Here is a 97,464-nt window from a genome sequence, read left to right on the forward strand (position 1 = left end):
GCACACTATACGTTAACGTATCTCCTAATCGTGTCGCTTCTTTATTTACAGATTTTATAACGCTGAATCGTCCTCTATTCACTCTAGTTATCGTCGTATTACTCGGCTCTGTTACTACAACTGGTGGTTCTCCTGGCACTAAAGTAAAGCTTCCTGTTATATTTGCAACGTTCGTAATTGTTCCTGATGACGGGATGTTTGTAACTGTCGCTTGAAACGTCACTATAACTGTTTCACCAACTGGGATATCTCCAACTCCAAATCCAGTAATCGGATTTAAGTTTGGTTGCGAGGCTCCATTTATCGTTACACTATTTGGTACAAATGACGCCCCTGCTGAAATGGTATCAACAAACTGAACAGCATTAGCTGTTACTGTTCCAGTATTTGTTATTTGAACCGTATACGTTAATATATCTCCAACGAGAGTAGCAACCCTATTTACTTGTTTAATAACATTAAATTGCCCTCTATTTACAGTTGTAAGTGTTGTATCGCTCGGCTCTGTTACTATAACTGGTGGTTCTCCTGGTACTAATACAAAACTTCCAGTTACATTTGCCGTATTGGCAATTGTTCCGTTTGATGGCGCACTAACAACGGTTACTTGGAAGATGACTTCTACACTTTCACCTGGGTTTATATCTGGAAGCGGGAATCCATTATTCGGATTGAATCCAGGTTGTAACACACCGTCTATCGTTACAGTGTTCGGCACGAATGCTATAGAGGAAGGTAATACATCACTATATTGAACATTCGTTGCTGGCACTGTTCCTGTATTTTGAACTACTGTTGTATATGTGATTGTATCGCCTACTGCAACAACCGGCTGACTCACTGATTTTAAAACATTCAAACCAGGCTCATTGATTTCTGTTAATGTCGTATTACTTGTCGTTGTTTCCGTAATAGGCGGTTCTGTTTCACTTACAGCAAATGTAGCTGTAACGTCTACAAAATTAACAATCGTTCCACCTTCTGGTATGCTTGTAACCACTTCCTGATATGTGACAAGTACAAAATCATCGACAGGTATATTTGGAACTGTAAAACCAATGAAAGGATCTAATCCTGGTGCTGGTACCCCGTTTATGCTCACACTTCCTGGTACAAATGCTACACCAGCAGAAGTCGTATCGATAAATTGAACATTGGTCGCTGGCACTGTTCCGAAATTAAATATCAATACATCATACGTTAATATTTCTCCTACAGTGGCTACTTCTTTATCTACTAGTTTTAACGGAAAAATAGACGCTATATTAATTGTCGTAACGACTAAATTCGTTAATATCGTTTCTGTAATCGGTGGTTCCTGCGGATTCGGTTGTGAAGTAAATGTAACATCTGCATCATTTAATATGACTTCATTATCTGGAATTTCTGTAATCAACACTTGGAATGTGACCTCAATACTTCCACCAGCGATTAATAATGGAGTAACTGTAAATCCTATTTCTGGATTTACACCAAGTTGCTGCACTCCACCTATCGTTACACTATTGTCAACAAACGTCGTTCCTTCTGGTATGACATCTTGGAAGAACACATCTGTAACAGGGATAATTCCTACGTTTGAAATGAGCACAGTATACGTTAATACATCCCCAACGGCCCCAGTTGCAACATCAACTGTTTTTGTTGCAGTTACTTCACCAGGAGGAGGTAACGGTATTGTAACTACCGTTGTATTACTTGAATTCGTTGTTGTTACAGGTGGCTGTAAAGGATTTAATAAGAAAGTGGCTGTAGCAGATGCTGTATTTAATACCGCTCCACGTGTAGACGGTGCAACTACCGTAACTTGGAACGTTACTGTCAATGATGTTCCAGCTGCAATATTAGGAAGCGGGAAACCAACATTTGGGTCAAATCCAGGTTGTGGCGTTCCATTTATCGTTACACTATTTGCTACAAAAGTTGTTTCTAAAGCAATTGGATCAAGGAAAGAGACATTCGTCGCTGTTACTGTACCGTTATTTCGAATGACAACAGAATACGTGTAAGTTTCTCCAAGTGCTGCTTGTTGTACAGATGAAGATTTTTGTATATTTAACTGTGCTGTGTTTACTTGCGTCACTACAAAATTACTATTTGTAACAGTTGTTACTGGAGGATTTTCTGGATTTATAAGAAAACTTGCAGTAACGTTAGATTGGTTTCTTATATTTCCACCGCTCGGTACACTCGTCACTGTAACTTGAAACGTAATCGTAGCCGTTTGCCCGACCGGAATATTTGGTACTGGGAAACCTAGCATAGGATCCGCGCCTTGCTGTACGACTCCATTTATCGTCACACTATTTGCCACAAAGACAGTACCAGACGGAATTGGATCTTGAAAAATAATATTTGTTGCAGGAACAGTTCCTGTATTTTGAATAAGAATCGTATACGTTAACGTATCTCCTACACCGGCTTGTAGTGTATTTACACTCTTCATTACATTAAGTGACCCTACATTCACTCGCGTCACAACAATATTACTAATCGTTACAATTGTAATTGGTGGCTGGAGAGGACTTACTTGGAAATCAGCAGTTACATTCGCATTATTCGGAAGAACTCTATTTGGTGGTACACTCGTAATTGTCACTTGAAAAGTAACTGTTACCATCCCTCCTACTGGAATATTAGCAAGTGGAAATCCAGTTGTTGGATTTAAACCAGGTTGAGATATCCCGTTTATTGTTACACTATTCGCTACAAACGTTGTTCCAGATGGAATTGGATCAAGGAACGATACATTGGTTGCTGCTACTGTCCCACTATTTTGTATACGTACTGTATACGTTAGCGTATCTCCTACACCAGCTTCAGTAGCGCTTACACTTTTTATTACATTTAACCCTGAAGAATTTACAACCGTCATAACAGTATTACTTGGTTCTGTTACAGTAATTGGTGGCTCTGTTGGATTTACAAGGAAATCCCCTGTAACATTCGCACTGTTTACAACATTATTTCCAAGTGGAACTTCATCAATTAATACTTCAAATGTAACAATTACACTCGCACCAGCGGGCAAATTATTTAATGGGAATCCGAATTCTGGATCTGCCCCTTCTTGTAAGATCCCATTCACAAAGACACTGTTTTCAATAAATAATGTACCTTGTGGAATTGAATCTTGGAAAAATACATTTGTAGCTGGTACACTACCCGCGTTTATGACTTCGATTGTATATACTAAAATATCTCCTACCGTTGCAACATCCGTATTTACTGATTTCACAACTTCAAAGTTCCCTGATTGTACAGTTGTATTCACAAGGTTACTCGGAACATTGATTGTTACGGGGGGTTCACTCGGGTTCACTTGAAAACTTGCTGTTACATTTGCTTGATTTAAAATATCTTCATTTTCTGGATCCTGTACAATTAATACATCAAATGTGACTACAACCGTTTGAGCCGCAGGAATATTCGGAAGAGAAAATCCTGTATTCGGATTCAATCCACTTTGCGGTACTCCATTAATTGTTACAGAATTTGCAACAAATGAAACAGCGGAAGAAATAGCGTCTTGGAAAAATACATTAGTTAACGGGACGTTTCCTGTATTTTGAACGGCAATTGTGTATGTTAAAGTGTCTCCTACTGCTGCTTGCGTTGTATTCACTTCTTTTATTACATTTAAACCGCCTGTATTAACTTGTGTCACAACTGTATTCGTTTGTCTATTAATCGTTATTGGTGGCTGATTTGGAATAACGACGAAATTAGCAGTTACATTTCCGCGATTCGCAATTGTGCCTCCTGATGGCGTTGATGTCACTCGTACTTGAAAAGTCACTGTCCTACTTCCGCCGGGAGATATATTTGCTACTGTAAACCCAGTCGCTGGATTTACCCCAGGTTGTGAAACCCCATCCACAGTCACACTATTTGCTATAAATGTCGTTCCAATTGGGATTGGATCTTGAAAAATAACGTTCGTTGCAAGTACATTTCCTGTATTTTGAATTGTTACCGTGTACGTAAGAACGTCGTTAACCGTTACAAAAGCTTTATCCACTGTTTTTCTCGTTGTTATATCAGCTATATTAATTGTCGTAACTACAGTATTACTTGTCGCTTGCCCTGAAACTGGTTGTTGACCAGGCACTGGAGTAAAGGTAAATGTTGCACTCGCACGGTTCGGAATTGGGTTGACAAGAGGATTAGATGTTACTCGAACTTGAAATCGCACTACAGTCGTTTGCGAGGCATTAATACTTCCTAGATTAATACTACTTGCTGGATTTGCTCCTGGACGTGCTACTCCATTTACCGTAACGCTGTTTGCGACAAATGTTGTTCCTGCAGGAATACTATCAACAAAAATTACATTGTTCGCAGCGACATTCCCATTATTTGTAACATTAACTGTGTATGTTAATAAATCATTAAGTGTCGCAGTCTGTAGATCTACAGATTTTTGCATACTTATAGTTGCTTGGTTCACTGTCGTTTGTACTGTATTTGAAGAAGATGTACTTGTAATAGGAGAACTACCGACAAAAGGACGGAATTGATATGACACCATTGCCCGATTTGGAATAGGGTTTGGGTTCGGAAACGATGTTATTCGTACTTGAAATGTAACAACTCTTTGCGTGTTATTTGGGATTGTTCCTAAATTAATTCCATTAGCAGGGTTTGCATTCGGCTGCGTTACCCCCCCTATCGTTACACTACCTGCAACAAACGTCGTTCCGCTCGGAATACTATCACGTAATACAACGTTTTCTGCACTTCCTGTTCCTGTATTTGGGACCGTAATCGTATAAGTGAGAGTATCCCCTACCCCTGCGACTGTTCTATTGACCGATTTAACAGGATTAATAATTGGACCTGTTGCATCAATTTGAACACCAAAACCAGCTGCAGCGTATCCATCTCCATTTGTAACAAATCGAACAGTTGCTGACGTTTGATTGTTTACTAAAGATGCGGAGGCATCTACATTCGTAATATCCCACCCCTGTCTTCGGACAGCCAAAGCTACCCCTAACGGCTGATTTAAATCTCCAAATGTACCGCTCGTATCTAAATTTCCGCTGTCATTACAAATTTGAGACTGGAAGAAATTATTTGCAGGATTTCTCGGCCCGAATAATGCAACTGTAGCACTCGCATTCGGTCCAAAGCGAAGTTGATCTCCAGAAATGTTAGAATCACCTTCTTGAGCAGTTACAAGTACCCTTCCTGTTACAGCTCCTGTAGCTGGCGTAGCAAATCCGGAAATAGTAGCATCAACTGGTGGTGATGAAGCATCAATAATTTCTTGACCTGCATATACTGACAAATTTCGAAGTGGTAAACTTGCATTTTGATACACAACCTCAAGCGTCCAGCCCGCTGAACGGCTAATTGTTGGGTCAGCTGAAGTTCTTGCAGCTGGCACGGCACCTGTAGTATATGTGCCTGCTCCACCTGCACTAACAAGATTCGTTACATTGGCAGAGCGAGCATAATAAAACTGGTTTCCTACTGAACCTTGCTGCGCGGTAGCAGGATCTGGCGTAACAGAAAACGTCCCTGCTGGCGTTGTAAATGTAATGTTATCATTTAAAAATGGTAAAACATCTTCCGTATCAGTCCGGAAAGTACCAGCCCAAACTAATTCTGCATATAACACACTGCTTCCCGCTGGAAGATTTAAAATTGCACTTGAAGAATTCAATTGCCACTCATCTGTTGTCCCCGCTGGGAATCCTGGTACTTGCAACGCTGTATTTACTGTCGTAAACACAGCAAGTGTACCAAAAATATTACCTGGTGCAGGTGATGTAGGGCTAAGTCCCAGCGTATTCCCAGTAAACGTGACGGCACCAGGTACTGTTGTCGTAAACCGATTTATAAAAGGCACACAATCATCTCATTTCAATTATAGTAAAAAGTGCTCTATACTATAAAATGTAGACAAACTATACAATGTACGTTGTCCAACAAAATTCCGCACATATGAGAGGGGTTTATAAAACTATGCGCTACGTTATTATAACAGGAACTTCACAAGGTTTAGGTGAGGCTATTGCCACACAATTGTTAGAAAAAAATACAACTGTCATCTCTATTTCTAGAAGAGAAAATAAAGAGCTTACGAAACTCGCAGAACAATATAATAGCAATTGTGTTTTCCACTCCTTAGATCTTCAAGATGTACATAATTTAGAAACGAACTTTAACAAAATCATTTCATCTATTCAAGAAGACAGTGTATCTTCTATTCATTTAATTAATAATGCGGGTACGGTTGCTCCTATGAAGCCAATTGAAAAAGCAGAAAGTGAACAATTCATTACGAACGTTCACATTAATTTACTTGCACCTATGATTCTCACCTCTACTTTCATGAAACATACGAAAGAATGGAAAGTAGATAAACGTGTTATAAACATCTCATCTGGTGCAGGAAAAAATCCTTACTTCGGATGGGGCGCTTATTGTACAACGAAAGCTGGCGTAAATATGTTTACACAGTGCGTGGCAACGGAAGAAGCAGTAAAAGAATTTCCAGTAAAAATCGTCGCTTTTGCACCTGGTGTTGTTGATACAAATATGCAAGCACAAATTCGGAAAACAAATAAAGAAGACTTCACAAATTTAGATCGATTCATCGCATTAAAAGAAGAAGGAAAGCTATTATCACCTGAATACGTTGCGAAAGCTATTCGTAACTTACTAGAAACCGAAGACTTCCCTCAAGGCAAGGTTATTAGAATTGATGAATAACAAAAAGGCGTGCTATTTTAGCACGCCTTTTTGTTCTACTTCTCTAAAAATATAAGCACAGACTCCGCAATTTGCTCATAACCAATTTCTTGATAAATTTTATTCGATGTCGGATTTGCCAGGTCCGTATATAATGTCGTTGTTTTGTAACCTTCATCTAACATACGTTGACTAAGTGCCGCTACGCAATTAGATGCGTATCCCTTTTTCCTTTCTTCTTTCGGCGTATATACAAAATTAACTGTTATATTATTTTTAGTTGGTCTCGTTTTTGCAGCTACAGAAACGAGTTTCCCATCCACTTCCAAACCAAACAGTCGATTTGTAGTTATTAATGTATATGCAGTTTGTTTTACTTCTTCTTTCGTAGTAGGAAGCTTTACATCTTCACAAAATTGATATATCCACTGTTCTATTAATGGTAATTCATCATTATTTACCGCTCGAAAAAGTCCATTCGCATTACACTTCTTCTTTACTCTGTTCAACTCATACACACCTTGCTCCATTGCAACATGGGTTTTTTTATTTTCTAATACTGCAATCTCTTTCGCTAATTTCTGTACAATTTTCTTATTACCGATCAATCCAGGAATATCCGGATATATTTTCGTTAATTCTTTTGCAAGTTCCTCAATAGTTACTCCCGCAATTTCAGAAGTTGCAACAATGATTTGTTTCTTCTCTTCTGTTTGCAGAAATACAACCGCAATTTCTTCTCCTTGTTTCGCTATCCCCATAAATATCGGTTCTTGGACCATTTGTAATACACCTAATATGAGATTGTTTTCCTGCTCATTCTTTTCTAGAAATGGTGTAACATCTTCTTTAAAATGAAAAATCTCTTCATATACATGTAATTGAATCATCGACAATCTCTTCTCTCTATTTATATTTTAATTAAGTATTGGCGATTAATTCATTAAATCCCTCTTTTACGATTCAATAATATTCAAAGCTAATGTATTTAAAGTATTTTCAGCTTGTAAAATTCTCTGTCTTTCCTTTTCAAATACATCTTCTTCTTTTCGAAATGACTCTTTTCGATTTTTGATCATGCGTTCCATTTCTTTTTTACTCGGTCCACCGTATACATTTCTTTTTTGAATAAAAGCTTCTGGCGATATAATTTCTTTCCACTCTTTTTCTAATAGATTTATATTAAACTTTTCTTGTAAGTATATATTTACGTCTTTCAAATGCAATTCATAAAGCTCCTTTTTCTGCTCCAATGACATACTTGCAATAGTACTTGCTGCATGATGAGCATGCCGAAATGGAATTTCATAGTTTTTCGTTAACACATCTGCGAAATCTGTAATCGTAATTGCATGTTTATAGGAACGATTTTTCAACGTTTCTTCCTCTACTTTCATCGTTCGAATGACTGCATTCATAATAGAAAAAACACGAATAGTCTTTTCAATCCCTTTATATAAATATGGCTGCAAGTCATCTTCCGTATCGACAATATCACCAAATGGTGTATTATGAATCATTTGAAACACTGTAAATGCTTCTCCTAAAGCACTACTCGTAATTGCACGAGCATGCTCAATGGAAACCGGATTTCGTTTTTGCGGCATAATACTACTGATTTGTACATATGGCTTTGCAACAGTAATACCGTCATATTCTTTCGTTGCTAACAACAAAAAGTCATGAATCCATCTACTCGTATTCGTCATCATTACCATAAGTAGCGAGCTAACTTCTAATAAATAATCCGCTCCGGCAACAGCATCATATGAGTTCTCAATTACATTTGCAAATCCAAGTAGATGAGCAACTCGTTCTCGTTTAATCGGGAAACTTGTTGTAGAGAGTGCAGCCGCCCCCATTGGAGACTGATTTAAAAGCTGGTACGTTTTTTTCATTCGTTCTAAATCTCTTTGCATCGTATCATAAATTGCTAACGTATAATGACCAAATGTTGTTGGCTGCGCTGGTTGTGTATGTGTATAAGCTGTCATAATCGTTTCCTTATGATCATCGGCAAGTTGCAGCATACTTTCTTGCAATAACAAATGATGTTCCATTAATCGTAGTACGTATCGCCTTAAACTCATGCGATACATCGTTACACCCATATCATTTCTACTTCTACCAATATGCATATTACTTACAAAATCGCATTTCGCTTCTTGAAAAATTAAATGCTCCACTAAAAAAAAGAGATCTTCATGCTGCTCTGTATAGAGCAATTGATCTTTTGGAATTCCCTCTATCTTTTTTAGTGCGTTTAATATAACTTTAGCTTCTTCTTTTTCCAATAAATTTTCTTCCGTCAGCATCATAATATGCGCTTTATGCACTTGAAACATGTCTTTCAATAAATAATTTCGTTGAAACTCAAATACATGTTGTAATACGCAATTCACGTATGTTTTCCCAGGGAAATCAGCGCCTTCGCTCTTTATAAACTCTTCTTTACTTTGTTTCATCACCTTTTCCCCTCTCACCTAAGTATTACTAACCATCATACCCAGAGATAGAAAAAAAGTGCTTGTACATAAAAATAAACTCGGTGCTCTCTGCACCGAGTTTATTTAATAAAAGTCGCATCATACTTATCACTTTGCAACACTTGGAAATGTAAGTTTGCTAAATGTTTCCGTATTTCTGCACTATCGTCTTCATTTAAATTATTCGCCAAAAACACAATCTCCGTACAGTTTCCACGTTTATCCATAGCGTAAACTGCTTTTGTAACCGTCCATGGTGTATAACCATTCTTTTGCCCAGCATGTCTAAATGTTTTACGGTATTTCTTGGCACTCATGTCTGTTTCAACGATATTTGCCCACACTTTTTCTTCAGCTTCTGTCAAGCCACCTTTATGGTTTGCCTTTTGAAGTAATACCATATAATCATTTGCAGAAGCTGCTGGTAATCTATCTGACCAAATTTTGTCGTAACGTTCCTCTAAATAAAGCGGAATTTCCTTCTGTAATAATGGTCCCTTCTTCTTTAAGCGTTCATGAATAATCATTGCATATTCACGATATTGCTCTTGAGACATTTCTTTTAACTTTTTCTCTATTTTATATTTTGGAACATGTAATTCTTTATGCAAATATCCCGGGATATATAAAGATGAAACGATTGGAAATAGTGGTTGATGTGCAGGAAGTGATAAACTTTGTAAATTCCGATTAATATTATCTAATCCTAACACTTCCATTAAGTACTCAGCATTTGCATTTGAACTAAATTTAACCATTCCTTTTGCTACTTCTTCTAAAGAAACCGCTCCTTCAGTTATCTTTCCTTTCTTTTCCAAGTACCTTTGCCATCTATCTTGCGCACCACCATCTGTATTCGGTACATAATACCGATTCACATCATTAATGGAAACGAAACTAGAAGAATCAATTTTCCCTTCCGTAACTTGTTTCGTATATTCAAGCGCTACAATTAATTTCATCGTACTAGCAACTGGCAATACAACATTCGGATTTACAGAATAAACAACTTTATCATTTCTCTTTACTAAAAGCGCACTATTTTTTTCATCTTTATGTTCTTCAATAAAGGATGCGATATACTGTGCATCATCATTATTTGAACTCCAAACTTTTTTCACTAAAAAATTACCCGATATTAGCAAAACGAAAATACCCACAATCACTGCGCATACTATAGTTTTTTTCAAGTAAAATTCCTCTCCTATTGTGTAACTCTTTCTCTTTATCTTTAAAAGAACAAAATAATGGAGATGGTTATTTGAATAACCATCTCCATTATTTTAACTTGTATACTCCCATTATGTCTATGTCATGATTTTCACAAAATCCTCAAGGAATTTTTTATAATGTAATGACCAACCAATTCGCACCCAATTTTTTAAGGCTTTTGCATCAGGTTGAGGACGGAAATCTGCAATACTTTCTCCTTTTGCAATCCCCACTGTATCTACATCTACACGACGATACACATAATCCAATATTGAAGGATTCGCCGCGACCATCATTGTAACAACATCATGTACCGGACTTCCTGTTATTTTCGGATTTAACTTTCTATAAGCTTTATAATAATACGTAAAAATCGGTTCAATTAATTTATTAAAACTCGTTTTAGAATGTTTCGTAATGTACTTTACCATCTCTGGCGTAATTATAGCTTCAGATGTAACATTAAGCGGCACCAACGTCACATTCTTGGCATTTTGCATTACTAATTGTGATGCAATAGGATCACCATGAAAATTCGCTTCTGCGACTGGTGTAACATTTCCAGGCATTAAAAAAGCACCGCCCATTATATAATATTCTTTCACATACTTCATCAATGGTTTTTCTAAAATAAATGCTGTCGCAAGTGTCGTTGACCTCCCGGCATCAACTATAATTAATTCTCCTTTATATTTTTCAAGAATGTCAAAAAACTCACAAAAAGGCCTTATATTTGGAGAAAGATTTTTTGGCGGTCGAATTGGTCCTAAACCTTCCGCCCCATGAATTTCTGGATAATACGTTGTAATATCTCCAGATAAAGGGATTTTCGCACCATTAATAATAGGTATATCTTCCCGCCCTGCCAGTTGCAATAAATATGCCGCATTACTTGTCGCCTTTTCTTGCGTTACATTTCCATACCCCGTTACTACACCAACAATATCAATATCAGGATGTAACAATCCATACATAATTGCCAAAGAGTCATCAATTCCCGGGTCTCCTAAAAATAATACTTTTTTCATCGCCCTCAACTCCATCCCCTCAATTGTTATTAATTTATGAATATTCACAGGCTTACAGAATAAAAAAGAACAAATTTATCCGAAAAAACGCAGTCCTGTAAGGACTACGTTTTCATCTAAACTATACTGTTTTTCTTCACAGCAATCATGCTTCCTAAGATGTAAGCGATAAATGCAAAACAAATCGGGAAGACAACTGTATGTACACCGAACGGATTTGGATAGAAAAGATGAATACATATATATGAGCCTACTCCAACTAAAATAGACGCAAGCGCTCCTGTTGCATTTCCTTTCCTCCAATATAAACCTAATACGATCGGCCAAATAAATGCTGCTTCTAATCCACCGAAAGAAAATAAATTTAGCCATATTAAAAAATCTGGTGGTTTAATCGCCGCTGCATAAACGAGTAGTCCTACAATACCAGTAATCCACAAACTTCCTTTTTTTATCGTACTGTCTGCTGCATCTTTATTTATGTAATTTACGTATATATCTTTAATAATTGACGAGCTTACAAGTAATAATAAAGAGTTTACTGTAGACATAATCGCTGCCATCGGTGCAGCTAAAAAAACTCCAGCTAACCAAGGTGGCAACACTTCCATCGCAAGTAGCGGCATTACTTTATCTGGTACCGTTATACCTGGAAGTACTACTCTTGCAAATACACCAGTTAAATGCATACCAATCATAATTGTACCAACGACAACTGTTCCAATTATTAAAGCTTGGTGCATAGCTTTTGAATTTTTATAAGACATGGCACGCACGCTAATTTGTGGTAAACCTACAACGCCAATTCCAATTAAAATCCAAAATGATGTAACATATGATTTCGTTAAACTGCCATCTGCTCCGAATGGTGTAATTAACTTTGGATTAATTTGAACAAGTTCCTGCATAATCTTTTCAATTCCACCACCAGCAATGACAGTAGCAATTAAAATGATTGTCGTTCCAACTAACATAATGATTCCTAATAATGTATCTGATAGAGCAACTGCACGAAATCCACCAATTAATACGTACACAAGTACAGAAAAAGTAAATAAAAATAGTGCTGTTGTATACGATAGACCCGTTAGTGACTCGATTAATCGTCCACCACCGACCCACTGGGCTACTGTCGCTGAAAATAAAAAGATAATAATACATAACGCAGAAAGTATAACAACTGCTTTATTATTGTATCTCCCTTTTAAATAATCGATAAGAGTAATTGCTTCCATCTTCCTAGCGATAATTGCAAACTTTTTACCGATAACCGTTAAAACGATATAGCCTGTTACAACTTGAATCGCAGATAACAGTACCCATCCAAGACCCATATTGTAAGCAATACCAGGGCCACCAATAAAGCTACTTGCACTACCGTACGTAGCAATCATTGTCATCGCTAATAATAAACCGCCTAGCTCACGCCCACCAAGAAAATATTCTTGTAAAAATTTATTATGAGCAGTTGCTTGCACACGTCTTGAAGCATATACACCAATTAAAAATACAACGATAAACGAAATTATCATTGGAATGATTACATACCAATTCATCTATTATTCCTCACTTTTTTCTTCCTCATCGAGTGAAATATCTTGAAATACAAAACGAACAACTAAACTAAGTAAAATAACCATAACGATAAATCCAACGATACAGCTATAAAAAAACCATGCGGGAAAACCTAATACATATGTATATTCATTCGGATTTTTACTACCAAGCCCATAAGCAAATCCGTACCATATTATAAAATTAATAATAGCAAGTCCAAGACCAATTAACGCTTCTCTATGGGCTATTCGAAAGCGTGGATCATCATGATAATCTTTCATTTTTACCCCTCCTCTCACGATGTATTATTGTACCATTGTTCTTCTAGTTTTTCCTACTAGAAAGCAAAAACAAGCAGGATTTTTTATAATCATATAGAAGATTCTCTTACATTACATATTTTTTACAATTGTAACACAAATGAAATTTGAATTTTCAGTATTTCTTAATTATGATTTTAATTAGAGGCTTTCCATCTAGTTTCCACATCCTTGATTTCGGAATAAGCGCCGTCTCGTACTGCGTTTACATTATATTTTCAAGGGGGTTATACAATGAGTCAACTAGCTGTAAATCTTCATGAAAAGGTAGAGAAATTTCTTCAAGGTACAAAAAAGTTATATGTGAATGGATCTTTCATTGAAAGCGCTTCCGGTAAAACATTTAAAACACCTAACCCAGCAACTGGTGAAACACTTGCCGTCGTTTCTGAAGCTGGTCGCGAAGATATTCATAAAGCTGTAGTCGCAGCTCGTATGGCTTTTGACGAAGGTCCTTGGTCTCGTATGAGCACCGCTGAGCGAAGCCGTCTCATGTACAAGTTAGCTGATTTAATGGAAGAACATAAAGAAGAGCTTGCACAGCTCGAAACATTAGATAACGGAAAGCCAATCCGTGAAACAATGGCAGCAGACATACCACTTGCAATTGAGCATATGCGCTATTACGCTGGATGGGCTACGAAAATCGTTGGTCAAACAATTCCTGTTTCCGGTGATTACTTTAACTATACACGCCATGAAGCTGTTGGTGTAGTTGGTCAAATTATCCCTTGGAACTTCCCGCTTCTTATGGCAATGTGGAAAATGGGAGCAGCGCTTGCTACAGGATGTACAATCGTTTTAAAACCTGCAGAACAAACTCCACTATCTGCTCTATACTTAGCTGAATTAATTGAAGAAGCTGGATTCCCGAAAGGTGTTATTAATATCGTACCTGGATTCGGTGAATCAGCTGGACAAGCTCTCGTTAATCATCCACTCGTTGATAAAATTGCATTTACCGGTTCTACTCCTGTCGGTAAACAAATTATGCGACAAGCATCCGAAACATTAAAACGCGTTACACTTGAATTAGGCGGTAAATCACCAAATATCATATTGCCAGATGCTGATTTATCTCGCGCGATTCCTGGTGCACTTTCTGGTGTTATGTTTAACCAAGGACAAGTATGCTCTGCTGGATCACGCTTATTTGTTCCGAAGAAAATGTATGATAACGTCATGGCTGATCTCGTCCTCTATTCTAAAAAACTAAATCAAGGTGTCGGTCTTAACCCTGAAACAACAATTGGCCCTCTCGTTTCCGAAGAACAACAAAAACGTGTAATGGGCTACATTGAAAAAGGGATTGAAGAAGGCGCTGAAGTACTTTGCGGAGGAAGTAATCCATTCGATCAAGGCTACTTCGTTTCTCCTACAGTATTCGCTGACGTAAATGATGAAATGACGATCGCAAAAGAAGAAATTTTCGGTCCAGTTATTTCTGCAATACCGTTTAACGATATTGACGAAGTAATTGAACGTGCAAATAAATCACAATTCGGCTTAGCGGCTGGTGTGTGGACAGAAAATGTTAAAACAGCACACTATGTTGCAAGTAAAGTACGTGCAGGTACAGTATGGGTAAACTGTTATAACGTCTTTGATGCAGCATCTCCATTTGGAGGATTTAAACAATCTGGTCTTGGCCGTGAAATGGGATCTTACGCATTAAATAACTATACAGAAGTAAAGAGCGTTTGGCTTAACTTAAATTAATGAAAAGAACCTGACCTACCTGGTCAGGTTCTTTTCATTATGTATTCCTTTAAACTTGCAGTCCTCCGCTCACATTTAATACTTCACCTGTAATATAAGATGCGTATTCTGATGCTAAAAAGGCTGCTGCGTTCGCAATATCTTCTGGTGTTCCAATTCTACCAACTGGAATAGCGCCAACCATCTTTTCTTTCACTTTATCTGGTATCGTTTTGGTCATATCTGTATCCATAAACCCCGGACAAATCGCATTACAAGTAATACCGAAACTTCCAACTTCTTTCGCTGCTGTTTTCGTTAATCCTACAACTCCTGCCTTTGTAGCCGCATAATTTGCTTGACCTATGTTTCCTTCTCTACTAATTGAAGATATATTAATAATGCGTCCATACCCTTGTTGTCTCATGTAAAGAAGCGCGGGTTGCATACAATAAAAAACTCCAGTTAAATTCACTTGTAATACTTGTTCCCAAGCAGATTTCTCCATTTTATGTAACATTGCGTCTCTTGTAATTCCAGCATTATTCACCAAAATATGTAATGTACCAAATTTTTGAACCGCATATTCAATTAACGACTTTGCTTCATTTGGATTACTCACATCACATCGATATGAGCACACTTCATATCCTTCATCTGATAACTCACGTGTCGTTTTTTGTAGATTCTCTTCATTTACATCGCTAATTAATACTTTCGCCCCTAGTTTTGCATAAACCCTTGCAATCTCTTTTCCAATTCCCTGTGCAGCTCCTGTTACAACAGCTGTTTTCCCGTTTAAAAACTCCATCCCTATCCCCCATTTCTATTACTTATACTGTATATTTCGGCTTTTTACTTTCCAATTCCTCTTTGTATAAAAAAGTCTATTTGTGTCAAACTAACTTTGCAACGTCGCATAAACGCAAGGAGATTGTGTCGAATGAACAAAAAGAATTTCAAACAAAGCAAAGCAGCTGATGGCATTGATGTTGAGTTCTCTCGCGAACTCGCTGACCACAATGACTTAGAAGCAAACGCACGTGCAAATGCCGCTGATGCACGTCAAAAGCGCCAATCAACCGAAAAATAAGGTACATCACAACCTTATTCTTTTCAAAAGGGACCTACTACCCAACAAAATAAACCGAGAGACATCTCTCGGTTTATTTTCTATATTTTTTTGCATAATGAGCCAAAGTAAGCAATGGATATATATGAGCATAACTATGATAACGAATATAAAACCCACCTGGTAAACCTGTTCCAGTAGGATATTTTTCATTTATATAAGAGTTGGAGAGCAAATATGAAATACCTTTTCGAATGACTGGCGTTTCTTTATCATAGTAAGAAATGAGGGCATCTAACGCCCATGCTGTTTGGGATGGTGTACTAAATGGCAAAGTAACAAATCTTTTTTCCACACTACTTTGGCAAGATTCTCCCCAGCCACCATCTTCATGCTGTATATGTTCAAGCCATAAAGCTGCTCGTTTCACTGATGGATCGCTAGATGGTATTCCTAGTGACCGTAAACCAGTCAACACTGCCCACGTACCATATATATAACAAATTCCCCATTTCCCATACCACGATCCATTTTCCTCTTGTACATTCATTAACCAATTTATCGCACTTTGTTTTTGTTTCTCGGGCAATTCATTTTGCGTATACGTTCCGAAAAATTCTAATACTCTTCCTGTAATATCTGGTGTAGAAGGATCTGTAATCATATCACTTGCATTTTCGATTGGTAAATTTGCTAATATACGGCTCGTTACCCCTTTTTCAAAAGCCCCCCAACCACCATCATTATTTTGCAATCCTTTAACCCAATTAACCGCTCGCTTCCAAGCAGTGTCTACATTTTCGTTCCCTCTACTTCGCGCCAATGCTCTTAACGCAGCAGTTGTATCATCAATATCTGGAATCGTCGTATTCACATCCGAAAAGCCCCAACCACCCGGGAAGAGATCCGGTGCATGTACACTCCAATCTACTTTCTTCGTTTGCTGTTTTCTTAGTAAATATGCTGATGCATTGTGAATCACTTTACTTGCTTTCGGAACTTGAGCTTCTTGCAAAGCATAACTGAGTAAAGCTGTATCCCATACAGTTGATGGAGAGTTTTGCAAATGGCTCCCTCTCTCCATCTTCCATATATAAGATGTGATTCCCGTTATAGCTTTTTGAATAATTGGTGATTGAATAGAATGTCCTAATGCAAGTAAAGCATAAATCATATAAAACGAGGCAGTTGCGTAGCTATATAATGTTCCATTTTCATCAATACGCTCTTTCATAAAACGTTCTACTTCCTCATATCCTTTATGATGCAAAGAAAGTGGATACGTTATAATTTTCTTCACGTCACTTACTAACGTTTGAAAAACTGGAGACCGATCCTCCCGAAACCATTCTCCGCCCCCGCCTGCAATGTGATTTAAATTTGGCAATAACTTTTTCCCTACTCGAAATCTTTTATTTAAACACAACATCATCGGAATTAAATGAATACGTGCTGAGCTACTCAGTTCAAAAATACTGAGAGGGGAATCATTCTGCAGAAACATAATTGGTGTTGGCAAATGAAAGAGAGAAGGATATTCATATTCTCCATGAATAGCTAATAAAAACTTCGTCATAAAATGAGCACGCGCTACCCCACCGCGCTCATTTATAAACATTTCCGCTCGCTTCATATTCACATCTTCTTTTGTATATTTTTCCGATGCAAGTAAGGCAGCATAAGATTGAATTGTAGCAGATAAATTACCACCCACTTCATCTTCATACAATTTCCATGTTCCTTCATTTGTTTGGAGTGATGCTAATCTTTTTACAAACGGTTCTATCTCTTTATCTTTACCTAATAATTTTAATAAAAAAATCATATGACAATCTGTTAGTGGCGCTCCTTCAAAACAAAACCGCCACGTACCATCTTGCCGTTGCATTGTTTGAAGTGCAGTTGTTCTTCTCGCTATTTCTTCATGCACTTTTTCATATAATAACAAGTTGCTCACCCACCCTTTCGAAATCCGTATAACGATATTCAAAAAGGTAGCTGAATATGTATAAAAACAAAGAAAAGCAGAACATATAAAATGTTCTGCTCATAAACAATACCCTACTCCGACAATAATCCCTAATAAAGCACCGACTACTACTTCATACGGTGTATGCCCAACAAGTTCATTTAACTTCTTATATTCTGTTTCTCTACCGTGAAAAAAGTCATTCAATATTTTTGCTTGTTTACTTACTGCAAGCCTTACTCCTGAAGCATCATACATAACAATAATGGCAAAAATTGTAGCAACCGCAAACATCGAGCTTTCCACACCTTCCACTACTCCAACTCCTGTAGCAAGCGCTGTAACTGTTGAAGCATGAGAACTTGGCATCCCACCTGAAGCAAAAAACTTTGCAAAATCAAATTCACCTGTTTTAACTAATTTGAAGACTACTTTCGTTAATTGTGCTAAAAACCATGAAATTACAGCTGCCATAAGCGGATCATTATGTAAAATTGTTTCCATGTTCTCAGCTCCTTACTGACTATAATGGAAATTCTATATAATATAAGTATAAAGAAAAATGCGTAGAAAATACTACGCATTATGATACTTTTGCTGATTTATTTTTTATAAATTTCGGTTGTTTCTGCACTAAAAACTTAGTCTTCGCTACCGAGAATACAAATAATGCAACCCATATACAGAAAAATGCAATCATATGAGTAGATGTGAAATGTTCACCAAATACGAATACACCTAAAATTAAGCTAATTGTTGGTGCAATATATTGTAAAAAACCTACCATATAAAGCGGAATAAGTTGGGCTCCTTTTGCAAAATAAAAAAGTGGTAGAGCTGTAACAATACCTGCTCCTATTAATAGTAATGTCGATAACATTGAAATAGATCCAAATGAGCCGAAACCATGGGCGCCTGTCATAACAAGGTAAATGATTGCAAGCGGTGTCACTAACATCGTTTCCATCGTAAGTCCAATTGTAGCATCATAGTTTAACAGTTTTTTCGTTAATCCGTATAATCCAAATGAAAAGGCAAGTGAAAGAGAAACCCACGGAATAGATCCGAAACGCACTGTTAAAATGATAACCCCCACTCCAGCTAAACCAACTGCAACATATTGCCAGAAGTTTAACTTTTCCTTTAAAACGACTGTACCAAGTAAAATACTAATAAGCGGATTAATATAATAGCCAAGACTCGCTTCAATAACATGATTATGATTAACGGCCCATATGTAAACAAACCAGTTTCCGCTAATCAAGACTGAAGCTATTGTTAATGACATTAATAATTTAGGTCGTTTAAAAAGATTCACAAATTCCCCAATAAACTGACGAAACCTCTTCGTAACACCTAATACGAGTAACATAAAAACAAATGCCCAAACGATGCGGTGTGCTAATATTTCATCTGCTGGAACTTCCTCAACCCATTTCCAATAAATCGGTAGGATTCCCCACATCGTGTAAGCACCAGCCGCGTATAGTATCCCTTTTTTTTGCTCTGCTGATTGACTCCCCATCTTCCTTTTTCTCCTCTTCTCATTTTTTCTCCATTATACGGTCTCACATGCTCACTTTACCAATAATCAATCTGCATTTCTTTCGACATTTCTCATACAACGAATAATAAACATACCGTTATTACAACAAGTAACGGTATGCCGAAAACAAATTTCTTTTTATGAGTTTTATGATGAAACATATACATGCCGATCCAAGCTCCAACTGCTCCTCCAGCTGCCGCCGATAAAAACAACGTACTTTCTGGCGTTCTCCACTGTTTCTTCTTTGCTTTTCGTTTATCAAGCCCCATAAGGCTAAAAGCTATAACGTTAATAATAAGAAAATAAATCCATTTCATCGCTTTCTCTCCTTATGAAAAATTCGATTAATAGTAACACGAAAAAACGACGGAAACAACTGAAGAACTCTTTTTATCCAACTAGTTTCATTCCTTTTTCTTAATTAGTTACCTTCATATTTACATAACCAACTAAAATCGCAGTTAAAGCATTTAATATAGAAAAATGTTATGAGTAGAATCTTATATTTCATTACATTCATCCACTACCATATCATCAAAAAAATTGCTCTCAATCACTTTCTCATCAAAACGAAGAACTACAATTAGCCCTACATATAAAGAAACAAAATTTAGAAACCATTCCCCATTCTCATCTTTCTTAGCTAAGCATTTAAATATCTCTTGAAATTGCACCCGCTCGTCTGCAGCAACAATGGGACGTACACCAAAATATTTCAATACAAGATTCAGCTTCAGCTGTACGGATAATGATAAAATATATTTTAATAGCTTCGTATACTCTGCACTATCTTTTTGACTATACAACTTCACAAGCTTTGGATGTAAATTCGAAATCGATAATTCCTCTTCAGTCACTCTAGTTACTTCTATCGTTTCAATCATCTTTTTCATATCCATCACATTCACCCCTTCTGAAAAAATTCTAAAGCCAAAGAGTACTTAATTCAAAATGTACAACAATTGTGCATTTCTCGTCTCTCGTTCTTCCTCACTGACTAAATCATACTTTTTTAGGAGGTGAAAAACATCATTTAATAATTTCTGTGAATGAATACCTTGCAAAAAACTCTTTAACTCTTTAAAGATCCCTTCAGGTAAAAAATTCTTTTGACTTTCAAGCTTATTCATCACATCTTCAATAGAATGATCAATGTTACATGCCATACTAAACTTCCCCCTCTATCCTCTATAAATAATATCCTCAGCTAACGATGTAAACACTTCTCCAACAAGAGAATCTTCATCATATACAGATGAACCATTATTTTCTTCACGTTTCGCAAAAGGTATTTTGGCAATTACTTCTGTTTGCAATTGTTCTGCAAGCATTTCGCCGCCACCTTTTCCGAAGAGATAATTTTTCGATCCATCTTGTTCTTCATAATAAGCCATATTTTCCACAATACCTAAAATCTCATGCTTCGTATGTTTTGCCATTACACCAACTCTTGAAGCAACGAATGAAGCTATATTGTGCGGAGTTGTAACAATTATTTCTTTCGCTTGCGGAATCATCGCTGCAACATCAATCGCAACATCTCCTGTACCTGGTGGTAAATCAAGTAATAAATAATCTAATTCTCCCCAGTGCGTATTCGCAAGGAAATTTTGAATCCATTTATTTAGCATCGGTCCGCGCCACATCACTGGGTTATTTCCTTCTGTAAAGAATCCCATCGACATGATTTTAACACCGTGACTAATGACTGGAATTGCCGTTTGATCAATCATCGTTGGTTTCTTATTCGTTTCCATCATAGCTGGAATACTAAAACCATATATATCTGCATCTAATATCCCCACTTTTTTGCCCATACGAGCTAGTGCAGTTGCAAGATTAATTGTCACCGTTGATTTTCCAACTCCGCCTTTTCCGCTCGTTACCGTAATAAAACGTACTCCTGAATCCGGGCGAAGTATGCTCGGCATACCAGTTTCTGTTCTAGTATTTCGCTTTAACTTCTCTGTTAAAGCTGCACGTTCTTCTTGTGTCATAGAACCAAATGTTACCTCCACTTTAGAGGCACCAATTGCGTGAAGCGATTCTTCAATATCTTGTTGAATTTTTGCTTTTAACGGACAACCTTGGATTGTTAGTACTACTTCAAGTTTAACCTCTGTTCTGTTCATTTGTATATTTCTAACCATATTTAATTCTACAACACTTTTGTGTAACTCTGGATCCTCTACATGTTTTAATGCATTCATTATTTGTTCTTGAGTAAGCATAGAACTCATCCCTTCTCTTATTCTAATTTATATACAACATTTTCTTGGCACTTCATCTGGTGAAAAAGCTTATTATCCCCCGCTAACGGGTGGGATTAATGCGACTATATCTCCGGCTTTTATCATCTCTTCATTCATTACAAACTCTTCATTAACAGCCACCATCACTTTATCCAGCGATTGTAAACAATAGCTGGCTTTGAGCCATTCTTTTAATTGCTGCACTGTCATTTCTTGCTTTTCTGAAATTACTAATCGATCCAATCCAACTTCCTCACGCAAATTTGCAAACAGTAAAATTGTAATCATTTTCTCATTCTTCCTTCTTTGGTTTTCCTTCTGGATAAGGTGTGTTTTCAAGTTGATCTCCACCCCACATCGTTCCATCTTCCCAAAATTCTTTTTTCCAAATTGGAACGATTCGTTTTATACGTTCAATCGCGTACTCATTCGCTTCATAAGCTACTTTACGATGCGGTGATGAAACTGCAATGACTACCGCAATATCCATTATTTCTAGCCGCCCTACACGGTGCGTAATTGCTACTTTTGCATCCAGCCATCTTTCACTAATTTCTTCACCAATTCTCATAAGTTGTTTTACTGCCATCGGTTTATATGCTTCATACTCTAAATGTAGCGTTCGTTTTCCTTTTGTTAATTCTCTCACCGTACCAATAAATGTTGTAATCGCACCTGCTTCCCTTCTTGCGACTTTATTCGTTACTTCTTCAACTAAAATCGGTTTATCTACAATCTCAAATAGCACTTGTCCCATTAAAACCACCTCTCACTTTATGAAATGTCCAAGGCCATTCACTACCTTCGTTATCTTCTAATAAAAGAACATCGACAAACATATCTTTTTTATATCCTCTTGTCCCGCCCGGCAATACGATAAACGCGTTGGATTCTGCCAATGAAGAAACTGAGCTAGATTTATCAAACCCTGATGGATAAGCGATTAATTTCCCCTCATCATATTGCAATTTTGCTCGTACAAATCTTGTAAATGGATTCGGTTTTAGAAAATCTTCTCCTAATAACGCTTTTTCTCTTTTTAAATGTACTTTTTCACTAAACATATACGTCCGAATACACGGTCTTACGAATAATTCAAACCCTACGTAACAAGCTGATGGATTCCCTGATAAACCAAATAATAACTTGCCATTTAATTGTGCTACAGTCGTAACACTTCCTGGTCGCATTGCAACTTTATTAAAAAGAACAGATGCACCTAACTTTTCGTAAATAGCTGGTAAATAATCATAATCTCCTACTGATACACCGCCCGTTGTAATTAACATATCTACTTGGCCAAGCGCTTCTTTCACAGCTGTAAAACACGTATTAAAATCATCACTAAACTTCCCAAAATATTTTACTCTTCCGCCCGCTCTTCGAATTTGAGACAATATCATGTACGTATTACTGTTTCGAATTTTCCCTGGCTGTAATGAATCATTGACATCCAGTAATTCACTCCCAGTCGCTAACAGTCCAATTACAGGCTTTCTCGCAACTGGTACTTCACTATAACCGAATGTAGCAAGAAGAGCTGAAATACCTGGATTAATGTACAATCCCTTCTTTGCAAGAACTGTTCCTTTACGAGCATCTTCACCTTGAAAAGAAATATTGTCGCCCGTTTTGAATGATCGCTTCACTTCCATATAATTGTTGCCATTCTTCTCATATTGACGAGTCAGCTCTAACATAACAACCGCATCACACCCATTCGGAATTTGTGCTCCTGTCATAATTCGAACTGCTTGAAATGGACCTACTTTCTCATGGAATAGCGATCCTGCACCAATTTCACCCACTACTTCAAATACAATTGGCGTTTCATAACTTGCTAAATTAGTATCTTCTGCTCGAATAGCAAATCCGTCATACGGCGAACGATTAAATGACGGTACATCATGGTCAGCTACTAAATCCTCTGCTAATATACGTCCATAAGCTAATTCAATTGGTAATAGCTCCTTTAAGCCTTTATCAGCAAATCCCATCACTTTACGAACAGCTTCTTCAACCGTAATTGGCACTCTTCTTTCCATTGTTGACACCCTCTCTATTAACCGAATACGCGATAATATAGTTGTTTCGCTTTCGAAATATCATTTGTACCATGAATGAAAACACGACCATCTTGAAAAATAACGACGCGGTACTCATCTAGTTGGCAAGATAGTAAATACGGATTCCGATCTACTTTCCCTAGTTTATTTAATACTTTTTCTATATCATCAAAGTTGTACTGTCTATTTTCTACTGGTCTAATTTGAACTGTATTTCTTCCGCACAAAACAGCTACCTTCGTTTGATTTTCGTATGATAAATAAGGATAAGTTCGATTCAAACCGCATGAGAGACAAGCGTCTGTTTTTATTTTCCCTAATTTTATAAAATGATTTTGATTACTCCATATATCAAACATGAAAAATGTTTTTCTAATTGCTGAGAAATTTTCCACTAAAATTTTGAGCGCTTCTGCCACTTGATATGCTGCGACGATTTGAACAGTCGGGCTAATAATCCCAGCAGTATCACACGTCACACCTGTAACAGGGATATTTTTCAGCATACAATGTAAACACGGTGTCTCTTGCGGAATAATTATATAACTCATACCATACGATCCAACGCAAGAACCATATACCCACGGAATATTATGTTTTTGTGATAAATCATTTATTACAAATCGAATATCAAAATTATCTGTTGCATCAATGATTACATCTACATTTTTTAATAGACCTTCCATATTTTCTGAAGTTGCATCCATTACGAAAGCATGTATTTGCACTTCCGAATTAATCTGTTCTAGCCGATTTTTTGCAGCAATTGCTTTCGGTATTTTCTCTCTCGCATCTTGTTCAGAGTACAATTGTTGCCTTTGTAAATTACTCCATTCAACGTAGTCACGATCAATAATCGTCAACTTGCCAACACCTGCACGTACGAAACTTTCGGCACTTGCACTTCCTAATGCGCCTGCCCCTACAATTAACACATGTTTATTTCGAATTTTTTCTTGTCCTTTATTCCCAATTGGTTTGAACAACTGTTGTCGTGAATACCGATCAGCCATTACATACCCCTTCCTCTCAAGAACTCTATTTCATATTAGAATGTTGTTTCTGATAACAAGCAAAGTAAGCAAAACCAACAAACCCAGCTCCTCCAATTACATTTCCGATAAAAACAGGAACAAAATTTTTAGCCAGATCCATCCACGTTAGATGACCAGCAAAAATAACAGCGGAAATGACAAACATATTTGCTACTACTTGCTGAAATCCAATCACTACAAATGCCATAATTGGAATCCAAATTCCGATGATTTTCCCGACAAAATCACTCGTCCCGTAAGCGAGCCAAAGAGCAAGACAAACGAGCCAATTACAACCAATTGCTAAAATCAAAGTTCTCCCAAATGATTCATGTAACTTCCCTTCCGCTATCGCTACCGTTTTATTTAAATACTCTCCCTCTGTTAATCCGCCAAGATGTCCAAAGCAATACGCAACGAAAATTGCCCCAATAAAGTTCATGAGAGTAATCCAAACCCAGTTATTCAGTACACTTATCAATGTAATTTTCTTTGCATAAAGCGCCATAGACAGTGACATCATATTTCCCGTAATTAATTCTCCTCCTGCTAATACTACGAGCATGAGTCCAACAGGAAATACTGCTCCTCCTAAAACATTCACTAGACTTCCCCAGCGCTCAGGTAAATTCCCTAAAACTCGAATGTTAAGTAAAAAACCTATCGCAATAAACGCTCCTCCTAAAAAACCGAGAATAAGCATCGCTGGCAATGTCTGTCTTACTTTTTGAACACCGGCCTCAATGACAAGCTCAGCAATTTGTTCCGGCTTATGAAATGCCATTACCCATTCCTCCATTTTCTCCAAATAAAAAAGCAGCTTCAAAAAACCTCCTCAAAATAAAGGTTTTTGAATGCTGCTTAATTTCTCTGCACATCTTTTACAGAGATATCAATCATCACTTTTACTATAAAATAGAAAATCCACAACTCTTGTAAATTTTCCATTTTTCACTATGACGCTAGCTTTATATATTAACCACCGATATGTGACATTTCAATTTTAGGTATTGTTTTCTTATTTGTATGATTTAAGCGTTCATCTGAATAACGATCTTCCCTATTATTCCATATATCGCGTACTACATCTGTAATGTCCTCATCTGTATGTTCAGAACGAAGCAATTCTCTTAAATCATTTCCTTTAGAAGCAAATAAGCAAGTATATAATTTTCCTTCTGCAGAAATACGAGCTCTCGTACATGATGAGCAAAAAGAATCTGTTACTGATGAAATAATACCTATTTCCTCATCGCTTCCTATATAACGATACCTAGTAGCCACTTCACCAGAATAATTTGCTTCTATCCGTTCTAACGGCATAACTTGATGAATCGTATCTACTATTTCTTGTTTAGAGACGACCTCTTTTAAATCCCAACCATTATAATTTCCAACATCCATATACTCAATAAAACGAAGAATATGCTTATTTTCCTTAAAATATTGCGCCATCTGCAAAATGTCCTGTTCGTTTTTTCCCTTTTGAACGACCATGTTTATTTTAATTTTCATTCCAACTTCAGCTGCAGCCTGTATTCCTTCCAGAACCCTTTGCACTTTGCTCCTATTACCATTTAAATAGAAAAACCGCTCTTCTTCTAAGGAATCTAAGCTAACTGTTACACGTGATAGTCCCGCCTTATATAAATCAGGAGCAAACTTTTTAAGTAACGATCCATTGGTTGTTAAACCGATATCTTCTACACCATCAATTTTATTAAGGCGCTCAATAAGCTTTGGAAGCCCTCTTCGAAGTAACGGTTCTCCGCCTGTAATCCGTAATTTTCTCACACCTAAAGAAACGAAAATACGTGTTATCCTTTCAATTTCATCAAAAGATAAAATTTTATCATTAGACAAAAACGAGTAATCAGGACCAAATATTTCTTCTGGCATACAATATCGGCAGCGAAAATTACAGCGATCAGTAACTGAAATACGTAAATCCTTTAACGGACGTTGCAACTTGTCTAATGTAACTGATTTCATCTTCATTGCCTCACTTTTATTTTATATTTAAAACACGTTCTGGATGGGTATATACATTTAAGGAGTGATTACGAATAAATCCTATTGTCGTAATACCTAAATCTTCCGCTAGTTGCAAAGCTAACTCAGTTGGAGCTGATTTTGATAGTATAATTTCACAACCGATTTTTGCAACTTTCAATAATATTTCCGAAGAAATACGACCACTAAAAACAATGATTTTATCTTTTATAGAAATATCGTTTCTTAAACAATAACCGTAAATTTTGTCTAGTGCATTATGCCTACCAATATCCATTCGGCTTAAAATAATACCATTAACATCACATAAAGCTGCATTATGAACCCCACCAGTATGATGAAACGTATCCGCAGATTGCTGCATTTCTTTCATTAACCGAAAACAATCATCGGCAGCAACCTGTACATGGACACCCTTCATTTTTTTTGCACTTAGTGCATCATTTGCAAAAACAAACCCTTGCCTACTCATACCACAACAAGACGTAATATAGCGTTTATTTTGCATTTGTTCATAATACGGATTTACTTTTGTCGTTGTTACATGCACAAATCCTTCTTTCTCCTGCACCCATACACTATCAATGTCTTCATACTTCCGAATGATTCCTTCAGACGCTAAGAAGCCTATTACCATATCTTCTATATATTCTGGAGTACTAACCATTGTAACAAACTCCTGTCCGTTCATTTTAATGGTGACAGGAAACTCTGTTACAATGCTGTCCTCTATATGTTTAAATGCTCCTTGTTCATAACGAAAGATTTCTCTTTCTACCTGTATCGGTTTCACGATCAGTATCCTTCTCTCACGTTATATTTTTATCAAAAACAAATACAGAAACTGCAATATCTTCTTCTACTTTCATATCTGAAAACAAATTCACTAATTTCGCTCCAACAAGTTCCTCCAAATGTTCACGTGAATTCGCAGCATACACTTCTTGAATCATTTTCGTTCTAGCCATATGAACCATTTCCGCACCGTCCATCGTACTTGAAATAAATTTTTCAGTAGGTGTTAAGTTTCCATAAAGAGTCGCTATAGCCATATTTTCCGCAAAAACAGTATGAATTCGTTCTGGTCCTTTTCCGAAAAGTTCCTTTCGAAGTTTTCGTATCATATCATTAAATTCATGTACTTTTTTTGACATACAATTATACCTCCCAAAAGCCTCATTTTACTCTATTATATATTTTACCAAAATGAGCCTTCCGCCCAAACTATTTCCTACAAATATTTGGGCGGAAAGGTTCACTTCATGAAGTTTATTCGTCTTTTAACCCTTTCCCCATACCTTTTAAGAAATGAAGCCCAAACCCGATAGCACGGTTAATATCTGGGTCTTTCAATACTTTCATAAGATCGAATACCCCTACTTTTTTATTACTTTCTAGATGTTCATTACCTTCTTCTAGCCCGACTAATAAACTACCTATAAGCTTTTTCGTAAGTTCTGGGTCAAGTTCAGTTAACGCACCTGCAGCGCCCATCATATTATTAATTAAATTTGTAACAGGCTCACGAGTTACTTGACCTAGAACAATTTTCGCAATTGGTTCTTTCGCTTTTAGCATTGAATTTGCAGCTTCTAGCATTCCAATGTCATTTAATTCCCCTACTATATTAAACATCTGATTTAGAGCTTCTTCATTATTAGTTAGAAGCTCTTTTAAATCATCTAACTTTTGCTGTTTTATTTCTTCCTCAGTTAATTCTTGTTTTTGAATCATTTTTATAGGTGCAGCCATAGTTTTCTCCTCCTACTTATCCGTTAAATGCACATACCCTGGACGTGCCCACTTACGATGTACCTCAATTCCAGCTTGAGGGTGACGTTTTTTATTGCGTGGGTTCGCTTTTGGCATCGGATTTTCGCCATCAACTTCTAATACTTCCATACGTACTTTTGTTTGTTTATACGCAGGTGTATTCGTACGTACATCCACAGCAGGACCTGTTAAGAAATTAATTGCCGTTTCGTTATCTGTAGAGTTCATCGGTAAATATAACTCATTCGCTTTTACACGATCTGTAACGAGTGCACGTAATTTTAATGCTCCAAAAGGAGAGACAAGACGAACTAACGAACCTGTTTTTACGCCACGTTCTTTTGCAAGGTCTGGAGAGATTTCAACGAAAACACCAGGTACTTTCGTTTGAATACCTGTTGATTTATTTGTCATATTCCCTTCATGGAAATGCTCAAGCATACGACCGTTGTTAATGTGAAGGTCAAACTCAGCTGGAAATTCAGCTGGACGTACCCAGTCAGCAATCGCAAAACGAGCCTTTTTATCTGGGAAGTTAAATCCGTCTTGGAACAGAAGTGGTGTATTCGTTCCATCAAAACTTCCCCAATGGAAACTGTTCCATCCTTCAAGCACTTCATAGTTCGCTTGCGAGAACAATGGTGATAAACTTGCCATCTCAGCAAAGATTTCACTTGGGTGGCTATAATTCCAGTTTGCACCTAGTTTATTCGCAACTTCCTGGACGATCCACCAGTCTGGTTTCGCATCTCCTAGCGTAGGAAGAACTTGATATAATCTTTGGACACGGCGCTCTGTATTTGTGAAAGTACCTTCTTTCTCAAGAGATGGCGCTGCTGGTAATACAACATCTGCATATTGAGCAGTTTTAGAAAGGAAAACATCTTGCACAACGAAGAAATCAAGGCTCGATAACACTTCATGTACATGATTTGCATTAGAATCTACAAGAGCCATATCTTCTCCGACAAGATACATTGCTTTCATTTTTCCTTCGTCAATTGCGTGAAGCATTTCGATATTATTAAGACCTGGTTCACTATCAATTTTTACTCCGTAAGCAGTTTCAAATTTCGCACGTTCCATTTCGTTAGTAACGTGCTGATATCCTGGAAGCCATCCTGGTAAAGTACCCATATCACAAGCACCTTGTACGTTATTGTGGCCTCGAAGTGGGTATGCGCCTGCTCCTGGACGACGGTAGTTCCCTGTTGCAAGAAGTAAGTTTGAAATTGCAGCGGAAGTATCAGAACCACCTGTATTTTGCGTTACCCCCATACCCCAAAGGATACATGTACCATCTGCATCACGAATCATTTCAGCCATTTGAATAAGCGTTTCTTTTGAAATGCCTGTTACTTCTTCTGCATATTCAAGTGTATATTCCTCTAGGCTTTCTTTGAAATCTTCAAAGAAGTTTACATTCTCATTAATGAATTCCTGATCATGCCAACCTTGATCAATCATATATTTCGTAACAGCCATTAACCAAACTTGATCTGTTCCTTGTTTTGGACTAATAAAGACATCTGATCGCTCTGCCATTTCGGTTTTACGAAGATCAGCTACAATTAACTTTTGTCCGTGTAATTTATGTGCACGTTTAATACGTGTAGCTAGAACAGGATGACCTTCTGTCGGATTACATCCTACAATAATAACAAGACCAGATTGTGCAATATCTTTAATCGTTCCGGCATCACCACCCATACCAATTGTACGGAACAAACCATCCGTTGCTGGTGATTGGCAATAACGTGAGCAGTTATCAATATTATTCGTTCCAAATACTTGTCGAGCTAATTTTTGAATTACATAATTGTCTTCATTTGTAATTTTAGAGGAAGAAATAAATCCGATAGAACCTTTACCGTACTCTTCTTTAATAGCGCCTAATTTATTTGCAACTACATTCAGTGCTTCTTCCCATGTAGATTCAACAAACGTTCCATTTTTACGAATTAAAGGTTTTGTTATTCGTTCTTTAGAATTTACGAAATCCCAACCAAATTTCCCTTTTACACAAGTGGAAATTGCGTTAACTGGTGCATCTGAAGATGGCTGTACTTTAAGAATTTTACGCCCCTTCGTCCACACTTCAAACGAACAACCTACACCACAAAATGTACATACTGTTTTCGTTTTCTTCGTACGAGTATCACGCATGGCCGCTTCCACTTCTGATACCGCAAAAATACCGCTATATCCAGGCTCAACTTCTTTAATTAAATCTACCATCGGTTCAAGAATATCTGGTTTTAATCCCGTCATAAATCCAGCTTCACCGAGCATCGTTTTCTCCATTAAAGCGTTACAAGGACAAATCGTTACACATTGACCACAGCTAACGCATGAAGAATCATTAATATTTACTCCTTCATCCCAAATAACTCGTGGGCGTTCCGCTTCCCAGTCTATCGATAACGTTTCATTTACTTGTAAGTTTTGACACACCTCAACGCATTGACCGCATGCAATACATTGATTAGGATCATAGCGATAAAACGGATGCGTCATATCAACTTCACTTACATCTACTTTCGGTTCATACGGATATTTTTGATGTTCAATTTCCATTAATTCTGCTGTATTATGCAGTTTACAGTTCCCATTGTTGTTGTCACATACTGTACAGTATAATAAATGATTTTCTAGTAACCGATCCATCGCCTCTGTTTGTGCTTCTTTTGCGCGAACAGAAGCACGTTCAATGTTCATACCTTCCGTTGCTATCGTCGAACAAGAACGCATTAACTTTCCGTCAACTTCTACAATACAAGTGTCACATGTTTGAATAGGATCTACTTCTGGCACGTAACAAATTTGCGGATGTTCAATCCCGTTCTCATTAATAACACCCAATATCGTTGAACCGGGCTCCGCTGTATACTTTTTTCCGTCAATTGTAATATGAACCATGTTGTTATTCATGGTCTTTCCCCCTTTTTGAGAATAAAAAAACTCCACCACGAAAATATACGCACCACATTTCGGCACGTTATTATCATGGTGGAGTAGTTTATTAGCACATCTTGCTAAAATACCAATCCATTTATTCATAAATAAAACGATAGAGTCATAACAGGTCATATCACGATTCCATCTTTAACACTATAATTATAGCGTTAAAGTTAAAAATATACAATATAAAATTTAAACTACGCATATGTCAGCTTGTAACTATCCATAATAACCCATATAAAGTGAAACTTTAATCAGTGGGGGGTTTTCTTCATCCCCCACTGATTATCAGCCCTCACCAATCGGGATAAAACATAACAAGGAGTAAGCGAACAAATGGGGTCTTTTAATAAATGGATTCGTGGTGAAAAATCTTTTTCTACCCAAGAGCAAGCTGATTACGCATTAAATAAATCTATCTCTTCTTCCCTTTCCCTTAATTTAAAGCACTTGTCCAAAATGTTTAGCGGTATTCCAGAATTAATAACACGCACTTTTCCATTAAAAAACGGACAGGAAGCTGCACTTATATATATGGAAGGACTTGTAGACAAAACTGTTATTAACGTAAACATTCTTCGTCCTCTCTTATTTAAAGAGTGGAATGAAGACGATTTTTGGGAAGCCTCTGTTTCTATCGGAAATATTAAAAAAGTTCAACAGTGGACAGACATTGAACAATCTCTTTTACACGGCAAAAGTATTTTATTTATAAACGGACAACTATCCGCTTTAGAGCTTGATACGCAAGCGGCACCAAAAAGGAGCATTGAAGAACCTACAACAGAGAGCTCCATAAAAAGCTCACACGAAGGATTTAATGAAGTAGCGAGCGACAGCCTTGCACTTATTCGTCGATATATTCCAAATCGCGAATTGAAAGTAAAGGAATTCACTGTTGGTGAACGAGCTACTTCAAAGGTTTTTTTGCTTTATCTAGCAGATGTTGCGAACGAAAATGTCGTAAAAGAAATGGCATCCCGTATCGAGTCAGTAAAAGTTGATGCGATTCTTACTACTGGTGAATTAGAGGGGTTTGTTGAAGATAATTCCTTTACTCTCTTTCCGCAATTATCAATAACTGAACGCCCTGACACAACAGCACATCATATTCTTGATGGGCGAATTGCCGTTGTTGTAGATCGCTCACCAGGCGTATTAATAGGACCTATGACCTTTTCATCCTTTTTTCAGACGATAGATGATTACAGCTTCAGACCTATGATTCCATCTTTTATACGACTTCTTCGTTTCACTGGGCTATTTATTGCAATATTTGCTCCTGCTCTTTATATTGCTATGATTTCCTTCCATTATGAAGTGATTCCGCTCAAATTGTTGTTAACGATTGGAGAATCTCGAGCCAAAATTCCTTTTCCTCCCATATTAGAAGCTTTATTAATGGAATTAGTTCTCGAAATGCTCCGAGAAGCAGCGATTCGGCTTCCTGGGCCTGTTGGACAAACAATCGGCGTCGTAGGAGGAATTGTAATTGGACAAGCTGCCGTTCAAGCTGGTATTGTTAGTAACGTTATGGTTATCGTCGTATCAATTACTGCAGTCGCTTCTTTTATCATTCCTAACCTGGAAATGTCAGCAGGAATTCGAATTCTTCGCTTTCCGATGATGATAATTGCCTCTTTATTTGGCGTCATTGGAATTATGGTTGGGATGGCGATCATTATTATTCATATACTTTCTATGGAATCTCTCGGTGTTCCTTATGGTAGTCCTTTTTCTCCGTTATTTGCTTCGGATTTAAAAGATATTCTTGTACGTTTACCATGGAAAATAATGAAGAAACGCCCACTATCTCTTAACTTAAAACAAGAAAATCGACAAAGTGATATGGAAGAAATGGAGGAAGATAAGTGACAAAGCGTGCAAAGAGGGAGATTAGTTTATTTCAATACATTTTAACGATTAGTGGTGTTCAAGTAGGATTCGGTGTCCTTACACTTCCGCGTGAAGTTGCACAAGGTGCGAATACAGATGGCTGGATGTCTATTATTATCGGATGCGCTATCACTACTTTAGTCAGTTTATGTATTGTAAAAATTATGGAAAAGCATCCTGGATATACTTTACTTCATGTGCTGACTCGTTATCTTGGGAAGTGGCTAGGAAGAATAGGAATGATTTTTTGGATTTTATATGCTGTACTTGCAGCAGTCTCCTTAGTTTTTTCCCTCCTTTATGTTATTCACATTTGGATTTTACCTAGATCTCCTATGTTTTTAATTATGATTTTGCTCTCTATTCCAATGCTTATGCTTGCAAGTAAAGGTGTACTTATTATTAGTCGCTTTGCCGTTTTCACTGTGATTTTTACCCTTTGGATGCCATTACTATTGTTTATTCCTCTTAAAGATGGTCATTGGATATATCTTCTTCCCTTTCTAAAGGAAGGATGGATACCAGTTGTAACCACAGTGAAATCAACTATCATTGCGTTTCTCGGATTCGAGTTTGCATTCGTCCTTTATCCCTATCTAACTAACAAATCAGCTGCAAAAAAAGGAATCGTTATTGCAAATATGATTACTTTATTTGTTTACCTACAAGTTACGTTCGTTTCTTTCGTTTATTTTAGCCCGGATGGTATAACGAAATTTTTATGGCCGACTCTTTCTCTTGTTACACCATTTCACTTTTCATTTCTGGAACGATTTGAAATTATCTTTTTATCATTTTATCTCTTCATTATTTTCGATTCTTGTATTCCTTATATTTTCACTGCTTCAGATGGAATCAATCAATTACTTAACAAAAAAGGGAGTCCATTACCTGTTTGGATTTTATTATTCGGGTGCATTTTCGTTCTATTCTTTTATATCCCTTCCTCTTACCAAATAAGTACGTTGCGAGAATTTTGGGGAACTGCCAGTTATTTTATCGTTTTTCTATTCCCAGTCGTATTTCTCTTATACATGACACTTTATCAGCATTGGAAAAGGAGCAAAATTTAAATGAGGCGCTTTATTCATTTCACTATACTTTGCTTTCTCATAACCTTATTAACAGGCTGTGGAGACCGGCTAGACTTAGAAAAACAATCGATTTCATTAATTTACGGCTTTGACGCAAAAGCAAAAGGAAAATTAATTGTGTACCACGTGAATCCTATTTTTAATGAAGACGTAGAAAAAAAGTACGAAACACATGAAGCGAAAGTACGTACACCTCGAGAAGCAAAAGCAACGTTTAATAGCTCAAGTGGCGGTTTAGTATCTACAGAAAAGTTACAGCTCATTTTATTTAGCACAAATTTTTTAAAACAAGAAGGGGCTATGCCTTACCTTGATGTTTGGTATCGTGATCCTAAAAACACTGGAAACATGCGCATGGTTGCAGTAGACGGTCCAGTTTCTTCAGTTATATATAATAACTTTAAAGATAAACCTGCCCTTCCCGAGTATTTAACAGATTTAATTAATACAAATAAATTATACAATCGGACAGTTTTCACACCATTTCATGAATTTCATAGGCAAACGTTTAATAAAGGTATAACACCTGCTATTTCAGAAATAAAAAAAGGTAAAAAGGATGTTATCGTTACTGGTTCCGCGCTATTAACTTCTCGCGGAATTTATAAAATGTCATTAAATCGTTATGAAAGCGCCCTTCTTCTTTTGTTACAAAAGAAAGCGAATACACCGGTTTCGCTTACATTGAAAATCCCTTCTACTTCAGTTGAAAGTAATAGTGATTTAAAAGATACCGATGGCGGCGATTTCGTAACAATAAATGTTCTTAGCATGAATCGTGATATCCATACAGATTATAGCGATAACCACTTCAAATTTCATGTTAAAATGGATTTGAAAATTGCTGTCTCTGAACTTACATTCAATATGGATATAGACAAAGATAGAAAGAAATTAACTTCTCTTATTACAAAACAACTAAACAAAGATTTGAACGATTTAATCCACAACATTGAAAAACAGCAACTTGATCCATTCGGATTTGGTGATTATGCGAGAGCGTTTCAATATAAAGAATGGAAACAAGTCGAAGATGATTGGCCGAGTGCCTTTTCAAAAGCTAATGTGAAAGTGGCACCAACTATTAAAATTTTAGAAAATGGGATTATTAAATAGAAAAAACACGCTACTTGTTCTTATATGAATAAGTAGCGTGTTTTCATTTCCATTACAAGTATTATTTCAATGGACTATACTTTATTTCTATTTCTATTTCTATTTCTATTTCTATTTCTAACATTACTATGTTTTTTAGCATATACAAAATATATGAAAACACCTATTATAATCCATGCCACAAAACTAATTAAAGTAAGCTTAGAAAGGTTCAAAGCTAAATATATACAACTTACTATCGAAACGATAGGTAAAAAAGGTACTAGAGGAGCACGGAATGGCCTCTTCATATTAGGATGTGTCTTTCTTAATACAATGACAGCTATAGATACAAACACAAATGCTGTTATCGTTCCCATATTCACTAAATTAGCTAATAAATTCAAATCCACTAATCCCGCTAATAAAGCTGCTAGTATACCTGTAACCCATGTATTAAAAAATGGAGTTTGTAAACGTTTATGGACACTTGAAAGTCTTTTTGGTAACAATCCATCTCGACTCATCGAGTAAGATACACGAACAAATGCAAACATAGCTACTAACAGAACTGTTGTTAGCCCTGCTATCGCTCCCACCGATAACAACCCAGCAATTCTATCTTCTCCTACAGTGCGCAACGCATATGCAACAGGATCAGCAACATTTAATTCCGTAAACGGAACCATTCCAGTTAACACGAATGAAACACCTACATATAGAACCGTACAAATGAACAAGGAAACAAGTAGCCCAATTGGCACGTTACGTTGTGGACGCTTCACTTCTTCTGCGGCTGTTGCAACTGCATCAAATCCTAAAAAAGCAAAAAATACAGTAGCAGCGCCTCCTACCACACCGTGAAAACCAAACGGTAGAAATGGTTGCCAATTCTCTGGTCTTACATATTGTGTCCCTACAACAATAAACCCTACAATAACAGCCAGTTTAATAATAACCATTATATTATTCATTCGTGCACTTTCTTTTGCACCACGGCTTAATAAAAATGTAACAACTAAAATAATAAGAACTGCTGGTAAATCAATGATTCCACCCTTCCCCATTCCTGGTGCCGAAGCAAAAATCGTAGGAATGTGAATATTAAAACCTAGTAGCAATGACTGAAAATATGCTGACCAGCCTGCTGCAACCGCAGAAGTCGCTAATAAATACTCCAGCATAACACACCAGCCAACTATAAATGCAAAAATCTCACCTAGTGTCATATATGTATATGAATATACACTTCCCGAAACTGGAACTGTAGATGCAAATTCAGCATAACAGAAAGCTACACATGCACATATAATTGCCGCTAATACAAAAGATAATACAATCGCCGGACCAGCATGTTTCGCTGCTACAATACCAGTTAATACGAAAATACCTGTACCAATAATTGCTCCAATCCCTAAAAGAGTTAGATCAATCGCTCCTAAAGTTTGATTCAATACTTTTTTCTTTTCTTCATCCATTGCTTTCTTTATGAAAAGACTCATTCTTTGAAACCTCTTTTTCAAGTTTATCTCTTACTTGTTACATTCTTTATTACTGTTCTATTTTAAAAATAAAAATATACATAGTTCACTTCCCCTATAGACTTAGTAACCCGCCTCAAAAAAAACAGAAAAATCAATCTCTTTATGCCGTATTGAATTTTCAAAATATTAATCGTACCAAAAAACCATTAAGAATGCTGATTGAATTTATCATACAATTAATTATATTGTCAATAATAAATCAATCAAAAACAATCGGTTGATTATGTATCAAATGTTATTTTTATACATAATTATTTTCTCAAAAACATTGTTGTTTTCCACCTTAATATTCATACACATTTTATTACATTGATTTTCATACAATTTTCATTACATACAATGCAATAAAAATTATAATAACCTCAAATGAATTATTATTTAAAAATAATAATTCATTTGAGGTTATTTTACCATTTTAATACTAACAAAAAAGTGCAGATTTTCATCTGCACTTTTTTTATTCTTCCGCTTCAGCTTCTGCACTACTATTTCCAAGATGCTCCTTCTGAGCTTCCTCTTGCAGCTCCGCTGAAATCATCCCATAATAAAGTTCCGGATATAACCCAAATATTTGATATACACTTCCTAAAAACGGCATCAGAATCCCTCTTTTCTAAAGTTGTATTGCCACTTTTAAGGATTCCCTTTTCATTCATTATACATTCGTTTTTGACGTTTCTTCTTCATCTTGAACACCTAATAAATTTTGCCATTTTTTATACGGAGCGCTATTTGGATCTACATATCCTTTCGCATGCGAGCGATCCCACAATTGTTTAATAAACATTTCTTTCTCTTTCTTTGCCACCATATCGGCACCTGTACCGTAATAGTTCTGGAAATACAACTCGATTTCATCAAGGAATAGTCTTAATAATTCATCTGATGTTTCTTCTAACGTCGGATCATACTTCGCTTCACGATCATACATTAAAATCATATCTAAAAGATTGTGGACATGTTCTTTTCTAAGCCATCTTACATCTTGGGCTCCTAATACGAACGGATGTGTATATAAATGTCCACCTTGTATCATCGCCTTTTCTTGCTCTTCTTCAAATCGTGACAAGATGTTTTCATAAATAAACGGATTATGAAGCAACGCTCTGTGTAATTTATAACTTTCGCTTGAAATATTTTTCCCCATTGACTGAATTAAAAAGCTACGTCCTACACCGTTATATTGATACACAAACTGTCCATCAACAGCAACTAAACTAATCCAGCGATACATATATGCGTATAGTAATGCACGATTACATTTATCATAATCTAATTTTGTTTGAGTCGCATTTAAATCTGGCATAAAGGCTGGTAAGTGCCAATACTTATCTAAATGCGGCGTTAAACTAGATTTTTTACTATTTAATTTGTTTACACGGCGATAATACGATTGGAAATAGTCACCTTTATCATTCATAAATCCACTTGAAATATGTCCTGATGATAATTTAGGAAAGTCTTGCAGCGATAAGCCGTAATGCGCTCGATAACAGATCACTTCAAATGGCGAAAAGGCTTCATGTACTGTATCTTTTTCTTTAAACATTTCTTGAATTAATTCCTCTTGCAACTCTTTCTTTAAAGAAGGATGTATACCCCAATATTGTAATTCCCTATGATGAGCAACTTTCGGAACGAATGGACTCGCTAAATGGAACAGGTCTTCAATTTTTTCACGAACGTATTCATCGCGATCACGTTTCTTATAATCTGCTTCTTTTCGCAACGCTTCAATAATATTCAGTTCTAATTTATCACGATAGCGTACTTGCAGTTCGTCATAACAATAGCTCAGTATATGTTCTCGGTAGAAATCCTCTACCTTTTTCGACTGAATCTCTTCTGTTTTCGCATCACGACAATATTCCCCGTACAAACTCATGTAAATTTCCGCTGATATATCTTTCGGTAGTACACCTAAATTTAAATGTTGCTGCATATCTTGCCATATCTTTTCTTGCAGCTGTTCCTCAGCTAATACATATACATTCGTCGGGTTTGTTTTCCCTTCAAATTCCTTACTGCGCTTTTGGATTTCAAACAGTAAATTTTCACGTGTTTCATGTAAATTATCAAAAAATCTTTCCCAATATTGAATCATTTTATTAACTGCTTGATATAGCGATTGATATACAAGTTCTAATAGCATTTCTTTTCGATATTCATTTAATTTGTGTACATATTGCGTTACGATGTCTTCAAATTCTCTTTTGAATAAACGTTGCTGATTATTAATCATTTTTCCGAACCAGCCTTGTTGTTGAGCAATTTCTACTCGGCGTACAGCCGTTACCGTTCCATCAATATTACCCACATTAAATTTTTTATCGTAATTTTGAATTACATTACGCTTTTGTTCATTATTTTCATGTAGTCGATTCATTTTTTCTACTAACTGCTTTCGAATTTCATATAACATAAAACGCGCTGCTACTGGGTGAACGGGATCTGTTTTCTTTAAAAACCATGTATTTAATTGATAGGACTGCCCTTCAGAACCACTTGGTGAAAAGCGGTCTGATTCAATCATGTCATATAAAAGTGTCGTTACATGTTCATGTACCCGGCTCGGAATCGCATACGCATATAAACGCACCGCATGATCCACTCTTGCCACTTCACCCTTCATCTGTTCCATCATTTTCAGTTTCGTAGCTGAAATTTTACACTCATGTTGCAGACGATTTAATTCCTCATCTTTTTGCACCGTTCGTTGTACATAACTTTCTACAGCTTCTAAAAACAGTTTTGATTTCGCAACTCCGAGCTTACCACCCTCTGCTCCTTCACGTGTTTCATTGTACATTTGTCTATAGAAAATATGAGCTTGCTCTGGACGGGTAGCAAGATGCTCCAAGTCCTCTAAATAACTTTTACCTCTCTCCGGCTTTTCACGTTGCATCCCACGTTTTACATCTTGATCGTATCTTTGCTTCTTCTCTTGAAACAGTTGATCTAAATGAAGCCACGATTCATCTAAACCTTGCACGGCCCATTTTAAAGCACAATATTTTAACACATGTTCATATGGATAAATGAGTTTTGCCGTTCCTGCCCCGCAATATCGTCCTTTTCCGCTTGATTCTGCTAATTGCTGAATTTGATTGTCTTCCTGTGCAAAATGACTTGTGGACATCGGGCTAAATAACTGTAAATAAATTGTATTTGCCATCTGTTCCATATAGTCTGATAAATTGTGTAAATGGTGTCCATGTAGGTTTTCGTAATCGTATAAGAAACAATAATTGTACGGTAAATGATGTTGTTTAATTGTATGATTCGTTCTTCCGTCTTCATCTACTTGATCAGGGCGATACTCTAATTCAATTGTTACACCGCCGCGTTTTGATAATTCTCCAGTAGACCCGAGCGTAATAGCATGTAATTCTTTTAAAGATGCATAGCCATTTGCTTGCACCGTTTCAAATTCTTTCGCGCTAACCGTTCTCGTCTTTACTAAAACATCCGGCATTAAAAACGCACCGCGTATTAAAATGTTATGATGCTGCAATTTCTTCCGAAGCATTTCACGTAAATATAAAGCAATTTGCAGAAACATCCCTGAACCTGTTCCGCCTGCTAGTGATGTTACTATAATGACACGCACACCATATTCCGTTTGATCACTTGTAACCGGAAAGATTTTCTCGATTTCTTGCCAAAAAGACGTCAATTTATCTTCTTTCATCGCAGCACGTAACGCTAAACGTGAAATGACGCGTAACTGTCCTGCTCCTTCTGTTAATGGTTTATCAAGTATAGTCGGATCCATCGGAAACCACTCTGGGATCGTTGGATCTCCCGCAATATACTCCCTAGGCGTTTTACTAGAACTTGTTTGTGTCTTAAACTTTCGAATATGATCGAATTTACTTAATGTATTCACATCTGTATCAAATACGTGCATTGCTACCTTTTTCCGGCGCTCTTCAGGCAGTTTTTCATATATTTGATGCGTCACAGTACTACCGATTCCACCTAAACCAATTAATATTGTTGGAACTTGTAATGTCATGTGAACCACCTTCCTATTCTTGCTTGTTGGAAAAAAGGAAAGAGGATCAATACTCCATCCCCTTCTTATCCCTACCTACTATTCACACTCGTATTTGTAAATCTCCTTACCATATCCTCTATCAATTAGTAAAAGTTCATTTGGATATAGTGTCTTATGTTCCATTCCTACTTCATCCTCTGCTATAAACATTCCATCAATAATCATTCCAACTACTTGTGATTCTTTCGCTACAAAGACAGATTTCGAACCTTTCTTCGCTATAAACGTAACGGATTGCACGGTTTTTCTTTCTGCTCTAAATGGGATACCAAAATAATGGTTCCACCATTTATTCCGAAGTAATTCTGGTTCAGATTGATATAGCCAATCTTTCGCTACCTCTTGATCCCATTCATAATACAGTAGTGCTTTCCGGTGAAATCTTGGCCGAATAATCCATCCTAAAACAATGATTCCTACTACTAGCAGTAATAAAGTGATAGGAATGACAAACTTAAAAATAAGCGCATATTTTTCATAAAACGGAGCATCTTGAATATGGAATGTTATGTTTTTCTTTACTTCTTGTAACTTTGAATCCTGCACTACGATGGTAGCTTCTACGGTGCCGGTATCTGTAAAATTGAATGTGTCGGAGTAATGCGGTCGAGGATAAATGTAAATTTGATTACCATGCTGTTTTATTTCATAGTTGATTGATTGTTTAGATGTGACACCAGTAGATTTTAATAGTTTTTTTACAGCCTCTTCTGTCATCGGCTTATCATCTAACTGTGGTTGTATAATAAATGGTTTACTATTCTCTAAATTTGTTACTTTTTCTTCATAATCTTTCGTGACAGTTTGAAGTGATAATTTAGGCTTTTTCGTTGTTTCGATTTTAAATTCTTTCGTCTGTCTGTAAAACCCCTTTATGTTCATATGAACTTTCCCGCGTACTAATCCTTTAGTAAGCTTCGTTTCGTAATAAAATACATGTCTTTTATCGTCCCACTTCATCGCATATTGCTTCCCGTCTATTTCTACTTCTGCCTGAAAGTAAGAAGACTGAACTGGCAACTCAGTAGGTTTTGCTTCAATAACAGCTGTCACATCTTCATACATTTCCTCAACATTTTTTCTATCCTTATCCTCTTTGTCATAAGTAGAAACAGTATAATTAAGTGCCGGTTCGACTAGTACTTGTAATCCTTCTTTCTCAATATCTCGGTCCACTTCTATCGTATACGTTCCTGGTTTAATAACTTCTTCATTTTCCGTACTGATATGAACTATATTTCCGAACAATTTCGCTTCACCTGGTGCATGTATGGAAAAAGAAGATTGTAATTGTAATGGTTTAGAAATTTGTGTGACCTGATAATCGGGCAAAGAAGGCGATTGTCGTACAAGTGTCATACGTTTTAACGGAAATGGTGTTGTAATCTCTACTTTCTTCCCTACTACTTTCGTTTTTACAATCGATTCAACGGAAGAGAACGGATCACGATTTGCAACTAATGCTGCCACTTGATTGACGCTTTTTACAATGCCATCTTCTCCGCTTGACGGCATCGTAACACCATTTATCTCTTTCTTCCATATTTCCTTGAACGTATTTAGTTGTTCTTTTTCTTGTTGTCCTAAATCTTCTTCCATCGTAATTAAGACTGGATGTAACGATATCTTTTTTGCATCCATTTCTTTCTTAAACTGGGCTAATTTCCGCAAAATTTGTTCTTTTCCGCCAACCTTATCTTTCTCTAAATCATTAAATGCCCCGTCAGTTAACACAATAAGCCAAAATTCACGTTTCCCATCTATATCGGCTTCCTTTTTTATAGATTGCATCGCCGTTTCTACTGCGCTAAATGGAGTATTTAAATACGTTTTCCATGCTCCAATTCCCTCAATTTCTGTTTGCCTTTTATCCTTCGTTAACGAAATGTTTAATGGATCATTCGGCTTACTCATTGGAACGTAAGAAAATTTATCTTTTTCATCCAATAGCGCAACTAAACTTTGCAAAGCATAATTGGCATATTTCCAGCGATCGTTATTTCTCATGCTGCCCGAATCGTCATATACAAGTGAAACGACCCTTTCCTTTGCCTCCTCTCCTTTTGCAAAAGCTGATAAAGGTAAACATATAAATAGAAACAACATGAACGTGGCACAAATTCGGATTTTCATGATGAGGCTTCGCCACCTTTGTAGACAAATTCCTATGTTTAAATTTATGAGAGGAAACAAGATATATGACTTGTATTTTAGGACAACTAACCCACCATAACTTTATTATGTAAACAGATCATACACTTGGTAATATTCCTTCTAGCATTCTCTATCCAATTATATAAGTAAAAAAGCCTGTTTAAGCTCCACGCTTAAAACAGACTTTTCCTACTTTTTATTTTAAAAACACATAACAAAAAGTTTGATTTTTAACTTAACACATCACTTCTATTGTAAATCCACCAGGTGCTTCAACGTAAAACGTATACGCATGGGCATGCTTAGGAGGCTCGACCAAAAATCCATCTTCCTTCAATCTTTGATTTATCTTATCTACTTGTTCTTCACTTTCTTGTGGAAATCCTACATGAAATGTTTTTGGATACTGAACTTCTTTTCCTTTCATTAACGTTAGTATAAATCCATCATTATCACGCATAACTGCAAAGGCATTCCCCCTTGTTCCACTACAAATTAAACCAAAATACCTCTCTAAAAACTCTCTAGATACTGTTACATCTGTAACTGTTAAATTAAGATGTTTAATTCCCAATTCATCACCTTCTTTCTTAATTTTCTAACATTTTATCATACAATTAAAAAACACGCCTTTCACAGCGTGTTTCCTTGCTTTACATACACTTCAACAATCGGATTCTCTTTATTATCCGCATGCAAGCGTATATTCTCTTCACTTGTATTATAAATACTAGCTAATAACATTATCGTTAACACATTAGATGTCTTCGCATCACTTCCGTATTTTCTCTCAAGTGCTTCCTTATATTCAAAATCTAAATCCCCCTGCACATATGTATACACTTCAAAACCATCTTCTAAATTGCAAACTACTGTATCAATAATATCTGCCCCTACTTGCTTCTTCATTTCCTCTCGCAACGCTTCAATAAATTCTTCCCACGGTACTTCGTATGTCTGAAACTGATCTGTAGATTTCATGCCTTTTCCTCCTTATATATCCTCTTTTTATATTTCCCCTTTCCTACAACAATTATGATAGATAGGGCATTCGTACAAGCCGCACTTGTCCCCCTTACATATCGTATTACTGTAATGCGGAAGGAGGAAAGAACATGCATAGACAAAAATGTTATGATACATGCCGACGTTACTTCGGAAAAGTTGTTCGGATTGAAGACCGTGATGGCCGTATACATTTAGGAAAAATAATTGATGTGACACAAAGCTCTGTATGGATTGAACCGGTGCAACAGCGCTCATCTTTTGATTCCGGATTCGGATACTATGACGCTTATGCAAACGGTGGTTGCGATCTTTGCGGCGGCCTTAGCAGATGTGATAGTTGCGGATTTGGATGCGGTGGCGGTGGCGGTGGTGGATTCAGCAGCTGCGGATGTGGTGGTCGTGGTTGTAGTAGTTGTGGTTGCGGCGGCTGGGGTGGCGGCGGTTGTGGCTGGGGTGTTGAACTCGGATTTGGTTTCATCTTCGGAATTACATTAGCTGCATTATTTTTCATTTAACATAGTAAAGAGTTGACTACCTTTAGCCAACTCTTTTTCTTTATTTTTCACATATAAAAATACGATGCCCTAAAATGTGTTGGTACATAAGCCGTACATTTTCATGCTGTACCCACGCCTCATATAACTCATTCGGAATATGTGAGGATACATTCCATTCTGGCTCTTCTACATAGCCAGAGATCGTTTCTGCAATCGTGCCACCGCCAGCAATTGTAATTCTTTTAAAATTTGCTTTCTGAAATAATTGTACCCACTCATTCTCAGTTAATAGTTCTTTCATGCCATATAATTGGGCGATTTTTTCTTCCTCACTCTTATCAATGTGCCTATCAATAATCATTTCAATGACAACAAGCTTACCATCCTGCTGTAATACACGATAACACTCCGAGATAACCCTTTCTTTGTCTGTAAAAGCGATGATTGATTCTCCAAGTACGAACTCAAATGAGTTATTCAAACACGGTAAATGCTCTACATTTCCTTCAATTAATTTTATATCTAACCCTTCAAACAACCATCTATCTTTTGCCTTTTGAATCATAATTTCATTCTTTTCAACCGTTGTTACTTTATAACCAAATTCCCTTGTCATATATGCCGCTGTTTTCCCCGTACCGCAACCTATCTCAAGGACATTCGCCCCATATTTAAAAGGCAGTTGTGCTAACAATTGTTTTGTTAACGTAAAACCACCAGGATGAGCACTTCCTATTCCGTAATAAGCTAGGAAATCGATGTATGTGTTTCGCTTCATGGGATTCTCCCTTTTTTATTTTATATATTCGAAGACGGAAGAAAAGTGCATAGAAAAAGGGGCGTATTGTACGCCCCTCATCTTACTTATCCTCTGTAATATATGCCCATTTATAGCTGTAGTCTCCACCAACTGGGTGATGAACAATACCTTTTACTTTCTGTCTTTGAACGATAGCATCACCACGTTGATATAATGGTGCAATTACAGCATCATCAAGTAACATTTTCTCAGCTTTTAGTAAGCTATCCCAACGTTCTTTCGTTTTCGTTAATAGCTCGCCTTTACCTTTTTGTACAATTTCATCATATTTTGGATTTGAATATCCAGTTTGGTTATGAGGACCATCTGTAACGAACATATCAATGAATGTCATTGGATCTAAGTAGTCAGGTCCCCAACCAGCGTAAGATAAATCATAATCTAAATCTGATTCTAATTTTAACTTTTGCTTAAACGGTTGATTTTTCAAGTTCACTGTTAACCCTGGTAAGTTTTTCTCAAGTTCTCCTTTTAAGAACTCTCCTACTTTTTTCGCATTATCGCTATCGTAGTTTAATAGCTCAATCGTTACTTGCTCTTTTCCAAGATCTTTTTTCGCTTTTTCCCAATGTTCTTTTGCTTTTTTTACATCTGTTTTTAAAATATCTCCGTTATCTTTACGGAAGTCTTTTCCATCTGGACTCTTCGCAAATTCTTTTGGTACTAAGTAATCTGCCGGTGTAGATCCGTCATTTAAAATAACGTTTGTTAAGCCTTTTTTATCATATGCCTTCGCAATCGCTAAACGTAAATCTTTATTCTTTAATACTGTATCTTGCCCACCACGTTTTTGGTTTAAACGTAAGAAGAACGTTGATGGTGTTTTTTGTGTATAGAAGTCCGGATTTGATTTATATTTGTCAACCATTTCAGATGTAAGTCCCGCACGATCGATTTGTCCGCTTTCATATAAGTTTACACGTGTACCGCTATCTTTTACTACGTTAAAGTTGATTTCATCTAACTTAACTGTTTTATTATCCCAATATTGTGCATTTTTCTTTAATTTCCATCCTTCTTCATGTTTCCAGTCCGTTAATGTAAATGGTCCGTTATATAACGTTGTATCTGCTTCTAAACCAAATTTTTCGCCTTTTTCTTTTACGAATTTTTCATTTAACGGATAGAATGTTCCAAATGAAGTTAATTCTACAAAGTAAGGAACTGGATTTTCTAATTCTACCTCTAATGTGTAGTCATCTACAGCTTTTACACCTAACGTATCAAGTGGTGCTTTCCCATCATTAATTGCTTTTGCGTTCTTTAAATCAAACATAATGTATGCATATTCTGCTGCTGTATTTTTATCTACTGCACGTTTCCAAGCAAACACGAAATCCTTCGCTGTTACAGGGTCTCCATTTGACCATTTTGCATTTTTATTTAATGTAAATGTATACTTTTTACCATCATCACTCTTTTTATATGATTCAGCAACCCCTGGAGCTGCTTTATTATCTTTATCAAGTCGATATAAACCTTCCATTACGTTATTTAAAGCAAGAAACGATACTTGGTCTGTCGCTTTCGAAGAATCCATAGATGGAATTTCCTGGGCTTCTGTTAAATTCAAGACTTGCTTCGCTGCTAATTTTCCGCCTTCTTTTTCACCACTTTTCGGTGTTGTGCTTGCCTTCTCTTTATCTCCTGATCCAGAGCAAGCTGTTAATGCCATACTCATTACTAAAACTGGTGCTACGACCGCTGTCAATTTTTTCATCTTTTTTCTCTTCATTTTTTTGTACCCTCCCCAATTATATGTACGATATTAACATTTAGAAATTCTCTACTAACTTTCGTTATCAGAAAATTCTTATTAATTAATATTCTACTGTTTTTTTAGATTTTGTAAAGTATTTTTGTAAATTTTCTAAATGTTTATTTTTTTATTATAGTAACTTGCTGTTTTAACTACTATATGAATTATCCCCCGTCTACTATATGTAAACATCCCTTCCCTTATTCCAATCTATTACTACGTTCTATATTTTTCTTATTAGCATGAGGTCTCTTACTATCATTCATCTGTCTTACTACTTACTGACCTCTCTATTTTCCTCCGATAGAACCTTCCTAATTACCTACCCGATTCTCGATAGGCTAACGAGATTTATTCCCTTATGCATACTAAAAAGCATTTCAAAAGCAGCTCAGCCACTTTTGAAATGCTTTCACTTTATTTTTTTCCGCCATCCTCAGTTACATACGCCCACTTAAAGCTATATTCTGGACTGATGTTATGTTTCACAATTCCTTTTACATTCGGTTTCATTACGTACGATCTTCCTGTTTGATATAAAGGAACTAACCCTGCATCTTCTTCAAGGAATAATTTTTCAGCTTTCCCTAACGTTTCCCAACGTTTTTTCGCATCACTCATTAATTCATTACCTGCTTTTCCTACCATTTCATCGTATTTTGGATTTGAATAACTCATTTGGTTGTACGGGCTCTTCGATTCAAACATATCAATAAATGTCATTGGATCCGCATAGTCTGGACTCCAACCTGCATAAGAAATTTCATAATCTTGCGCAGTTTCTAATTTTAATTTTTGTTTGAACGGCTGAATTTTTGTATTAATCGTTACACCTTTTAAATTTTTCTCAATTTGATCTTTTACATAGTCAGCAATCTTTTTCGCAGTTCCATCATCATAACTTAGCAATTCAATTGTCACTTGATCTTTTCCAAGTTCTTTTTTCGCCGCTTCCCAAGCTGCTGCTCCTTTTTTCGGATTATATTTCAGACCATTTTTAAATGTATCTTGATAATCTTTACCATCTGGCCCTGTCGCAAGTCCTTTTGGAACCAATTGATCTGTTGCTTTTGATCCATTATTTAAAATTACATTTGCCAATCCTTTTTTATCAACTGATAATGCAATTGCTTCACGAAGTTTTTTGCTCTTTAAAGGCGTGTCTTGTCCGTTACGTTTTTGATTTAAACGTAAGAAGAATGTACTTGATTCCGCATACTCACCATATTCTTCTTTGTTCGATTTATATTTATCTACAAACTCTCCTGATAGTAATGTAAAATCAATTGATCCTGTATCATATAAGTTTACTTTCGTTGCAACCTCTTTTACTACACTATAGTTAATTTCTTCTAATTTCACAGTCTTTTTATCCCAGTACTTATCATTTTTCTTCAGCTGCCAACCTTGTTCATGTTTCCATGAAGACATAACGAATGGACCGTTATACACAGTTGTATCTGCTTCTAAACCGTACTTATCACCTTTTTCTTTTACGAATTTTTCATTTAATGGATAGTATGATGGGAATGCTAATAAATTTAAGAAATACGGTACCGGTTTTTCTAATTCTACTTCTAGCGTGTAATCATCTACCGCCTTCGCTCCTAATTCAGTTACAGGTTTTTCCCCTTTATTAATCGCTTCTGCATTTTTAATATAGTAAGCAATAAATGCATATTCTGCCGCAGTATTCTTATCAAGTAAGCGCTGCCATGCGAAAACGAAATCTTTCGCTGTTACAGGATCACCATTTGACCATTTTGCATCTTTTCGCAGTTTAAACGTATACTTTTTACCATCTTCACTTTTCGTACTAGACTCTGCCGCAGCAGGAATTGGCTTATTGTCTTTATCAAGGCGATATAGGCCTTCCATCGTGTTCCCTAAAATTTGCGCACCTAATGTATCAGTAGATTTAGAAGTATCCATCGTCGGAATTTCTTGGTTTTCCGTACGATTTAATACTTGTTTCGCTGCATATTTAATATCTGATTTTTTTTCTTCCCCACTATTTGATGTAGTAGTCGTTTTCTTTTCCCCACCTGACCCAGAACATGCTGTCAATGCAACACTCATCGCTAAAACTGGTACCACAACTGCCGTTAACTTTTTCATCTTTTTTCTCTTCATTTTTGTACCCTCCCTAATTATATGTACATTACCAACCCTTGAGAGACCCCTTACTAAAGATTAATTTTTCAGAAAATTACAACTAATGTTATTCTACTCTTTTTTTCGCATTTGTAAATAGTTTAATTTTAAATATTCCGACTCTTTAATTTTAGTAGGATTTATCCCCCATCTACTATATGTACATACTATACACCTTATTCTCCTCTATTTAACCATACTAAAAATTAGTATTTTAAGCTCAAAAAAAGCATTTCAAAGTAGCTTAGCTACTTTGAAATGCTTTTTTAACTCTATTATTTTTCAGTTACATATGCCCACTTAAAGCTAAATTCTGGACTGATATTATGTTTTACTACTCCCTTTACATTTGGTTGTAAAACATAAGAATCTCCACGTTGATATAAAGGTACGATCGCTACATCTTCTTCAAGTAATGTTTTTTCAGCTTTTCCTAACTCTTCCCAACGTTTTTTCGCATCGCTCATTAATTCCGTTCCAGCTTTTTTCACCATGCCGTCATATTTAGGGTCAGAGAAGCTCATTTGGTTATGAGAATGTCCAGTCTCAAACATATCTAAGAACGTCATTGGATCTGCATAATCCGGATTCCATCCGCCATACGAAATATCATATTGTTGTTCAGTCTCTAATTTTAGTTTTTGCTTAAATGGTTGAAGTTTAATATTAACTGTTACACCTTTTAAGTTTTTCTCAATCTGATCTTTAATATATTCGCCAACTTTTTTCGCATTACCAGTATCGTAGTTTAAGAATTCAATCGTAACTTGATCTTTTCCAAGTTCTTTTTTCGCTTCTTCCCAAGCTGCAGCAGCTTTTTTAGGATTTGGTTTCAAACCATTTTTAAATGTTTCTTGGAAATCTTTACCGTCCGGTCCAGTTGCTAATCCTTTTGGTACTAAGAAGTCAGCTTCTTTTGATCCATCATTTAAAATTACATTTGCTAAATTCTTTTTATCAATTGATAGCGCAATTGCTTCACGTAATTTTTTGCTCTTTAATGGCGTGTCTTGTCCATCACGTTTTTGGTTCATACGAATGAAATACGTACTCACTTGTGAATATGTGCCAAATTCATCTTTCTTGCTTCTATATTTATCTACGAACTCTCCAGTTAATAAAGCAAAGTCAACTTGACCGCTATCATATAAATTGATAAGAGTTGCTGGTTCTTTAACAACACTGAAGTTAACTTCTTCAAGTTTTACAGTCTTTTTATCCCAATATTGATCATTTTTCTTTAATTGCCATCCTTGTTCATGCTTCCAATCTTTAAGAACGAACGGTCCATTATAAACTGTTGTATCAGACTCTATACCGAACTTCTCCCCTTTTTCTTTTACGAATTTTTCATTTAATGGGTAGTACGATGGGAATGCTACTAAGTTTAAGAAGTACGGTACCGCTTGCTCTAATTCAACTTCAAGCGTAAGATCATCTACCGCTTTCACTCCTAATTCAGCTACAGGTTTTTCACCTTTATTAACCACTTCTGCATTTTTAATTGGGAATGCGATAAATGCATACTCAGCAGCTGTTTTTGGATCTAATAGACGTTGCCAAGCATATACGAAATCTTTCGCCGTTACTGGATCTCCATTTGACCATTTTGCATCTTTACGTAGTTTAAATGTATATTTTTTACCATCTTCACTTTTCGTGCTAGATTCTGCTGCAGCTGGAATAGGCTTATTATCTTTATCAAGACGATATAATCCTTCCATCGTATTCCCTAGCATTTGTGAAGATACTGTATCTGTTGATTTAGAAGAATCCATCGTTGGAATCTCTTGGTTTACTGTTCGATTCAACACTTGTTTTGCCGCTAATTTTCCCTCTGACTTGCTATCTCCACTTGAGTTTGTGCTTGTCTTCTTATCTCCACCTGATGTAGAACATGCTGTTAACGCCATGCTCATTGCTAAAACCGGTGCTACAACTGCTGTTAGTTTTTTCATTTGTTTCTTTTTCATTTTGTACCCTCCCTAATTCTTAACGATAGCTATTAAAGAATTTTCTGATAATTCTGTTTTTCTCTATATATTTATCAGACGATTCTTACTAATTCTTATTCTACTAATTTTTTAATTTTTGTAAAGTATTATTATTGAAAATTTTTAAAAAATTATTTTTTTACAGTAATATTCATAAAAATGCCATATTTTGTTCAAACCTTATTTCGCATTCATACACATCCGTTGTTTTAATCACTTTCATCTCATTTACCACTTGAATACTTGTTAATTATTGCTAATAAATAATGCATATATCTAAAAACATCTTTTCTACAAAAATAAAAAAGTCAGCAAAGCTGACTTTTTACCCGACCATTTTTTCTCTTTTCATTTCCTCTACTACTCTCGTATACTTCTCATCATCAAATTCATTTTCACTTTTCGCAACAACTACAGTTGCAATACCGTTACCAATTAAATTAACGATAGCACGTGCTTCTGACATGAAACGATCTACACCAAGTAATAACGCTAAACCTTCTAATGGGATAACATTCATTGCAGATAGAGTAGATGCTAGTACAATGAATCCCCCACCGGTTACTGCCGCTGCTCCTTTAGATGTAACTAACAAAATAGCTATTATAGTTAATTGTTGACCTAGTGAAAGATCAACGTGAAAAACTTGTGCTAAAAATATAGTTGCCATTGATAAATAAATCGTTGTTCCATCTAAGTTAAAAGAATAGCCTGTTGGAATGACTAAACCTACTACCGGTTTCGAACACCCGAAGTCTTCCATCTTTGTCATCATCCGCGGCAGTACTGATTCTGACGATGATGTCCCGAGAACAATAAGTAATTCTTCTTTAATATGCGCTAAATATTTCCACAAACTAAATTTGTACAGTTTACAAATAAAATTTAAAACAATAAAAACAAATAATACCATTGTCGCATATACACAAATCATTAATTTACCAAGTGGTATGAGCGTGCTTAAACCATACTTCCCAATTGTAAATGCCATCCCACCGAATGCTCCAGCCGGTGCTAATTTCATTACAATTGATAAAATGTTAAAAAATACTTTCGATAATCTTTCAAAAAAGTCAATAACCGGTTGTCCATTTTTCCCTAACATCGTTAACCCTGCGCCGAATAAAATGGAGAAGAACAGAACTTGTAAAATATCACCTTTGGCAAATGCTTCAAACATGTTAGACGGCACGATATGTAAAAAGAAATCCATCCATTTCATTTCTTGTCCGCTTTGTACATATTGTGAAACATCTCCGCCCTTTAGTTTTGAGGGATCTAATCCATCTCCTGGACGTACAACATTCGCTACGATGATACCAATAATTAAAGCCGCTGTTGTAACAATTTCAAAATATAATAGTGCCTTCCCACCAACACGGCCTACCTTTTTCATACTTCCCATACTTGCAATACCGAGCACAATTGTTAAAAAGATAATCGGTGCAATAACCATTTTAATCATATTGATGAATGTTTCACCAATTGGCTTCATTTGTTGTCCAACACTCGGCTAAATTGCCCCTACTGCAATACCACAAATAATGGCCACAATAACTTGGAATGTTAAATTCTTTACGATTCTCATTTTTGATACTCCCCTGTATTTTCATTTCTCCCATACTATTTCAATAATTGCTAATGATATATTCTATGTAATAGCCCCCCTGTTATTTAACTTAAACTATAATTTTATGTTACACTATTATCTTAAAATTGAAAATAGTATATAATATTTACGAATAAAAGACATACTATTTAACATAATAAAAAAGCAGACATTACATCTGCTTTAATTCTCCTCAATCTTTTTTTCACTTAATCCTAGATGTGTTCTAAGAGTATTACTCAAACTCTGTAGATCTTTTTTATTAGGATTATAATAATATACACGTTGCCCGTTTGGGCCATTAGGTAAGTATAAATCATCACCAGCTAATTGTATTTTTTCAAATGAACCGTTTAAACCGTATTTATAAAAAGATAAAATATCATCCATTACTAAATTTGTTTTAAAATCACCATCAACCGCCTCAACTATTTTTTCTAGCTTCGTAATCGATCCTACACTTTTTAATTTACTTAAAATCGCTTCAATAACAAGTTGTTGGCGCTGTCCTCTCATTGCATCACTATCAATATGGCGCGTTCTTGCTAGTGCAAGTGCTTCTTCCCCATTTAATTTTTGTAATCCTTTTTTCAAATGAATCGCATCAGGTTCATCTTTACTATTTTGCTCCGTAAATTCAACTGGGACATCCACTTCAATACCATCTAACCCATCAACAATTTTAGTAAAGGAACCAAAATTAAATTTCACAAAATAATCAACAGGCACCTGTAACAATTTTTCTACTGCTTCCACAGAAGCTTGCGGTCCTCCATCTTTACCATTTTTAACGAAACCACTTCCATATGCATGGGTTATTTTATCTTTTTTCTTTTCAACTGGAACATATGTATATGTATCACGCGGTATGCTCGTTAATTTCACTGTTTTATCGTCTTTATTAAAAGTCGCTAACAATAATGCATCTGTATGAAATGCACCATTATATTCCTTTTGTCGTTCTTGATTTTCATCAATTCCCATAATTAAAAGTGAAACATGATTTGCAATTGGCTTTACAGATTTCTCACGTAAATTGGATTTTTCACCTCGTGCTAAATTCAAATTAGATTTTTGTACAAGACTAGAAGTTTTCATATATACATAGGCTCCATAGCCAATTCCACCAAATAGTAATACCGCCAGTAGTAAACTTATTATCGTTTTCTTTTTATATTTTTGCTTATTTTTCTCTTCTCTTAAAGATGAATGATTACCCATTTACTCTCCTCCTGTTTCTATTCATCCAATATGTTTTTCATTTTTTCATATTTAGCACTATCCTTTTGAAACATACTTTCTTTCAATCCCTTATCTATTTGTATCCATTCAGTCGTAACTGAATATTGAATCAAGCCTTCTTGAAAACTAAGAAATTTCAACATAACCCCTGTATTTTTCTCCACAACCATTTCGAATTTCCCTCTTAAATCTTCAGAGGTGCTAACAGGCATCTCTATGTTTATAACTCCTTCAATTTTGTAACAATCTAATCCAAGATATTTCGTTTCTTTATAATTCCAATCTTTATATCGAATTAATAAATCTGCGAATTCTGATTGAATACTATATTTAGCTAGCCCTACATATTCATCATCATATCTCTTTTTCTCATCTGATTTTCTCACTAACCTTTCCGTAGGATTTAATTTTAATAGTTCATTGTTTCTTTCTTTCGGGTTCCATTTTTTCTCTTTATAAGTATACTTCTCATCATCAAATTCTTTTTTCTTCCCCTCGTTATATATAATTGTTCGTTTTTTGGCTAGTTTATCTTCTTTCGAAGAGATACCTCTTTGTTTCTCCGTATCAATCGCATACTTATATGTTGTAGCAATTCTTGATGAGCTAGAATATTCCTCAAATTGTCCTGAAATATTTTTAAAATAATCAATAGAATCTAGCATTTTTTGATGAATCTTTTCTTTATCTGGATAATGTACATTCGATTTTATTTCTTCTTCATTTTCATAATCAGAAAACGCTTTTTTCTTTACATATTCAAATACTCCACCATTTTGCGCAAAACTTTGTATAGAAAACTCAGACATAGATACCACTGAAAGTATACAAACCGCTGTACTAATTATCATCATATGAATTTTGTAACTCTTCTTTTTTACCTTAAGATTATGTAGCTTGCTATTAATCTTTTCATTTAACTCTGGAGGTACTATAACATTTTCATCTTTTATTCTCTTTTTTAATTTCTCATCAAATAATTTTTCATTATCCATCCTTTACACCCCCTATTCCATCTTTAATCGTTTTTGTAGTTGTTCCCTCGCACGTGATAATCTTGATTTCACTGTTCCTTCCGGTATTTCTAACAGCTTTGCTATACTCTCTTGATGCATGTCTTCATAGTAATAAAGCACCGTAACAGCTCTTAATTCTTCATGTAACGATTGAATCGCATTACACAAATCTATATCTTCATACTGATCACAAACACTCATATTGTAATCATTCTCTTCTGTCACAATTACATTTTTATACGCTCTAATAATATTGTTACACTCATTTATTAGTATTCGAATTAACCAAGTTTGAAAAAATTCTTCTTTTTTTAATTTTTTTATATTTTCATAGGCTTTTAAAATTGTTGTCTGTATCGCATCCTCTATATTTGTCTCATCACGTAACATCGCCTTTGCTATTCGATACATCTTCGCTTTTTCTGTATGTATAAGCGCTATAAAGGCTTCATGATCACCTTTTTTCGCTAAAGAAACATCCGTTTCTTCTTTTACAATCATTTTATATAAAGGGATTACTTTCACAATTGCTCCTCCTGTTTCATCCTCACTTCATCACTTCCAATTTAACTTTACATGTATTAGACGTATGAACCTAGAAAAAGGTTCATTTTTTTGAATATTCCTGTAATTAAAAAGATAAATATCCTTTATAAGTGTTATGTGATAAACATACTAGTTTAAATTTACAAATAAAAAAAGCCCACTTTCTCAGTGGACTTTCTACTCTATAACGGTAAATCCCTCTTCCTAAATACTACAATCGTTACGATAAAAATACAAAGCGCTACAGTAGTTAAACCTATACTTATCGGCCATATATTATATGATCCTTCAGCAATTTCTTTCGGACGAAACAGCGTAAATAATGATAGGTTTTTCATCCATTCTAACTTATCACTTAACTTCCCCACCATATCCAATACGAAAAATAAAATAGTTAAACTCGCTGAATAACTTAGTGCTTTTCTTTCGTCATTACATATACAAGAAAAGAAAAATGAATACGCACTAACGACTAAAAATATGAGCCCTCCGACTACATTTATCTTCAAAAATAATTCTTTATTTAAGTTGTTATCTTGTAAAAACCATTCTGCACCTACTAACCCAGCTACATACGTAACAGATACAATAATTAGAAGTCCCAATATGAGAACAGCAGCTTGTGTAATCGCAATTTGCACTCTAGATACAGGTGTTGCTAGCAAGTATGCCATTGCTCCTTTATCTACATGACGAGCAATTAAATGTGTCGCAACTGTTACGCAAAAAATTGTTAAAATGATAATAAACAATAGACTATAGTATTCGCCCGCTAGAAAATCCATTACGTTTTGAATCGGACTTTCCATACCAACGATTTTTTTCACACTATCAGGCATGGCAGCTATTAATTCATTTAGCCCTTTCGCTGATACCATTGACGGGAATATCCAAATTAATAACCACAGATATAAAGCTGCACCAGACGCATAACTCAAAATACTTTTTTGTGTTTCTTTCAAACTAGCTAAAAATAATTGCTTATTCATGCGTTACCCCTTCTTTCTTATCGTAATAATGCATAAATAAATGTTCTAAATCCATCGCTCTCGTTTGAAGTGCCGTTACATTATAGTTTGAAAGTGTTTGTAAAACAGTTTGATAGTTTCCTTGTACAATGATAGATGCCTCTCTACCTTTTACCGCTTCAAATTGCAAATTACACTTTGTAAGGGACTCAATCTCTTCTTGTGATGATACTGTTACATCTATCACCTGTCTTCTCATACTTTGTAAATCGTGAATATTTTCAACCGTTACGAGTCGACCATCTTTAATAATAGCTACTCTATCACAAGTTCTCTCAATTTCAGTAAAAATATGTGATGACATTAGGATTGTTTTTCCTCTTTGCTTTTCCTCTAATATTAAATCTATAAACACTTGTTGCATAAGTGGATCAAGTCCAGATGTTGGTTCATCTAAAATTAACACCTCTGGATCATGCATAAATGCAGCGACTATCCCTACTTTTTGCTTCATTCCTTTAGACATTTTGCGAATCGGTGTTTTCACATCAAATTGCAGACGCTCTATCAGTTCATCTCGTCTTTTCGTATCCTTTAATCCACGCATTCCCTGCATTAATTTTAAAAACTCTAATCCATTCATTCCTTCAATAAAAGAAATTTCACCTGGCAAGTAACCAACTTCCCTTTGAATTTTCGCTGCTTCATTCCAACAATCTAATCCAAAAATTGTCGCTTTACCAGCTGTCGGTTTTATAAATCCCATTAAATTACGAATCGTCGTTGATTTTCCGGCACCATTCGGTCCTAAATAACCAAATACTTCTCCCTCTTTTACATCAAATGTAATATGAAACAAACCTTTTCCATTCGAAAACTGTTTTGTGACATCTTGAACTGAAATCATAATTCCACCTCATTTTTTGAAATATTGAATATGTGATATTTCAAAATTATTGTACTCCTCATCTTCCATATTCGCAACAATTTTTTGAAATATTTATTAGTCCATATTTCAAAATTATTGTTTTCCATTATTTTTTCTTGTATATTTTAAGTGAGGTGATTGCATTGAACGGCTTTGAAAGAGTAAAAGAAAAGAAAAAGCGTGCCATTAAAGAAGCAGCATTCGTATTATTTTCAGAACGTGGATTTAATGAAGTGAAAATAGAACATATCGCAAAAGAAGCAAACGTTTCTCAAGTTACAATTTATAATCATTTCGGAAGTAAAGATGCGTTATTTAGGGAGCTTATACAAGAATTTATCATATCTGAATTTCAATATTATAAAGAGCTTGCAGAAGAAAAATTACCTTTTCATGATATGATGCAAAAAATGATTGTAAGAAAAATGAATACTGGCGGATTATTTCAACCTGATATGTTACTACAAATGATGCAAAGGGACGAAGAACTCCGTAAGTTTATTTATAGTTATCAAAATGAAAAAATCCTACCCTGGTATTTAGAAATATTAGAACGAGCTCAGCGCAAAAACGAAATTAATCCACACCTTACTAAAGAAATGATGTTACTTTACATTCAAATGTTTACTAAATTAGGTGATGATTTTGGGGCACAACTTCTTGAAGGAAATCGGGAAAAACATATACAAGATATCGTCACGATGTTCTTTTATGGACTGTCCGTCCCAGAAAAATAATTGTTTCTAAAAAACAAATACAATCACCAAAAAGCCCTTTGGATATTTAAATCTCAAGGGCTTTTTCATATCAAATAAATAGCTAAAACTAACTTTATCTTAAAGAAGTTAAATGCCGCTTTATAGATAACACCTTATTATAGATTAACTCTTTTAGCATAACAGGCTGAATTGAAATAATCGTTTCACCGAAATTCATAAAATAACTTGAAATAAAATCAAATTCTTGCTTGTTAAAATAGCCTGTTATAATGTAATTTTCATTTTCCTTTTGCATCCTCATGGAAGGATAATTCTCTTTATCAAAAATGTCCTTTCCTTTTTGATTAACAATGACGCTAAAATCAATTGCATCAGACTTTCTGTGAAAGGTAGTAAGATAACTTAATAATTCTTCAAGATTTTTCGGATTAATATTGCTCGTTTCCACAATAGAAAGAATTTTATCACATCTAATTATTTGAACATGATTTGTCTCAAAATCAAAGATTTTAGCATACCACTGGCCAAATTTAGATTCTACTCGAATAAATTGGGCAACCAATGCTTGCTCCTCATCTTTTTTTTAAATATGTTAAATGATAAACTCGCTCAGCAAAAATTCCCTGTAAAATTTCTTTTAAGAACGGACTAAAATTACTATGATTTGTTACTTCAAAGGAAAGCGTTCGTTCCATAATTGAAATATTTTTACTCACATTATCAGGTAATACATGTTTAAATTTATTTTCAAGCGCAATACTTTCTACATTAAATGGTTTTGTCTTGTATCCATTTAGCGTAAGAATTGAAAAGTATAACGCATACATTTCATCCACACTAAAATAAATTGGCGATAACACACTATTTTCTATAATTTTATAACTTCCATTTCTACCTAATTCAGAATATATGGGTACACCTATTTCTTCCAATGATTGAATATCTCGCAACGCAGTACTTTTAGAAATATCATATCTAGCCATTAAATCTTTTAAATTAAAATATCCTTTATTATTTAAGAAAATAAGCATGTCATTTATTCGTTCAGTTTTTTTCATATTTCCCTCCCAAAAAGGTATCATGTATTGAAACCTTTTTAATCTATATTATAATTATCAACTAATAAAGGAGTTATATATTTATGACATTAGAGATAGCTATTTTTCTTTCAATGAACGGGCAAGCAAAGGAGGCGATTAACTTTTATACACGTAATTTAGAAGCCAAAAAATTAATGATTGTTACGTATGAAGAACTGGCGAAAAGAGATAGTTCTTTTAAAATTACAAGTGAAAATAAAGATCATATTGCTCACTCTGTTTTACAAATTGGGAATACAAAGCTAATGATAGCAGAAGATACAATGAAGCATAATGAACGTTATAACGTTGGAAATAACATGTCACTTTGCATTCAAAGCGCTAATTTAGAGGAAATACAACGGTTTTATAATAATTTAATTTCCGATAAGCATGTGAAAATAATCTCTCCGCTAGAAAAAAATATATTTAGTGAAGCATATAGTATTATTGAAGATCCTTATGGCATACAAATCCAATTAATGTATGATAAACGACTAAACTAATTAATTAATCATATTCACATATTCCTAATAAAAAAGACACGAAATTCGTGTCTTTTTATTTTATAGAAATGACTCTACCCTTTTCACTGCTTTCAATCGCTAATTGAATCAGTTTAATAACATCTAAACCTTCTTTTGCTGTTACAGGTAGTTCCTCACCATTTAATATACTATCTCGTACACCTTTATAATAATTGTCATAACAACCGACTTCTGTTGGAATACGCTCTAAGCTTTCTTCTGTTTCTAAAGTAGCAAAATTCTCTTCATCGTCTACTCCATAACCGTTATCACCTGGCTTCATTCCATTTTTTAATTGCTCTTCCTGCGAATCCATACCGTACTTCACGATAGAACCTTTCTCTCCATGCACTATAAAATGTGGTCCAGCTTTTTTCACATAACTGCTACTACGTAAAATGACACGTTTAACTCCGTAATGAAGTACTATGTGGAAATAATCATCCACCTCTGCACCTGGTCGTTGTTTTATTACATCTGCACTTATCGCATCTGGTTTCCCGAATATTGATAACGCTTGGTCAATTAAATGCGATCCTAAATCGTATAATATACCGGAGCCTGGTAGATTTTTTTCTCTCCATCGATCACGTACATGTGGACGGAAACGATCAAAATTCGATTCATATGCGTATACATTCCCTACTCTGTTTTCTCCTAACAATTTCTTAATTGTTAAGAAATCATTATCAAAACGACGATTATGATATACGCTTAACATTACATTATGCTGCTCTGCTAATGAAATAAGCTCTTCCCCTTCTTCAATTGAGACAACAAATGGTTTTTCTACAACAACATGCTTACCTTTTAAAATTGCTTCTTTTACATATGGAAAATGAGTTGTATTAGGTGATGTAATAACAACTAAGTCAACATCAGCTCGCTTCACCAATTCATCAATTGTACTAACAACATTAGCGTTTGGTAATGTTTCTTTTACTACCTCTTCTTTTGAGGATAATACAGCACGAATATCATATTCTTCTATTGTTTGTAATAGTGGGATATGAAATGTCGTACTAGAAAAACCAAATCCTACAATCCCTACACCTATTTTTTTCATGTTGCCCCTCCATTTGTCCCGCTTTAACGGGCAGTAAGATTCCTAACTCAAAATTCAGTGAAAGCTAAGGCATTAGGTGAGGAATCAACTGCTTGTTAAAGCCCGATTGGTTCAACTAATAATCAGTGAGGATGAAGAAACTCCCCATTGATTAAAGTTTCACTTTATGAGAACGATTTCATTTAGTTATTATAACAAGATTATTATTATTTACATAATAAATTGCCTAGAAAAAAGCATCTTGCTACTATTCATAGCAAGATGCCCTCTTTATTCTGGTCTTTTCTTCGTCCACGTTTCTACTACTTCACCAGTATCATTAACATCTAGCACAAGGCTACCATTACTATACCGGTCTTTATTTCGATACGCTTTCGGATCAATTTCTTCTACAATGTTTTTCTCTGTCTTCATGTAAACTAATTCATCGTCCCGAACGATTTCAATACCGACAATGCGGTACGGATTACGTTTTAATTCTTTGAAAATAACAAGACCTCGCTTCGCCCTCGTTGATTTCTCAATTTCTGATGCTTTTAGGCGTTTTACAGCACCGCGCTGTGTTACAAGAATAAGTTGATCTTTGTCACCATTTAACGGTTTACCAGAAGCGACATAGTCATCTTCTTTTAAATTAATTGCTTTCACTCCAGCAGCTCTTACACCGACTGGACTTACTTCCTCTTCATGGAAAATAAGTGCATATGCACCGTGTGTAGCAAGAACGATATCACTCGTTCCATCTGTCGCAAATATATCGACAACTTCATCATCTTTTTTCAAGTTTACAGCAACGAATGCTCTTGAATAACGCTGAACTTTATATTGATTTAATTCTGTTTTCTTTATCATACCATTTCTTGTTACAAATACGATAAATCGTTTTTCTTCCTCAAAGTTCGGTACAACCGTTGCCCAAATGATTGTTTCATCCCGGTCGAGTGAAACGATATTAGCAACGTGCTGACCTAAATCTTTCCAACGAATATCTGGCATTTCGTATACTGGCAGATATATATAGTTTCCTTTATTCGTAAATAAGAGGACTGTCTCTGTCGTATTCGTATCGAATCGTTCAAGTAAGATGTCACCCTCTTTCATACCGAAGTCTTTGCCGTTTGAGGCATTATGTGAGCGCCATCCAGTACGTTTCACATATCCTTCTTTCGTTACAGTAACGATGACATCTTCTTGTGGGATCATCACTTCTACATCGATTTTAATTTCCTCGATTTGATCTTCAATAATAGCGCGTCGATCATCACTATACGTTTTCTTAACTCTCTTTAAATCAGTTTTAATTACTTGAAGCAATCTTTTTTCACTTTGTAAAATTGCCTGTAGCTCAATAATTTTCTTATTAAGCTCATCTGCTTCTTCTTGTAACGCCGTAATGTCTGTATTCGTTAAGCGATATAATTGCAAGGAAACAATTGCTTCTGCCTGTGCTTCTGTAAAGCCAAATTTTGCACTTAAATTATCTTTCGCGTTACGTTTATCTTTTGAAGCTCGAATTGTCTCAATTACTTGGTCTAAAATCGATAATGCTTTCTTTAAACCTTCTACAATATGTTGACGATTTTCTGCTTTTCTTAATTCATATTGCGAACGTCTCGTAATAACCTCTTTTTGATGTCCAATATAAGCATCTAAAATTTTCGGTAATGTCATAAGTGTTGGACGACGATTATTGATCGCTACCATATTAAAGTTATATGGAATTTGCAAATCTGTATTTTTATATAAATAATTTAAAATACCTTCGGCGTTTGCTTCTTTCTTTAATTCAACAACAATTCGTAAACCAGTACGATCTGTCTCATCACGCACTTCAGCAATACCATCTAACTTTTTATCTAGACGTAATTCATCCATTTTCTTTACAAGGTTTGCCTTATTCACTTCGTAAGGAATTTCAGTGATTACAATTTGTTGTTTCCCACCGCGCACTGTTTCAACTTCTGCTTTTCCGCGAATAATAATTTTACCTTTGCCTGTTTCATACGCCTTTTTAATACCATCAATCCCCTGAATAATACCGCCTGTTGGGAAATCTGGTCCTTTCATAACTGTTAATAAATCATCAACAGTACTATTTGGCTTATCAATACGCATCATTGTAGCATCAATAACTTCTCCAAGATGATGCGGAGGAATTTCTGTTGCATAACCAGCGGAAATCCCTGTAGATCCGTTCACTAATAAATTCGGGAACGCTGCTGGTAATACAACCGGTTCTTCACTCGTATCATCAAAGTTTGACACGAATTCAACTGTTTCTTTATCAAGATCACGTAATAATTCAGAGGCGATTGGTGATAAACGAGCTTCCGTATAACGCATCGCTGCCGCTGGGTCCCCATCAACACTACCGTTATTACCATGCATTTCAACTAAAACATTACGTACTTTCCAAGTTTGGCTTAAGCGTACCATTGCTTCATATACAGAGGAATCTCCATGTGGATGATAATTACCGATAACATTACCTACTGTTTTAGCTGATTTACGAAACGCTTTATCATGTACATTACCTTCTACATACATAGAATATAAAATACGTCTTTGTACTGGCTTTAAGCCATCACGTGCATCTGGAAGTGCACGATCTTGAATAATATATTTACTATAACGTGCAAAGCGATCACCTAACACGTCTTCAAGCGGGAGGTCATGAAACTTCTCTGCTTGCATGTTATTCCACCTCCGTCTCCATAATCATTTCATTTTCTAAAATATTTCCTTCTTCTTGCATACCAAACTGTACATTACGTTCAATCCATTTACGGCGCGGTTCTACTTTATCGCCCATTAACGTTGTAACGCGGCGCTCTGCCCTAGCTGCATCATCAATTTTTACGCGAATTAATGTACGCGTTTCAGGATTCATTGTTGTTTCCCATAATTGATCCGCATTCATTTCACCAAGTCCTTTATAACGTTGTAACATATAGCCTTTTCCAACTTTTTTCGTTACACCGTCTAATTCCTCATCTGACCAAGCGTATTCAATTACCTCACTCTTACCTTTTCCTTTACTTACTTTGTATAAAGGAGGAAGTGCGATAAATACTTTACCAGCTTCGATAAGTGGCTTCATATATCTGTAGAAGAACGTTAATAACAATACTTGAATATGAGCCCCATCGGTATCGGCATCGGTCATAATTACAACTTTATCGTAGTTAATATCTTCAACATCAAATTCATTTCCTACACCGCCGCCAATCGCATAAATGATTGTATTAATCTCTTCATTTTTAAAGATATCAGCAAGCTTTGCTTTTTCTGTATTAATTACTTTACCACGTAACGGTAATACGGCCTGGAAACGTCTGTCTCGTCCTTGTTTCGCAGAACCACCGGCAGAGTCACCCTCTACTAGGTATAGTTCATTTTTTTGCGGGTTACGTGATTGTGCAGGTGTTAATTTCCCGCTTAACGTACCTTCTGATTTTTTCTTTTTCTTACCACTACGCGCTTCCTCTCTTGCTTTACGGGCTGCTTCACGGGCTTGTGCTGCTTTAATTGCTTTTCTCACAAGAAGTGTAGCTACATCAGGATTTTCTTCTAAAAAGTATGCTAAATGCTCAGATACAATGGCATCAATTGAAGAACGCGCTTCACTTGTACCTAGTTTCCCCTTCGTTTGCCCTTCAAACTGAAGCACTTCTTCTGGTACACGTACCGAAACGATAGCCGCTACACCTTCACGAATATCTGTACCTTCTAAGTTTTTATCTTTTTCTTTTAATAGTGCTACTTTACGAGCATACTCGTTAAACACACGCGTCATCGCTGTTTTAAATCCAGCTTCATGTGTTCCACCATCTTTTGTACGTACATTATTTACAAACGAAAGAATATTTTCTGAGTAGCCATCGTTAAATTGAAATGCTAGTTCTGCTTCAATCCCATTTTGTTCACCAGTGAAATATACAACTGGGTGAATTGAATCTTTTTCTTCGTTTAAATAGGAAACGAAAGCTTCAATTCCTGTTTCATAATGAAAGACATCTTCTAAATCATTTCGTTCATCTTTTATTGAGATTTTCATCCCTTTTAATAAGAATGCAGATTCGCGTAATCTCTCACATAATGTTTCATAGTTATAATTTGTAGTGCTGAAGATCGTTGTATCTGGTTTGAAATGCATTGTTGTACCAGATTCTTTCGTCTTTCCGATTTTCTCAAGCGTCGTTACAGGAATACCACCATTTTCAAAGCGTTGTTCATAAATATTTCCGTCACGCTTAATCGTTACGACTAACCATTCAGACAAGGCGTTTACAACTGATGCCCCAACACCGTGTAAACCACCACTCGTTTTGTAACCACCTTGACCAAACTTACCACCGGCATGAAGTACAGTTAAAATAACTTCAGGTGTAGGTTTCCCAAGTTTATGCATTCCCGTAGGCATTCCTCGCCCTTTATCTATAACGCTAATACTATTATCTTTATGTATTACGACTGAAATTTCGTCGCCAAATCCCGCTAACGCTTCGTCAACGGAGTTATCTACTATTTCATATACTAAATGATGCAATCCACGGCTGTCCGTGCTCCCGATATACATACCCGGGCGTTTTCGAACGGCTTCAAGTCCTTCTAACACTTGAATCGCATCTTCATTATATTGGAACTGATGCTTCGCCAAACTCCTTGCCCCTTTCCTAATCCAAAATCAGAACATATGTTTCTATTATAGAATAACGCCTCGACTATCGTTTTGGCAAGTTATCTTATCTCTTTTATATACCATTTTCAATAGAAAAATCCTTGTTTTCTCACAAGGATTCCTCTAGGCTACTATTTCAGAAAAATAATCGTTTGTCAACGAGAAATGGATATGTATTCCAAGATTACACATTCCAAACCTTTATTATGATCCAAATGATCAAGATCCAAAACGGGATTACAAGTAACAATCCCCAAAAACAGCCTTTAAAAAATCTCATGATGAACACCTCGTTCATCGGCCCTACTTATCTATAATGAGGGCTGAATCAATCTTTCTACCTTTAAATCTATACTATTTTGTCATCGCATGTTCTACTTTAATACAACGATCCATTATTACAGTATAGTCTTTTTCTTTTAAAAGTTTATATGTATCCTCATCTTGTACTCCTAATTGTGCCCAAAAAACATCTGCATCAATCTCTACAAATTCTTTTGCAACATCCATTAAAAACTCTGAGCGACGAAATACATTTACAATGTCAACGTGTTCCTTAATATCCTTTAGTGAAGAAACTGCCTTTTCTCCGAGCACCTCATCTACTGTTGGATTAACTGGAATAATGCGGTATCCAGCATCTTGCATTGCTTTTGAAACCATATACGATGTACGTTCTGGCTTATCTGATAATCCAACAACCGCAATTGTTTTGCTTTTCTTTAACACTTCACCAATTTCCGTACGAGTTGGGTTTTCAATTGTCATAATTAATCCCTCCTATTCCTTTAGTATAGCCGATAAAGAAAGTCTCTTTCAATATGAAAGAGACTTTCTTTTATTTCGATTATTGATTCTTTGTAGCTGAATTATCTGCTAAAGTAGCCGATTTCGTCATTTTTTGACCGTTACGGTAGAATGTAACTTCTACTTTCTCGCCTACTTTTTTCTTTTCATATAAATATTTACGGAATTGAAGAGCATTCTCTACTTTTTGATTATCTAATGCTACTACAATATCATATTGCTCTAAACCAGCTTTTTCAGCTGGTGATATTGGGTAAATTTTACCTAATACAACGCCGTTTGTTACTTCTTTCGGTACTTTCAATTGATTGACTGCATAAGCTTGCACATCTTCTAGTGAAACAACACCTACTCCAAGAGCTGGACGTTTTACTACTCCATCTTTTTCAAGAGATTCAATAACTGGTTTTGCGATGTTAATTGGAATAGCAAATCCAATTCCTTCAACTTCTTGTTGTGCAATTTTACTTGAATTAATCCCAATTATTTCACCATTTTGGTTAAATAATGCACCACCACTATTACCTGGATTAATCGCTGCATCCGTTTGAATAACTTGTGCTTGCCAATCTGGTCGTTTATCCCCATCAATATCAACCGGAATTTCACGTTCTTTACTACTGATTATACCTTCCGTTACACTTCCATCAAATCCAAGTGGATTACCGATTGCAATGGCTTTTTCACCCGCACGAAGTTTACTTGAATCACCTAAAGTGGCAACTTTATTTACATTAGATCCATCAATTTCAACAACCGCTAAGTCTAACCAAGGGTCCTTACCAACTAATTTCGCATCAACTTGCTTTCCGTCGCTCAGCTTCACAGCAAGTTTATTTGCTCCATCTACTACGTGGTTGTTTGTTACAATATATGCTTTATTTCCTGCTTTTTTATAAATAACACCTGATCCTGAACCGGCTTGTTGTTCTTGACCTGTCGGTTGCATTGCAAATGGATCAACACTTTGTTGCATATTAATAACACCTACAACAACATCTTTCGCCCCTTCAATCATACCAGGTAAATCAGTTTCATTTTTCGCTTTATTTACAACAGGAACTACAGTACCTTCTACTTTTGAATCCGAACTAAATGATGATACTGGCGCTCCATTATTTTGAGCCCATGGCATATATGGTGCTGCAAAACTAATCGAAACCGCTCCGACTACAGCTCCCACTAAACCTGTGAAGAAATAGCCTTTTTTACTACCTGATTTTCTCACTTCTCTCGTTTCACTATGCTCTTCATTTAAATTTGGTCCGTCGTAATATCCCATGTTTTATTTCCCCTCTCTGGTGAATTCGTATTTTCAGTATAGTCACGTTTTGTGTCCTTCTTGTGAACTCATCGTGAAATCCAATTAAAAAAATACACTTATCTAACATTGTAGACAAAAAAAGTATTTTTTGTACATTTTACCTTCAAAAGAGAGTATAAAATCACCATTTCCCTAGGCTAAATTACACAAATCGTTCTAGATTATTCTTCAAATTTATAACCAACTCGAATAACAGTACCGATATGCTTCGCTTTATCTCCTAGCTTATTTCGAAGTTTTTTAATATGGGTATCAACCGTTCGGTCATCACCGTAATAGTCATATCCCCATAACTGGTCTAATAAATGTTGACGTGATAACACAATTCCTTTGTTCTCCATTAAATACACAAGAAGTTCAAATTCTTTATGTGTCAATATAATTTCTTCTCCATCTACTAAAACAGTTCTAGATAGACGATTCACTTCTATTCCAGCTAAAGACATAGCATTTTCTTCCGCTACTCCTACCGCACCATCCGCACGTTTCAATAACGTCTTTGCACGAGCTACTAATACTTTCGGGCTAAATGGTTTCGTTACATACTCGTCTGCACCTAATTCGAAACCTAGCAATGTATCATCCTCATCCGAACGTGCTGTCAACATAATAATTGGTACTGCTGATTCTTTTCTAATTCTTCTACAAACAGACCATCCATCTATTTCCGGTAACATAATATCTAACATAATTAAATCAATTTCATGCTCTGCAAATAACTCTAGCGCTTTTTTTCCATCTTCTGCTTCGATTACTTCAAAGCCTTCATTACGAAAATAATCACTAACAATTTCACGTAATCTTCTTTCATCTTCAACAAGCAATACCGTTTTGTTCATATAATCTATCCCGCCTTTTTACTCTTTCAATCGAATAATACGTTGATTGGAGCTTCCGCGAAATGGAAGTGTTAAATCTTTTTCCTCAATTTCAAACCTTCCATCGACTAAAACATCCCCATAATGTAACAACTCTATCATATCATTATTTTGAGAACTCTGTATCTCTTCTAACGTATAACCTGTATACATCCATAGGTTTTTTTTCAAATCTTTCACGATTTTTGCTACCTTTTTCACTTCAGCAGCTTGAAAAAATGGATCTCCACCTGAAAATGTTACATCAGTTAATGGATTACTTGCAATCTCTTTCACAATTTCTTCTACTGTCATTTCCGTTCCGTTGCAAATATTCCACGATTTCGGATTATGGCAACCAACGCAACGATGCGGACAGCCCGCAAAAAACACGACTGTCCGCAATCCTTCTCCATCTACTACACTATCATGAATAATATTCATCACTTTCATTTATGTTTCACCCGATCTATCTCTTCACTACGTTTCGCACTATTCCACTTTGACATATCTCCTACAAGATAGCCTGTTATACGGCGAATTCTTTCTATATTAGCCTCATCTTCATTCCCGCAACTTGGACATTCATTCCCAATAACCCCGTGATAACTACAGCACTTACAACGGTCAACAGGATGATTAATTGAACCGTATCCAACGCCATGTTCTGCCATGGCTTGTACAATTTGTTTTAATGCCTTTTTGTTATGCATTGCTGCTCCGTCTAGTTCAATATAAGTAATGTGTCCTCCATTACAGAGAGCATGGAACGGGCCTTCTAAACGGATTTTATTTATCGCTTGAATGTTATAATAAACTGGAATATGGAATGAATTCGTATAGTAATTATGGTTCGTTATGCCGCCAATCACGCCAAATTCTTCTCTATCTTTTTTCACAAACTTCCCTGATAATCCTTCTGCTGGAGTTGCAATTACTGAGAAATTCAGTTGATGTTCTTCTGTCGCTTTATCCATTCTATCTCTCATAAAGGAAATAATTTCATACCCAAGTTTCCATGATTCTTCATCTTCCCCATGATGCTTTCCTGTTAAAGATACTAAACATTCCGCAAGACCGATAAAACCAATACTTAACGTCCCTTGTTTTAAAATCGAGGCTACGGAGTCTTCAGGCTGCAACGTTTCTCCACCACGCCATACACCTTGTGAATATAAAAACTGAAAATCTCTTGCTCGCTTCGTACATTGATACGCATATCTTTCTAATAGCTGCTTAATTCCTAAATCTAAATAATAGTTTAGCGCTTCAAAAAACGCTTCTTTTGAACCACTAATTAACGCTAATTTCACTAAATTAATAGACGTAAATGATAAATTCCCTCTACCAATCGCTGTTTCTTCTCCATGTATATTAGACATAACACGGGTACGACATCCCATGTAACATACTTCACTTTCTGGTCTTCCATCATAATGCACTGCATTAAACGGAGCATCTAAAAATGAAAAGTTAGGGAATAATCGCTCTGCGGTTGTCTCTAATGCTAATTCAAATAAATCGTAGTTCGGATCACTTTCTTCAAAATTCACACCTTTTTTCATCTTGAAAATTTGAATCGGAAAAATCGGTGTCTCTCCTTTACCAAGTCCAGCTTGTGTCGCTTTTAAAAGTTGTTTAATTAACATTCTTCCTTCTTTTGATGTATCTGTTCCATAATTAATAGAAATAAACGGTACTTGTCCTCCGCCCCTACTATGCATACTATTCGAATTATGAACGAAAGCCTCACACGCTTGATACGTATCATTTTCCGTTTCTTTCCATGCAAATTCTTCTATTTGTTCTTTCGTAAGCGGATATGATTGTAATCGTTTTTTATGTCTCTCAATTGTTTTTCGTACATAAGGTGCTAAATCAATATCAAAGAGTGCAAACGATTGACCACCATGCTGCATATTTTGATTCGCTTGAAAAATAATAGACGAAAGAGCCAATGCACTTTTAATGTCTTGCGGTTGTCTCATATGTCCATGTCCAGTATGAAAACCGTTAGCAAGCATTTGCGCTAACGGAATTTGTGAACAAGTCGTCGTTCCTGTTGCATAAAAATCTAAATCATGTGGATATAATATATTTTCATTTATCGCTTTTTTCACTTGATCTGACAATAAATTCTCAACAGCATAATATTTTGCACTCTCAGATGCGAACGTTCCCATTACGCCCATTGGAGAGCGGCCGTCTACATTTGCATTTTCTTGCATCAAATCTTGTTCATTGCCGTGGACTATTGTCTCAAACACTTTCATTAATTCTTCTTCTCCACGTGTATTATTTTGTAACATTTATAACCCTCCACCAATATGTTGTTATCTTTTGATTAAAATGTTACTACATATAGTCTTACTGTTTCTGTGAGAAATGTAACATTACTGTGAAATTTTTTTCACGAAATAATGAATTTTTCATTTACAAAAAAGAAATGTGCTCTTTACAAATATATGGTACAATATACGGGAAAAACTCTTTTTACCCTTTATCAACACATTTGAATAAAGGAGACTGAACTTATGGTTACTACATATCTTTTATTTATCGTTGCCTACTTACTTGGCTCGATTCCATTTGCACTAGTTGTTGGAAAAATCGGCTACGGAATCGATATTCGTGAGCACGGGAGCGGTAATCTAGGCGGAACAAACACATTCCGCACATTAGGGAAAAAAGCAGGTTTTACCGTTACAATTGCTGACATTTTAAAAGGGACATTAGCAACAAGTCTACCAATGATTTTCGGATTAGATATTCATCCACTATGGTTCGGGTTAGCGGCTGTTCTTGGACATGTCTATCCAATCTTCGCGAAATTCCGCGGTGGTAAAGCAGTTGCAACTTCTGCTGGGGTGCTATTATGCTATTCACCAGTTGTTTTTGCAATATTGGCTGTTGTATTTTTCACCCTTTTATTTACAACAAGATACGTATCACTTTCTTCTATGGTAACAGCAGTTGTTGCTGTTATTGCATCCATTGTTAGCGGGGATAAAATCTTCATTATTGCGATGTGTTTATTAGCAGGTATGGTTATTTATAAACACCGTGCAAATATCGGACGAATTATAAATAAAACTGAACCAAAAGCAAACTTTTCAAAAAAGCAAAAATAAGATCGTAACCCACATAACGCAAAAAGAAAACGTGAAGCATATTAATAGCGTCTTTTTGCGTTATTTTTTATACTAAAGAAAAAGCAACATAATTTGGAGGAACTATACATGAATCTTTCCGTAACAAAAGAAGCAGCACAATGGTATAAAAATGAATTAAACTTACAATCAAATGAAACACTACGCTTTTTCGTACAATACGGTGGTTGCAGTACTGTGCAAAAAGGACTTTCTTTAGGTATTCGTAAAGATGACCCTGCACATCCTGCTGTTCAAATTCAAGAAGAAGGTATTAACTTCTTTATTGAAGGCGATGATGAATGGTTCTTCGATGGACATAATTTATCTGTTACACTTAACGAAGGTGACGACTTCCCACAATTTAATTATGAAAAATAAAAAAACGTGGCTTCTGCCACGCTTTTTTATTTTTTCTTAATTTCCTCATATTTCGCATACCACTCAGGATATAACTTTTTAAATGATACAGGGCGGAACCCTTCTTTTTTCGCACAAATATTCGTCGTACTTGCAGTAATACAAAGTTCACCATCACCATTATATATTTCATATCCATATACAACGCGAAGTGGGCTCACAGTATCTACCCATGTTTTTACGATTGCTTTTTCTCCGTAACGCATCGCTTTACGGTATGAAATTTGTAAATCTAACACAGGAGAAATAATTCCTTCTTTCTCCATTTCAACATATGAAAAACCTAAATCTTGTATAAGTTTCGTGCGACCTAACTCAAGCCACACTAAGTAGTTTGAATGGTAAACAACACCCATTTGATCTGTTTCCGCATAACGGATTTCAACTTCATGTTCTGCTACAAACATATGTATATTCGCCGTTGCCATAAACTTATAAAAATCTATAAATTTTGTTTATTTCCCTGTTCTACGTGTCCGATTTCACAGAAGCTACTTTCGTTTGATGTAACACTCCGAGGGCGTAAATTCGGATACAACGAATCCTACATATTAGCCGTAACTTTTTTAGATGTTAACTGGCTAATTCATACCGTGACAAATTGATAGCCGCATTTAAATCCCTATCCATTTCGTGACCACAAGCGCATTTGTATACACGATCAGAAAGTTTTAGTTCTTTGTTAATGCTTCCACAACTGGAACACATTTTTGAAGAAGGATACCATGTATCAGCTTCTACAAATTCAATACCATATTTTTCACACTTGTATTGAATTTGTCTTTTGAACTCATATAAACACTGCTTCGCAATCGCTTTAGCTAGGTATCTATTCTTCATCAGACCTTTCATATGCAACGTCTCCATCACAATGCGAAATGGCTTGGTTTTCACAATTTCGCTCGTGGATTGATGAAGATGATTCTTTCTGATATTTGATAACCTTCTATGTAGTTGTCGTATCTCTTTCTCGATTTTTATAATGTTGCTTGTTTTGACAAAACGGTTTCCCTCCTTATTCATTTCATATTTACGAGAAACTTGACGTTGCAACCTACGAAGGCGTTTCTCTACCTGTCTTACCATTTTTGTTTTGTTGATATTGTTCTTCCTCTGCCCATCAGAACAATATGCTAATTCTTTGATTCCAATATCTATTCCTAACGAAACAGCCGTTAACTTCTCTTTTGTAAACTCCTGTTCAATACCGACAGACAAATACCAATACTTACCGTCAAAGCTAACGCGTGGATTAGAGTACTTAACCCCTACAGGTAACTTTTCGGATGTTTTTACCCAACCAACTTTCTCAATCAAAACTTGTTTTTCTTTTACTTTTAACTTGACATTATCATTGTAAAAAGAGAGTTTTGCTTTCCTTCTGCTTTTGAATCGTGGTTTATCAGCCAGTCCCTTGAAAAATCGCTTATATGCTTCACAAGCATCTTTAATCGCTTGTTTGGCTATATTATTTGAAACATCGTACAACCAAGCATATTCTTCAGTCTGCTTTAATACAGTTAATTCTTTCCGTAAAAAAACGTCTGATATGAACTTCCCGCCATTCTTGTAATTCTCTTCTTGCTTCGCCAGTGTCCAATTATAAGCCCATCTTGCCGTACCAACAGATTTCCAAAGTTGCAATTCTTGTTCTTTATTCGGCTTGATTCTCACTTTCTTCGCAAGCATCATTTTCCAGCAACCCCTTAACCCTCTTCTTAGCTTATTTTCCCTTGAAGATGGCAACTAGTTTGTTCTATCCTACCTGCCTTTTTTTGCAAAATCACCAATTGAATATACTTTCATATTTTTCATCCCATGAAACTACTTTACTCCGGCGACAATTTTTCATCTACAAATATTTTATCACTAATTATATATTTTTGTAGATATACACTAACTGTTTCTTCCCTTCTTTCACTTCTGCTACCTTGCATACATTTAATCATAATACAGCGGAATCAAAAATAAAATAAAAACAGTGAATCTTTTACTGAAAGGAGCCAGCATATGATTCAAATTGTAACTGTTCGTAGTGGTGATAGCGTATATAGCTTGGCATCAAAATATGGATCAACACCTGACGAAATAGTAAAAGACAATGGATTAAATCCAGCTGAAACGCTCGTGGTTGGTCAGGCACTTATCGTTAATACGAAAGGGAATAATTATTATGTACAGCCTGGTGACAGCCTATATCGAATTTCTCAAACATATAATGTCCCCCTCGCTAGTTTAGCTAAAGTGAATAATTTATCTTTAAAATCTATTCTCCATGTCGGACAACAATTATACGTACCAAAAGGTACAAAACGAGCTGTAGAATCCATCGCTTATTTACAACCTTCCACTATACCGATTAAAGAGAGTTTAGTTAATGCTACACGTGCCATCAATCCATTTTTAACATACTTAGCTTATTTTAGTTTTGAGGCAAAAAGAGATGGCACATTAAAAGAACCTACTGAAACAGCTAAAATCGCTAATATTGCAACGCAGGGTAAAACAATCCCTATGCTCGTTATTACAAATATTGAAAATGGTAATTTCAGTGCCGATCTAACATCGGTTATTTTACGCGACGCAACGATTCAAAACAAATTTATTACAAACATTTTGCAAACAGCTGAGAAATATGGCATGCGAGACATTCATTTCGATTTCGAGAGTGTAGCACCTGAAGACCGCGAAGCGTATAATCGTTTTTTACGAAATGTAAAAACACGCTTACCTAGCGGGTACACATTGAGCACAACTCTCGTACCGAAAACAAGTTCAAATCAAAAGGGAAAATTTTTCGAAGCTCACGATTATAAAGCGCAAGGGCAAATTGTTGATTTCGTCGTCATTATGACATATGACTGGGGATGGCAGGGCGGGCCACCGATGGCAATTTCTCCTATCGGTCCGGTGAAAGAAGTACTTCAATATGCAAAATCTCAAATGCCTCCCCAAAAAATTATGATGGGGCAAAATTTATACGGGTTTGATTGGAAGCTTCCATTTAAACAAGGAAATCCACTCGCAAAAGCAATTAGCTCTGTCGCAGCTGTTGCACTAGCTCGTAAATATAATGTCCCTATTCGTTATGATTTCACAGCCCAAGCTCCTCATTTTAATTATTTTGATGAAAACGGCGTGCAACACGAAGTTTGGTTTGAAGATTCACGGTCTGTTCAAAGTAAATTCAATTTAATGAAAGAACAAGGTATAGGTGGTATTAGTTACTGGAAAATCGGTTTACCATTCCCACAAAATTGGCGTTTACTCGTTGAAAATTTTACGATTACGAAAAAGGGCTGACAAAAGTCAGCCCTTTTTGTACATTTTGTTAAGATTCATCTTTGATTTCACTTTTTAATGAGTCAATACTTTCTAAACGTCTTTGATTTTTTGCTTCAATAGCAGCACGATCTTTTTCATTAGAAAGTTCCGCTGTTTCTTTTGCTTCATTAAAGTTATCAACTGTATTTTGCACCATTTCTTGTAACTTTTCAGCGTTGTCACTTCGATTATCTGGATTTGGCATGTACTTCCCTCCTAATATTGTATATACACACCATCTTAAATTACCTATCTTTCCTCAAATTTATACATAAAAAAGGAGAATGTAATATTCTCCTTTTCTTTAACCATTATCAACAATCGGTTGTTTACCTGTTTGATCTTGCATTTGCTTTCCTTTATTTCCACCAGCTTTTTTCGATTGTGTTCCAATATGATTTGGTGCAAAGTCTTTTGAATTTTTTTTCGGATTACCCATTACTATCGCCTCCTTAACACTAGTATCGTACTAGTGTTAAGAATTATTCAGCTTGCTTAAAAAGTTTCATTTCATAACGTTTTTCAATGCGCTCTTCAATGCGATCAATTGCATCACGATCGCTTAATAATTGTTGTTTATTTTCATTTACAAGTTCTTCAAACGATTTACGGCGACTTCTTCTCATGTTGTTCACCCTCTCTCCTTCGCTTTCTTATTACATAGTATGAGCAAACGAAAAACTCTTTAATCAGATTTGTAAGAAAATTTTATGTTTTAGTACTCCTAAAAAAACTCCGTGTACAATATATTGCACACGGAGTTTTTTATACCATAATATTTAAATACTCTTTCAACTTTTCATCTGCATTCATTTCATTTTCTTTATAATCATGAAGCGCCTGTAATACAAAATCATACTGCTCTAAAATATAACTTTCTAATCTCATAACATCCTCTAAGCTATTAAGCATAATTCTCGTATTACCAACTTCACTTTTTAACGCTGGTTCACATTTTAAGCTTGTACATATTTCTTTCACATCTTCTTCTAATATCTCTGTTAATACATATTTCTTTCGCCCTTTTACCTTTACTCTCATAACTGGATAAAAAGCTTTTATATCTAAATAACTTCCTACGTTCATACAACGTAGCCATTCTACATTACGTTTATTACATGCAAGTATTTCTTTCACCGCTTCATATACCGCAGTTTCATCAAGCATAACCTTATTTACTTTTCGTTTCCCTTCTTCTTCAATAGCTGCACACTTTTGATAAACAGCAGCACACGTAATGCAATCGTCAAATGCATTATGAGAGCTTAAACGAATTCCAAGCATTCGCTTTAACGTTTCAAGTTTATGATTAGGCGCATGCTTCATGTATTTCTTCGCTAAAAATACAGTATCAATTACTTTATTTTTAGGTTCAGGCAACCCAAGCATATTTACATTACTTTTCAAAAAGCGCATATCAAAAGAAGCATTATGGGCCACAATAACATTTGTATGTAAAAATGCTAAAAATAAAGGTAATACCTCTTCAATCGTCGGTGCATCTGAAACACGATAATTGGTAATACCGGTTAAACTCGTTATTCGGTCCGGAATTGGCCGCTCTGGATTCACGTATGAAACAAATTGATCTACGAGTTCATGATTACGATATTTCACCGCTGCAACTTGAATAATTTTATCATTATAAGGGTTAAATCCTGTTGTTTCAAAATCAATTACAACATAATCTAACGGTAAGGATACATTCCCCACTCCATACACTCCTTTATCTCTAAACGATTATATTTCTTACATCATATCATGAAGTTATTACTACTTGAAAAAGAAAAGGCAGAAATGGGAACTCTCCACCTCTACCTTTTCACCATTATTTTAATTTAGCAACCCTTTTCTCCATCTCTTTTTGCGTCATCGGCCCAATAAACTTATCTTGAATGATACCTTTTGTATCTATAAAATACGAAGTTGGAATCGTAATTACTTTATACGCTGTTGTCACATCAATGTTCTTGTCCAATAAAATAGGAAAAGTAATTCCTTTTTCTTTAGCAAAATTGCTTACCTTTTCTGCCCCCCCACCTTTTTCTGAAGGCGTATAGTTGATTGCTAAAATTTCTACGTTTTCTTTATGTTCTTTATAGAAAGCCTCCATATCCGGCATTTCTTGTTGGCAAGGTCCACACCACGTTGCCCAAAAGTTTAAAATCACTTTCTTTCCTTTTAAATCTGATAGCTTTACATTCGTTCCATCTAACTTCGTTAATTCGAAGTCTGGCGCACTCTTCCCTATTTCAATACCATTCCTTGCGATAATCTCTTTCATCGCAGCTTCACTTTTTTCTTGCTTCACTTTTACCGCCTGCTCTTTATTACCAAACTGTTCATAAGCTGCATATCCCGCTAAACAAAGTAACACTACAATAATCGTAAGCTTCCGCCACATTTTATATCACCCTAACGTATTATCTTCTTTTAACACATTCATCAAAATACTATATACCTTATTTTAGCTTATACGGACAAGCTTGGAAATATTCAGAGTCGAAATAATTAGAATATTCTCATTTGAAGTGTAATCTTTTCCTTTTTATCATATGATTAGAAAAACAGATGAAGTGTTGTTTATCTTCTTATGGGCCCATTCACCTTTTTACTTTCGTAGTTATATAAACTTCAACAAAGGGGGATTTTTTATGAATTCATTCGAAAAAATAACATTATATATTCTTAGTTTTCTTTTATACCCAATCGGTATTATTACATGGATCATTTCACTCTTTAGTAACGATCTTGAAAAAAAGAAAGTAGGGCGTATTTGTCTTTACATCTCTCTAGTCTCATTCGTCCTTTTCTTAATCCTTGGAATTGCAACTTTCCTTATGACTGCTACTTTTAACGTAGATCTAAATCATTCAGAATCTATCCAATATCAAATAAATGATGTTGAATAAAGATAAGGTCACTGCTCTTATCTTTATTCACATCTCTTTCAAAATGAATGACTATTTATTAATTTTTCAGGACTTCCACATGCAACAATACTTCCTTCTCTCATTATGACAACACGATCCGCTAGTATCACTTTCTCTACATCATGTGTTGCCACAATTCTCGTTACATCTCTTCCTAGTCCTTCAATCATATTCCAAACAGTTTCTTGATTACTCGGATCTAACCCCGCAGTCGGTTCATCTAAAATAATAAGATTCGGATTTGAACCAATTGCTCGTAATAATGCAAGACGTTTTTTTTCGCCTCCTGAAAACTCTTCACCGCTTTTATGTAGCACAGGCAACCCTCTAATAATCGGCGTTGCATTTATAAGTTCACTATTTTTTTCTAACTGATTTTCTAAACCCTCTTCCCCGAAATACATATTCTCTGTTACCGTCGTTCGGAAAAAACGTGGTTCTTGCCACACTGTAGTCATACGAGCTTCATTACCATAATAAGCAATGCTACCGTTAGATGGTGTATACAAGCCTGTTATTAACTTTAAAAGCGTTGTTTTTCCTGCACCACTTTCTCCCACAATGATAACGAATTCACCAGGATTAATTTGCAAATCAATATTATTAATTCTACATTTCTCTTCTTCACTCTCCTGAAATGAAACATTTGTTATTATCATCCCCATCGCTCTTTCTACATTACTATCTGCCACTCTTTTATCTAAAAAGGAAAAAACTCTATTTGCCGAAGCGACTGCAACTTGTGTCATTATTAATAAATCGCCTACATAACGGACAGGGAAAAAGAGCATCTCAATTGTCGCTAACACTGCAATGAGTGAACCAACTTCTATTTCTCCCCTCATTATTTTTTGTGCACCTATAATGAGAACAAGGATATATGCTCCTGTTTCAATCACCGTTCCAACTACTCCAATACAATGTTGCATCATCGTCTTCTTTACTTCTGTTTTATACGATTGTGCCGTTACTCTTTTAAATAAGCGAATTGCCCATTTTTCTTTTTGTAAACTCCGCAAATCTTGTATTCCCTTTACAAACTGTGACACCATCTCTACAACACTTGAGTGATTTTTTTGAGCAACGCTTGCGATATTTCTTACCTTTTCCCCAAACAACATCGGAACCGTTGCACTTAAAAATAAAAACGGAGTTATCCACAATATGAACTGTATATCTATATGTTGTAGTGCTATGAACGCACCTATAAATTGCGCAATGGCATGTATATATTCTATTAATATAGAGCCATATAACCTGACCCAGTTCGGAATATCAGACACGACCAAAGTTTCTAACTCTCCTTGCTTAATCTTCTCACTCTCTTCAAACGGTAATGAGAAATAGTGACGCAATAATTCTATACGTTTCGTTTGTAATATACGTTGACTCGCTTTTGAACTTATATAATCAAATAAAAGATTGTTCGCCCACATTAAAAAGCGACTACCCGCAAACAAAGCTATATATAAATACGCACCTTTTAGCTCTCTTTGAATAAGATTGTCTACAATTAATCCCATGAAAATTGGGCGTGATAAATTTAAAATGGCAGCAATTATCCCACTACATACAGCTGCTATTACTAATATTTTCTCTTGTCGTAACGGCAACAATATTCTTTTATACTCTGTCATGACGTTTCCTCCATTTTTATAGTAAAAAGAAAGGGATGAAACCAAATGGTTTCATCCCTTTCCATAAAATAAGGAAGCTAACAGTTGTTAGCTTCCTTCTCGTTCATTTCAATTATTTAGTTTGACACTTTTGACTCTTCAATTTTCTCACGAAGAACCATTTGCAGAATACCACCGTGACGGTAGTAATCAATTTCAACTTCACTATCGAAACGAGCTACTACTTCAAATTGTTTTTCGTTGCCATCTAAATCAGTTGCAACTACTTTTACAAGATCACGTGGTCTAACTGATTTGTCGATTTGAATTTCAAATGACTCGTTACCAACAAGACCTAACGTTTCAGCACTTTCGCCATCTTTAAATTGAAGTGGTAATACACCCATTAACACTAAGTTACTGCGGTGAATACGTTCGAAGCTTTCTGCGATTACTGCTTTAATACCTAATAAGTTAGTACCTTTCGCAGCCCAGTCACGAGAACTTCCCATACCATAATCTTTACCAGCAACAACTAGAAGACCTGTGCCATCTTCTTTATATTTCATAGCAGCATCATAGATTGATGTTACTTCACCAGTCGGCCAGTATGTTGTATATCCGCCTTCTGTTCCTGGTGCAATTTGGTTTTTAATACGGATGTTCGCGAATGTACCACGCATCATAACTTCATGGTTACCACGACGAGAACCGTAAGAGTTAAAGTCAACTGGTTGTACCCCGTTTTCTAATAAGTAGCGTCCAGCTGGTGTGTGCTTACCGATTGAACCTGCTGGTGAAATGTGGTCTGTCGTTACAGAGTCACCAAATTTACCAACTACGCGTAAGCCTGATAACGTTTCAACTTCACCTGGTTCTTTAGATAAACCTTCAAAGAATGGTGGGTTTTGAATGTATGTTGAATCATTATCCCAAGTATATAAAGCTTCGTTTGAAGTTTGGATTTCATTCCAACGCTCATTGCTATTAAATACTTGTGCATATTCTTTCTTGAACAGCTCAGATGTAACAACGCTTTGAACTACATCTTCAATTTCTTTAGCTGATGGCCAAATATCGTTGAAGTAAACAGCATTACCATTTGCATCTTTACCGATTTCATCATTTTTCAGGTCAATATCAACAGTACCTGCAAGTGCATATGCCACAACAAGTGGTGGTGATGCTAAGTAGTTCGCTTTTACAAGTGGATGAATACGACCTTCAAAGTTACGGTTACCAGATAAAACAGATGTTACTAATAAGTCGTTTGCTGCGATTGCTTCTTCTAATTCTGGCGCTAATGGACCAGAGTTACCGATACAAGTCGTACAGCCGTAACCAACTGTTTGGAAACCTAATTGGTCTAAATATGTTGTTAAACCTGATTTATCTAAGTACTCAGTAACAACTTTAGATCCCGGTGCTAATGATGTTTTTACGTACTCAGGTACTACAAGTCCTTTTTCAATTGCTTTCTTCGCAACTAGACCTGCTCCAATTAATACGTATGGGTTTGATGTATTTGTACAGCTTGTAATTGCTGCGATTGCAATTGCACCTGTTTTCATCGTTACTTCTTTATCTTCTAATGTAACCTTCACTTCTTTATCGAACTCTTGCTCATTAAATCCAAGTCCTTGTGTTCCAACTGGTGCTACAACAGCTTTGTGGAACGCATCTTTCATATCTGAAAGTGGAATTAAATCTTGTGGGCGTTTCGGTCCAGAAAGGTTAGATTCAATTGTATTTAAATCAATTTCAACAAGATCAGTGTAAATTGGATCTTTGCTGTCTGCTGTATAGAATAAGCCGTTCGCTTTACAGTATTCTTCAACAACGCGAATTTGTTCTTCATCTCTACCTGTTAAACGTAAGTATTCTAATGAAATATCATCGATTGGGAAGAATCCACAAGTTGCGCCATATTCTGGTGCCATGTTTGAAATTGTTGCACGGTCAGCTAAAGGCATGCTCTTTAGTCCATTACCGAAGAACTCAACGAATTTACCAACTACACCTTTTTGACGTAATACTTGTGTTACTTTTAATGCAACGTCAGTTGCTGTAGTACCACTTGGAAGTGTACCAGTTAATTTTACACCGATTACTTCAGGTACTGGGAAGTATGAAGGCTGTCCAAGCATTCCTGCTTCTGCTTCAATACCACCAACGCCCCAACCAAGAACGCCGATACCGTTAATCATTGTTGTATGTGAGTCTGTTCCAACTAATGAATCTGGGTATGCAACTAAGTCACCTTCAGCATTTTTCACCGCGTGAACAACTGGTGCTAAATATTCAAGGTTTACTTGGTGTACAATACCTGTAGCTGGTGGAACTGCGCGGTAGTTATCAAATGATTTTTGTGCCCAGCTTAAAAATTTATAACGTTCTTCATTACGTTTAAACTCTAAGTCCATGTTGAATGCAAGCGCGTCTGCCGTACCCGCTCTATCAACCTGTACAGAGTGATCGATTACAAGGTCTACAGTAATTTCCGGATTAATTTTATCAGGATCCCCACCCATGTCTGCCATTGCTTTACGAAGCGAAGCCAAATCAACAACAGCTGGAACACCAGTGAAATCTTGTAAAATTACACGAGATGGTTTAAATGGAACATCGATATCTTGCACATCTTTCGTTCCCCATTTCGCTAAATTTGTAACATGCTCTTCTGTGATTACACGTCCGTCTACTTGACGAAGTACTGATTCAAGTAAAACTTTCACGGAATATGGTAATTGAGATACGTTGCCAACCCCTGCGTTTTCAAGCGCTTTCAAATCATAATAATGATACGTTTTTCCATCTACTTCAAAAGTTGCGCGTGATTGAAATGGATTATGTTTGACCATTATGTTTCCCCCCTGTTAAACGTGACTAAGTTGTCTGAATATAAAATGTAGACAAACTTTTCAATACCTTACGATAATATCTTATTACAACTTTCTAAATAAGTAAATAATAAGAAACTTATAGATTATCATAAGTTTTCTTTATGTTTCTAAATTTGAATAGTGTTCATGTTCCTTATGAATACTATTACCATAAAGTAAAGTGCTCTATTAGCGCTTTCTTTACAGTTCATACATACTATGAACTGCTCATCATGCAACTTACAAAAAAAGTTATAGAGGTGAAATAAAATGGGTAAAAGAAAAGCAAATCATACTATTTCAGGAATGAATGCGGCATCTGCACAAGGACAAGGTGCTGGTTATAACGAAGAGTTTGCAAATGAAAACTTAACTGCTGCAGAACGACAAAATAATAAGAAACGCAAAAAGAACCAGTAACGAAAAATCCCAAAAGGAGCGTTCACCTTTTGGGATTTTTTCTAATGTTTATAACGTAACAATTCCGAAACCGTTACAAATCGATAGCCCTGCTTTTTCAGTTCAGGTAAAATTTTTGCTAGCGCTGCTACTGTTTGACTACGATCATTTCCCCCATCATGTAACAATACAATATCACCACTTTTTGCATTTTTCACTACATGATTTACAATGGATTCAACCCCTGGATTTGCCCAATCACGTGGATCTTGATGCCACGACCATAGAACAGTTTGATAACCAGCTTCTTTCGCTGTTTTAAATACAGCATCGTTAATATATCCACCCGGTGGACGGAATAGCAAAGGTTCTTTCACCCATTTTTCGAAAAATTCCTTTCCATCTAAAATATCATTTTCTAATTTTTCATCTGATGAATTACTCGCATACAAATGATTCATCGTATGATTTCCAATTTCATGTCCCTCTTTTAACACTTGTTTCACTAAATATGGATTACGCTGAACCCGAAATCCAATCATAAAAAATGTCGCTTCTGCTTTATATTGACGTAATAAATTTAAAATTTGTGGTGTATAAGTTGGATCCGGTCCATCATCAAATGTAATAGCAATAATCTTTTCATTATTAGGTACTTCCCATGTTACATAGCCAGTTGGTTCTAGCTCTTTTCTGAGCAACATTTTCGCTTCCACTTTTTCAACTTGAAATATATGTAATGCGCATAATAAAGAAAAAACGAGTAGAAAAATTTTCTGTTTTAGCATAATGTTCGTTAAAGTAATGAGGTTGTCGAATACACAACAACCTCATTTACTTTTCTAATTGATCTACATGCTGCATAATATTTTGAAGGTTATTTTCGTATTGCTCAAGTTGTGGGCGTTGTGTTTCTGAAGCTACTTCTAGTGCATTTTGAATTTGTTCATACGCTTCCTGAACCTCTTGGCGTAATTCTTTTAAATCATGACCGTAGTTTGGATCATTTTTTACAATGTTGTTAAATGCATTTTCTGCTTGTGTAACACCTTGCTGAGCTGCTTGAAACGCTTGTTGTTTATCTTTATGATATGGCATTATATAATCCCCTTTCTGTAATAGTTAGTCCCAATTATCTTTACCTTTTTTTCTAAAAACATTCTCGTATAAATTTGCAAACTTCTCTCATTCTAAAGAGGAAGAGGAGGTGTCACATACAATGGGAAAAAACAATCGTGAAGCGAAAGAAAAAAAAGGACAACCTGAACCATTAAGCGGATCTCATAAAGTAAAAAACCGTAACCATTCACGCCAAAAAAATCATGCGCATCATGACATGTAAAACAAAAAGTGCACACTAGCTATCTTTTCCACATACAATGTTTATATTTTTCCATTTATTCTTCACCCCTAATTCATTCATGCATAACATAGTATGAATTGAGATTTTACGGAGGGTGTCTTACATGGGCAAGAAAAAGAAGGATTGTCTTTTTCATGTTGATGGTTTCGAAGAATGGATGGATCAGTTTTGTTCTGATTCTTGTAGCAACTTTAGTTTCCCAAATCAAATTCATATTGACCTTTGTGAAACAGAACAAGAATACATTTTGGAAACAGATGTACCAAATGTAACTGAACAAAATGTAGCCATTAAAAAGATGGAGACAGGCCTAAACATTTGCATACTTCATAAAAATATTTCTTTACAGCGGATCATTCCTTTACCCGATAATATTATTTATAAGAAGATGCTAGCCTGCTTAGAAAATGGATATTTAGCCATTCATATTTCCAAAAATGAAGTTGCTGATAAGCATGAAAAGAAAGTTCTTTTTTCAAATTAAGAGTTAATATAATACACACTAAGCCCCAGTTGGTTACTGGGGCTTATGTTATTTCGCATGTATTTCTATATTAGAATTTCTATCATATCTTTTTTTCGATAAACCTTTTGTAACTAAAAGCACAGGAAATGCCACAGTTGAAAATATAGCTAATGCTGAAAATACTGCAAACCCATTTTGGTACCCGTAGTAATCGAGAAGTACTCCTCCAAACCACGGACCTATTACTGCTCCAATTCCCGAAAAACCCATCGCACCGAAGTATGTTCCTTTTAGATGCGCAACAGCAATATCATCAATAAATACATCCGTCATCGAAAACATTAAGACTTCTCCAATTGTAAAAATAATTGTACAAACGGCAGCACCTAGCATAGATTCTACTATTCCAAATCCAAACAATCCCCCGCTCACAAATAAAGTCCCAACCATAATTGATGTTAACGGTGTATACTTTTTGCACATTTGAATAACAGGGTATTGGATAATCACTACAACAATTGCATTTAAAGCGAGCATATATGAGAATAGCTTCACTCCATCCTCAAATATATGTGCATTTGCAAAATATTGTGATACTGTCGTCGTTAAGTGAGAAAAACCACAATTACTCAAAATAATACCAACTAACGCAACTAAAAATACGACATCCTTTCGTAATATACGCAGCGCATTTAGCATTGTAACAGGCTTTTCTTTATTGATTGTCTTTTGTTCCACTGGATATTTCTTGAATTGGAACGCTAGTATAACTGTATATAGAATATATACTCCAGCTGCTACTAAAAAAGGAATTGTTGATTTTGCGCTTCCAATCTGTAATCCGACAAGTGGCCCAATCGCTACTCCAACATTGATTGCACCGTAACGCAAATTATATACGAGTAAACGATACTCTGGTTTCGTTAAATCTGATAATAATGCTCTTGACGTCGGTTCAAAAAAGGACCTACATAATCCATTTAAAGCATTTAATAAAAAGAAACTTAAAACATGATCTGCAAGTGAAAATCCTATGAATACAAACACCCAAACGATCATGGAGCATATTAGAATCATATTTCGACCGAATCGATCAGATAAATTCCCTCCGATAAAACTAGCAAACACTCCAACAAGTGCACTCGTTCCAATAATAGCACCCGTCATTCCAGCTGATACGCCTTTAACAGTCGTTAAATAAATTGCTAAAAAAGGAATACTCATTGACGTGGCGAACCTCGCAAATAAAGTCCCTATTATAATTGTCATTCCTAACGGATGAATATTTTGTAACTTCCCCTTCATCTTAAAAACCTACTCTCCCTGTTATCACATAAAAAAAGAAAGCAAAGGATCTGCTTTCTTTTCCCTTTTTATACTTGAGCTGTTGATACTCGAGCTGTTCTCGTTATATCCATATCTATGCCATATGTAAACTGTAATTCTTTACAAACATCTTTAATTAAAATTGCGACATTATACTTTTCATTAAATTGTAAAACGATATTTTCTACTTCTTCATATGTATACTTATATTCCCCTGTAATAACACTTTTTAGATCAAAGCATTCATTTATACAAAGTTGCACAAGTAACTGGTCATATTTCTCGATTACATCTTCTTTCTTCCACATTACCTCTTTTACATATAACCGATCAAACTTCACACTTTCTCGATTACAATCCGTTAAAATCCGGGTCATTTCATTTAATTCTCGATATAATTCAGAAATATTTCTGCTTAAACTAAGCAGTTTATCTACGCCGTTTTCATATAACATATTCATTCCACCCCCGCATTTTCTTTTTCTTATTATAGCAAGAAAATTCTAAAAATAGTTTCTTTCTTCTGAAATATTAGGAAACTAATTTCAATTGCTTTACAATGAAACTAGTTAATGCGAGAGGAGAAAGAAAATTGGAGCACAAATTATATTACACTGACGCTTATAAGCAAGACTTTACTACTAAAATTATAAAGCAAGATTATGATAAAGACGGTAACTTATACGTTGTTTTGAGTGAAACAGCATTTTATCCGACAGGTGGCGGACAACCATATGATACTGGTACATTAAATGATATCAATGTAATCAATGTAGAAGAGATAAACGGAGAAATTCGTCATTACATTGCGGAACAATTACATACAGAAGACATAGAAGGTAAAATCAATTGGGAGCGCCGTTTTGATCATATGCAGCAACATGCGGCTCAGCACATTTTATCTGCTGCCTTTTGGGACCATTTTAACATGCCTACAATTGGATTCCATCTTGGTAAAGAAACAGTAACGATTGATTTAGAAACAGAAAATCTTCATGCAGAAACGGTTGAAAAAGCAATAAAAATTGCAAACAAAATTGTTTTTGAAAACCATCCAATCCGCATCCAGTGGATGAACTTAGAAGAAGCGAAAACGTTGCCCCTTCGTAAAGAACCGACTATGACAGAAAATATACGCGTTGTTATGATCGAAAACTTTGACTACAACGGCTGTGGTGGAACGCATCCGAAACGAACTGGTGAAGTTGGTCCTATTCAAGTACTAGGATGGGAGCGCAATAAAGGTGGTATACGCTTAACGTTTATCGCTGGTTGGCGTACACTTAAATTAATGGGACAACAGCAACAAATTATGAAAAATGTCTCCAAACAATTAAACAGTAGCGAAACTGATATTCCAGTAAAAGTGGCGCAACTGCTTACTTCTCAAAAAGAAAACGAAAAAGCAATACAAACAATGAATGAAAAATTATTATTTGCAGAGGCAAATGAACTACTTCTACAACCTATAAAAATTCATGCCGGCATACTTATTTCTAAAGTATTTACAAATCGTTCTATGCAAGAAATCGCAAAGCTTTCCGCTATTATTACAGAACAACAAGAGCATGCAATTACGTATTTCGTCATCGAAAATGATGACAAACTACAATGTATTCTCGCTTGCGGAAAATCAGTATCGCTCGATATGAATGCTCTTTTAAAAGATGCTCTTCCTACAATCGAAGGAAAAGGTGGCGGAAATAAGAAGAGTGCTCGCGGTGGCGGGAAAGCAATTATGAGCGGAGATGAATTTTTAAATCAGCTTGTTTCTTCTTTACAGTCAGCAGTTTAAAACATGTTATGAAGGATAGCGAACGGCTATCCTTCCCCTATATTTACAGACCTATATTTTGTTTCAAACCTTGATAACTCCCTGCATTGACAAAACCTTCACTTATAAGATTGATAAAAGTTTCCGAAAAACCATAATGACTTAAATCTTTAATCGGCACCATTTGCACATCATGAATTGGATTATGATCAAACTCGTTAGAAGGTAGCATAATTTCACCTTCAATCCTTTTAAGCAAAAACGTTATATGTAATAAAGACGGGCGAGCATCTGGTTTATCACAAACATAGAGTAGCTTCTGAATGTTAACTTCTAACCCTGTCTCTTCTCTCATTTCTCGAATCATTGCTTCCTCTAACGTTTCGCCATTCTCTGCTCTTCCTCCAGGTAAAGACCAATTTCGATTAGCCACTTTTTGCTTTACTAGCAATACCTTTTCATCTTCAATTAAAATTCCTGTAACACGAACTTGCATTACATTTTCCATATGCAATCTCCTCTTCCCATTATATTTACAAATTAACCCTTCCATAAAAAGAACATATGTTTTATAATTGAAGAAAATTATGGAAGAAAGTAGTTGTTACATTCATGCGTCCACCTTTAACAAAGTCTATATCAATTGAAGATTTCCAAAACTATTATTGGCTAAAAGCAGAACTCCAAACATTTTGTCGTGAGAATGGGTTGCCAGCTAGTGGCTCTAAGATCGAAATAACCGATTGTATCTCACATTATTTAACTACTGGTAAAATATTAAAAAACAGCTCTGTTCAAAAGGTGAGTAAAGCTTCCCTATCCTATAAAGACCTTTCTCTTCAAACGATTATTACTAACAATCACCGCTGTAGCGAAGATGTTCGTGCTTTTTTCAAAGAAAAAATCGGAACAAACTTCAGCTTTACAGTAGCTCTTCAAAAATTTTTCAAAGAGAATGTTGGAAAAACATATGAAGACGCGATAGCTTTTTGGCATGAAGAAAACGAACGAAAAAAAGACCCTACATACAAAACAACTATCGGTGCACAATTTGAATACAATCGCTTTACTCGTGACTTTTTCGAAGATCCAAATAATAAAGGGAAAGCAAAAGCTGATGCGATTGCTGCTTGGAACGAAATGAAAGCGAAGCCTGGTAGTAATGTTTATGTTCCTCAAAAAGTAGAAAACTAGTTACCTCGCTAGTCTTCTATTTTCTCAAATAATAGCGCCATCCCTATCCCGCCTCCAATTCCTAATGTAGCAATTCCATATTTCATAGACTCTCTTTGAGCCTGATAAAACAAACGTGTTACAAGCATAGCACCAGATGCACCGTACGGATGACCGAGCGCAATTGCTCCACCATTTACATTTACTTTTTCGTACGGAATTTGTAACTCTTTTGCGCAAGCAACAACTTTTGAGGCGAATGCTTCATTTATTTCAAAATAATCGATGTCCTCTACTTTTACATTCATTTCGTTTAATAATTTGTTCACCGCAAATATCGGACCAGTCCCTGGAAGCTTGGGATTCACTCCCACTACAGCACTACGAACGAAACGAAGGACAGGTTTATAACCTAACTTTCGAGCTTGTCCCTCTTCCATTACAAGAACAGCACATGCCCCATCATTTACACCACATGAATTACCTGCCGTCACTGTTCCATTTTGTAAAAATGCGGGCTTTGTTCTTTTAATGATTCGTCCATAATTCATTTCTGGCTTTATAGATTCATCTAATAATCCATTAAAAGAAAATATTTCATCATGTATATATCCTTTTTCTAACGCTTGCAGTGTCCGCTTATAACTAAGACAAGCATACTCGTCTTGCATTTCTCTCGTTATATTATAACGCTCCGCAACATATTCAGCCGCTACTCCCATGTCAGGATCACCAATTGTTTCAGGTGAAAATCGTGCTCTTTTTTGAAAAGGTGACGTACTTGTACTCTCTACTCCCCCGGCGATATAACACTTACCTGCCCCGCCTTGAATGAGATGACACGCAGTTCGAATTGCTTCTAAACCAGCACCACATTGCCGATCAATCGTTACACCAGGAATATGATAGCCAAGTCCCGCCTCTAAAGCAGATAGTCTCGCAACATTCCCTCCTGGCCCAACAACATTACCTAATATGACATCATCTATTTCCCTCTCAATCCCTTTACTTAAAAACGTAAGAAGCGGCGTTGTTAATTGCTGAACTTCATACTCTTTTAACATCCCATTCTTCTTACCAATAGGTGTTCTTTTCGCCTCTACAATGACTGCTCTATTCATATATTTTCTCCCGGTTTTCAATCATACTTTTTGCTTCCATACGAGCGATTTTCCCACTATTTGTATAAGGTATTCCATCTACAAAATGCCATTCTTTCGGTATTTTAAAAGAGGATAATCTCTGTAAGCAAAAACTCTTTAATTGTTGTTTCGTAGCACTTCCTTTTACGATCGCGACGGGCTTTTCACCCCAGTAACTATCTTTCACACCAATTACAACTATTTCATCAACAGCTGGGTGTTCATGTAATACACTTTCTATTTCTTCTGGATAAATATTGATTCCTCCAAATAAAATCATATTCTTCTCTCTACCAACAATATATATAAAGCCTTCTTCATCTTCATAGCCTACATCTCGCACTGTCATCCAACCTTCTGCATTCAACTCCCGTGTTAAAACCCCATCTATTATGTATCCCATAAAAAACTGATCACTTTTCACATAAACAGTTCCTATTTCACCTTTTTGTACTTCTTCGCCTGCTTCATTACATATTCGAACTTGCACATTATGACAAGGTTTTCCTACTGAATTTGGCCTTCTTTCGCTTTCTGCATCGACTAGTGCTGTTACAAAACTTAACTCTGATGCACCATAAAATTCATATCTTTTCGCATAAGGAAATATATTCTTTATTTTTTCTTTCGCTTCAGCTTCCCATTTCGCTCCTGATGAAATAATTTTCATTTTATTTTCTATTAATCTATTTTCTTTATATAAAGATTCAAGCATTGTCGGAACTGTATACATAACCGATATATTTTCAGTTTCTAACTTATCTAATACTTGATTCGGAATGAACTTTCTCATAATGTGCACTGTTTGTCCTACATATAATGCACTTATTGCCCCGTATAAGAAAAGAGAATGAACGAGCGTCCCAGCTATTAAAATTGAATCCTCCCTTTTCATATGAAAGTCATGTACATTACAATCAAAACTATGAACCCACGATTGCTGTGCACGTAAAAATGCTTTTGCTGTTCCTGTTGATCCTGATGTAAATCCCATATAAAAAGGAGCATGTTGTACACTTTCTACAGTGGAATATGTAGGAAGATATTTCTCTATCATTCTTTTCCACTCATCAATTTCAATTACTCTTCCTTCTTCATCCAATAGATCATTCACCTTATATCGTTCTGTCACAATCATATCCGGATTACTAATTTCAATTCTTTCTCTGAGCTCATCTTGTTTCCACTTTATATCTAACGGAACACAAACCCACCCGGCCATAGCGGCACCAGAAAATAGTTGTAAAAACTCTATACGATTTTCTAATAGGATTGCTATCGTTTTATTCTTCGATTTTTTTTCATTTAACCAGCTTGCTACTTTACAAACTGATTCAAACCACTCTTTATATGTTAAAACTCTATCATTTTCCTTTATCGCTATTTTATTTGGTTGTAAAGAGGCATGCTTTTTATATTCTTTTGTAATCCCCATATGAGACGTCCTTTCTTTACAATAATAATAAAAAGAAACACGCAATTAACGTGTTTCTTCCCTTTATCATCCCGCATTTGTATATTTTCCATTCTTTAAAGCGGGCGTAATAATATGTTTCAATGAACGATGTAATTTTGTTACGAGAACTGCCGCAATAATTGCTTTTATACAATCCCCTGGTAAAAACACAGCACTCACTTTCATTGTCTCCCATACAGAAACATCCATTAAGAACGCTTGTACAGTAATACCAAATACATAAACTACGAAAATACCACCAATTATATTAATACATAATACTTTTATAATAGAAACTTCACGTAAACGCTCAATTAAATAACCAATAACAAACGCCCCAATGATGTAACCAAGTAAATATCCTGCACTTGGTCCAACAAATACACCAAGGCCACCGCGTCCACCAGCAAGCAATGGTGCTCCAACTCCTACAATAAGTAAGAAAATAAGCTGACTTAACGCACCTAGACGTGATCCTAACAACCCACCCGCAAGCATAACACCGAGTGATTGCAATGTAATTGGAACTGGTGTAATAGAAAGAGCAATCGGAGGTATTAACCCTAACACTCCCATAATAGAACTAAATAAAGCGACAAAAACTAAGTTTTTTGTATTCATATTTGCTTCTCCTATTTGTAAACTTAAAATTTATTTTAGGTAACATATTACAAAAATTATATTATCTTTCCACTCCTCTTTTGTCAACCATTAATGTATTGGAGTTTACAAATAGAAGTTCACTTATTTCTCTCTATGCAAATGCTCCAGTTCTTTCCGAAGCGCCTGTTTTAAAAACTTCCCAACAGATGTTTTCGGTATTTCTTCCATAAAGACAATATCGTCTGGCAACCACCACTTCGCAAACTGTGGTTTTAAAAACTCATATATTTCTTCTTTTGTAACCGTACTATTTTTCTTTTGAACAACGCAGGCAATTGGTCGCTCTTGCCACTGAGGGTGAGGAACTGCAACGACAGCCGCTTCAAATATAGCATCATGTGCCATTAAAGCATTTTCAAGATCGACCGAAGAAATCCATTCTCCCCCGCTTTTAATAACATCCTTCGTACGGTCAACAATTTTCACGCAACCTTCCTCATCCACTGTGACAACATCACCAGTATATAACCATCCATCGCGAAAACCTTCGACAGTACGATCATCGTTATAATAGCTTTCAGCGATCCAAGGTGCTCGTAAACATAGTTCTCCCATCTCCGTACCGTCCCACTTCACTTCACCATTTGTACCGACTACTTTCATCTCTACACCAGGGACAAGATACCCTTGTTTGGAGCGAATTTCTAGTTGCTCTTCATACGATAATTCCGTTTCATAACTTTTTAAACGTGCAAGTGTTACGAGTGGACTCGTTTCAGTCATACCATATGCATGTATGAACGGAACATTATGTTTCTGTTCAAATGCTTTAATAACACTTTTCGGCGCCGCTGCACCTCCGCATAGTATTCTCGTCATACTAGATAAATCGTAACTATTATTTTCTAACTCTTGTAATACACCGAGCCAAATTGTCGGCACACCGGCAGCTAACGTCACTTTTTCAGATTGGATCATTTCTAATAAAATTTTCGGCGTAAACATCGGTCCTGGAAGAACTTGTTTTGATCCAAACCAAGTAGCAGCGAAAGGAAGTCCCCAAGCATTCACATGGAACATCGGTACAATTGCCATCGCCGCGTCACTTTCCGATAAAGCAGCTGTATCCGCTAAACCGAGTGCCATGCAATGCAGTACAGTACTACGATGCGTATATACAACACCTTTCGGATTTCCTGTAGTCGCTGACGTATAACACATACCAGCTGGTGTATTTTCATCAATATCTTTTACAAATTGGAAATTGGGATCGCCTTCTTCTAATAGCTTTTCATAATGATATACAGGCTTCAGCGTAGTGTTTGGGAGTTCATCTTTATCAGTCATAATAATGTAAGCTTGTACAGTTGATAATTGTGATTGAATATTTTCAACAAGCGGTACGAGATCTTCATCTATAAGTAGAATTCGGTCTTCTGCGTGCTGAATAATGTATGAAATATGTTGAGGAGATAAACGAATATTAATTGTGTGTAAAACGGAAGCAATACCAGGAATAGCAAAATACGCCTCCACATGTCGATGATGATTCCACGCTAACGTTCCTACACGTTCGCCTTCCTTAATCCCAAGCTTTTTTAACGCACTAGAAAGTCTTCTCGTCCTTTCTCCTAGCTGCTTATACGTTAATGTCGTAATGGTATCATGTGTGCGAGAAACAATTTCTTTCTTTGAAAATAACTTTTCTGCTCTTTCCATCATAGAACTAATTGTTAGCGGTACATTCATCATCATATTGGTTATATCCCCCTTTAAAGCGTTTTCATTTTTTCGTTTATTATAACAGACTTCCGCAAATGATTACGACATTTTTCTGTATTTTCTGAATTATTTCTTTGGAAATAATTCAGAACGATAAACTATCTACCTTTTTTCTTACTTTCTTTTTCAGTTTAAAAATAAAACGATTACTGTATTCCTTATTTTCTACTAAAATTCGATATATCTTCCATACTCCTAACACACGAACAAAAAGATAAACTCCGATTTATTGTTATCAAAATAAAAAAACTCCTTGATTCATTTAAAGGAGTTTTTCAATGTAAGATATTTCATTGATTCATATATCCTTCTCTAGATATACAATATCTTTTTGTATCGCGATTCTTACCTTTAATAAACATATCCTTCTGAATTGTATATTTGTACTCCATATTCAAACGTTTCATTAATTTTTCAGATGCTTCATTTTCTGAATCACATCCCGCTTCAATACTATTAAGATGCAACTCATGAAAACCATAGTAGAAAAAAGCTAATGCAGCCTCCGTGGCTAATCCTCTTCCCCAATATTTTCGAGATAAGGCGTATGCAATTTCTGCTGTATGTGTGACCAAATCATATTTTATAAATCCACACGTGCCTATAAGTTTTTTCTCCTCTTTTAATACAATTCCAAGAGGTGCTACTTGCCCTTCATTATATTGCCCCACAATTTCTTCTACATAGTTATATGTGTCACATAACGATCGATGAGCATCCCATACAGTAAAAGTTGTCATCTCTTTATCTGTAGCATACTCATATATATGTAAACTATCACTCATATTCATTTTCCTTAACATAAGTCGTTTCGTATACAACGTTGGATATGACCATTTCTCAATGATCATAACGGCTTCTGCTTAAACTTTTCATAATGTCGTACTTTTAATAGAAGGATATTCCCGCAATCTGTACAAATATAAGCATCCACCGGTGAAGATGTGAACATCGTTTCCTTTTTCCGTATTTGTGCATATCCGACAAACTCACCTTCTCCTATGTTTTGAGAACCACAATTAGAGCATGTCTGCACGGTTTTTTGTTTCATGAGAGCACCACCTTTAATCTGTTTCCACTCCCTTCGACAGCTCACTTCCATTTCCCTTCCAAAAAACCTCTTATTCTCTCACATTTCAACAGGAATCTCAAAACAAAAATCGTATATGTACTATGAAATATATTTATTAACGGAGGAATTTTATGACTACTGTTATGACACTCGATATAGCAACAGAAATTGAAAATGCAGAAATTGATATGCTCTCTTCTAGATTAGAGAGACTACAAACAATAAGCGGAAACCCAATGCAAGTGCAAATAAAAAAATTCGGTAGCGCCACTGCCTTTTCATCAAAAATAATTGCTGGTCCAGCTTTTAATACGGTAAAAGGTATTACAAATGCAGATGCGATTGATGCAATCATTTCTTATTATGAATCACTACAAATCCCTTGTCGTTTTGAAATTACCCCAGCACAAGGTACAACTGAATTATTTCAATACTTATCTCAAAAAGGGTTTTATCAATCTAGCTTCCATACTGCTTTGTATAGTATACCGAGAGAGGGTTCATCACTTCTTCCTTCTAATATTACAATACGAAAACTAAAAGAAAATGAGTTTGATATTTTTGCAGACATTTATGTACGTGGATTTAATATGCCATCCTTTACAAAAGATAGCGTGCGCCAAAATAATGAAATTCTTTACAATGAACCAGGGTGGCATTTTTTCATAGCTGAAGTTCAAAATATCCCTGCTGGTATTGGTGTCCTGTATATAAATAAGGGTGTCGCATCATTAGCTGCTTCTGCTACTTTGCCAGAATTTCAGCGTAAAGGCTGTCATACTGCATTAATTCAAAAACGAATTAAGAAAGCTATTGAATCCAATTGTACTTTAATAGTTGGACAAGCAAGGTTCGGTAGCGGCAGTCAAAATAACATGGAACGTGCTCACATGAAAATCGCTTATACAAAATCAATATGGACCGCAAAAGACATATTATAATTTACTTTATTTCTCCTTCCGTTACATTTTTAAACATTTTATGACAATTCCTTTTCTATCCTATTAATCATTTGAATATTCAAACTAGATTTGTTACGCTATTACTAGATACATCATTCAACTTGCAATATGAAAAGAGAATTCTAATCAAACTACAAGGAGGAGAAATGTATGACTAAACATGATCATGGTTTAAAAGAAAAAGTAGAAGGTGCCATTGATAAGGTAAAAGGTGAAGTAAAAGAAGTTGTTGGGAAAGTAACTGACAATAAGAAATTACAAGCTGAAGGAAAATGGGATAAGGTGAAAGGCACTGCTAAAGATACAGTTGGTAATGTGAAAGAAAAAGTACATGAATATAAGGAACATAAGAAAGAAAAATAAAAAAGAGCCCATTGGTATTATCCCCTATAGGTAGACAGTAAAAAAAGAGTCCATCTGATATGATGGACTCAATACTGTTTTATCTGGAGGGGATTTTTTTATGGCAAGAAAAGGACAATCATT

The 97,464-nt window shown here is 35.8% G+C and carries 88 protein-coding genes and 3 pseudogenes (1 of these 91 only partly in view); 20 read left to right on the forward strand and 71 right to left on the reverse strand.

Translation table 11 applies throughout. The features are described 5' to 3' along the window. Nucleotides 1–5,857, reverse strand: partial view of a DUF7507 domain-containing protein gene (locus MR136_RS07495; RefSeq protein ID WP_017673145.1) — the 5' portion only. The gene continues 1,616 nt to the left of window position 1, outside the view; 5,857 of the gene's 7,473 nt are visible here — the first part of the coding sequence; the start codon lies at nt 5,855–5,857; its stop codon lies beyond the left edge, outside the window. A gap of 116 nt (nt 5,858–5,973) precedes the next feature. Here MR136_RS07495 and MR136_RS07500 point away from each other — a divergent pair, with 116 nt between their 5' ends. Continuing rightward, complete coding sequence (locus MR136_RS07500) at nt 5,974–6,723, forward strand: (S)-benzoin forming benzil reductase (protein ID WP_001271064.1); 750 nt, start codon at nt 5,974–5,976, stop codon at nt 6,721–6,723. Nucleotides 6,724–6,758: 35 nt separating this feature from the next. On the opposite strand, the gene MR136_RS07505 is transcribed toward MR136_RS07500, so the two are convergent. From MR136_RS07505 to MR136_RS07530, 6 genes are all read right to left on the reverse strand, one after another. Further along, nucleotides 6,759–7,592: a GNAT family N-acetyltransferase gene (locus tag MR136_RS07505; RefSeq protein ID WP_078420783.1), complete on the reverse strand. Its 834-nt coding sequence runs from the start codon at nt 7,590–7,592 to the stop codon at nt 6,759–6,761. A gap of 66 nt (nt 7,593–7,658) precedes the next feature. After that, nucleotides 7,659–9,167 (reverse strand): argininosuccinate lyase, encoded by a 1,509-nt coding sequence (argH, locus tag MR136_RS07510; protein ID WP_061457561.1) that lies wholly within the window; start codon nt 9,165–9,167, stop codon nt 7,659–7,661. A gap of 101 nt (nt 9,168–9,268) precedes the next feature. After that, a complete protein-coding gene (locus tag MR136_RS07515; protein ID WP_000751369.1) occupies nt 9,269–10,378 on the reverse strand; it encodes a serine hydrolase in 1,110 nt (369 codons plus the stop codon). 117 nt (nt 10,379–10,495) lie between these two features. Further along, the gene (locus tag MR136_RS07520) at nt 10,496–11,443 is read right to left on the reverse strand and encodes a nucleoside hydrolase (RefSeq protein WP_009879443.1); all 948 of its coding nucleotides are present in this window, start codon (nt 11,441–11,443) and stop codon (nt 10,496–10,498) included. Between the two features lie 101 nt (nt 11,444–11,544). Beyond that, nucleotides 11,545–12,984, reverse strand: coding sequence for a sodium/pantothenate symporter (gene panF, locus MR136_RS07525; protein WP_001104818.1), 1,440 nt, complete (start codon nt 12,982–12,984; stop codon nt 11,545–11,547). 3 nt (nt 12,985–12,987) lie between these two features. Next, nucleotides 12,988–13,266 (reverse strand): YhdT family protein, encoded by a 279-nt coding sequence (locus tag MR136_RS07530; protein WP_000656239.1) that lies wholly within the window; start codon nt 13,264–13,266, stop codon nt 12,988–12,990. 273 nt (nt 13,267–13,539) lie between these two features. Here MR136_RS07530 and dhaS point away from each other — a divergent pair, with 273 nt between their 5' ends. Beyond that, nucleotides 13,540–15,024 (forward strand): aldehyde dehydrogenase DhaS, encoded by a 1,485-nt coding sequence (dhaS, locus tag MR136_RS07535; protein WP_000080281.1) that lies wholly within the window; start codon nt 13,540–13,542, stop codon nt 15,022–15,024. A gap of 49 nt (nt 15,025–15,073) precedes the next feature. Here dhaS and fabG read toward each other — a convergent pair whose 3' ends face one another. Next, nucleotides 15,074–15,814: a 3-oxoacyl-ACP reductase FabG gene (gene fabG, locus MR136_RS07540; RefSeq protein ID WP_000395037.1), complete on the reverse strand. Its 741-nt coding sequence runs from the start codon at nt 15,812–15,814 to the stop codon at nt 15,074–15,076. A 132-nt stretch (nt 15,815–15,946) separates the two neighbouring features. On the opposite strand from fabG, the gene MR136_RS07545 reads away from it, so the two are divergent. Next, nucleotides 15,947–16,096, forward strand: coding sequence for a YfhD family protein (locus MR136_RS07545; protein ID WP_017673147.1), 150 nt, complete (start codon nt 15,947–15,949; stop codon nt 16,094–16,096). Nucleotides 16,097–16,169: 73 nt separating this feature from the next. Here MR136_RS07545 and MR136_RS07550 read toward each other — a convergent pair whose 3' ends face one another. The 17 genes from MR136_RS07550 to fdhF form a co-directional block, all read right to left on the reverse strand. Continuing rightward, complete coding sequence (locus MR136_RS07550) at nt 16,170–18,023, reverse strand: terpene cyclase/mutase family protein (protein WP_000928145.1); 1,854 nt, start codon at nt 18,021–18,023, stop codon at nt 16,170–16,172. Nucleotides 18,024–18,122: 99 nt separating this feature from the next. Beyond that, nucleotides 18,123–18,548 (reverse strand): divergent PAP2 family protein, encoded by a 426-nt coding sequence (locus tag MR136_RS07555; RefSeq protein ID WP_000447820.1) that lies wholly within the window; start codon nt 18,546–18,548, stop codon nt 18,123–18,125. A gap of 79 nt (nt 18,549–18,627) precedes the next feature. Then, nucleotides 18,628–19,569: an EamA family transporter RarD gene (rarD, locus tag MR136_RS07560; protein WP_000535539.1), complete on the reverse strand. Its 942-nt coding sequence runs from the start codon at nt 19,567–19,569 to the stop codon at nt 18,628–18,630. A gap of 92 nt (nt 19,570–19,661) precedes the next feature. Further along, the gene (locus MR136_RS07565) at nt 19,662–19,910 is read right to left on the reverse strand and encodes a DUF1294 domain-containing protein (protein WP_000871349.1); all 249 of its coding nucleotides are present in this window, start codon (nt 19,908–19,910) and stop codon (nt 19,662–19,664) included. Between the two features lie 183 nt (nt 19,911–20,093). After that, complete coding sequence (locus MR136_RS07570) at nt 20,094–20,492, reverse strand: hypothetical protein (protein WP_000367305.1); 399 nt, start codon at nt 20,490–20,492, stop codon at nt 20,094–20,096. 42 nt (nt 20,493–20,534) lie between these two features. Continuing rightward, the gene (locus MR136_RS07575) at nt 20,535–20,759 is read right to left on the reverse strand and encodes a hypothetical protein (protein WP_000752375.1); all 225 of its coding nucleotides are present in this window, start codon (nt 20,757–20,759) and stop codon (nt 20,535–20,537) included. 15 nt (nt 20,760–20,774) lie between these two features. After that, nucleotides 20,775–21,824, reverse strand: a complete 1,050-nt coding sequence (locus tag MR136_RS07580) for a P-loop NTPase (protein WP_017673149.1) — start codon at nt 21,822–21,824, stop codon at nt 20,775–20,777. 72 nt (nt 21,825–21,896) lie between these two features. After that, entirely contained in the window at nt 21,897–22,133 is a 237-nt protein-coding gene (gene moaD, locus MR136_RS07585; RefSeq protein ID WP_017673150.1) for a molybdopterin converting factor subunit 1, read from the reverse strand. A 4-nt stretch (nt 22,134–22,137) separates the two neighbouring features. Beyond that, the gene (gene moaE / locus MR136_RS07590) at nt 22,138–22,602 is read right to left on the reverse strand and encodes a molybdopterin synthase catalytic subunit MoaE (RefSeq protein ID WP_242259303.1); all 465 of its coding nucleotides are present in this window, start codon (nt 22,600–22,602) and stop codon (nt 22,138–22,140) included. After that, nucleotides 22,583–23,890 carry a molybdopterin molybdotransferase MoeA gene (locus tag MR136_RS07595; protein WP_061457565.1) on the reverse strand — a complete coding sequence of 436 codons (1,308 nt, stop codon included), beginning with the start codon at nt 23,888–23,890 and terminating at the stop codon, nt 22,583–22,585. Before MR136_RS07595 ends, moaE begins: the two co-directional genes overlap by 20 nt. A gap of 17 nt (nt 23,891–23,907) precedes the next feature. Beyond that, nucleotides 23,908–24,924, reverse strand: a complete 1,017-nt coding sequence (locus MR136_RS07600) for a molybdopterin-synthase adenylyltransferase MoeB (protein WP_061457567.1) — start codon at nt 24,922–24,924, stop codon at nt 23,908–23,910. Nucleotides 24,925–24,949: 25 nt separating this feature from the next. Beyond that, complete coding sequence (locus MR136_RS07605; protein WP_000863998.1) at nt 24,950–25,729, reverse strand: formate channel; 780 nt, start codon at nt 25,727–25,729, stop codon at nt 24,950–24,952. A gap of 191 nt (nt 25,730–25,920) precedes the next feature. Further along, on the reverse strand, nt 25,921–26,937 hold the full coding sequence (gene moaA, locus MR136_RS07610; RefSeq protein WP_000844124.1) for a GTP 3',8-cyclase MoaA: 1,017 nt from the start codon (nt 26,935–26,937) through the stop codon (nt 25,921–25,923). A 16-nt stretch (nt 26,938–26,953) separates the two neighbouring features. Continuing rightward, nucleotides 26,954–27,751, reverse strand: a complete 798-nt coding sequence (gene fdhD, locus MR136_RS07615) for a formate dehydrogenase accessory sulfurtransferase FdhD (protein WP_017673152.1) — start codon at nt 27,749–27,751, stop codon at nt 26,954–26,956. Nucleotides 27,752–27,767: 16 nt separating this feature from the next. Next, complete coding sequence (locus tag MR136_RS07620) at nt 27,768–28,112, reverse strand: Na-translocating system protein MpsC family protein (protein WP_000039582.1); 345 nt, start codon at nt 28,110–28,112, stop codon at nt 27,768–27,770. A 115-nt stretch (nt 28,113–28,227) separates the two neighbouring features. Continuing rightward, nucleotides 28,228–28,710 carry a helical membrane plugin domain-containing protein gene (locus MR136_RS07625; protein WP_000729897.1) on the reverse strand — a complete coding sequence of 161 codons (483 nt, stop codon included), beginning with the start codon at nt 28,708–28,710 and terminating at the stop codon, nt 28,228–28,230. Nucleotides 28,711–28,722: 12 nt separating this feature from the next. Then, entirely contained in the window at nt 28,723–31,662 is a 2,940-nt protein-coding gene (gene fdhF, locus MR136_RS07630; protein WP_001063637.1) for a formate dehydrogenase subunit alpha, read from the reverse strand. A gap of 366 nt (nt 31,663–32,028) precedes the next feature. On the opposite strand from fdhF, the gene gerSA reads away from it, so the two are divergent. From gerSA to gerSC, 3 genes are read left to right on the forward strand one after another with little or no spacing between them, the layout of a single operon-like run. Further along, nucleotides 32,029–33,567, forward strand: coding sequence for a spore germination protein GerSA (gerSA, locus tag MR136_RS07635; RefSeq protein WP_061457569.1), 1,539 nt, complete (start codon nt 32,029–32,031; stop codon nt 33,565–33,567). Continuing rightward, a complete protein-coding gene (locus tag MR136_RS07640; protein ID WP_242259304.1) occupies nt 33,564–34,661 on the forward strand; it encodes an endospore germination permease in 1,098 nt (365 codons plus the stop codon). Before gerSA ends, MR136_RS07640 begins: the two co-directional genes overlap by 4 nt. After that, entirely contained in the window at nt 34,662–35,798 is a 1,137-nt protein-coding gene (gerSC, locus tag MR136_RS07645) for a spore germination protein GerSC (RefSeq protein WP_242259305.1), read from the forward strand. Between the two features lie 74 nt (nt 35,799–35,872). On the opposite strand, the gene MR136_RS07650 is transcribed toward gerSC, so the two are convergent. From MR136_RS07650 to MR136_RS07675, 6 genes are all read right to left on the reverse strand, one after another. Continuing rightward, nucleotides 35,873–37,279, reverse strand: a complete 1,407-nt coding sequence (locus tag MR136_RS07650) for an APC family permease (RefSeq protein WP_242259306.1) — start codon at nt 37,277–37,279, stop codon at nt 35,873–35,875. A 499-nt stretch (nt 37,280–37,778) separates the two neighbouring features. Further along, nucleotides 37,779–37,919 (reverse strand): hypothetical protein, encoded by a 141-nt coding sequence (locus tag MR136_RS07655; protein ID WP_001116195.1) that lies wholly within the window; start codon nt 37,917–37,919, stop codon nt 37,779–37,781. A gap of 57 nt (nt 37,920–37,976) precedes the next feature. Continuing rightward, nucleotides 37,977–41,339: a tubulin-like doman-containing protein gene (locus MR136_RS07660; protein ID WP_242259307.1), complete on the reverse strand. Its 3,363-nt coding sequence runs from the start codon at nt 41,337–41,339 to the stop codon at nt 37,977–37,979. A gap of 78 nt (nt 41,340–41,417) precedes the next feature. After that, entirely contained in the window at nt 41,418–43,514 is a 2,097-nt protein-coding gene (locus MR136_RS07665; RefSeq protein WP_017673155.1) for a vWA domain-containing protein, read from the reverse strand. Between the two features lie 256 nt (nt 43,515–43,770). Beyond that, complete coding sequence (locus MR136_RS07670) at nt 43,771–44,109, reverse strand: VOC family protein (protein ID WP_017673156.1); 339 nt, start codon at nt 44,107–44,109, stop codon at nt 43,771–43,773. Between the two features lie 59 nt (nt 44,110–44,168). After that, complete coding sequence (locus MR136_RS07675) at nt 44,169–44,516, reverse strand: hypothetical protein (RefSeq protein ID WP_017673157.1); 348 nt, start codon at nt 44,514–44,516, stop codon at nt 44,169–44,171. Between the two features lie 134 nt (nt 44,517–44,650). Between MR136_RS07675 and MR136_RS07680 the strand changes: the two genes are divergently transcribed. Next, nucleotides 44,651–45,058, forward strand: a complete 408-nt coding sequence (locus tag MR136_RS07680) for a hypothetical protein (protein WP_017673158.1) — start codon at nt 44,651–44,653, stop codon at nt 45,056–45,058. 40 nt (nt 45,059–45,098) lie between these two features. Here the strand turns inward: MR136_RS07680 and MR136_RS07685 are convergent, their stop codons facing one another. The 10 genes and pseudogenes from MR136_RS07685 to MR136_RS07730 form a co-directional block, all read right to left on the reverse strand. Next, the gene (locus tag MR136_RS07685) at nt 45,099–45,818 is read right to left on the reverse strand and encodes a class I SAM-dependent methyltransferase (RefSeq protein WP_061457575.1); all 720 of its coding nucleotides are present in this window, start codon (nt 45,816–45,818) and stop codon (nt 45,099–45,101) included. Between the two features lie 82 nt (nt 45,819–45,900). Beyond that, the gene (locus MR136_RS07690; protein ID WP_061457577.1) at nt 45,901–47,595 is read right to left on the reverse strand and encodes a peptide ABC transporter substrate-binding protein; all 1,695 of its coding nucleotides are present in this window, start codon (nt 47,593–47,595) and stop codon (nt 45,901–45,903) included. Between the two features lie 441 nt (nt 47,596–48,036). Continuing rightward, nucleotides 48,037–49,752, reverse strand: a complete 1,716-nt coding sequence (locus MR136_RS07695; RefSeq protein WP_061457579.1) for a peptide ABC transporter substrate-binding protein — start codon at nt 49,750–49,752, stop codon at nt 48,037–48,039. A 296-nt stretch (nt 49,753–50,048) separates the two neighbouring features. Next, a complete protein-coding gene (locus MR136_RS07700; RefSeq protein WP_000730151.1) occupies nt 50,049–51,746 on the reverse strand; it encodes a peptide ABC transporter substrate-binding protein in 1,698 nt (565 codons plus the stop codon). Between the two features lie 346 nt (nt 51,747–52,092). Next, nucleotides 52,093–53,355 (reverse strand): annotated as a pseudogene (locus MR136_RS07705) (dicarboxylate/amino acid:cation symporter). Between the two features lie 204 nt (nt 53,356–53,559). After that, nucleotides 53,560–54,597 carry an LCP family protein gene (locus MR136_RS07710; RefSeq protein WP_017673161.1) on the reverse strand — a complete coding sequence of 346 codons (1,038 nt, stop codon included), beginning with the start codon at nt 54,595–54,597 and terminating at the stop codon, nt 53,560–53,562. A 17-nt stretch (nt 54,598–54,614) separates the two neighbouring features. After that, nucleotides 54,615–55,613 (reverse strand): hypothetical protein, encoded by a 999-nt coding sequence (locus MR136_RS07715; protein WP_017673162.1) that lies wholly within the window; start codon nt 55,611–55,613, stop codon nt 54,615–54,617. Nucleotides 55,614–55,625: 12 nt separating this feature from the next. Next, nucleotides 55,626–56,159, reverse strand: coding sequence for a sigma-70 family RNA polymerase sigma factor (locus tag MR136_RS07720; RefSeq protein WP_061457581.1), 534 nt, complete (start codon nt 56,157–56,159; stop codon nt 55,626–55,628). A gap of 203 nt (nt 56,160–56,362) precedes the next feature. Beyond that, nucleotides 56,363–57,169, reverse strand: coding sequence for an ABC transporter permease subunit (locus tag MR136_RS07725; RefSeq protein WP_017673163.1), 807 nt, complete (start codon nt 57,167–57,169; stop codon nt 56,363–56,365). Further along, nucleotides 57,162–58,055, reverse strand: coding sequence for an ABC transporter ATP-binding protein (locus MR136_RS07730; RefSeq protein WP_000626569.1), 894 nt, complete (start codon nt 58,053–58,055; stop codon nt 57,162–57,164). The genes MR136_RS07725 and MR136_RS07730 overlap by 8 nt, the downstream gene beginning before the upstream one ends. Nucleotides 58,056–58,210: 155 nt before the next feature. Between MR136_RS07730 and MR136_RS07735 the strand changes: the two genes are divergently transcribed. Continuing rightward, nucleotides 58,211–58,813 carry a TetR/AcrR family transcriptional regulator gene (locus MR136_RS07735; protein ID WP_128809258.1) on the forward strand — a complete coding sequence of 201 codons (603 nt, stop codon included), beginning with the start codon at nt 58,211–58,213 and terminating at the stop codon, nt 58,811–58,813. Nucleotides 58,814–58,907: 94 nt separating this feature from the next. Here the strand turns inward: MR136_RS07735 and MR136_RS07740 are convergent. Beyond that, a pseudogene (locus MR136_RS07740) lies at nt 58,908–59,877 on the reverse strand (helix-turn-helix transcriptional regulator). Between the two features lie 59 nt (nt 59,878–59,936). Between MR136_RS07740 and MR136_RS07745 the strand changes: the two are divergent. Next, the gene (locus MR136_RS07745) at nt 59,937–60,380 is read left to right on the forward strand and encodes a VOC family protein (protein WP_017673166.1); all 444 of its coding nucleotides are present in this window, start codon (nt 59,937–59,939) and stop codon (nt 60,378–60,380) included. 55 nt (nt 60,381–60,435) lie between these two features. Here MR136_RS07745 and MR136_RS07750 read toward each other — a convergent pair whose 3' ends face one another. The 8 genes from MR136_RS07750 to MR136_RS07785 all read right to left on the reverse strand — a co-directional run bounded on the left by MR136_RS07750 (nt 60,436) and on the right by MR136_RS07785 (nt 71,445). Further along, nucleotides 60,436–61,467: an oxidoreductase gene (locus MR136_RS07750; protein WP_017673167.1), complete on the reverse strand. Its 1,032-nt coding sequence runs from the start codon at nt 61,465–61,467 to the stop codon at nt 60,436–60,438. A gap of 270 nt (nt 61,468–61,737) precedes the next feature. Continuing rightward, the gene (parC, locus tag MR136_RS07755; RefSeq protein WP_001147464.1) at nt 61,738–64,161 is read right to left on the reverse strand and encodes a DNA topoisomerase IV subunit A; all 2,424 of its coding nucleotides are present in this window, start codon (nt 64,159–64,161) and stop codon (nt 61,738–61,740) included. A 1-nt stretch (nt 64,162) separates the two neighbouring features. Beyond that, on the reverse strand, nt 64,163–66,127 hold the full coding sequence (gene parE / locus MR136_RS07760; RefSeq protein WP_001062193.1) for a DNA topoisomerase IV subunit B: 1,965 nt from the start codon (nt 66,125–66,127) through the stop codon (nt 64,163–64,165). Nucleotides 66,128–66,502: 375 nt separating this feature from the next. After that, nucleotides 66,503–66,916 (reverse strand): CoA-binding protein, encoded by a 414-nt coding sequence (locus MR136_RS07765; RefSeq protein ID WP_000151390.1) that lies wholly within the window; start codon nt 66,914–66,916, stop codon nt 66,503–66,505. 79 nt (nt 66,917–66,995) lie between these two features. Continuing rightward, nucleotides 66,996–68,237 (reverse strand): S1C family serine protease, encoded by a 1,242-nt coding sequence (locus MR136_RS07770; protein ID WP_000542646.1) that lies wholly within the window; start codon nt 68,235–68,237, stop codon nt 66,996–66,998. A 203-nt stretch (nt 68,238–68,440) separates the two neighbouring features. Then, nucleotides 68,441–69,118: a response regulator transcription factor gene (locus MR136_RS07775; RefSeq protein WP_001044679.1), complete on the reverse strand. Its 678-nt coding sequence runs from the start codon at nt 69,116–69,118 to the stop codon at nt 68,441–68,443. An 18-nt stretch (nt 69,119–69,136) separates the two neighbouring features. Next, a complete protein-coding gene (nrdG, locus tag MR136_RS07780) occupies nt 69,137–69,589 on the reverse strand; it encodes an anaerobic ribonucleoside-triphosphate reductase activating protein (RefSeq protein ID WP_000867076.1) in 453 nt (150 codons plus the stop codon). Then, the gene (locus MR136_RS07785) at nt 69,586–71,445 is read right to left on the reverse strand and encodes an anaerobic ribonucleoside triphosphate reductase (protein WP_061457584.1); all 1,860 of its coding nucleotides are present in this window, start codon (nt 71,443–71,445) and stop codon (nt 69,586–69,588) included. The genes nrdG and MR136_RS07785 overlap by 4 nt, the downstream gene beginning before the upstream one ends. Before the next feature lie 225 nt (nt 71,446–71,670). Here MR136_RS07785 and plsY point away from each other — a divergent pair, with 225 nt between their 5' ends. Beyond that, nucleotides 71,671–72,267, forward strand: coding sequence for a glycerol-3-phosphate 1-O-acyltransferase PlsY (gene plsY / locus MR136_RS07790; RefSeq protein ID WP_000258974.1), 597 nt, complete (start codon nt 71,671–71,673; stop codon nt 72,265–72,267). Nucleotides 72,268–72,375: 108 nt separating this feature from the next. After that, nucleotides 72,376–72,666: a HesB/YadR/YfhF family protein gene (locus MR136_RS07795; RefSeq protein ID WP_001054453.1), complete on the forward strand. Its 291-nt coding sequence runs from the start codon at nt 72,376–72,378 to the stop codon at nt 72,664–72,666. A 26-nt stretch (nt 72,667–72,692) separates the two neighbouring features. Here MR136_RS07795 and MR136_RS07800 read toward each other — a convergent pair whose 3' ends face one another. Both MR136_RS07800 and MR136_RS07805 read right to left on the reverse strand, forming a co-directional pair. Next, nucleotides 72,693–73,112, reverse strand: coding sequence for an acyl-CoA thioesterase (locus tag MR136_RS07800; protein ID WP_000495812.1), 420 nt, complete (start codon nt 73,110–73,112; stop codon nt 72,693–72,695). 166 nt (nt 73,113–73,278) lie between these two features. Continuing rightward, a complete protein-coding gene (locus tag MR136_RS07805) occupies nt 73,279–74,397 on the reverse strand; it encodes an RNA-guided endonuclease InsQ/TnpB family protein (protein WP_017673169.1) in 1,119 nt (372 codons plus the stop codon). A gap of 318 nt (nt 74,398–74,715) precedes the next feature. On the opposite strand from MR136_RS07805, the gene MR136_RS07810 reads away from it, so the two are divergent. Further along, nucleotides 74,716–76,008, forward strand: a complete 1,293-nt coding sequence (locus MR136_RS07810) for a glycoside hydrolase family 18 protein (protein WP_061457586.1) — start codon at nt 74,716–74,718, stop codon at nt 76,006–76,008. A gap of 28 nt (nt 76,009–76,036) precedes the next feature. Here MR136_RS07810 and tlp read toward each other — a convergent pair whose 3' ends face one another. From tlp to MR136_RS07835, 5 genes are all read right to left on the reverse strand, one after another. Then, nucleotides 76,037–76,234, reverse strand: a complete 198-nt coding sequence (gene tlp / locus MR136_RS07815; RefSeq protein WP_001133511.1) for a small acid-soluble spore protein Tlp — start codon at nt 76,232–76,234, stop codon at nt 76,037–76,039. Nucleotides 76,235–76,333: 99 nt separating this feature from the next. Further along, entirely contained in the window at nt 76,334–76,468 is a 135-nt protein-coding gene (gene sspN, locus MR136_RS07820) for an acid-soluble spore protein SspN (protein WP_000527987.1), read from the reverse strand. A gap of 43 nt (nt 76,469–76,511) precedes the next feature. Further along, the gene (locus MR136_RS07825) at nt 76,512–76,655 is read right to left on the reverse strand and encodes an FbpB family small basic protein (RefSeq protein ID WP_001254699.1); all 144 of its coding nucleotides are present in this window, start codon (nt 76,653–76,655) and stop codon (nt 76,512–76,514) included. 139 nt (nt 76,656–76,794) lie between these two features. Continuing rightward, nucleotides 76,795–77,742 carry a 3'-5' exonuclease gene (locus tag MR136_RS07830; protein WP_061457590.1) on the reverse strand — a complete coding sequence of 316 codons (948 nt, stop codon included), beginning with the start codon at nt 77,740–77,742 and terminating at the stop codon, nt 76,795–76,797. 115 nt (nt 77,743–77,857) lie between these two features. Further along, complete coding sequence (locus MR136_RS07835; protein ID WP_017673170.1) at nt 77,858–78,433, reverse strand: redoxin domain-containing protein; 576 nt, start codon at nt 78,431–78,433, stop codon at nt 77,858–77,860. A gap of 250 nt (nt 78,434–78,683) precedes the next feature. Between MR136_RS07835 and MR136_RS07840 the strand changes: the two genes are divergently transcribed. Further along, complete coding sequence (locus tag MR136_RS07840; RefSeq protein WP_001083876.1) at nt 78,684–78,941, forward strand: hypothetical protein; 258 nt, start codon at nt 78,684–78,686, stop codon at nt 78,939–78,941. Between the two features lie 38 nt (nt 78,942–78,979). On the opposite strand, the gene MR136_RS07845 is transcribed toward MR136_RS07840, so the two are convergent. Continuing rightward, entirely contained in the window at nt 78,980–80,599 is a 1,620-nt protein-coding gene (locus MR136_RS07845; RefSeq protein WP_061457592.1) for an ABC transporter ATP-binding protein, read from the reverse strand. A gap of 116 nt (nt 80,600–80,715) precedes the next feature. After that, a complete protein-coding gene (acnA, locus tag MR136_RS07850; protein ID WP_000238564.1) occupies nt 80,716–83,439 on the reverse strand; it encodes an aconitate hydratase AcnA in 2,724 nt (907 codons plus the stop codon). A gap of 291 nt (nt 83,440–83,730) precedes the next feature. Between acnA and sspO the strand changes: the two genes are divergently transcribed. Then, nucleotides 83,731–83,880, forward strand: coding sequence for an acid-soluble spore protein SspO (sspO, locus tag MR136_RS07855; RefSeq protein WP_000518051.1), 150 nt, complete (start codon nt 83,731–83,733; stop codon nt 83,878–83,880). Between the two features lie 41 nt (nt 83,881–83,921). Here the strand turns inward: sspO and pdaB are convergent, their stop codons facing one another. Both pdaB and MR136_RS07865 read right to left on the reverse strand, forming a co-directional pair. Further along, nucleotides 83,922–84,647 (reverse strand): polysaccharide deacetylase family sporulation protein PdaB, encoded by a 726-nt coding sequence (gene pdaB, locus MR136_RS07860; protein WP_004406622.1) that lies wholly within the window; start codon nt 84,645–84,647, stop codon nt 83,922–83,924. A gap of 46 nt (nt 84,648–84,693) precedes the next feature. Then, the gene (locus tag MR136_RS07865) at nt 84,694–84,957 is read right to left on the reverse strand and encodes a hypothetical protein (protein WP_001146294.1); all 264 of its coding nucleotides are present in this window, start codon (nt 84,955–84,957) and stop codon (nt 84,694–84,696) included. 121 nt (nt 84,958–85,078) lie between these two features. On the opposite strand from MR136_RS07865, the gene MR136_RS07870 reads away from it, so the two are divergent. Beyond that, nucleotides 85,079–85,201 (forward strand): small acid-soluble spore protein P, encoded by a 123-nt coding sequence (locus MR136_RS07870; protein ID WP_000517650.1) that lies wholly within the window; start codon nt 85,079–85,081, stop codon nt 85,199–85,201. A 124-nt stretch (nt 85,202–85,325) separates the two neighbouring features. Continuing rightward, nucleotides 85,326–85,706: an Hsp20/alpha crystallin family protein gene (locus MR136_RS07875; protein WP_000516740.1), complete on the forward strand. Its 381-nt coding sequence runs from the start codon at nt 85,326–85,328 to the stop codon at nt 85,704–85,706. Between the two features lie 48 nt (nt 85,707–85,754). Here the strand turns inward: MR136_RS07875 and MR136_RS07880 are convergent, their stop codons facing one another. Both MR136_RS07880 and MR136_RS07885 read right to left on the reverse strand, forming a co-directional pair. Further along, entirely contained in the window at nt 85,755–86,993 is a 1,239-nt protein-coding gene (locus MR136_RS07880) for an MDR family MFS transporter (protein ID WP_000676833.1), read from the reverse strand. Between the two features lie 68 nt (nt 86,994–87,061). Continuing rightward, nucleotides 87,062–87,469 (reverse strand): hypothetical protein, encoded by a 408-nt coding sequence (locus tag MR136_RS07885; RefSeq protein ID WP_000965152.1) that lies wholly within the window; start codon nt 87,467–87,469, stop codon nt 87,062–87,064. Nucleotides 87,470–87,606: 137 nt separating this feature from the next. On the opposite strand from MR136_RS07885, the gene MR136_RS07890 reads away from it, so the two are divergent. After that, on the forward strand, nt 87,607–88,809 hold the full coding sequence (locus MR136_RS07890; RefSeq protein WP_017673171.1) for a serine-tRNA(Ala) deacylase AlaX: 1,203 nt from the start codon (nt 87,607–87,609) through the stop codon (nt 88,807–88,809). A 43-nt stretch (nt 88,810–88,852) separates the two neighbouring features. Here the strand turns inward: MR136_RS07890 and MR136_RS07895 are convergent, their stop codons facing one another. Next, nucleotides 88,853–89,296, reverse strand: coding sequence for an NUDIX hydrolase (locus MR136_RS07895; RefSeq protein WP_000432568.1), 444 nt, complete (start codon nt 89,294–89,296; stop codon nt 88,853–88,855). Between the two features lie 104 nt (nt 89,297–89,400). Here MR136_RS07895 and MR136_RS07900 point away from each other — a divergent pair, with 104 nt between their 5' ends. Continuing rightward, complete coding sequence (locus MR136_RS07900) at nt 89,401–89,982, forward strand: DUF6434 domain-containing protein (RefSeq protein WP_001247728.1); 582 nt, start codon at nt 89,401–89,403, stop codon at nt 89,980–89,982. 8 nt (nt 89,983–89,990) lie between these two features. Here the strand turns inward: MR136_RS07900 and MR136_RS07905 are convergent, their stop codons facing one another. The 7 genes and pseudogenes from MR136_RS07905 to MR136_RS07935 form a co-directional block, all read right to left on the reverse strand. Further along, nucleotides 89,991–91,082 carry an acetyl-CoA C-acyltransferase gene (locus MR136_RS07905; RefSeq protein ID WP_017673173.1) on the reverse strand — a complete coding sequence of 364 codons (1,092 nt, stop codon included), beginning with the start codon at nt 91,080–91,082 and terminating at the stop codon, nt 89,991–89,993. Next, complete coding sequence (locus MR136_RS07910; protein WP_061457596.1) at nt 91,075–92,538, reverse strand: acyl-CoA synthetase; 1,464 nt, start codon at nt 92,536–92,538, stop codon at nt 91,075–91,077. The genes MR136_RS07905 and MR136_RS07910 overlap by 8 nt, the downstream gene beginning before the upstream one ends. A 66-nt stretch (nt 92,539–92,604) precedes the next feature. After that, nucleotides 92,605–93,180, reverse strand: a complete 576-nt coding sequence (locus tag MR136_RS07915) for a biotin transporter BioY (protein WP_001093334.1) — start codon at nt 93,178–93,180, stop codon at nt 92,605–92,607. Between the two features lie 123 nt (nt 93,181–93,303). After that, the gene (locus tag MR136_RS07920) at nt 93,304–94,917 is read right to left on the reverse strand and encodes a long-chain fatty acid--CoA ligase (protein ID WP_000980172.1); all 1,614 of its coding nucleotides are present in this window, start codon (nt 94,915–94,917) and stop codon (nt 93,304–93,306) included. A gap of 112 nt (nt 94,918–95,029) precedes the next feature. Further along, nucleotides 95,030–95,170 (reverse strand): annotated as a pseudogene (locus MR136_RS07925) (helix-turn-helix domain-containing protein); the annotation flags it as partial. 64 nt (nt 95,171–95,234) lie between these two features. Continuing rightward, the gene (locus tag MR136_RS07930) at nt 95,235–95,795 is read right to left on the reverse strand and encodes a GNAT family N-acetyltransferase (protein WP_000582845.1); all 561 of its coding nucleotides are present in this window, start codon (nt 95,793–95,795) and stop codon (nt 95,235–95,237) included. Then, the gene (locus MR136_RS07935) at nt 95,792–95,995 is read right to left on the reverse strand and encodes a hypothetical protein (RefSeq protein WP_000810948.1); all 204 of its coding nucleotides are present in this window, start codon (nt 95,993–95,995) and stop codon (nt 95,792–95,794) included. The genes MR136_RS07930 and MR136_RS07935 overlap by 4 nt, the downstream gene beginning before the upstream one ends. Nucleotides 95,996–96,147: 152 nt before the next feature. On the opposite strand from MR136_RS07935, the gene MR136_RS07940 reads away from it, so the two are divergent. Continuing rightward, complete coding sequence (locus tag MR136_RS07940; RefSeq protein ID WP_061457598.1) at nt 96,148–96,957, forward strand: GNAT family N-acetyltransferase; 810 nt, start codon at nt 96,148–96,150, stop codon at nt 96,955–96,957. A 171-nt stretch (nt 96,958–97,128) separates the two neighbouring features. Then, nucleotides 97,129–97,341 carry a CsbD family protein gene (locus MR136_RS07945; RefSeq protein WP_000160410.1) on the forward strand — a complete coding sequence of 71 codons (213 nt, stop codon included), beginning with the start codon at nt 97,129–97,131 and terminating at the stop codon, nt 97,339–97,341. Nucleotides 97,342–97,464 lie beyond the last annotated feature (123 nt).

The organism is Bacillus cereus group sp. BfR-BA-01311 (assembly GCF_022664295.1).
Classification (GTDB): domain Bacteria; phylum Bacillota; class Bacilli; order Bacillales; family Bacillaceae_G; genus Bacillus_A; species Bacillus_A cereus.

Bases quoted from the DNA above. Each gene is read 5' to 3' on its own strand.
- MR136_RS07500 (WP_001271064.1), top strand. From the start codon at position 5,974: ATGCGCTACGTTATTATAACAGGAACTTCACAAGGTTTAGGTGAGGCT.
- MR136_RS07505 (WP_078420783.1), bottom strand. From the start codon at position 7,592: ATGATTCAATTACATGTATATGAAGAGATTTTTCATTTTAAAGAAGAT.
- argH (WP_061457561.1), bottom strand. From the start codon at position 9,167: ATGAAACAAAGTAAAGAAGAGTTTATAAAGAGCGAAGGCGCTGATTTC.
- MR136_RS07520 (WP_009879443.1), bottom strand. From the start codon at position 11,443: ATGGAGTTGAGGGCGATGAAAAAAGTATTATTTTTAGGAGACCCGGGA.
- panF (WP_001104818.1), bottom strand. From the start codon at position 12,984: ATGAATTGGTATGTAATCATTCCAATGATAATTTCGTTTATCGTTGTA.
- MR136_RS07530 (WP_000656239.1), bottom strand. From the start codon at position 13,266: ATGAAAGATTATCATGATGATCCACGCTTTCGAATAGCCCATAGAGAA.
- dhaS (WP_000080281.1), top strand. From the start codon at position 13,540: ATGAGTCAACTAGCTGTAAATCTTCATGAAAAGGTAGAGAAATTTCTT.
- fabG (WP_000395037.1), bottom strand. From the start codon at position 15,814: ATGGAGTTTTTAAACGGGAAAACAGCTGTTGTAACAGGAGCTGCACAG.
- MR136_RS07545 (WP_017673147.1), top strand. From the start codon at position 15,947: ATGAACAAAAAGAATTTCAAACAAAGCAAAGCAGCTGATGGCATTGAT.
- MR136_RS07555 (WP_000447820.1), bottom strand. From the start codon at position 18,548: ATGGAAACAATTTTACATAATGATCCGCTTATGGCAGCTGTAATTTCA.
- rarD (WP_000535539.1), bottom strand. From the start codon at position 19,569: ATGGGGAGTCAATCAGCAGAGCAAAAAAAAGGGATACTATACGCGGCT.
- MR136_RS07565 (WP_000871349.1), bottom strand. From the start codon at position 19,910: ATGAAATGGATTTATTTTCTTATTATTAACGTTATAGCTTTTAGCCTT.
- MR136_RS07570 (WP_000367305.1), bottom strand. From the start codon at position 20,492: ATGGATATGAAAAAGATGATTGAAACGATAGAAGTAACTAGAGTGACT.
- MR136_RS07575 (WP_000752375.1), bottom strand. From the start codon at position 20,759: ATGGCATGTAACATTGATCATTCTATTGAAGATGTGATGAATAAGCTT.
- MR136_RS07580 (WP_017673149.1), bottom strand. From the start codon at position 21,824: ATGCTTACTCAAGAACAAATAATGAATGCATTAAAACATGTAGAGGAT.
- moaD (WP_017673150.1), bottom strand. From the start codon at position 22,133: ATGATTACAATTTTACTGTTTGCAAATTTGCGTGAGGAAGTTGGATTG.
- moaE (WP_242259303.1), bottom strand. From the start codon at position 22,602: ATGGGACAAGTGCTATTTGAGATTGTAGATAAACCGATTTTAGTTGAA.
- MR136_RS07595 (WP_061457565.1), bottom strand. From the start codon at position 23,890: ATGGAAAGAAGAGTGCCAATTACGGTTGAAGAAGCTGTTCGTAAAGTG.
- MR136_RS07600 (WP_061457567.1), bottom strand. From the start codon at position 24,924: ATGGCTGATCGGTATTCACGACAACAGTTGTTCAAACCAATTGGGAAT.
- MR136_RS07605 (WP_000863998.1), bottom strand. From the start codon at position 25,729: ATGGCATTTCATAAGCCGGAACAAATTGCTGAGCTTGTCATTGAGGCC.
- moaA (WP_000844124.1), bottom strand. From the start codon at position 26,937: ATGAAATCAGTTACATTAGACAAGTTGCAACGTCCGTTAAAGGATTTA.
- MR136_RS07620 (WP_000039582.1), bottom strand. From the start codon at position 28,112: ATGTCAAAAAAAGTACATGAATTTAATGATATGATACGAAAACTTCGA.
- MR136_RS07625 (WP_000729897.1), bottom strand. From the start codon at position 28,710: ATGGCTGCACCTATAAAAATGATTCAAAAACAAGAATTAACTGAGGAA.
- fdhF (WP_001063637.1), bottom strand. From the start codon at position 31,662: ATGAATAACAACATGGTTCATATTACAATTGACGGAAAAAAGTATACA.
- gerSA (WP_061457569.1), top strand. From the start codon at position 32,029: ATGGGGTCTTTTAATAAATGGATTCGTGGTGAAAAATCTTTTTCTACC.
- gerSC (WP_242259305.1), top strand. From the start codon at position 34,662: ATGAGGCGCTTTATTCATTTCACTATACTTTGCTTTCTCATAACCTTA.
- MR136_RS07650 (WP_242259306.1), bottom strand. From the start codon at position 37,279: ATGAGTCTTTTCATAAAGAAAGCAATGGATGAAGAAAAGAAAAAAGTA.
- MR136_RS07655 (WP_001116195.1), bottom strand. From the start codon at position 37,919: ATGCCGTTTTTAGGAAGTGTATATCAAATATTTGGGTTATATCCGGAA.
- MR136_RS07660 (WP_242259307.1), bottom strand. From the start codon at position 41,339: ATGACATTACAAGTTCCAACAATATTAATTGGTTTAGGTGGAATCGGT.
- MR136_RS07665 (WP_017673155.1), bottom strand. From the start codon at position 43,514: ATGAAAATCCGAATTTGTGCCACGTTCATGTTGTTTCTATTTATATGT.
- MR136_RS07675 (WP_017673157.1), bottom strand. From the start codon at position 44,516: ATGAAATCTACAGATCAGTTTCAGACATACGAAGTACCGTGGGAAGAA.
- MR136_RS07680 (WP_017673158.1), top strand. From the start codon at position 44,651: ATGCATAGACAAAAATGTTATGATACATGCCGACGTTACTTCGGAAAA.
- MR136_RS07685 (WP_061457575.1), bottom strand. From the start codon at position 45,818: ATGAAGCGAAACACATACATCGATTTCCTAGCTTATTACGGAATAGGA.
- MR136_RS07690 (WP_061457577.1), bottom strand. From the start codon at position 47,595: ATGAAGAGAAAAAAGATGAAAAAATTGACAGCGGTCGTAGCACCAGTT.
- MR136_RS07695 (WP_061457579.1), bottom strand. From the start codon at position 49,752: ATGAAGAGAAAAAAGATGAAAAAGTTAACGGCAGTTGTGGTACCAGTT.
- MR136_RS07700 (WP_000730151.1), bottom strand. From the start codon at position 51,746: ATGAAAAAGAAACAAATGAAAAAACTAACAGCAGTTGTAGCACCGGTT.
- MR136_RS07710 (WP_017673161.1), bottom strand. From the start codon at position 54,597: ATGGGTAATCATTCATCTTTAAGAGAAGAGAAAAATAAGCAAAAATAT.
- MR136_RS07715 (WP_017673162.1), bottom strand. From the start codon at position 55,613: ATGGATAATGAAAAATTATTTGATGAGAAATTAAAAAAGAGAATAAAA.
- MR136_RS07725 (WP_017673163.1), bottom strand. From the start codon at position 57,169: ATGAATAAGCAATTATTTTTAGCTAGTTTGAAAGAAACACAAAAAAGT.
- MR136_RS07730 (WP_000626569.1), bottom strand. From the start codon at position 58,055: ATGATTTCAGTTCAAGATGTCACAAAACAGTTTTCGAATGGAAAAGGT.
- MR136_RS07745 (WP_017673166.1), top strand. From the start codon at position 59,937: ATGACATTAGAGATAGCTATTTTTCTTTCAATGAACGGGCAAGCAAAG.
- MR136_RS07750 (WP_017673167.1), bottom strand. From the start codon at position 61,467: ATGAAAAAAATAGGTGTAGGGATTGTAGGATTTGGTTTTTCTAGTACG.
- parC (WP_001147464.1), bottom strand. From the start codon at position 64,161: ATGCAAGCAGAGAAGTTTCATGACCTCCCGCTTGAAGACGTGTTAGGT.
- MR136_RS07765 (WP_000151390.1), bottom strand. From the start codon at position 66,916: ATGACAATTGAAAACCCAACTCGTACGGAAATTGGTGAAGTGTTAAAG.
- MR136_RS07770 (WP_000542646.1), bottom strand. From the start codon at position 68,237: ATGGGATATTACGACGGACCAAATTTAAATGAAGAGCATAGTGAAACG.
- MR136_RS07775 (WP_001044679.1), bottom strand. From the start codon at position 69,118: ATGAACAAAACGGTATTGCTTGTTGAAGATGAAAGAAGATTACGTGAA.
- nrdG (WP_000867076.1), bottom strand. From the start codon at position 69,589: ATGAAAGTGATGAATATTATTCATGATAGTGTAGTAGATGGAGAAGGA.
- MR136_RS07785 (WP_061457584.1), bottom strand. From the start codon at position 71,445: ATGTTACAAAATAATACACGTGGAGAAGAAGAATTAATGAAAGTGTTT.
- plsY (WP_000258974.1), top strand. From the start codon at position 71,671: ATGGTTACTACATATCTTTTATTTATCGTTGCCTACTTACTTGGCTCG.
- MR136_RS07795 (WP_001054453.1), top strand. From the start codon at position 72,376: ATGAATCTTTCCGTAACAAAAGAAGCAGCACAATGGTATAAAAATGAA.
- MR136_RS07800 (WP_000495812.1), bottom strand. From the start codon at position 73,112: ATGTTTGTAGCAGAACATGAAGTTGAAATCCGTTATGCGGAAACAGAT.
- MR136_RS07805 (WP_017673169.1), bottom strand. From the start codon at position 74,397: ATGATGCTTGCGAAGAAAGTGAGAATCAAGCCGAATAAAGAACAAGAA.
- MR136_RS07810 (WP_061457586.1), top strand. From the start codon at position 74,716: ATGATTCAAATTGTAACTGTTCGTAGTGGTGATAGCGTATATAGCTTG.
- tlp (WP_001133511.1), bottom strand. From the start codon at position 76,234: ATGCCAAATCCAGATAATCGAAGTGACAACGCTGAAAAGTTACAAGAA.
- sspN (WP_000527987.1), bottom strand. From the start codon at position 76,468: ATGGGTAATCCGAAAAAAAATTCAAAAGACTTTGCACCAAATCATATT.
- MR136_RS07825 (WP_001254699.1), bottom strand. From the start codon at position 76,655: ATGAGAAGAAGTCGCCGTAAATCGTTTGAAGAACTTGTAAATGAAAAT.
- MR136_RS07835 (WP_017673170.1), bottom strand. From the start codon at position 78,433: ATGTGGCGGAAGCTTACGATTATTGTAGTGTTACTTTGTTTAGCGGGA.
- MR136_RS07840 (WP_001083876.1), top strand. From the start codon at position 78,684: ATGAATTCATTCGAAAAAATAACATTATATATTCTTAGTTTTCTTTTA.
- MR136_RS07845 (WP_061457592.1), bottom strand. From the start codon at position 80,599: ATGACAGAGTATAAAAGAATATTGTTGCCGTTACGACAAGAGAAAATA.
- acnA (WP_000238564.1), bottom strand. From the start codon at position 83,439: ATGGTCAAACATAATCCATTTCAATCACGCGCAACTTTTGAAGTAGAT.
- sspO (WP_000518051.1), top strand. From the start codon at position 83,731: ATGGGTAAAAGAAAAGCAAATCATACTATTTCAGGAATGAATGCGGCA.
- pdaB (WP_004406622.1), bottom strand. From the start codon at position 84,647: ATGCTAAAACAGAAAATTTTTCTACTCGTTTTTTCTTTATTATGCGCA.
- MR136_RS07865 (WP_001146294.1), bottom strand. From the start codon at position 84,957: ATGCCATATCATAAAGATAAACAACAAGCGTTTCAAGCAGCTCAGCAA.
- MR136_RS07870 (WP_000517650.1), top strand. From the start codon at position 85,079: ATGGGAAAAAACAATCGTGAAGCGAAAGAAAAAAAAGGACAACCTGAA.
- MR136_RS07875 (WP_000516740.1), top strand. From the start codon at position 85,326: ATGGGCAAGAAAAAGAAGGATTGTCTTTTTCATGTTGATGGTTTCGAA.
- MR136_RS07880 (WP_000676833.1), bottom strand. From the start codon at position 86,993: ATGAAGGGGAAGTTACAAAATATTCATCCGTTAGGAATGACAATTATA.
- MR136_RS07885 (WP_000965152.1), bottom strand. From the start codon at position 87,469: ATGTTATATGAAAACGGCGTAGATAAACTGCTTAGTTTAAGCAGAAAT.
- MR136_RS07895 (WP_000432568.1), bottom strand. From the start codon at position 89,296: ATGGAAAATGTAATGCAAGTTCGTGTTACAGGAATTTTAATTGAAGAT.
- MR136_RS07900 (WP_001247728.1), top strand. From the start codon at position 89,401: ATGCGTCCACCTTTAACAAAGTCTATATCAATTGAAGATTTCCAAAAC.
- MR136_RS07905 (WP_017673173.1), bottom strand. From the start codon at position 91,082: ATGAATAGAGCAGTCATTGTAGAGGCGAAAAGAACACCTATTGGTAAG.
- MR136_RS07910 (WP_061457596.1), bottom strand. From the start codon at position 92,538: ATGGGGATTACAAAAGAATATAAAAAGCATGCCTCTTTACAACCAAAT.
- MR136_RS07915 (WP_001093334.1), bottom strand. From the start codon at position 93,180: ATGAATACAAAAAACTTAGTTTTTGTCGCTTTATTTAGTTCTATTATG.
- MR136_RS07920 (WP_000980172.1), bottom strand. From the start codon at position 94,917: ATGATGATGAATGTACCGCTAACAATTAGTTCTATGATGGAAAGAGCA.
- MR136_RS07930 (WP_000582845.1), bottom strand. From the start codon at position 95,795: ATGATCATTGAGAAATGGTCATATCCAACGTTGTATACGAAACGACTT.
- MR136_RS07935 (WP_000810948.1), bottom strand. From the start codon at position 95,995: ATGAAACAAAAAACCGTGCAGACATGCTCTAATTGTGGTTCTCAAAAC.
- MR136_RS07940 (WP_061457598.1), top strand. From the start codon at position 96,148: ATGACTACTGTTATGACACTCGATATAGCAACAGAAATTGAAAATGCA.
- MR136_RS07945 (WP_000160410.1), top strand. From the start codon at position 97,129: ATGACTAAACATGATCATGGTTTAAAAGAAAAAGTAGAAGGTGCCATT.